The sequence below is a fragment of the Oricola sp. genome (assembly GCF_022763245.1).
Taxonomy (GTDB): domain Bacteria; phylum Pseudomonadota; class Alphaproteobacteria; order Rhizobiales; family Rhizobiaceae; genus Oricola.
Window position 1 is genome coordinate 1 of record NZ_JALEGV010000034.1, and the last position, 110,227, is coordinate 110,227.

Consider the following 110,227-nt stretch of genomic DNA (forward strand, 5'->3'; position numbering starts at 1 on the left):
ATCTGTTCTTCCGTGAAACGCTTCCGCTTCATTTGTCCGTCCTTCAATCGAGGCCGGACTCTAACTCCAAATGGAGGAAAAACTCAGTGGCAGGTCAATATGTTAGTTGTATATATAATTCATTTTTAAACTATTTTTATCCAATATTTTTTGGACTCTTGTCGTTATATATATTTGCGGCAGCTGTTTCAGGTTACATTTCTTACAAAAGGTTCGAAGCGCAAAATAAATCTGAAATACACGAATCGGAGCGAGTAGAATTTGTTGGGACGAAGGCATCAAGCAATCATGATGGTTCAACTAATTCTTATTCGGAATCACCAGCTAGCATATGGAGGTTTGGAGAAAATTCCGCGTGGCATCCTCTGAATGGATATCAATATCCTGCCTATGGTGTTTGCGACGAGGGATTGCATAACGCATCATGTATTGGCTTGGTGTGCTTGGGTCATGAATTGTACTTCTTGTTGTCGGGATCTGGTGGTCAAATGGTGGGGGATGCAGAGTACCATGTCACGATTGACAATGATGAGTATCTCATCATCGTAGAACCTTCAGATTTGTCTGGTTTTTCATACGAGGCTCGCTCAAGGGAGTCCGTAAACGCGAAGTTTATTGATGGTCTAGAAATTGGAGAAAGGGTGGAGGTTCGAACGCCTGAGAAGACGTTTATCGCACCTTTGAACGATAGCGGATCTAACATAGCAAAATTGAAAGATATGTGCGGCAATCCTTCGAAGGAGCCTGAACAATCGATTCCGGATGAAACCGGTCATGAGGTTGGGGGAAATGATTTGCAAAAAGCGAAACGTTTTTCAGAAATTCACTTTGTACCATTTGAAAATTCCTGGGAGAGCTTGATCTACAGAGGATATACAGGTTATGCGGTGTGTGATGTAAATGTTGGTAAACATATATGCATAGGGTTATTTTGCTACCGCGCTCACATTCATCTCGGTGTTATCGCATCACCTCCTCTGTTGGATAAAGGGGATTTGATGGAGTTGTATCAAGGTGGCGTAAGTCAAAGATTTACCGCTCAATTCGCGGAGTATGAAAATCCTGCGAGCCCATTCTTTGTTTCAGCCGAACGAGTCAACAAAAGCGCAATTAATGCGCTAAAGGAGGGGAAGGAATTTGATGTTACGTTCGGAGAAATATTAGTAAATGCTGGGCTGTTGGGGAGCCGCATTGCAATTACTGAGCTTCAGCGCATCTGCCCAAGTTATGATCAGTAAGTAATGTAATACGTATTTATTACTGTTGAAATCTATATCAAGTAAAAGAACGGCGCGAGAGCTGTAGAGGATTGAATTTCAGATGGCGTAGGCCGACAATATTCGCCACCTACTAATACGCGAAATTGGAACTTGAATCTATAACAGATGCCACCTCGGCAGGTGGCGAAGTTTCCTAGCCGTGATCAGCGACACGGGCAGGTTGCCTGCGCCGATTTCATGAACGCCGCTGGGACATTGTTCTCGATTGCGCCGTGTGGCCGTTGTTCGTTGCAGTCTTTGCGGAACGCAATACCGACGATCGTCGACACAGTCGGCAATGCGAGTAGCGCGCTACCCGCCGATCAATAGGATCTCGCGTTCGAGTTCGGTTACAGAACCTTCCAGCACCATATCGCGCCCCAGCCGCTCATAGTCGAGGTAGCAGGCCAGCCGATCTGGCAGCTCATAGCATTCCTCGATAATCTGCTCGGCGTATTCGGCAACGTTGCCCCGAAAGATGCTGTAATCATCCCATTTTGGCGCCAACTCTGCCATCGCATAGCCGTCTTCGGCCAATGAGCAGGCAATCAGATAGCGATCCTCGTCATCATCCAATTCGTCCAAGAGCTCGAACCATTCGCCAAGATTGGCCTGATTGACGCCAACGGCGTTGAACAACCGGTGCTGCTCACCATCGATGTGCTGGAGTTCATACTCCTCAACGGGATTGCCGTACCGATCCCGATTGGTGGCGGCTTTTGCCTGATATTGCTCAAGCGTCTCGAAATAGAAACCGGTGGCATCGAGGCTGTAAGGCTGGGCGAAGTACACTGACTCCGCCCCGGTGTTGAGACCGACGGTACTCATGCGTCCGCCTCCTGCTGAGCCTTGATCTTGCGCACAACGGTGCGGCCCTCGACCAGCGGCGTGTAGTTGATGATCAGGTTGAGTCCGTCCTGATCCTGGTGCTGCCAGCCGACCCCAATCTTGGTCCAGCGTGCTTTGTCTTTCTCGCCGACAACATGAAAGACTTCATGGGTCGGGATGCGTGGTGTGGTTGATTTAGCCATTGGTGTTTTCCTCTCTTGATTTCGCCAGCCGCCCCGTGCGGCCGGTCGACAAATCAAAGAGGATGGCCCTCAAGGACTGGGGGCATGGTCTTCTCGGGAGACCGCGCAGCGGCGGAAGACCATTGCGCGCGGGCCGGGCCAGCCTATTTTTGGCGACTTTCCGGCCAGCGGCGGCTTGGCAGTAGGAGCAAGGGAAAACGGCAGGTGGCCAACCACACCGCACCGCCCGGTGACAGTCCGGCTGATCGGTTATTCAGAAGAAAAGCGGCGCTTCGGAACAGACGGCAGCTCAGCGCTCAGGTTCGCGGCGGTCCGGCTCGTCTTCTTCACGTAGATGCTCTTCCAGCATCCGTTCCTGCACCAAATCGAGTTCACGGGGATGCAAAGCTTCACCGTTTGGTCCGGGCACCGGCAGGTCGCGTTCCCAGTCCCGGTATTCGGGCCTCAATGCCTCCAGCTTCTCGCGCACATCGGGCCGCATCCGGCGGAGCTTTTCAGCGCGATCGCGTTCCCGGATGGCCTGCATCCGTTCCTGCAGAATGAAGTCTTCAACAAAGCGGCGTGCTTCTGGTGGCGCATCTCGCATCGCCTGCAGCGCCTCGTGTTCATGCCGGTTCCGCATCATGGCTTTGGCTCGTTCCAGCACACTGGCATCATATTGCGCTTGAGCGCGGTCGTGGTCCTCATTCGGCTGCCGGGACTGATACGCTGCCAGATAGGCGTTGGGTTCAAGTTCGGGGGCAGGGCCTTCATCCCGGGTTTCCGTACGTGCCCGCTGCAAGGCGTCCTGATACCACGGCACTGCCGGGGCGGGTTCAAGTAAGTGGTCAGGCTCCGCCTGCGCTTCCTCTTCGAGGCGCTGGATTTTCTGTTCATCCCAGTAGCGTTGATGTTCATCCCGCTCCTGGGTGGTGAGGTCGGGCGACGCCACCGGTTCCGGTGGCCATGTCTCCCGACTGGTCAACAGGGGATAGTGACGACGGTCATGCGCGTCGGGCTTCGCCATTTCTCTCTCCTCGCTTACGCGCCGCGCGTGTTCACGCTTTTGTCGGCGCTCCATCGGATTGGGCCCGCGATGCACGGTCGGTTCCGCCTCGATGCCGCGGGCCTTGTAACTGCGGTGATCAACCCGCACGGTTGATCCGGCTTTTGCCAGATAGCGGTTGCTGATGTCCGCCCACGCCTTGCGGACGTTTTTCACAAACTGGCGATGTTCCAGCGCGGCGAGCTTTGCGCCGAATCCATCGGCGATCAGCTCACGGGTGGTCAGCAGAATATGGATGTGGGGATTGTGATCCGTGCCATCCTCATGAATCGCGATATCGGCAACGCAGCCCATGGCGACAAGCGGCGCGGCAAACTCCTCCAGCAGCGTCGCGCGCTGCTCGACCGGAATGTCCCGCGTAATGGCCGCATCAATGGTTTTGGCCAGCCGGGCGTCCCTGCGCTTGGCAGACAAATCGACCTTGTTCCAAAGCGCTACCCGGTCGCCCGCCCAAGCGGGCGCACCGTCCGGCAATAGGAGCCGGGAGCACACCACATCCACCCGGTGATCGAAATCCACGAACCGCTTCTCCGCCTCTGACCAGAGGCGCTGCCCGGCATTGTAGGCGGCTTTGGCCACGGCGATCCGTTCCCCGTGCTTCCCGCCTCTGCGGGAGAGATTGTCAATATGGCAATGGATATTGCCATCCTGCATCCGCAGCCCCCCAGCGGTTAAACCCACTCCGCGTCGCGAGTCGCACGGCGTGGGGTGCAGGGGGTATCCCCCTGCCGCACTTCGGCGTTTCAGTCGGGTGTAAGCCCGACGAAACGCCGCAATGTTGCCGACCTGTATCTACAGGTCTGGCAACATGTAAGTGCGCTGTACACTTTGTCTATAGAAGTAGTTGACTCATTTCGCTCGCCATTACTAGTGTTTTGCGGTCGAGGGGTGTGGGGAAATTAGTGTCTTGAGTAAAGACCCTTTTGAGATGGCCAAAGGCGCGTCGCGGGATGTTGCGCGTTCCTGGCAAATTGGTGCGAACATCGGCACATCTATTTCCGGCTGGCGGCTGAAGCGCCAGTTGGAGAGTGAAGGTTACGATGCGTTGACTGTGGAAGCGGCCGTCGAAGCGCTCAAAGCCGGTCGTAATCCTGAACCGATCCTGCAGCAGGCTCGGCACGCCTATCAGCTCCGCCGCAAGCAGGCCCAGATGCGGCGCAATCCGCCACCGATCCACGGCTCGGCACGCTGGGCCTCAGCGGAAGAACTCGATCAGGCCGGGTTGTTCCGGCCAACGAACGGCCACAGCCTCTCGCTGGGCGCGGTCAATGGCGAGCCTTTGACTTGGGACGGAGAGAGCCATCTTCTGACCGTAGCGCCCACGCGCACCGGCAAGGGCACCATGCAGATCATCCCGAACCTGCTCAATTATCGCGGGTCAGCGGTGGTGCTCGATCCCAAAGGTGAGATCTGCACCCACACGGCCAAATGGCGGGAGGAGAACGTTGGTCCGGTCCATGTGATCAATCCGTTCGGGGTGGCGGGCGTGCCTACTGCGCAGGCCTTCAATCCGTTGGATCAGGTGACCGACGCGCACAGCGCCATGGAACTGGCGGAGATCCTCTATCCGCGCACCCATGACGAAAAGCAGCAATTCTTTGAAAATGAGGCCATCGCATTCCTGACCGCCGTACTGGAATTCACGGCGCGGTTTGCCGCGCCTGGGTTTCGCAATCTCGGCACCATTCGGGACTCTATCTCCACCCTCGATCAGGGCTTGTTCGGGCTGGTCAAGGCGATGGCGGACGCCACCATGCCGCCCTCGATCCGCAACGCGGCCACGAACTTCAAGACTAAGTCCCGTGACACCGGCCAGCCCCGTGTGCTGGACAGTCTCAATACCCACATGCGCATCTGGGACAGCGAGGGTTTGCGCCGCTGCACCGCGCGAACCGATTTCACGTTCCAAGGCCTGAAAGACCAACCGGCGACGGTCTATTTGGTGCTGCCGTTTGACAAGATCGGCGCCTATTCGACCTTCGTGCGCATGATCTTCGCCACCGCGCTTGATGCGATGCTGGGCAATCCGTCCAAGCCCGACATCCCGGTGCTTTTCGTCCTGGACGAGTTTCTGGCGCTCGATCGCGACGATCGGTTTGTCTCGGCGCTGCGCACGCATGCCAGTGCCGGGGTGCGGCTGTGGTTCTTCCTGCAAGATTTGCCGACACTGGAGCAGAAGTACCCGACCACCTGGAAGTCGTTCCTTCAGGTCGAGACCAAGACGTTCTTCGCTACGGATGATCCGTACACGGCGGAGCTGGTGTCCCGCTATCTCGGTGACCAGACGGTTGCCTATGAGGTGCCGAACATGTCCGCATCAACCACCGGCGGCACTTCAGCTTCGGCGAGCTATTCCATCTCGGAAAACCTGCACCTCACGGCGCGCAAGCTCCTAACCCCGGACGAAGTGATGGCCTTCATGGCGGGGGACTATCGCGGCCGCAAGGCCATCCACTTCCTGCGCAACCTGCGCCCGGTCCAAGCTGATCTCACGCCATGGTTTGAAGATGAACTGCTCAAGGAGCGGGTTTGATGGCCCGCCCGCGCAGATTCCCCCAGCATCCCGTCCTTCCGACCGTGTTGCTGTTGGTTATTGGCGCAGCGCTGGGAGCCTTGCTGGGCGGGTTCTTTATCTTCACCTCATCAACGTTCGCAATGGCAGTAGCTGGTCCATTCGGGCTCCTTGTCTTCGGTCCCGTCGTCCTTGCGATGTACGCGGTATCAAACACCTGGGCGCTGATCGGCGCTCCGCTCTGGGCGTGGCTAGGTGGCAGCATTTTCACCGCCTTTTCAGTCGGCAAGGGTGGCGGTGCGGCCGGGGCGATGCGGGTCACGTTCTTTTCGGAAGAGCACGCCATCTACAAAGTCACCCGCCGCATGACCGATCAAATGGGAATTCCGCCCATACCCTTCATCGGTTGGTTTCCAAACGAGGAAATCAACGCGTTCGCCATGGGCACCAACCCGAACAACACCCTCATCGCCATCAGCAAAGGGGCGGTTGAAAAGCTGACCAAGGGTGAGTTGCACGCAGTGATCGCCCATGAGCTGGGCCACGTCGCCAGCAACGATATGGCGCGGATGGTGCATGCACGGGGTATTCAGGAGGCCTTGACGTTCTTCCTGCTGTTTCGCGGTTTAAAGCGGATCGCACGCTGGCTGTTCACCCCGCTCTCGGAACTGGAGATCTTGCGCTTCTCCCGCGCGCGGGAATACACCGCCGACGCCATCTCCGCCCAAGTCACCCGTCCTGACTTGATGATCTCCGTCCTGGAAAAACTGGCGGAAGAGAAGGCAACTCCGCGCCTACGGGGCCATGCCAATGTCATGATGTGGTCGGGATTTGAAAGCCGCGGTTGGCTAAGCACCCACCCACCCCTCGATAAACGCATCGCCGCTCTCAAGGAGCTCTGCGCACAACCAGCACCAACAGAAGAAGAAAACGCGCCAGTTCCTGCCGAATAGTCGCTCTCGGCAGGATGCTTCGCAAGAGCCCGATCAGGCCGCCTTCTTCCGCCCGGGTTTTGTTTTGAGTGCGCGCTTCCGCCCCAATCCCATTTCACGGGCAAGCGCAGAGCGCTGGGCGGCATAGGACGGTGCAACCATCGGATAATCTGCCGAAAGCCCCCATTTCTCACGGTATTGTTCCGGTGTCATGCCGTAGTGGCTCATAAGATGCCGTTTCAGCGACTTGAACTTCTGACCGTCCTCCAGGCAGATGAGGTAGTCATCCGTGACCGAACGCTTTGGATTCACAGCGGGCTTGGGCTTTTCAGCTTCAGACGCAGTTTCCGAACCATCGAGTTTCTTGAGGGCTTTGTGCACCTCGCCGATCAGCTTCGGGAGATCCGCGGTCGTGACGGCGTTGTTTTCAACATAGGCAGAAACGACGGCGGCGGTCATGCGCGCGAAACGTGCATCGTCTGTGTCAGAAGCCCGGGAGGCAATATCCATTCTGGTGTCTTTCTTGTGTTCGTTGATTGCGGTCGCACCAACACTGAATCAGTCCGACTGCAAGGGGGATGAAATCTACATAGAAAGGATTTTCAAGAAGGAAACCGCGCCGAAGCGCGATTCCCGGCGAGATTCTGTGTAAAGGTTACCAGAAACTCTCGCGGCTACTCCTCAAACTCGGATGCCTCCAGTATGGCCAACCCGATCAGATAGCACAGGAAGGTACGATCCTCTTTCTGTGCGATGAGGTAAGCGATCTGGAGAAAGTAGAGTACATCCATCTTCAGCCCCTTTCTTGGCTTATTGACCGGAGGGGCGGGAGATGGATCAGGAATTGCCCTGCATATCCAATTAGTTGGAATGCATGTCACAATCATTGAAACAGCCCCATCTTCCATGGTTAGGACTGTGCAGGGCTGCGGCAATTTCCAAGATAGTCGAATGCGCAGACTTGGTGGAAGCTACTTCCTCCGCACGTTGATGGCGCGGGCATCCAACGTGTTTTTTAGATGGACGGCATAATGCTTCTCGATCATCTCGACGCTGGTGCGGCAGTTCTTGGCGATCTGATAGATATCCGCGCCTTCCAGCAGGCGGAGGCAGATGTAGGTGTGGCGCAACGAGTATGACGAGCGGCGGTTGCCTTCACGGTCGAATTTGAGCTCACAATCGGCCAGAGCCCGATTGAATTGCTTCTTGTGATCTTGGGGGAAGACGAGATCGGTCAGTTTCGGATTGTTGCGCTTGGCTAGCCGCTCAAACGGGAAAACGGCACCAGTGGTGCTTTTGCAGTAGCCAACCCCGCGCTTTCCGCGCACTTCAATCAGCAGGATGCGCTCACCGGTTTCCTCATCCTCTTCGAACGTGACATCACGGTATTCCAGCCGGTTGGCCTCATCCGGCCGCAACCCCGTATTGGCCATAAACAGCACGTAATCGTGCAGTTGCTCGGCGGCGTGTTGCCAGTTCAGGCCTTGCGCCGATTTGGCTCGTTCGCGGGTGTAGGTATAGAGCTGCTTATATTCTTCTGGCGAAAACCACGCCCGATGCGCGATCTTGCCGGAAGCGCGATAAGGCGCGGAGAAGTCCGGCAGATGACTGATCCAGCCGTGCCGCAGGGCGGTTTTCATCACCTGCCGGAGCGTGACCGTTTCATGGTGCAGTGTGCTGCGTGACGGCACCTTTTTCTGCGGATCCTCTGTGGTCATCCGCATGACCCGATAGTCCTGCACCATGCCTGCCGTGATTGTGCTCAAACCCTTCTCACCAAAATAGGGCAGCAGGTGATTGTTCAGACGGGCTTCATGATCCTTGACGTAGCGCGGATTGCGCTCGCCATTGGTGAGAGCTTCGTACTCAAGCAGGAACCTCTTGGCGGCATCGGCGAAGGTCTTTTCCGGCGTCAGGGTGCCAATCCGACTTTTGCCGCGCAATTCAAAATACCAGTCCTCGGCGAACTCCTTAGCCTGTGACAGGCTGTCGGTTTTCGTGCTGACGCGCCACTTTTTCCCCTCCAGCCGTGCCTGCGCCTGCCAGACGGAACTGTTTTCACGCCGATAGATTCGGACCTTGTCGCCGAGGATGTAGTGCGTGCTCAAAACGCCCTCCAAACTGTGTCCACAGTGTGTCCGGCAATTTTGGCTATTCTGCGGCGATCCGATCGCCTTAACTCTTTGATTTTGTTGGTGAGCGCGCAGGGGTTCGAACCCTGGACCTACTGATTAAAAGTCAGTTGCTCTACCAGCTGAGCTACGCGCTCCCGAAGCGGACGGACCGCTCAAGACGCGACGTTCATAGGGATGGCGTCTTGAAGGGTCAACCGCTATTTGAACGCATATTCTGCAAAAACGTGGCATTTCGACGCCGCGCGAATTGGTGATTTCACCGTGAAGCGCGCATGTCCTATGACACGGGCGAACCGGCGGCGACGCCGACTGCGACACCGAACCGACCGGAACCCCGATGGCCGTCGACATTTCCTATCTGAGCGCGCTCGGCGCGGGCGCGATCTCCTTTCTTTCTCCCTGCGTCCTGCCGCTCGTTCCGCCTTACCTCTGCTACATGGCAGGCGTTTCGATCGACCAGTTTCGCGGCGAACTGAATTCCACCGGTCAGGGAACGGGCCAGGCTGCGCAGCCCGCCGTTCGGCTGCCGCTGATTCTGGCATCGCTGGCTTTCGTGGCGGGCTTTTCCACGGTCTTCGTCGCGCTGGGCGCAGGCGCCTCGACGATCGGCGGCGTGTTGCGCGCCTATCAGGACTGGCTGGCCGCCGCCGCGGGCATCGTCATCATCGCCATGGGACTGAATTTCCTCGGCATCTTGCGCATCGGCCTTCTGTCGCGCGAGGCCCGTTTCCAGACCAGCGGCGCACCCGCCAATCCCTTGGCCGCCTATCTGATGGGGCTGGCTTTCGCCTTCGGCTGGACCCCCTGCATCGGGCCGGTGCTCGGACCGATCCTGACGCTGGCCGGGGCGCGTGACAGCGTAGGCGAGGGCGCTGTCCTTCTCGCCGTCTATTCGGCGGGGCTCGGCATCCCGTTCCTGCTGGCGGCGGTTTTCTCGGGCGCCTTCATGCGGTTCATGCAGAGTTTCCGGCGTCACCTGGGAACCGTCGAGAAGGTCATCGGCGGCTTGCTGGTGATTGCCGGCGTCCTGTTCCTGACCGGCGGCATGCAGTCGATGTCGTTCTGGCTGCTGGAGCATTTCCCCGTTCTGGGAACGTTGGGCTAGCGAGACCCGGCAGCCCGCCGTCGAAGAGCGCCGGCGGGAAACGTCGCCAGGATGACGCCTGCCATGACGAGCGCGATGCCGCCGGCATGGAACAGCCGGAACTCCTCACCCAGGAACACCATCGCCAGCATCACGCCATAGGGCGGCAGCAGATACATGAAAACGCCTGCCAGCGACGCGCCCAGCGCGCGAATCCCGTACTGGAAGGTCGAGAAGGCCAGCAGAGAAGAGATGAAGACGATGCCGGCAATCGCCGCCCAGCTCTGCGGCTGTGTCGGCAGCGCATCGCCTTGCGACAGTTCCCAGAGCGCGACCGGCAGGTTCGCAAGCGCGCCGAAGATCGCCACCAGCCCGAAGAGCGGCAGGTTGGCTGTCTGCCGCAGCGATTCGGAACGGTAGAGGATCGAATAGCCGGCCCAGCTCGCCGCGGCGACGAAGATGAGAATGTCGCCGAGGTTGAAGGAGAGCGACAGCGCGGTCTCGATCGATCCGCGCAACACGATCACCGCCACGCCGATGAAGGCGATCGCCATGCCCAGCACCTCGCGCAGATGGCTGCGCCGCCCGGCGAAGAGGCCTTCGAGCAGGAGGATCAGCACGGGCGACGTCGTGTAGATCAGCGTGCCGTTGGTGGCCGTGGTGTATTTGAGCCCCAGATAGACGCCGCCGCCGCAGATCCCCATGCCGAGAATGCCGAGCAGGGCCAGACGCTTCCACTGGTCGCGCACAAGCGGTCCTAGCGTTGCGCGATGGAGGTACAGCACCGGCGCCAGGAGCAGGGCCACCGACGCCCAGCGGATCGTGGCCAAAAGGAAAGGCGTGATTTCGCCGGTCACATACCGCCCGAACACCAGGTTCGTGGAAAAGAACAGCGGCGAGGCGATCATGACGAGATAGGGAAACAGTGGGGAGCGGCCGGTCGACATGTCTCGGCCAATAGGCGCTCCGATGGTCCGCGGCAAGCCGGCAGGAAGACGCCCGCTATGGAATTGATGCGGGAATCCCGCTATGCGCGTGCTGCCGTAACCGATGAGCGATCCGGAGACCTCCCATGGCGCGTAGCTGCCTCACCATCATCCTGGCTGCCGGTCAGGGCACGCGGATGAAATCCGCGCTGCCGAAAGTGCTTCATCCGGTTGCCGGCCTGCCGATGGCTGCCCACGTCGCGGACGCCGCGGCTGCCGCCGGGTCCGAAGCGGTCGCGGTGGTAGTCGGTCATGGTGGAGACCAAGTGCGCTCGGTGCTGGAGGGCGTGCTGCGGGACGCGAGCTTTCACGAGCAGACGGAGCAACTCGGCACCGCCCATGCCGTTCTCGCGGCGCGCGAGGCGCTGGAAAAGGGCTATGACGACGTGCTCGTGATGTTCGGCGACACGCCGCTCGTGCGTCCGGAGGTCATGCAGCAGGCGCGTGACAGGCTGGCGGCGGGTGCATCGGTCGTCGTCGTGGGGTTCCGGCCCGATGATCCGACCGGCTACGGCCGATTGGTCGAACAGGACGGCGCACTGGTCGCGATCCGTGAGCATCGTGATGCGTCGGATGAGGAAAAGGCCATAAGCTTCTGCAATGGCGGTATCATGGCGTTTTCGGGTATCGAAATCCTGCCGATCCTCGACGCCGTCAAGAACGACAACGCCAAGGGCGAATACTACATGACCGACGCCGTCGAGATCGCGCGCGGGCGCGGCGGGCAGGTCGTCGCGATCGAGGCTCCCGTCGAGGATGTCGTCGGCGTGAACACGCGCATCGACCTCGCCGCGGTGGAGGCGCTGTGGCAGGCGCGCGCCCGCGAGCGGTTCCTCTCGCAGGGCGTGACCATGACCGCGCCCGACACGGTGTTCTTCCATCACGACACGGCGATCGACCCGGATGTGACGATCGAGCCGAATGTCGTGTTCGGCCCCGGCGTGACGGTGCGCACCGGCGCGCGCATCCGTTCGTTTTCGCATCTCGAAGGCGCGATCGTGGGCGAGGGCGCGGAAGTCGGACCCTTTGCCCGCCTGAGGCCGGGTGCGCATCTGGCGCACAAGGCCAAGGTCGGAAATTTCTGCGAGGTCAAGAAAGCCGAGATCGGCGAGGGCGCGAAGGTCAATCACCTGACCTATGTCGGGGACGCGACGATCGGCGCCCACGCCAATATCGGCGCTGGCACGATCACGTGCAATTATGACGGCTTCAACAAGCACCTGACCGAGATCGGCGCCAACGCCTTCATCGGTTCCAACTCCGCGCTCGTTGCCCCGGTCCGGATCGGCGACAGTGCCTATGTCGCTTCGGGCAGCGTCGTGACGGTTGACGTTCCCGACGATGCCGTGGCCTTCGGCCGGGCGCGCCAGGAGAACAAGCCCGACATGGCGTCGAAATTGCGCGCCCGCTTCAAGGCCGAGAAGGACGCGAAGAAGGGCTAGGATCAGGCCTGCGGCCTCGCGGCCTCACATGGCCGCGTCGTTGATCTCGATCGTGTGATTGTCGGGATCCAGGAGAAAGAGCTGGCGGAAGCCCGTCGGCGAACTCCGCATGATCAGCACCCGCTTCGGATCCCCCGCTGCGCGGTCCTCGCGATACCCGACACGCTCAAGCGCCGCGACCGCATCGTCGAAGGATGAAGTGCGAAGCGCGAAATGCACGTCCCCCGGATCGAGGTTGGCGGAAGGCCGGAACGTGCCCGACTGGTTTTCGATCAGGTGGAGCTGGCGGCCGCCGCAGGCGTACCACATGCCCCGAAACGGAAAATCCGGCCTCTGCAATCGCGGCAGTTCGAGCACGGTGTCGTAGAACCGGACCGAAGCGTCTAGATCGCGGGTCGGAACAGAGATGTGGTGCAATTCGAAGTCAGGCATTCAATCCTCCCTAGACGCCCCCTCAAGCGTCTTGGTGATAGCAGAAATCGCTCCACCCGTCCGTCCACCTCCCAATCCTCTCGCCGCAATGCTAAGCCGATCGGAACGGTGCAGACCTTGCGCAGGCCGGCGTCGCGATCTTGCAGTCAACCCGCTCTCAGCAGACGGATCGCCTCGTCGCGCTCGAACAGATAGAGCAACAGCCGCAGCGCCTCGCCGCGCATTGACTGCAGATCCGGATCGGTTTCGATCACCAGCCGTGCGTCGTCACGCGCGATCTCCAGCAGGTCGGCATGGTCGGCGAGCGACGCCAGCCGATAGTTCGCCGTGCCCGATTGCCGCGTTCCGAGGATTTCCCCTTCACCGCGCAGCCGCAGATCCTCTTCGGCAATCCGAAAGCCGTCTTCGGTCTCGCGCATGATCGCCAGCCGCGCATGCGCGACCTCGCCGAGCGGCTCCTTGTAGAGGAGCAGACAGGTGGAGTGGCCGCTGCCCCGGCCGACTCGACCGCGCAACTGGTGCAACTGCGCCAGGCCGAAGCGCTCGGCATGTTCGATCACCATGATCGTCGCGTCGGGCACGTCGACGCCGACCTCGATCACGGTCGTCGCGACCAGCAGTCGGGTTTCGCCGTCCTTGAAGGCGCGCATGACGGCGTCCTTCTCCTCGCCCTTCATCCGACCGTGAACGAGCCCGATCGGTGCGGGGATCACCTGCTTCAGATCGTTGAACCGGTCTTCGGCGGCGGTCAGATTGACCTCCTCGCTCTCCTCGACCAGCGGGCAGATCCAGTAGACCTTCTGACCAGCGGCGATGGCGTTGCGAACCCGCTCGACGACTTCGTCCAGCCGGCCGAGCGGCACGGTCACGGTCTTCACCGGCTGGCGACCGGGCGGTTTTGAGTCGAGCTTGGAGACATCCATGTCGCCATAGGCGGTCAGCACCAGCGTGCGCGGGATGGGCGTCGCGGTCATCACCAGCATGTCCGAATGCTGCCCCTTGGCGGAGAGAAGCAGCCTCTGGTGCACGCCGAAGCGGTGCTGCTCGTCGACCACGGCAAGGCCGAGATCGCGAAACTGCACGCTGTCCTGGAACAGCGCGTGCGTGCCGACGAGGATGTCGATCGCGCCGGATTGCAGGTCGTTCAGCAGCTCGTCGCGGATTTTGCCCTTCTCGCGCCCGGTCAGGATTTCGATGCGCAGGCCGGCGGCTTCGGCCAGCGGGCGGATGGAGGCGAAATGCTGGCGGGCGAGGATTTCCGTCGGCGCCATCATCGCAGCCTGCGCGCCGGCCTCGATCACATTGGCCATGGCGAGCAGCGCGACGATGGTCTTGCCCGAGCCGACATCGCCCTGCAGCAGCCGCAGCATGCGCTCCGGTTTCTCCTGATCGATGCGGATCTCGCCGAGCGAGCGCTCCTGTGCCTCGGTGAGCGTGTATGTGAAGGCCGCGCGGATGCGCTCCGCATGTGTGCCGGTTCCCTTGAAGACCCGGCCGGCGCTCTTCTTCATCTTCCGGCGCACAAGCCCGAGCGCCAATTGCCCGGCCAGCAGCTCGTCATAGGCGAGCCGCCGCCGAGCCGGGTTCTGGAGATCGACGTCTGCGGCGTCGCGCGGCGCGTGCAGGCGTTCGAGACTGTCGTGAAACGAGGCGAAGCCCTCGCGGGTGGCGACATGCGGGTCTATCCACTCCGGCAGGTCCGGGACGCGTTCCAGCGCCGCCATCACGGCCTTGCGCAGCACTTTGCCCGACACACCCGCCGTCAGGGGATAGACAGGCTCGACCATGGGCAGGTCGGCCGCATTCTCCTCGGTGACGATATGGTCGGGATGGACCATGTTCGGCCGGCCGTTGAACCACTCGACCCGCCCCGACACCAGCACCGTCTCGCCCACCGGCAGTGCCTTCTCCAGCCATGCGGCCTTGGCATGGAAGAAGACGAGGGCGATCTCGCCGGTCTCGTCATGCGCGAACACGCGGTAGGGCACGTTCGACCGTCCCCGCGGCGAGGCCTGATGCCGGTCGACTCGCACCTTGAGCGTGACGATCGCGCCTTCCTGTGCGAGGGCGATGCCGGGCTGTTGCCGCCTGTCGATGATCGAATGGGGCAGGTGAAAGGCGAGCGCGAGCACGCGCGGCTCGTCCATGGCGTCGGGAACCGGCAGCAGGTTGCATGTCAGCTTCGCAAGGCGCGGACCGATGCCGTCAAGAACGCTGACGGGTGCAAACAGGGGATCGAGGACGACAGGACGCATGGCCGCATCTTTCATGGCAGCATCGGCCCGATCAAGGCTGACAAGACGCTGCGCCGGGTTTATACCGCCCCGCATTCTCCTGACCCGCAAAGACAGTCGCCATGAACCTGCCCGAACAGGACACCCCGATCGATCTCGAATCCCGCCGCCGCCGCGCCCGCTTCCGTGCCTGGCACCGCGGCATGAAGGAGATGGACCTGCTGCTTGGCAAATATGCCGACACGCATGTCGAGGCGATGACGCCTGACCACCTCGACGCCTTCGAATCGCTGCTCGAAGTGCTCGACCGCGATCTGTTCAAGTGGTTCACCGGCGAGGGGCCGGTGCCCGCCGAGCGTGACACGCCGCTCTTCCGAGCGATCTGCGCATTCCACGGGATCGAACTCCCATGAGCGCCAAGGCGTCGAAGAAGACCTGGATCGCCGTTCCCGACATTCCCGCCGATGCCGGGCGCGTCGTGTTTTCCGGCGTGGCCGCAGGCGCGGAACCCTTCGTCGTCAACGCCCTGTGCGCCCGGGCGGCGGCCAGGGGCGGGCCGGTCATCTATGTCGGGCGTGACGGGGCAGGGCTCGCCGACTGGCGGCAGGTCTTCTCCTTCGTCGCGCCCGACATGGAGGTGGTGGAGTTTCCGGCGTGGGACTGCCTGCCCTATGACCGCGTGTCGCCCGGGTCCGATGTTTCGGCGCGCAGGCTCGCGGCGCTGACGCGCTTCGCCGCGTTGCGGCGCGAAAAGGCGCCCGTCGTGATCCTGACGACCGCCAACGCCGTGCTCCAGCGCATTCCGACGCCCGAGGCCATCGCCTCGCAGATGTTGCGTGCCCGGCCCGGCCAGCAGATCCGCATGGACGACATCGCCGCCACGCTGGCGACCGCCGGCTTCGAGCGCGTGCCGACCGTCCGCGAGGTCGGCGAATTCGCCGTGCGCGGCGGCATTCTCGACATCTTCGCGCCGGGCACGGGCGAGGGCGTGCGCCTGGATTTCTTCGGCGACACGCTCGAGAGCATTCGCGCCTTCGACCCGGCGACCCAGCGCACCACCGGCCAGTTGAAGGAATTCGTGCTTCAGCCGGCCAGCGAGATCTCGCTCACATCCGAGAGCGTCGCGCGTTTCCGGCAAGGCTATCTGTCGATGTTCGGCGCGCCGAGCCGCGATGACGCGCTCTACGCCTCGATCACCAGCCAGCAGCGCTTCGCCGGCATGGAACACTGGCTGCCGCTGTTCCATGAGAAACTGACGAACCTGTTCGACTGCCTGCCGGACGCCCCGGTCGTCTTCGAGCACCTTGTCGCGGAGGCGCTGACCGAGCGCCACGCCATGATCGTGGATCATTACGAAGCGCGCCGCGATCAGTCGGAGGGGACGCTGGGCGGCGACGGGGTGCCGTATAAGCCGCTCGCGCCGGATGCGCTCTACCTGACCCCCGAGGAGGCGGAAGCCCGTGCCTCCACCCGCCTGACGATTGACCTGTCGCCCTTCGGCGTGCCGGAAACGGCGAGCCGGGCGGTCTTCGACCTTGCCGTCGCCGCCGGCCGCAATTTCTCGCTGGAGCGTGCCGACAAGCAGGCCAACGTCTTCGAGATGGCGGCCCGTCACATCGCCGACCTGCGTGCCGACGGCAAGCGCGTGTTCCTCGCCGGCTGGAGCGAGGGGTCGCTGACGCGCCTGATCCAGATCCTCGAGGAACATTCCCTGGAAGGGATCGAGACGGTGTCCGGGATCGGCGTCGCGATGGCGCTGAACCGCACACGCATTCCCGCCGCCGTCCTCAGCATCGAGCATGGTTTCGAGACGGCAGATTTCGCGCTCGTCGCCGAACAGGACATTCTCGGCGACCGTCTCGTGCGGCATCGCCGCCGCCGCAAGGCATCCGACTTCATCGCGGAAGCGTCGGCGCTGGCCGAAGGCGACATCGTCGTGCATGTCGATCACGGCATCGGCCGCTTCGTCGGCCTTCGCACGATCGAGGCGGCGGGCGCGCCGCATGACTGTCTCGAGATCGTCTATGCCGGCGACGGCCGCCTGTTCCTGCCGGTGGAAAACATCGAGCTCCTGTCGCGCTACGGCTCTGAAGGCAGCGACGCCGTGCTCGACCGCCTCGGCGGCGGCGGATGGCAGGCGCGCAAGGCGAAGCTGAAGAAGCGCCTGCTCGACATGGCGGATCAGCTGATCCGCATCGCGGCCTCGCGCGAGACCCGCCAGGCGCCGGTTCTGCGGCCTCCCGAGGGGCTGTACGACGAATTCGCCGCGCGTTTCCCCTATGACGAGACCGAGGACCAGATGTCGGCGATCGACGCCGTCATCGGGGACCTGATCGCCGGCCGCCCCATGGACCGACTCGTCTGCGGCGATGTCGGCTTCGGCAAGACGGAGGTGGCGATCCGCGCGGCCTTCATCGCGGCGCTGAACGGCCAGCAGGTCGCCGTCGTGGTGCCGACGACGCTTCTGGCGCGCCAGCATTTCCGTTCCTTCAGCGAACGCTTCAGGGGACTGCCGATCAACATCGCCCATGCCTCGCGGCTGGCCGGCACGAAGGCGCTGGCCGAAGCCAAGAAGGGTATCACCGACGGGACCGTCGACATCGTCGTCGGCACGCATGCGCTGCTCGGCGCGAGCATCAAGTTCAAGAATCTCGGCCTTCTGATCATCGACGAGGAGCAGCATTTCGGCGTCAAGCACAAGGAGCGGCTGAAGGACCTGAAGTCCGACGTCCACGTCCTGACGCTGACGGCGACGCCCATTCCGCGCACCTTGCAGCTCGCGCTGACCGGTGTCCGCGAACTGTCGCTCATCTCCACGCCCCCGGTCGACCGCCTGGCGGTGCGCACCTTCGTTTCGCCCTTCGATCCTCTGGTCATCCGCGAGACGCTGCTGCGCGAGCGCTATCGCGGCGGCCAGAGCTTCTATGTATGCCCGCGCATTTCGGATCTGGCCGAAGTGAAGGCCTTTCTCGACGAGCACGTGTCGGAACTGAAGGTGGCCGTCGCGCATGGCCAGATGCCGCCCGGCGAACTGGAAGACGTCATGAACGCCTTCTATGACGGGCGCTACGACGTGCTTCTGTCGACGACCATCGTCGAATCGGGCCTCGACATTCCGACCGCCAACACGATGGTCGTGCACCGTGCGGACATGTTCGGTCTGGCGCAGCTCTACCAGATCCGCGGGCGCGTCGGTCGATCCAAGCTGCGCGCCTACGCGCTTCTGACCCTGCCGGCCAAGAAGACCCTGACCAAGACGGCGGAACGGCGGCTGAAGGTTCTGCAGTCGCTCGATTCGCTCGGCGCCGGCTTCCAACTGGCCAGCCACGATCTCGATCTGCGCGGCGGCGGCAACCTGCTCGGCGAGGAGCAGTCCGGCCACATCAAGGAGGTCGGTTTCGAGCTCTATCAGCAGATGCTCGAAGAGGCCGTTCTGGAGATGAAGGGCGAGGCAGTGGACGAGCACGGCCAGTGGTCGCCGCAGATCACGGTCGGCACCTCGGTCATGATCCCGGAAAGCTATGTGAGCGACCTGCAGTTGCGCCTATCGCTCTATCGCCGCCTCGGCGAACTGGAGGAAGTCGGCGAGATCGACGCGTTCGGCGCCGAACTCACGGACCGCTTCGGCGCGTTTCCCGAAGAGGTCGAGCACCTGCTCAAGGTCGTCTACATCAAGGCGCTCTGCCGCACGGCCAATGTGGAGAAGCTGGACGCCGGTCCGAAGGGCGCGGTCATCCAGTTCCGCAACAAGGAATTCGCCAATCCGGCGGGCCTCATCGCGATGATCGGCGAGCAGGGATCGCTGGCCAAGATCCGGCCGGACCAGTCCATCGTGTTCACCCGCGACTGGCCGACGCCGGCCAAGCGCCTCGCCGGCAGTGCCATCCTGGCGACCAAGCTGGCGCGGCTTGCCGAAGCGGCAGACAAGGCCGCATGAAAAACGGGGCCTCGCGGGCCCCGTTCAAGACATTCTGTTCGCGCCGGGCGATCAGTTGGTGCCCTGTTTGATCTTTTCCTGCTCTTCGATCAGCTTCTTGCGCATGTCTTCGCGGCGCTGTTCGATGGCCTGCTGCAGCTGCTGCTGACGATCCTCGACTTCCGACTGCTTCATCGCTTCGCCGTCGAAGGCGGCCGTGAAACCCGACAGCGAAATCTTGATCGGGTTCGGCTGGTTGCGGAAGTTGATCGAGGTCAGCGTCATCTCGCCGCCCTTCTTGAGCGAAGCGACGAGCGCCTCGGTGAGCGGGGCTTCGGCGATGCAGCGATCCGGCAGGCAGAGGGCGTATTCGATCTTCTGCGCCTGTCCGCCGTCGATCTGCATGCCGATGCCGGCGGGGATCACGCGGCCGGTCGGCACGGCGATCTGGAAGATGGCGCGGTTCACCTTGCCGGTGATCTGGATCAGGTTGACGGCGGTCAGCAACTGCCCGGTATTGGCGGTGCGGATGTTCTGCACGTTGCAGATGTCATTGTCTTCCTGCTTGGAGCAGACCTTGAACCAGCCCTGCGGAAGTTGCTGCTGCTGCTGCGCTTGCGCGCGCGCCGGCTGGGATACGGCGATCGCGCCGACCGAGACGACCCCTGCCGACACCATGACTGCGATAAATTTGCTGAAAGTCGCGCGCATCACGCTGCATCCTTTTCCTTGTTAACCGAACGGTGGTGCGAACCGGTGCTGCGCAAATGCGGCTACACCGTGACGTTCCGAATTCCGCGGCTTGATACACACGCTGCAGTCGCAATTCCAGCCCCGCTCCGCGATTATCAGGAATTTGCGGGCCATTGCTGAATTCGCCACACGCCCGTGCTAGGTTCCGAATCCGTAACGGAACGCAGCGTGGAGGACAGGACATGCGCAATTCCATCAGGTATTTCAGCGGCGCGATCGCAGGCTTGCTCCTCGGCCTGACGACGGCAGCGTTCGCGGAACCCATGCACGGCATCGCGATGCATGGTCAGCCCGCCCTGCCGGCCGATTACGCGCATTTCCCCTATGCCAATCCCGACGCGCCGAAGGGTGGCGCGGTGAAATACGGCGTCCGCGGCACCTTCGACAGCCTGAACCCGTTTCTGCTCAAGAGCTTCCGCACGACGGCGCGCGGCATGTGGGCCGATCCCGAGATCGGCAACCTCGTCTTCGAACCGCTGATGCAGCGCTCGCGCGACGAGCCTTTCACCATGTACGGGCTCATCGCCGAGAAGGTTGAAACGGACCCGGAGCGCACCTGGCTGGAATTCACCTTGAACCCCGACGCGCGCTGGTCCGACGGAGAGCCCATCACGCCGGACGACGTGATCTTCACCTTCGACCTGCTCGAGGCGAAAGGCCGGCCGCCCTATAACAGCCGCAAGAAGAAGATCGAGAAGATCGAGAAAACCGGCGACCTGAAGGTCAAGTTCACCTTCAACGAAACCGCCGACCGCGAGTTTCCGCTGCTGATCGCGCTCATGCCGGTGCTGCCGAAACACGCCATCGACATCGACACATACGAGGAAACCACGCTCGACGTGCCTGTCGGCAGCGGTCCCTACCTGATCGAATCCGTCGATCCCGGCACCCGCATCGTCTATCGCCGCAACCCTGAATATTGGGCAAAGGACGTCCCGTCGAAACGCGGCTTCGACAATTACGAAACGATCACCGTTGAGTATTTCCGCGACGAGACGACGCGTTTCGAAGCCTTCAAGAAGGGTGTCTTCGACATCAATCCCGAGGGTGATCCCGTGCGCTGGGAGACTGCCTATGATTTCCCCGCCGTGCAGGACGGCCGGGTGAAGAAGGCCGTCTTCGTGTCCAACCAGCCGCAGACCATGTTCGGCTTCTTCTTCAACACGCGCCGCGAGGTTTTCGCCGATCCGAAGGTCCGCGAAGGTCTGGCGATGCTGTTCGACTTCGAGTGGGTGAACAAGAACCTGTTCGGGGAGCGCTACACGCGCACGGCGTCCTTCTGGCAGAATTCCGACGAATTGTCGGCGATCGGCCGCCCGGCCGACGAGCGCGAAAAGGCGCTGCTGGCACCGTTCCCGGACGCGGTTCTGCCGGAAGTCATGGACGGCACCTACACGCCGTCGAAGACCGACGGGTCGGGCCGTGACCGTTCGGTCCTGCGCGGAGCGCTGGAGATCCTGACGGAGGCCGGATACGCCATCGAGGACGGCCGGCTCGTCAAGGACGGCAAGCAGTTGAGCTTCGAGATCCTCACCTCCAACCTGGAGGAAGAGAAGATGGCGCTCTCCTATCAGCGCACCGCGCAGACGGTGGGCATCGACGTGCAGATCCGCCGCGTCGACGATTCCGAATATCAGAAGCGCCGCCAGTCCTACGACTACGACGTGACGTCGGGCTTCCTCTCCGCGTCGCTGTCGCCTGGCGCGGAGCAGGTCTGGCGCTGGGGCTCTCAGTCGCGCGACATCGAGGGGACGTTCAACTTCGCCGGCGCGTCCGATCCGGCGATCGATGCGATGATCGACGCGCTCGTCAATGCGCGAGAACGCGAGGATTTCGCCGCCGCCGTGCGTGCGCTGGACCGCATCCTGATCTCGGGCCATTACCTGATCCCGCTCTACCACATCCGCGAATCCTGGGTCGCCCATTGGGCCCACATCAAATATCCGGATGTGACGCCGCTCTACGGCTATCAGATGCCCGTCTGGTGGTCGCAGGAGTGACCCGCGTACAGGTCGACATCGTCTCGGACGTGATGTGTCCGTGGTGTTACATCGGCAAGAAGCGCTACGAGGCGGCACTGGCCGCCCTCGATCCCGATATCGGGGTCGATACGCACTGGCGGCCCTATCAGCTCGACCCGACCCTGCCGCCCGAAGGCAAGCCGCGCGATCTCTATCTGGCCGAGAAGTTCGGAGGACTTGAACGGGCGCGCGAACTCTACGCCAATATCGAGGCGGCGGGCAGGGGCGCCGGCATCCCGTTCCGCTTCGACACGATCGGGGTTTCACCCAACACGCTGGACGCCCATCGGCTGATCCGCTGGGCGCGGACCGCGGGCGAGGGCGTTCAGGATCGGGTGGTGGACAGGCTCTTCGCGCTGTTCTTTCTGGAAGGCCGCAACATCGGCGACCACGCAGAACTCGTCGATGTGGCCCGGCAATGCGGCATGGATCCCGCGATCGTCGAAACGCTGCTCGCCAGCGACTCCGACAAGGACGCCGTCAGCCAGGAAATCGCGCTCGCCCGCTCCATGGGCGTCAGCGGCGTCCCCTGCTTCATTCTTCAGAACAAATATGCAGTGGTCGGCGCGCAGGACCCGGCCACGCTGGCCGAGGCGATCGCCGAGGTCGCCTCGGGCGCCTAGCAGGCAAATCGATGGTTGCCGTCAGTGCTCCAGGCCGGAGCGCATCGAATAGCGGCGATCGTCCGACAGCCACTCGAACACTTCCGGCACCTGGGGATGGCGCACGGGTTCGCCGGTTTCGTCAGGCACGAGGTTCTGCTCGGACACATAGGCGACGTATTCCGTCTCCGCGTTTTCGGCGAAGAGGTGATAGAAGGGCTGGTCCTTGCGCGGACGCAAATCCTCGGGGATCGCCTCGTACCATTCCTCGGTGTTGGCGAATTCGGGATCGACGTCGAAAATCACGCCACGGAACGGATAGACCCGGTGCTGCACAAGGTCGCCGATCGAGTAGCGGGCAAAGACGGTTTTTGACGAATGCTTGTCCATACGCAAGATTTGTGACAACCCACATGGAATTTCAAGGCCTTGGACCGGCTGCCAGCCGGTTTCACGGCGTCGCGTGAAACGCGCACGGGGAAGTTGGGGCCGCCGGAGCGGTCGGAAAGGGGACGATGGCAAACGTTATCGGGCTGGTATTGCCGTTCTTCGGCCTGATCCTGCTTGGCTTCATCACCGCCAGGATCACGCGCCAGCCGCTGGATGCGCTCGGCTGGATGAACACCTTCATCGTCTACGTCGCGCTTCCGGCCCTGTTCTTCAACCTGTTGTCGCGCACGCCCGTGGAACAACTCGCCCAGTGGCGCTTCGTCGTGGGCGCGACCTTCGGCACCTACATCATCTACTCGCTGATGTTCGTCATCGCGGTGGTTCGTTCGGGCGGCAACATCGAGGAAAGCACGATCAAGGGGCTGTCCGCCGCCTATGGCAATATAGGCTACATGGGCCCCGGTCTGGCGCTCCTTGCCTTCGGAGAAGACGCGGTCGTGCCGGTCGCATTGGTCTTCTGCTTCGACAACACGCTGCATTTCATCATGGCGCCGCTGATGATGGCCCTGTCGGGCCGCAACGGCACCCGGATGTCGCCCGCCGAGCTGGCGCTGGACGTCGCGCGGCGCATCTTCACCCACCCCTTCATCCTGGCAACCATCGTCGGCGTCGGGGCGGCGCTCGTCTCGTTCGAGCCGCCGGCCGCCGTGCAGACGCTGCTCAACTACCTCGCCAACGCGGCCGCGCCCTGTGCGCTGTTCGTGATGGGCGTGACGCTCGCGCTGCGGCCGTTGCGCCGCGTGCCGATGGACATGGTCTTCATCGTGCCGCTGAAGCTCGTCGTGCATCCGGTCATCGTCTATCTGCTGTTGAGCTGGCTCGGCAATTTCCCGCCGACATGGGTCTATTCGGGCGTACTGCTCGCCGCCTTGCCGACCGCCACCAACGTCTTCGTCATCGCCCAGCAATATGGCGTCTGGATCGAGCGCGCCTCGGCTTCGGTGCTGATCACGACGACGACCTCGGTCGTCACCGTGACCGCTCTGCTTTACGCTATGACGAACGGGCTGCTCCCGCCCGATCTGTTTCCCTGACCTCTGACGGCCGCTCGAACAGGCTGCGCAATCCGCGACCCGGCGCCATGCCTTCCCGCATCGCGATGTTGCGAAGCGGCCGGAGCGCCGTGAGCGCGCCGAGGCCGACGGCCCGCGCCAGCTGCACCGGCAGGAAGCCGGTCAGCAATGAGCGGTTCAGCAGATCGACGGTCGCCGTCCGTGTCGTCACGTCCGCGCGCCTCAGCCAGTCGTAGCGCCGCGTCACGCTGTCCGCGCCCGCATCGGCGCCGGCGGACGCCAGGCACTTGCCGAGGTCGGCGATGTCGCGCAGCGAGAGGTTCAGCCCCTGCGCGCCGATGGGCGGGAAGATGTGGGCCGTCTGCCCGACGAGAACCAGCCGCGTCGCCGCGAACCGATGTGCGATCATGCCCGAAAGCGGCCAGCACTGCGGCTTCGACACGCCGCTCACGCGGCCGAGCATGGATTGCATCCGCTCCTCGATCATGCCGGCCAGCGTGTCGCCGTCGAGCGTCGCGATGGTCTCGGCTTCCTCCGGCTGAACCACCCAGACGAGGCTCGACCTGTTTCCACGCATCGGAACCTGCGCGAAGGGGCCGCTTTCCGTGTGGAATTCCGTCGAGGTGAAGCCGTGGCTGCGGCTGTGGTCGAATGTCAGGACGACGGCCGTCTGCGGATAGCTCCAGTTGCGCGTGCCGATGCCCGCCGCTTCGCGCAGCATCGAATTCACGCCGTCGGCCGCGACCACCAGCTTGGCGCGCACCGAATCGCCGTTGGACAGCGCGACCGTCGCGGCGTCACTCTCATAGGCGACCGAACTTGCCTTCGCATCGACGCAGGCGATGGACGACGAGGCGTCCACGGCCTTTTCAAGCGCGGCGTTGAGCGCGCGATTGACGAGATTGTAGCCGAAAGCCGGTTCGTCGATCTCGTGCGCCTCGAAGGTCACGGTGGGCGCCCGGACGAGCCGGCGCGTCGCGTCGATGATCCGCATCCGCTTCATCGGCGTGCCCTCGGCGTCGAGATCCACCAGGGCGCCGAGTTCCTGCAGCAGTTCGACGCCGGGCATCATCACCGCAGTGGTGCGTTCGTCGGTGTCGATGAAGGTGCCGGACGGCGCGACCAGCGTCACGCTGTAGCCATGGCGCGCAGCCTGCAGAGCGGCCGCCATTCCGGCCGGGCCGCCGCCGACGACAACGATGTCGCTCTCTGTCATGGCAAAATCCTCTCATGCGATCGATGCGTCAGAACTGGCGCAGGACGCGGCGTCTGTCCAGTGCCTCGACCGGGACCGATTGAAGCATCGGCGCCCCGGATCGGACCGCGATCGATCTCCACAGGCCCGGCCGCTCAACGGGAGATTGTGAATGAAAAGCGCTGCAGAACGCCTTTTCGCATTTGCACACTTCTTCCGAATGGGCTTAGCTGCTGCACTGCAACGGTTTTTTGGTGGGGGCATACGGATTGACGGACGCAACGGCCACGACTGCCGCGTCGGGAACGCTTCTCCGGGTCGCGGGGATCACCAAGGTTTTCGGCACGCTCAAGGCCAATGACGCCGTCGACCTCGATGTCGCACCCGGTGAAATCCACGCCCTGCTCGGCGAAAACGGCGCCGGCAAATCCACGCTCGTCAAGATGCTGTTCGGATCGCTGCAACCGGATGCGGGCACGATCTTCTGGAAGGAAGAGCCCGTCGCGGTTGCCAACCCGATGCAGGCACGCGCGCTCGGCATCGGCATGGTGTTCCAGCATTTCTCACTGTTCGACGCATTGACCACCGCCGAGAACATCGCCCTGTCGCTGGACGAGGCGACGGCGCTGTCGACGATCGCGGAACGCGCCAAGGCGCTGGGCGACGCCTATGGCCTGCCGCTCGACCCGAATGCCGTGGTGGGCGACCTGTCGGTCGGCGAACGCCAGCGCATCGAGATCATCCGTTGCCTGCTGCAAAAGCCCGAACTCATCATCCTCGACGAACCCACCTCGGTTCTGACCCCGCAGGAGGCCGAAAAGCTCTTCGTGACGCTCGATCAGCTGCGCGGCGAGGGAAAGTCGATCCTCTACATCTCGCACCGCCTCGAAGAGGTGCAGCGCATCTGCGACCGCGCGACCGTGTTGCGTCACGGCAAGGTGGTCGCGCATTGCACGCCGGCCAACGAGACGCCGGCGTCGCTGGCCAGCATGATGGTCGGCGCGGATGTCGCAGCGGTGCAGCGCACGGGCGCCGGTTCCACGGGCGAACCGCTTCTCGAAATCGTCGATCTGGTCCGCCACGCGGCCAGCCCCTTCGCGGTGCCGCTGTCCGGCGTGTCGCTGACGGTGCGGGCCGGCGAGGTGATCGGCATCGCCGGGGTGGCCGGCAACGGACAGGGCGAACTGTTCGAGGCGCTGTCGGGCGAAGTGCTGCAGACCACGCCGGGCCAGGTCCGGCTGCGCGGCAAGGATTCCGGCCGGCTGGGCATTTCCCAGAGGCGGCGGGCGGGCGCGGCTTTCGTTCCCGAGGAGCGTCTGGGCCATGGCGCGGCGCCGGGCATGAAACTGTCGGAGAACCTGCTGCTGTCGCGCCACCGCACCGACGGCAAGGCCTTTCTCGGCCCGCTCGGCGTCATCCGCAGCGGCGCCATCGCGCGGTCGACCAAGCGCATCGTCTCCGACATGGACGTGCGCAAGAGCGCCGAGGACCCGGAAGCCGCAGCGCTGTCGGGCGGCAACCTGCAGAAATTCATCATCGGTCGCGAACTCGACCGCAAGCCAGCGATCATGGTCGTCAACCAGCCGACCTGGGGCGTGGACGCCGGCGCCGCGGCGCACATCCGCCAGGCGCTGATCGAACTCGCCCGCTCGGGTTCGGCCGTTCTCGTGATCAGCCAGGATCTCGACGAGTTGTTCGAGATTTCCGATTCCATCGCCGTGATGCACAACGGGCATCTGTCGGCGCCGGTGCCGATCGCGGACGCGACCTACGAGAAGATCGGGCTTCTGATGGGCGGCGCGGAACCCGGCCATGCGGCCCGGGACATGGAAGTTCAGGCGTGAGGGAGAAGAAGGCGTGATCCGGATCGAACTCGTCAAACGGCCGCAGCATTCCGCGTTCTTCTCGGCCATGTCGCCCTTCATCGCCTTCGGCCTGACGCTCGTCTTCGGCGCGATCCTGTTCGCGGCCATCGGCAAGCCGCCGCTTGCGGCGCTCTATTCCTATTTCATCGAGCCCCTGTCGGAGATGTGGTCGGTTCACGAACTGATCATCAAGGCCACGCCGCTGATCATGATCGCGGTCGGGCTCTCGGTCTGCTACCGTTCGAACAACTGGAACATCGGCGCGGAAGGCCAGTTCATCTTCGGCGGCATCGCCGGATCCCTCATCCCCATCCTCGTTCCCGGCTTCCAGAACGCCGCGACACTGCCGCTGATGATGATCATGGGCATGATCGGCGGCGCGGCCTATGGAGCGATACCGGCCCTCCTGAAGACGCGCTTCAACACCAACGAAATCCTGACCAGCCTGATGCTCGTCTATGTCGCGCAGCTCTTCCTCGACTGGCTGGCGCGCGGCGCGCTGCGCGACCCGAACGGCGCGGGCTTTCCCGGTTCGATCCGCTTGTCGTCGGCTGCCCAGTTGCCGGAGATCGCGCCGTCGCAGGGCGGAGCGCATCTCGGCATCGTGTTTGCGGTCATCGCGGCGGTCGTCGTCTGGTTCATGCTGCGCTCCACGCTGAAAGGCTTCGAGGTGCGCCTGATCGGCTCGAGCCCGAGGGCAGGGCGCTTCGCCGGGTTCAGCGCGCCGGGCATGGTGTTCTTCGCCTTCCTGGTGTCGGGCGCCCTCGCTGGCCTTGCGGGCATCAGCGAAGTGTCGGGCGCGATCGGCCAGCTGCGTGAGACGATCTCACCCGGATACGGCTTCACCGCCATCATCGTCGCCTTCCTCGGTCGCCTGAATCCGCTCGGGATCATTGCGGCCGGCCTTGTCCTCGCACTGACCTATCTCGGCGGCGAGGCGGCGCAGATTTCTCTCGGCGTCTCCGACAAGGTCGCGCGGGTGTTCCAGGGCATGCTGCTGTTCTTCGTGCTCGGCTGCGACACGCTCATTCACTACCGTATCCGCGTCGCCGGACGCGCGATCGCGTCCGCCATGGAGAAATCGTGATGGATATCGCGCAGAACGTCATTCTGACGATCATGACGGCAGCGACGCCGCTGCTCATCGCGGCCATCGGCGAACTCGTCGTGGAGCGCTCCGGCGTCCTCAATCTCGGCGTCGAAGGCATGATGGTGATCGGCGCCGTCTGCGGCTTCGCCGCCGCCATGATCACCGGTTCGCCCTGGATGGGCGTGGTGGGCGGCATCGTCGCGGGCGCGTTGCTCTCTCTGCTCTTCGGGTTCCTGACGCTCAGCCTCGCGACCAACCAGGTGGCGACCGGCCTGTCGCTGACCCTGCTCGGCATCGGCGTGTCCGGGCTGATCGGGGAGAGCTTCGTCGGCAAGGCCGGCATCCGCCTGCCCAGCCTCAACATTCCGGGCCTCACCGAGATCCCGCTCGTCGGCAAATTGCTGTTCGGCCAGGATCCGATCTTCTACCTGTCGATCCTGCTGACGGCCGGAACGACGTGGTTCCTGTTTCGCACGCGTGCGGGCCTGACGCTGCGTTCCATCGGCGACAATCACAAATCCGCCCATGCGCTCGGCATTCCGGTCATCGGCTATCGCTATCTCGCGGTGATGTTCGGCGGCGGCTGCGCCGGGCTCGCCGGCGCGCATCTGTCGCTCGTCTACACGCCGCAATGGGTGGAGAACATGACGGCCGGCCGCGGCTGGATCGCGCTCGCCCTGGTCGTCTTCGGCTCATGGCGTCCCTGGCGGGTTCTCGCCGGCGCCTATCTCTTCGGCGCGGTGACGATCGGCCAGTTGCACGCCCAGGCGCTCGGCTTCGGCATTCCGTCGCAACTGCTTTCTTCGCTGCCCTATCTGGCGACGATTGTGGTTCTCGTTCTAATCTCGCGCGACAGGCGCTTGACGATCATCAACACGCCCGCTTCCTTGGGCCAACCATTTGTGCCTGATCGATAACACGACGGGAAAGGCACGAAATCCCCACGGAAGGACCGTCCTTCCTTGCAGCAACAGAGAGGTGCTTCGATGAAAAAGCTCGTAATCGGACTGGCGTCCGCCCTGGCGGTGATGACCGCGTCCAGCGCGGTCGCCCAGGACAAGTTCAAGGCCTGCTTCGTCTATATCGGTCCCAAGACCGACGGCGGCTGGACCCAGGCCCACGACCAGGGCCGCCAGTATGTCGAGCAGGAGCTCGGCGACACGGTGGAAACCGCCTATCTGGAAAACGTGCCGGAAGGCCCGGATTCCGAACGCGCCATCGAGCGTTTCGCGCGCTCGGGCTGCGGCATCATCTTCACGACGTCCTTCGGCTACATGGATCCGACGCTCGCCGTCGCGGCCAAGTTCCCGGACGTGAAGTTCGAGCACGCCACCGGCTACAAGGTCGCGCCGAACGTCACCACCTACAATTCGCGCTTCTATCAGGGCCGCTACATCATCGGCCAGATCGCGGGCAAGATGTCGGAAACCGGCGTCGCCGGCTACATCGCGTCCTTCCCGATCCCGGAAGTCGTGATGGGCATCAACGGCTTCCTGCTCGGCGCGCGTTCGGTCAATCCGGATTTCAAGCTGAAGGTCGTCTGGGTCAACACCTGGCATGACGCCGGCAAGGAAGCGGACGCCGCCAAGGCGCTGATCGACCAGGGCGTCGACGTCCTGACCCAGCACACCGACTCGGCCGCGCCGATGCAGATCGCCGAGGAACGCGGCATCCACGCCTTCGGACAGGCCTTCGACCAGATCGAAGCCGGCCCGAACGCGCAGCTCACCGCCATCCTCGACACCTGGGGACCGTACTACGTCAAGAAGATCAAGGCGGCGATGGACGGCACCTGGAAGGGTGAGGAACAGAGCTGGGACGGTCTCGCCGAAGGCATCCTCGCGATGGCGCCCTACACCAACATGCCGGACGACGTGAAGGCGATGGCGATGGAAACCGAAGCCAAGATCAAGTCGGGCGAACTCCATCCGTTCACCGGCCCGGTCAACAAGCAGGACGGCACCGAGTGGCTGAAGGACGGCGAAGTCTCCGACGACGGCACGCTGCTCGGCATGAACTTCTACGTCGAAGGCGTGGACGACAAGCTGCCGCAGTAAGACTGCTTACGGCACATCCGAAAAGGAAAAGGCGCCCCTCGGGGCGCCTTTTTTGTCATTCGCCGGCCGGCATCGGCCTCAGCCCGCCCCGCCGCGCGTCCTGCAGGGCATTGCCCGCCAGCTGGCCGAACATCAGCGCCAGCACGATCGGCGCGAAGTTCAGATTGTTCGACATCAGCGCCAGGATCGCGACCGGCGAGATGTAGACGATCGCGAGCACCGTCTTCTGATAGGCGACGAAGCCTCGCGCCATGCCGTGCGCGACCGCAAACGCGATCGCCGGCGCCAGAATGAAGAGATCGTAGTTGAGCCCGAAGGGCGTCGCCAGCAGCGCGCCGGTCAGGAGCAATGCGGCGCGCGTTTCGAACGCCACGCGGCTTTCCGGGCGCCACGACCACCACACCGTCGCCAGAACGCCGAGCGAGACGATGAACTGGACCGTCATCGCCGCGTCGTCTCCAAGCCCCGTCACGCGCAGCATGGCGTAGGTCGAGATCATCTTGTTCCAGCCCACATAGCCCTCCCGCAGCGTCGCCGTGGCGTCGGAGGCCTGCGCCATGAACAGCGTCCAGACATCCGTGCCGAATAGGAGCGCCGAGACCGCTGCGACGACGAGCGTGGTCACGCCGGCCGACAGGATCGTGCGCCAATGCGCGCCTGCCAGCAGCGCGAAGGGGATCAGCAGGCCGAGCTGCGGCTTGAAGGTCAACAGGCCGAACAACACCCCCGCCAGGACAGGACGGGTGCGCATCACCATCAGCGCGCCGCCGAACAGCGCCGCCGACAGGAAGGCGTTCTGGCCATGGGCGACCGTGAGGAAACTCGCCGGAAACGCCAGCGTGATCAGGAACGTCTCGAAGCGATGGCCGACGATCCGCGTGACGACGAAGGCCGCGGCCGCGAAGCCGGCAAGCGCCCACAGGGCGAGCGCCGGGTAATAGGGCAGAAGGCCGAGCGGCAAGAGGTAGGCGAGATAATGCGGCGGATAGTAGAAGGCGTAGAAATTGCCGTCCTTGAAGATCTCGTTTTGAACCCCCGCAAAGGTCTCGGCGAGGTAGGGCGTCTCGGGCCTGCCGGCGACCGCCTCGCGCGCCGCGACCCAGAAGCTGACGAAGTCCGACCCGAAGGGCGACCCGTTCGGCAGCACGCCCCCGCCGGTGACGAGCAGATAGGCTGTCGCGGCCAGCGTCATCGCCAGAATGACCGATGGATAGACGAGCAACCGGTCCTTGGTGAGCCAGTCGCCCGTCTGCAGGGATGTCAGAATTCGCGCCATGATCGATCCACAATTCTCGCGGCGAGTGTAGATCGGATCGTTTTACTTGCGGTTAACGGCGCCTCAGGCGGCCGGGCGCACGTCGCTACTTACGCGCGAAACATGTCGCGCGGCTTCGAAGAGCCGGTGCTGCTCGTCCGCCCAGGCCTTGATGTCGTATTTGCGCAAGGTCTCGCGCAGCGCCCGCATCCGGCCCCGCTTGTCCTCGCGCTCCATGTCGAGCGCCATGTCGATCGTCGTGTCCATCGACCGGTGCGAGAACGGATTGGTCACCACCGCCGCCGACATCTCGACTGCGGCGCCCGCGAATTCGGAGAGCACCAGCACGCCGTCCTCGTCCGTGCGGGTCGCGACGAATTCCTTGGCGACGATGTTCATCCCGTCGGCGAGCGGCGTGATCCACGCGACATCGGCGGCCCGGTAGTAGCCGACGAGTTCGCGGAACGGGACCGCCGTGGAAATCAGCGCGATCGGCTGCCATTCCAGCGACCCGAACCGGCCGTTGATGCGTCCGACGATCTGCTCGATCTCGCCCTGGATCGCCTCATAGGCGGTCATGTTGCGGTTGGCGCTGACGGAGACATGCATCAGGCGCACCTTGCCGCGCAAATCCGGCCGGCGCTCCAGCAGACGCTCGAACGCCAGAAGCTGTTCGATGCCGCCCTTGGTGTAATCCGTGCGGCCGACCGACAGGATCAGCTTAGCGTCGCCCAATTCCGCGCGGATCGCCTTCGTCTTCTCCAGCGTCTCGGCTTCTTCGGCGCGCTGCGAGATGAAGTCGACATCCACGCCGACCGGGCAGGCGCTGACCAGGATCTGGCGGTCGCCATAGCTGATCTGCGTCGGCACCGACCGCTCGACCAGCGCCGTGCCATCGAAGATCAGTTCGTCCGGCACCTTCTCGCGCTTCGCGACGTCCACGTCGAAGAGGGAGCGGGCCACCTGCACGAAATTGGCGGAGTAGCGCGGGATGTGGAACCCGACCACGTCGCAGGCCAGCAGGCTCTCGACGATCTCCTTGCGCCACGGAAGCACGTTGAAGATGTCCGGGGCCGGGAAGGGGGTGTGGTGGAAGAACGATATCCGCACGTCCGGCCGCAACTGGCGCAGATAGCCCGGCACCAGCCACAGATTGTAGTCGTGGATCCACACCACCGCGCCCTCGGCAGCTTCCGCGGCCGCGGCTTCGGCGAACGCCCAGTTCACCTCGCGAAAGGTCGGCCAGTCCACCGGGTCGTAATTGTACTTCTCCTTGAAGGAGTGAAGGATCGGCCAGAACGCCTCCTTCGACGTCACATGGTAGAAGCTGGAGACCTGATCGGCGGTCAGCGGCAGGCGCGACACGGTGTAATCGCCGTAATGGTCGCTGATCTCGATCACGCGCTCGAAATCCGGGTTGCTCGGATCCTCGGCTTCCTTCCACGCGATCCAGGCACCCTTCTCGACATGGCCGAAAAAGCTCTTCAGCGTCGGAACGATGCCGTTCGGACTCTTGTTTTCGCGAAACTCGATTTTTCCGTCGACCTCCACCTCCTCATAGGGCTGGCGGTGGTAGACGATGACGAGATCGGAGGGCATGGCTTATCCTTTCGGAGTGGGGTGAAGATCGAGCGCGGCAATGGCTTCCAGGATGCCGCCTGCGCCGATGGCTGATGCGGTGAAGACGTGATCGAGGTCGCGCACCCGGTTGAGCAGCGCCTCTTCGGCGCCGCCGACGGCGACGGCCTGGATCCCGCATTCCAGCATCGAGAGGTCGTTCAGCGTGTCGCCGGCCGCGAGCACGCGCTCTTCGGCGATGCCGAGATGGGCGACGAGCCGCTTCAGCGACGGCCCCTTGCTCACGCCCTTCGGCAACACGTCGAAGAAACGGTTGTCTGAAACGAGATGGTCAAGGTCGAGCGCCGCGATCTTCTCGGGCGCGCTCGGATCGTATTCGTCGGCGCGAAGATCGTAGCTGACCCGGAACCGGAACGGCGTCGGTTGCAGGTCGAGCCCCGGATGGCCGTCGAGCGCGTCGCGCACCGCGTCGCCCTTCGCGCCCCAGCGCCGCGAAATGTCGTCTTCCAGAGCGCCGATCGGCGAGATCGCGCCGCCGGACTTCACCTCGGCGATCGTGGTGCCGACGTCGCCGATGACATAGTCCGGCCAGGGCACGTTGGTCCCGGCGCAGATGTCGGCGATGAATTCCGGGTCGCGCCCGGTCACGAAGATCAGGCCGATCGTGGCGCGATTGTCCTCGATCCATGTGTAGAGCGTGTCGCGATCTTCGTCGCTGCCGCCGAGAAACGTCCCGTCGAGATCGGTCGCCAGCACGAAGTGGCGTTCGTGCAGGCGCTTGCCGTCGATGTTCTCATGCTTGGTCATGCGAAGGCTCCGGCGAGGTTGTCGAGATCGGTGACGCGCGCGGGATGGTCGATCACGATGTCGAGCGCCCGCGGTTCGCCGACGATCGGCTGCGACCACAAATGCGCGAAGGTCGCGTCGAGATCGGCACCCTCGTGCAGAACGTGATAGACGGCGGCGCAGATCGGCATGGCGATGTCCATGCGCCGCGCCAGGTCCATCACGGATTTGGCGTTCAGCTCGCCCTCCACGACCACGGGACGGCCCTCGAAACAGTCCTCGCGCGCGAGACCGCTTCCCAATTGGATGCCGAGCGACATGTTACGCGAGGTCTGGCTGGAGCAGGTGAGCGTGAGGTCGCCGGCGCCTGACAGGCCGGTGATCGTCTCGCGGCGTCCGCCGAGCGCCTCGGCAAGCGTCTTCATCTCGTCCATGCCGCGGGCGATCAGGGCCGCGCGCGTGTTTTCGGCGAAACCCGCACCTGTCATCATGCCGCAGGCGATGGCGATCACGTTCTTCACCGCGCCGCCGATTTCCACTCCGGTCAGGTCGTCCGAAATGAAGGGGCGGAAGGTCGGCGAGCTCAACGACAGCGCAAACCGCGCGGCCGGGCTGTCCGAGGGATCGAGCCGGTCTTCATGAGTGAAGTCGAAGGCGACAGTCACGGCCGTCGGATAGGCCTTTGCCGTCTCATGCGCGAAGGTCGGGCCGGAAATCGCGCCGATCCGGTGGCCGGGCGCTTCCTCGGCGACGACGCTGGCGAGCAGCCGGCCGGTGCCGGCCTCGATGCCCTTTGCGCAGAGCGCGATCGCGGTCTCTTCGTTCAGATGTTCCGCCATCCGGCGCCCCATCTCGCGCATGGTGTGCGACGGCGTCACGAGCATGACGGCCTCCGCGCCGGCAAGCGCTTCGGCCAGATCGGTCGTGGCGCGAATGCCGGCGGGCAGGTCGATGCCGGGCAGGTAGCGTTCGTTGCGGTCGCGTTCGTTGATCGTGCGAACGACCTCTTCGTCACGCCCCCAGATCGTCACGTCGCGCCCGGCGCGCCGGGCGACGGAGGCGAGCGCCGTGCCCCAGGCACCGGCGCCGATCACGGCGATACGGGAAAAGGGTCGCGTCTGGGCGATGACAGAATTTCTTTCGACAAGCGGGAGGGTCACGTTGGCTTTCCGTGGCTGTTGAACATCCGAATTGAGCATCGTTCGAAGCGGGTCGAACGGAATGAACGGAAGTCAAACGCCTGGCGGACGGGGAGCGGGGACACTGCCGGAAAGACGTGGCCCGCGGAAGAATTTGCGAAACCCGGATGAAATTGTGCGCTGCACACTCATGCTCTCAGACATAGACATCTGTTCACTTAATTCAACCGATTAGCGGGAAAAAGGTTCCCCGCATTGCAGCATTTTCTTTCGAACCCTTTGATTCCTTGGGCTGCCGGCGGATGAAACGTCTCGGCGAACGCACCACGGCCCGCTGCATCCCGCGCCCCGAAGCAACGCTCGCACGCCCCGCCGATTCGCACGTCCACGCCCCGGAACCGGCCTCGGGTTGACGTCAGTCAATGTGAATTCGGGCGTTCTGTGATCAGTAGGTTGCTTTCGTGGAGCAAAGAGGGGGGAACCTGTCACGATGTCCAGTTCCGAGACCGTAATCTGGCTTGAAGATGCGAGCCGCAAGGATGTGCCCCGGGTCGGCGGCAAGAATGCCTCGTTGGGCGAAATGCTCAACCAGCTCGGCTCGAAGGGCATCGCCGTGCCGTCCGGTTTCGCAACGACGTCGCAGGCCTACTGGCAGTTCCTGGAGGCCAACGACCTGATGGCCCGGATCGCCGAGGCGGTCGAGGAATATGTCGCCGGACACGTGACGCTGGCCGAAACGGGCGCGGCGGTTCGCAAGATGATCCTGCGCGGCACGTTTCCCGCCGACCTGGCGGCCGAGATCGGCGAGTTCTACCGCCAGATGTCGGCGAAGGCCGGCCGCGACGAGGTGGATGTCGCGGTGCGCTCAAGCGCCACGGCGGAAGATCTCCCCGACGCCAGCTTCGCCGGCCAGCAGGAAACCTATCTCAACATCAAGGGCGAGCGTGAACTGCTCGACGCCTGCAAGCGCTGCTTTGCGTCCCTGTTCACCGACCGGGCGATCAGCTACCGGCAGGTGAAGGGCTTCGATCATCTGAAGGTGGCGCTCTCCATCGGCGTGCAGCTGATGGTCCGCTCCGACAAGGGCGGCTCGGGCGTGATGTTCTCCATCGACACCGAGACCGGCTTCGACAAGGTCGTGGTCATCAACGCGGCCTGGGGCCTCGGCGAGAACGTCGTTCAGGGCGCCGTCGATCCCGACGAATTCGTCGTGTTCAAGCCGCTGCTGGAAAGCGGTGAATACCGCCCGATCGTCGAGAAGAAGGTCGGCGCCAAGGGGATCAAGATGATCTACTCCGAGGGCGCCGAAAAGACCCGCAACGTGCCGACCTCCAAGAAGGAGCGCGCGGCCTATGTGCTCTCGGAAGACGAGGTGCTGACGCTGGCCCGCTGGGCCGTGATCATCGAACAGCATTACGGCTGCCCGATGGACATGGAATGGGCGAAAGACGGCGACACCGGCGCGCTTTTCATCGTTCAGGCGCGTCCTGAAACCGTGCAGGCGCGCCGCGACCAGTCGTCCTTCAAATCCTACACCATCAAGTCCAAGGGCAAGGTCCTCACCAAGGGTCTGTCCATCGGCGGGTCCGTGATCGCCGGCCGCCTCTGCCTGATCGAGGACGTCGCCGACATCGACAAGTTCGTCGACGGCTCCATCCTGGTGACGGGCACGACCGACCCGGACTGGGTGCCGATCATGAAGCGCGCCGCCGGCATCATCACCGACCATGGCGGCCGCACCTCCCATGCGGCCATCGTCAGCCGCGAGCTCGGCGTTCCGGCGGTTGTCGGCACGGGCGAGGCGACGCACATCCTGCACAGCGAACAGGAAGTGACGCTGTCCTGCGCCGAGGGCGACGAGGGCTTCGTCTATGAAGGCTTCGCCGAATACGAGGAAAAGACCGAGTCGCTCTCCGACATTCCGGCGACCCGCACCAAGGTCATGCTCAACATCGCCAATCCGGGTTCGGCCTTCCGCTGGTGGCAGATCCCGACCGACGGCGTCGGTCTGGCGCGCATGGAATTCGTGATCAACAACCAGATCCAGGTCCATCCGATGGCGCTGATCCACTTCGATCAGGTGACGGACGAGGCGGCGCGCGAGAAGATCAAGCAGCTGACCCGCGATTACGACGACAAGTCGGAATATTTCGTCGACAAGCTGGCGCGCGGCCTGGCCCGGATCGCCGCCACCGTCTACCCGAAGCCGGTCATCGTGCGCATGAGCGACTTCAAGACCAACGAATATGCGGGCCTTCTCGGTGGCGCCGGCTTCGAGCCGGCCGAGGAAAACCCGATGATCGGCTTCCGTGGCGCGTCGCGCTACTATTCGGAGGCCTATCGGGCGGGCTTCGCGCTGGAATGCCAGGCCATGGCGCGACTGCGCAACGACATGGGCTTCGACAATGTGACGATGATGATCCCGTTCTGCCGCTCCGTCGGCGAGGCCGACAAGGTGCTCGAGGTGATGGCCGAAAACGGGCTGCATCGCGGCGAGAACGGCCTGCTCGTCTATGTCATGTGCGAGATCCCGTCCAACGTGATCCTGGCCAAGGATTTCGCCTCGCGCTTCGACGGTTTCTCCATCGGCTCCAACGACCTGACACAGCTCACGCTGGGCGTCGATCGCGACTCCGACACGCTGTCCGGCCTGTTCGACGAACAGGATCCGGCCGTCAAATGGATGATCTCCAACGTCATCCGCGAGGCGCATGCCGCCGGCGCGAAAGTCGGGCTGTGCGGACAGGCGCCGAGCGACCATCCGGAGTTCGCCGAGTTCCTGGTCGAATGCGGAATCGACTCCATGTCGGTGACGCCGGACAGCTTCATCGCGGTCAAGAAACAGGTTGCCGCGGCGGAAGCCGCGCAGGCCAAATAGGGCAACCCGGGACAGGCCGGCGGGCAGGGGACACAACCTGCCCGTCGGCATGGCATTCGGGTTGCGGATCGCGGCGCGACCTGACACCGTGGAGCCAGTGAGACTCCGACGAGGAAAGTGGCAGCCGCCGTGGAACGCATCCTGACAATCGCCCTCAATCCCGCCATCGACGTGAGCTGCGACGCCGAGCACGTCCGCCCGACGCTGAAGACGCGGACGATGAACCAGATGCACTACGCCGGCGGCGGCGGCGCCAATGTCGCCCGCGTCATCGCCGAACTCGGCGGCCGGGCGGAGCTGCTGTACTTCTCGGGCGGCTTCTCCGGCCCGCTCTACGACCGGCTTCTCGACGAATACGACATCGTCAAGCACCGCATCGAGATGGCCGGCTCCAACCGCATCGCGCTGATGGTGCATGAACTGAGCACCAATTTCGAATATCGCTTCGTGCCGGAAGGCCCGACGATCGACCCGTACGAACTCGAGCCGGTGCACGATTTCATCGAGGCCTATGAAGGCGACTACATCATCGCCAGCGGCAGCCTGCCGCACGGCGCCCCCGCCGACACCTACAGCCGCATGGCCGACGTCGCCCAGCGCAAGGGCATCCGGTTCGTCCTCGACACCTCGGGCGAGGCCCTGCGCAACACGATCGACCACGCCGGCATCTTCCTCCTGAAGCCGAGCATGAGCGAACTGGAAAAGCTGGTCGGCGAGCGGCTCGACGAGAATTCGGCCTGCACGGTCGCCACGGACCTCGTCAAGCGCGGCGCGGCCGAGAACATCGCGCTCTCGATGGGCAAGTCAGGCGCGGTGCTGGTCAATGCCGAGGGCATCGTGCGCATGCGGTCGATCCACGTCCGCGAGGCGTCGGCGGTCGGCGCGGGCGACAGCTTCGTCGCCGGCATGGTCTTCTGGCTGACCCAGGGCCACACCGTCCACGAGGCCTTCCGCTTCGGCATCGCCGCCGGCTCGGCCGCGGTGATGACGCCGGGAACCGAACTCTGCCGCCGCGCCGACGTCTACGCCCTCTACGAGAACGGCGTCACCCGCGCCCACGGGTGACGGCGGTTCCCGTCGTCAGACGGCACCATCCATCGGAAAGCGCTCCGACGTGGCGATCGCCGCGCCGCGCAATCCGGCGTCGTTGGCGAGGATCGCGTGCACCGGGATGGAGGCGAGGGCGTCCGACTTCGCGCCCTTGTTGGCGAAGAGCTCGCGGAAGCGGTCGCTGTCGAGGAGCGGCACGATCTTCGGTGTGATTCCGCGGCCGAGAAAGACGCCGCCCCGCGCGTCGTGCAGCAGCGCCAGGTCCCCGGCGACCCGCGCCATGATCGAAACGAAGCAGTCCAGCGTGTCGCGCGCCAGCGCGTCGTCGTCCTTCAACGCCAGATCGATGATCTCGCGCGCGTGCAGGCTCGGTTCGGGCAGGCCCTCCAGCTCCGAGAGCACCGAGTGGACGGTTTCCAGCCCGCGCCCCGACAGGACCGACTGGATCGGCGCGTATCCATATTCGCCGGCGACTTTCGCAAGGATCGCCATCTCGCGCTCATTCGTCGCCGAAAACGCCATGTGGCCGGCGGAGCCGGCGATCGGCGTTTGCCTGCCGGAGGGACCGATCAGCATCGCCGACCCGAACTCGCCGCCCGTGCCCAGCACGATCATCGGCGCGCCGTCGACGGGCTCGCCCCCGTTGATCCGGCACCGGTCATGCGCGTTGAGGAACGGCAGACACAGCGCCAGGGCCTCGAAATTGTTGACGAAATGGATCTTCTCGACGCCGCAGGCGCCCCGCACCTCCTCGGACGTGAAGCGCCAGGACGCGTTCTCGATGCCGATCCGGTCGCCGGTCAGCGGGTCGGCGACCGAGAAACCCGCGATATGCGGCCGGTCGGGAATGGCCTCCAGATAGTGGGCCACCGCTTCGGGAAGCGAGGTGAACATCTTCGTCTCGAAGACGGCGAAATGCTTCACCGACAATTTGTCGATGTCGCAGATGGCGAAACGGGCATGCGTTCCGCCGATGTCGCCAATGATCGCGCTGCGTTTGCTTGCTGGCATCAGGTCGGGCTCCTCCGCCGTCTCGAACATCTCCCAAGGGACGACGATCCTACATGCAGGCCGGGTCCGCGTGTTGACGTCAATCAACATTTTCATAACGCAGGCCGATTTGACTGCCGTCAATGCATGGAGGGCTGCGCAAAACCATCCTGACCGGCGGGAGGATCGGCGCATGCTGTTTCTTGATCGCGAGGATGCCGGGCGCAAACTGGCGGAACTACTCAAGGGCCGGGATTACGGCGACGCCGTGGTCGTCGCGCTTCCGCGCGGCGGCGTTCCGCTCGGCGCGGTCGTGGCCGACGCGCTGAACCTGCCGCTCGACGTGATCCTGGTGCGCAAGGTCGGCGCGCCGTCCCAGCCCGAACTGGCGCTCGGCGCGGTGACGGACGGCGACACCATGAAGCTCACCGTCAACAGGGAGATCCAGGCCGAACTGGGCCTGACCGACGAGGACGTCGAAGATCTGGCCCGTGCGCAACTGCCGGAAATCGAGCGCCGGCGAGCGAGCTACTATAAGGGTCGCGCGCCCGTGCCACTCGCCGGAAAGACCGTGATCGTCGTCGACGACGGCGTGGCGACCGGAGCGACGCTCAATTCCGCCCTGCGCCTTATCCGCGGCGAAAGACCCTCCCGGCTGATCCTCGCTCTGCCCGTCGCCCCGCGCGACACGCTCGAACGCCTGCGGGAGCACGCCGACGAGGTCGTCTGCCTCCACGCGCCGTCGCCCTTCCTGGCGGTCGGCGCGCATTACGCGGATTTCTCGCAGGTGAGCGACGAAGAGGTGGTGCGATGCCTTGAGCGCGCCCGAAATCTTGACGGCGGTCAATGATCCGCGCCCGCGCGCCTCTAGGGTGAATGCGATACCGATCTTGCCGCAACACGGGAGCACGCCATGAGCCTGCAAATGACGGTACGCATGTCAGCGATCCTCGCCTTCGTCCTCCTGTCGGTCGCCGCGCCCCGCGCGCAGCAGACCTATGGCGGCGACGTCTACGAATCCGGCGCCAACGCCTCGATCACGGCGACGGCCGCGCGCGACGCCTTCGTCGCCGGCTTCTCCGCCCAACTGGACGGGAACATCGGCGGCGACGGCCATGCGGCCGGCTTCGACGTCGATGTCGACGGCACGATCGGCTCGGACCTCTATGCGAGCGGCGCCACGGTCACGGTCGGCGGGCCGGTGGGCGAGGACGTCACCGTCATGGGCGCGACCGTCCGCCTGCGCCGGTCCTCGTCGGTCGGCGGCAATGCGCGGCTGATGGGCGGCTCGGTCACGGTCGAGGCGCCGATTGCCGGCAGCCTGGTGGCGAGCGGCGGCACCATCCGCCTCGATGCGCCCGTCGATGGCGATGCGGCGCTGAATGGCGGCGACCTGATCTTCGGAGACGGCGCCCGCATCGCCGGAACGCTGACCTATTCCGGCCCTGAACAGATCGACATTCCGGCCTCTGTCGCCGCGCCCGAACGGGTGCGTTTCGTGAAGACCGACGCCTGGAGCGCGATGGACGACTGGCGCGAGATCGCCGAGGGTTCGCGGCGCAGCCTGCTGCCGACGCTGTTCGGCAAGATCGCCGCTTTCGCGGTGACGCTCGCCTTCCTGCTGGTGATTGCCGCCCTGTTCCTCACCGTCGCGCCGGCAACGGTCGAGTCGGGCCGGCGACGGATCGTCGAGAGACCCGGCGCGACGTTTCTGGCGGGCTTCCTCACGCTTTCCGCCCTGTTCGGCCTCGTTCCGGTCAGCGCGATGACGCTCGTCGGCATTCCGCTGATCCCGATCGTCGTCCTGTTGATCGTCCTTGGCTGGACCTTCGCATACGTGCTTGGCGCCTATGCGCTGTCGTTGCGCGTCGCGACCGCCTTCTGGGAGGTGTCGGAATCCACCGTGGCGCAATTGCTGGTGCTCGCTGTCGGCCTCCTCGTGCTGGCCGTTTTGAACTTCATCCCGATTGCCGGATGGCTGGTCAACTTCACCATCGTCCTGCTCGGTCTCGGCGCGATTGTCCGGCTGCTGACCGGCTGGATGGCGGGGACGCCCCGGCAGCACCTCGCGGAGACGCCGGCAGATGCGCCCGCGGCATGAGCATCCGCGGGTGAATTCCCGCCGACACGCACCGTGATGCACAATCTGCGCGCCTTCCTCCTGTCCCTGCTGCTGGCCCTGTCGGCCGGCGGGGCTCTCCTTGCCGCCCCGGCGGCAGCCCGTGCGGAGCGCGTCACGGTGGATATCGACCTGTCGGACCAGCAGATGACCGTCCGCGCCGATGGCCGCATCCTCTACCGCTGGCCGGTTTCGACCGCGCGCCCCGGCTACCGGACACCGGTCGGGACCTATCATCCCTATCGGCTGGAACGGGAGTGGTATTCGACGATCTACGATTACGCCCCGATGCCCTGGTCGATCTTCTTCTTGCGGGGATACGCCATCCACGGCACGACCGATCTCGCCCATCTGGGCCAGCCCGCCTCGCATGGCTGCGTGCGCCTGCATCCCGACAACGCGAAGGCGCTGTTCGATCTCGTGCGCAGCGTGGGCATGCGCGAGAGCCTGATCGTCATCCGGCCATGAGGCGGTTGAGGTCGGACTGCATCAGCAGCGTGTAGGTGAAGCCGCCGAAGGCGCGCTCGCGCATGCGGCTGTGCCCGTAGGCGCCCGTCACCACCAGGTCCGCATGCTCGGCGCGCACTGCGGCGACGAAGGCGTTCGGCGAACTGTCGTGCTCGATGATCCGCGCCTCGGCCTCGACACCGTGGCGCAACAGGTAGCGCACGACATCCTGCGGACCCGACGCGTCGGCCCGGTTTCGCGCGTCGCCGGCCGCCAGCACGAGGGTGGTCTTCGCCAACCTCAGATAGGGCAGGGCGAACATCACCGCCCGCCGTGCCTGGGGCGTGTCCTTCCATCCGACGACGGCCAGACGGGGAGGGCGGAAGGCGGCGTTCTCGCCGACGAACAGCACCGGCCGGCCGGCATTGCAGACGAGTTCGCCCGGATCGACCGAGCGATAGGCGTCGCCGCTGGAAGCGCCGTGCGGCGTCCCCGAGATGATCAGATCGGCGGCGCGCGCGTGGATCAGCAACGCCTTGGTCGGCAGGTCCTGAGACTGCCGCCAGGCCGAATACTGGCCGTCGCCCGCGACCGCCATGAACTGCTGCCGCAGTTCCTCGAAACGGTGCGTGTTCTGCGCCATCGCGTCGCTGCGATAGAGTTCGTCGATGGCGACCCCCATCTCGCTGACATGCAGCGGACGCAGGCCCGTCGCGGCGAAACCGATGAGATAGGCGTCGATCTCGCCGGCCAGATCGGCTGCATAATGAAGGCGGGATTCGGAATTCCCGTCGAATTCGAGATGCGCCAGAATGCTCTCGTAGGACATCTCGGCCTCCCCGACGCGTGTCTGATCGCCGAGTCTCGCGCAACCAGCCGTATCGGCATTGATGCCGGTCAATCAGCGCCGGACGCCGTTTTTCATTTGTTTGACATTGCGCGCATGGAATGATGTCGTGGCCAGATCGTTTTCCGGATGGGGCAGCATGAACGACGCCGCTTTCACTCACGGCAGTTGCAAGAAGTGCGACACGTGCGCGATCCATCAGCGCTCGTTCTGCCGCGCGGCGTCGGACGAGGTGCTGAACGAGCTGTCGCGCATTTCCCATCTGCGGGAATACGAGAAGGGCCAGGTCATCGTCGCCCAGGGCGACGACGCCGAGATCGTCGGCAACGTCGTCAGCGGGATCGTGAAATTGACCAACATGTCGATGTCCGGTCAGCAGAACATCGTCGGGCTCCTGTTTCCCTCGGACTTCTTCGGCCGCGCCTTCTCCGACGAATCGCGATTCTCCTACGAGGCCGCCACCGACGTGACCCTGTGTTGCATGAGCCGTCACGCCTTCGAGACCTTCGTCGTCCGGCATCCCGAGGTCGAACACGAACTGCTCCTGACCATCCTCGACGAACTCGACGCCACGCGCGAATGGACGGCCATGACCTCGTGCCACACGACCATGCAGCGCGTCGCGACGTTCCTGTTCATCCTGTCGAGGCGGTCGGACGGCGTCTTCTGCGATCCGTCCTCGCGCACGCGGCTTCCCCGGCCGATCATCGCGCTGCCCATCGGCCGCCGCGACATCGCTGCCTACCTCGGCACCACGCCGGAAACGTTGAGCCGCAACATTCAGACGCTGGTGCGCCAGAACATCATCCGGTCCCTCGACACCAACCATTTCGAGGTGGTCGACATGCCCGGCCTGATCGACCGCACGGGCGAAACGCGCGAAGACCTCGAATCCATGTCCGGCGCGGAGCCGCTGAGGTGAAACGCCGGTGATCCCGCAGACGCCACTGGCCCTGACCGCATTGCTGTTCCTGGCCGGTGCGGCGGGTGTCTGGTTCAGCGGCGGGCGTCTGGTGGCCTATGCCGACGAGATCGCCGACCGCCTGCGCATCGGTCGGGCGATGATGGGTTTCGTCTTTCTCGCAACGGCGACCTCGCTTCCCGAAATCGTCACCACGGCCATCGCCGCTGGCGGCGGCGAGGCGCCTCTGGCGCTCGGCAACCTGCTCGGCGGCGTCACCCTGCAATTCGCGATGCTGGCGATCGCCGACGGCTTCGCCCGCCACGCGGCGATCACCTCCTTTCCGCGCAAGACCACAGTCGCGCTGGAGGGCGTGGCGCTGGCCTTCCTGCTCGCGCTGCTCCTCGCCGCCCTCACTTTGGGCGAACGGACCCTGCTGTTCCAGGTCGGCATCGGCGCGACCCTTCTCGGGCTCGTCTACGCGGCGACACTCGGCGTCCTGCGCCGGCACGACGCGGCCGATCCCTGGACGCCGGTCCATGTGCCGGAACAGGCCGAGGCGGAAGAGGAGAGCGTCTTCGTCAGCAGCTTTCCGCATCTCGGCACCACGACGCTCAACCTGCGCTTCCTGTTGCTGAGCGCCGCCATCCTGATCTCGGCCACGGTCACTGTGATCATGGCCGAGCGGCTTGCCGACCAGACCGGTCTCGGCACCGGGTTGATCGGCGTCACGCTGCTGGCCGGCGTGACCTCGCTTCCCGAATTGAGCACGACCGTCGCTTCGGTGCGCATCGGCGCCTACACGATGGCGATCTCGAACATCTTCGGCAGCAACCTCCTGATGCTCGGCCTCGTCTGGCCGGCCGACATCCTCTACCGAAAGGGCCCGATCCTCGCCGAATTCGAGCCGGTCCTCCAGCTCTCGCTGGTCTCGGGCCTGATTGTCACGATCGTCTATCTCGGCGGCCTGTTGCTGCGCAGTCGCCGGTCTCTGTTCGGCTTCGGCATCGACTCGCTGGTCGTGCTCGGCGTGTTCGCCTCGACCATGGTCCTCTACTGGGTCAGCGGCTGAGCGCTCAGCGGTGCCGACGGCGCATCCGGACGATGAACGCGCTGGCCTCGCGCAGGATCACCGGCACGACGCTCAGGCCCAGCAGGGCAAGCCAGACGTCGCTTGGCAGTTGCACCAGGTGGAGCGCGCTTGCCAGCATCGGCTGCAGGTCCGCGACGGCGAGGATCGCGATGCACAGAGCGATCGCCATCCAGACATAGCTGTTGCGGGTCACCTGGCTGGTGAACAGCATGTCGCGCCAGTTGCGCATGTTGAACACATGCCACAGCTGGGCGAGCGCCAGCGTGTAGAAACACATCGTGGTGACGGCGTCGCCTTCCAGCCCGAACACCGTCGTCGCCAGTCCCAGCGCCAGCAACGTCACCGCCGCGATGATGGATCCGTGGGTGACGATCGCGACCCATTGGGCGCGCGCAAGGATCGGTTCGGACGGCGGGCGCGGGGGCCGCGAAAGAACGTTGCGATCCGCCTCGACGGTCCCGAGCGCGAAGGCCGGGAAGACGTCCGTGACGAGGTTCAAGAACAGGATCTGCAGGGGCAGGAGCGGCAGCGGAAGTCCGCTCATCACCGCGATGCCGACGATCAGGATCTCGCTCAGGTTGCACGAGAGGAGATAGGTCGTGAACCGCCGGATGTTCGTGTAGATCAGCCGGCCTTCGCGCACCGCGTGGATGATCGTCGGGAAGGCGTCGTCGCGCAGCACAAGCGCCGCGGCCTCGCGCGCCACCTGCGTCCCGCGCAGCCCCATCGCCACGCCGATATCCGCCTTGCGCAGCGCCGGCGCGTCGTTGACGCCGTCGCCGGTCATCGCGACCACTTCGCCGGCCTCCTGGTGCAGGCGGATCAGGTCGAGCTTCTGTTCCGGGTTCACCCGCGCGAACACCCGTGCCTTGCGCGCGGTGGCGCGCTCCTCCGCCGTCATCTCGTCATAGGGCTTCAGGTCGCGCCCCTCGATCACGGTGGACCCCTCGGCGGCGAGCCCGACCGACTTCGAGATGTGGTTGGCCGTGGCCGCATGGTCGCCGGTCACCATCACCACCGAGATGCCGGCCCGCTTCGCGTCGGCGATCGCGCCCGAAATGTCCGAACGCGGCGGATCCTGGAAGCCGACGACCCCGTAAAGCGTCAGCCCGTCATAGACGGCGTCAGGCTCCGCATCGGCCTCCTTGCCGGCGATGGCGAGCAGGCGAAGCCCCTGCAGGGCGAGAACCTCGCACACCCGCGCCCAGTGCCGCCGCTGGTCGCGGTCGAAGGGCCGCCTGCCATGACCTTCATCGACATCGACATCGACGACACGCTCCAACACCGCCTCCGGCGCGCCTTTCACCGCAACGAGGAACCGCTCGCCCTCCTGATGCACGGTCGCCATCATGCGTGTGTTGTTGTCGAAGGCGTGCTCGGCAAGCTCGGGACAGGTCAGGAGCAGGTCATGGCGGTCGAAACCGCCGGCCGAAGCGACTTCGAGCAAGGCGACCTCCATCGGATCGCCCGCCGCGGTCTCGCCGTCGCGTCCGCGTGACGCGTTGTTGCACAGGGTCGCGGCGCGCAACAGATGCCCGGCGGCGTCGCCCGGATCGGGCTGCACCGGCCGCGCATCGCGGATGAAGGCGCGGGCCTCGCGGTCGAATGTGATTTCGCCGCTCGCCGTGACCAGGCGATCCACATGCATGCGGTTTTCGGTCAGCGTGCCGGTCTTGTCCGTCAGGATGACGGTCGTCGCGCCCAGCGTCTCGACGGCGGACAATTGCTCGATCAGGGCGTTGTGCCGGGCCATGCGCAGCATGCCGCGCGCGAGTGCCAGCGTCGCGACGATCGGCAGGCCTTCCGGAATGGCCGCGACAGCCAGCGCGACGGCGGATTCCACCATCAGCACGAGGTCCTGTCCGGCGAGGACCCCGCTCAGGGCCACGATCGCGGTCACGCCCAGTGTCAGCCAGATGAGATGGCGGCTGAGGCGCGTGAGCTGGCGCTCCAGCGGTGACCGTTCGGGCTCGGCCTCTTCGACCAGCCGCGTGATCCGGCCGAGCTCGGTGTTCATGCCCGTCCCGGTGACGACGGCTTCGCCCGTGCCGCCCGTGACCGCGCAGCCCTTGAACAGCATCGAGGTGCGGTCGGCCAGAATGGCGTCCGCCGCGACGGCCCGTTCCGACTTTGAGACCGGCAGGGATTCGCCCGTCAGCGCCGATTCGTCGACCGAGAGGTTCGCGGACGCGATCACCCGCATGTCGGCTGCGATCACGTCGCCCGCATCGATGACGACGACGTCTCCCGGAACCAGTTGCTCCGCCGATACGGCGACCACCGTCCCGTCCCGACGCACGAGCGCCGAGCGGCCCGTCAGTTCCCGAAGCGCCTCCATTGAGCGCACTGCCTGGATTTCCGTCGTGAAGCCGATGGCGGCGTTGATGAGTAGGACGGCGACGATGGCGACGAACTCGACCGTCTCGCCGAGCAGCAGGGCGAGAGCCGCGGCGGCGACGAGGAGGTAGACGATCGGGCTCTGGAACTGACTGATCAGGACGACGAGGAAGCTCGTCTTCGCCTTCTTGCGCAGCTCGTTTGGCCCGTAGGCTTCGAGCCGTCGGGCGGCTTCGTCATGCGAAAGGCCGCGCCCCGGCTCGACGTCGAGAGCCGACAGCAGCGCGCCATGTTCCATCGCGTGCGGTGCGTCCGGCAGCGGGGCGACAGCGGTTTCGGAGACGGAAGCCATGTTGCGTTCGCCCTGCTACGTGTCTTCCGCCATCCTTGCGGGACGTCTGTCGCAGACTCCGCCGGTCAATGCGCCATGAAGATCGGAAAGCCCGAACTGGCAAGCAGATCCCGCGTCGCGCCACCGAAAAGGAACTCGCGCAGACGCGAATGCCCGTAGGCGCCGGCGACGATCATGTCGGCGGAGATGTCGGTCGCATGCTGGATCAGCACATCGGCGACGTTCCGGCCGGCGGACGGCAGCAGGTCGACGGTCACACTGGCGCCATGGCGCGCCAGATAGGCCGCGATGTCGCTTCCGGGCTCTTCGCCCTGGTCGAATTCCGAGGCGAGGGGATCGACGATCACGACGCGCACATCCGTCGTCTCGTCCAGCATGCCGAGCGCGTCATAGACGGCGCTCGCGGCTTCACGCGTCCCGTTCCAGGCGATCATCACGCGCTTCGGCTTGAGCGAAACGGACACACCGTCGGGAACGACGAGGAAGGGCCGGGCGCTCTGGTAGACGAAACCGCCCAAGGCCTTGTCGGCCAACTGCTTGTCCTGGTCCTGCGTCGGCATGTAAAGGCCGAGATCGGTATAGCGCGCGCGCATCCCGACAATGTCCGGGATCTGACCTTCGTCGCAGTAATACGACGCCACGTCGCCGGAAATGCCGGCCTCGGCGATCATCGCCTCGATCGCGGCCGCCTTGTCGGCCGCAGCCGCGCGGCCACGCTCGCGTTCTTCCGACCATGTGTCGGCCGGAACCGCGCCATAGGCGGTGGCGCTCGCCGGGATCGAAATGCCGATCACCAGCACGGCGAGGTGACAGCCGGCCTCCTGGCTGATCGCGATCGCCCTGGCGATGCCATCGGTGGATTGTCCGCTGCCCGTCACCGTGAAGAGAGTCTTGGAAACCATGTCATGCCACCTTTCTGGCCTTGGCGATCACTGCCTGCCTGCCGGCATTTCTGACAGCAAGCGCCCGCGGCGCGCAAGCCGCTGCATTTCGCAACATCGACATTGCGCGACCGGCACGCCTTGATGCCGATCAATCTTTGAAAGGTGCAAAGAAGGGGAAAGAACGGAAGATGTGCCGCCGCCGTAGCGTCAGCTCACGACGGCGTCGGCGGTCTCGACGACATCCTTGAACCGCTCGAAGAATTGCCTGGAAAGCTTCTTTGCGGTGCTGTCGACGAGCCGGCTGCCGAGCTGCGCGATCTTGCCGCCGATTTCGGCCTTGGCCTCGTAGGTGAGGACGGTGTCATCGCCCTCGGCACGCAGTTCCACGTCGGCCCCGCCCTTCGCAAAACCCGCAATGCCGCCATTGCCGCTGCCGGTCAGGGAAAACCGGTTCGGCGCCCCGGACTGGTCGAGCGTCACCGCGCCGCTGAACTTGGCCTTCACGGGCCCGATCCTGAGCGAGACCTTCGCTGTCAATTCGGTGTCGGATTCCTTGACCAGTTCCTCGCATCCGGGAATGCAGTCCTTGAGAACGACCGGATCGTTCAACGCCGCGAAGACGACCGGCACCGGCGCGCCGATGCGGATTTCATCCTTCATGTCCATCGGTGACGTCCTTTCAGGCGGGGTCCGCGATCATGTCGAGGAGCGCCTTGGTCAACGCGCCGTCCGGCGCCGCCAGTTGCTCCATGATCGTGTAGTGGTTGCAGCCCGCGAGCGTCGTCATCGTCACGAGCAGTTCCTCTTCCCGCGCGCGCTTCTCGAACGTGCGTGACTGGCGCTGCAATTCGGGCAGTTCGTCGCCGCCGACGAAGAGCGCGATCGGAATGGGCCGCTTCGGCAGGCTGCGGATCGGCGCAAGCGTCTCCAGCTCGGCCGGCTGCAGCTTCAGTTCGTCGTTGATATAGGTGTGCAGGATCGGCTCCAGGTCGAAGATCCCGCTGATCGAGATCACGCCGCGCACGAATGGCAGGTCCGCCGAAAGCGTCGCCAGATGGCCGCCAGCCGACCAGCCGCCGACATGGATCCGGCTTGCATCGAAGCCGAGTTCGCCGGCCAGCGCCTCGATCTTGCGAAGCGCCCGGAACACTTCGTCGACGATCTCCGTCAGGCTTGCCTCCGGCGCGAGCGTGTAGCCGATCGTCGCCACGTCGATCCCGTGCGCGCACGGACCCGTCGAGACGAAGCCGAAGATCTCCTTGCTGTTGCGGTGCCAGTAACCGCCGTGAATGAACACGAACAGTGGCGCGCCGGCCTGGCCGCAGGGAAAATAGTCCAGGCGGTTGTTGGGCTTTTCGCCATAGGGAATGTCGGGCCGGGCGCCCGGCTTCGCGCGACAGGCGGCGCTCCGGCACTCCCAGTCCTTCAGCCGCTCCGCGCTGTCGGCAACCGCCAGTGAATTGTTGTAGGCAGCGTCCTTCTGCGCTTGTTCCAGACTGTAGAAGCCCGGAATTTCGTCGCGGTCGTCATGTTCCACCTGAACTGTCCTCCGGCGGTCTTTTGGGCACGGAAGGCCGCGAAACGCGCAAGCCTTCCCTCCGCGCCAGCCGGGGGTGCCGGCGAGCGTCGAGCCTTTTGGGTTCGTCTAACTTGAATGGGGCGCGCCGTCAGCCGCCTGGCCCGGCGCGCTCCCGGTTCTGGTTCAACCGGCGTCCAGCGCCATGCCGACGGCGCGCCGCGCCATCACCATGACCAGATGGGCCCGGTATTCATTGTCCGCATGGATGTCGGACATGAGCTCCGAAGCGTCGATCGAGATGCGATCCAGCGCGCCGGCGTCGAAGCTCTCGGCCAATGCCGCTTCGATGTCGGAGGCCCGGAACACGCCAGGACCCGCGCCCGTCACCGCCACGCGCACGCCGTCGCCGGTCTTCGCCACGAAGACGCCTGCCATCGCGTATCGCGAAGCCGGGTTCGGGAATTTCGCATAGGCGGCGAGCTCGGGCAGGGGAAACCGGATCGCGGTGACGATCTCGCCCGGCTCCAGCGCGGTCTCGAACATGGCGACGAAGAATTCGTCGGCCGGGATCGTCCGCTTGTCGGTGACGATCTCCGCGTTCAGTCCCAGCACGGCCGCGGGATAATCGGCCGCCGGATCGTTGTTGGAGATCGAGCCGCCGATCGTGCCGCGATGGCGCACCTGCTGGTCGCCGATACGCGAGGCGAGTTTGGCGAGCGCCGGAAGCTTCTCGCGCACGATTTCGGATTCGGCGACATCCGCATGCCGCGTCATGGCACCGATGACCAGCATGTCGCCGTCCATCGAGACGCCCGCCAGCCCGGCGACGCCGGAGATGTCGACAAGATCGTCCGGGGCGGCGAGCCGCTGTTTCATGGTGGGCAACAGCGTCATGCCGCCCGCGATCACCGACGCGTTCTCGTTGCCGGCGAGCAGCGACACCACGCCGTCGACCGTATCCGGCTTGTGATAGTTGAAAGACCTCATAGACCCTGTCCTTATTCCGCCGCGATCGGAGCGGGCGCGTTGCGGATGATGTTCCAGATGTGATTGGGCGATGCTGGCATGTCGACATGGGCGACGCCCAGCGGCTTCAGCGCATCGACCACCGCGCTGATGATCGCCGCCGGCGAGCCGATCGTGCCGCACTCGCCGCAGCCCTTCACACCCATCGGCGTATGCGCGCATTGCGTGGAATGCGGCTCGATCTTCAGCTGCGGGAAGTTGTCGGCCCGCGGCATGCAGTAGTCCATGAAGGAGCCCGCCAGCAGCTGGCCCGACGCGTTGTCGTAGACGCCATGCTCGAACAGCGCCTGGCCGATGCCCTGGACGATGCCGCCCTGAAGCTGGCCTTCCACGATCATCGGGTTGATGATCGTCCCGACATCGTCGACCGCGGTGTAGCGCTCAAGCGTCACGATGCCGGTATCGGGATCGATCTCCACCTCGGCGAAATGGGCGCCGCCGGGATAGGTGAAGTTCACCGGGTCGTAATAGGCCTGTTCCTCCAGGCCCGGCTCCAGCGTTTCGAGCGGGAAGTCGAACGGCACATAGGCCGCGCCGGCGATCTCCTGGAAGCTCTTCTTGCGGTCGGTGCCGGCCACCGAGAACTCGCCGTTCTCGAAGACGATGTCCTCAAGCGACGCCTCGAGCTGGTGCGCGGCGATCTTGCGACCCTTCAGGATCACCTTGTCGCTGGCATGCGACAGCGCCGCGCCGCCGACCACGAGGGACCGCGAACCATAGGTGCCCATGCCGAACTGCACCTTGTCGGTGTCGCCGAAGACGATGTCGATGTCCTCGAACGGAACGCCGAGGCGGTCCGACACGATCTGGGCGAAGGTGGTTTCGTGGCCCTGGCCGTGATTGTGCGTGCCGATCAGCACGGTGACCACGCCCGAGGGATGCACGCGCACCGTCGCGCTCTCGTAGAGGCCGCCGCGCGCGCCGAGTTGGCCCGCAAGACGGGACGGCGCGAGTCCGCAGGCCTCGATATAGGTCGAGATGCCGAGCCCGCGATACTTGCCGCGGCTGGCGGCTTCCGCGCGACGCGCCTCGAAGCCGGCCACGTCGGCCAGTTCCTCGGCGCGCTCCAGGCAGCCGAGCGGATCGCCGCTGTCATATTCCACGATCACCGGCGTCTGGTAGGGATAGGCTTCCTTGGGGATCATGTTGCGCTTGCGGATGTCGATCTTGTCGATCCCCATTTCGCGCGCGGCCATGTCCACGAGACGCTCCACCACGAAGGTCGCCTCCGGCCGGCCGGCGCCACGATAGGCGTCCACCGGGACGGTGTTGGTGAAGACGCACTTCACCTCGCAATAGATCGACGGGATCGTGTAGACGCCCGAGAGAAGCGGCGCGTAGAGGTTCGTCGGGATGTTCGGCCCGAAGGTCGACAGATAGGCGCCCATGTTCGCGAGCGTCTTGACCCGCATGGCGAGGAACTTGCCGTCCTCGTCGAGCGCCAGTTCCGCCTCGGTCACATGGTCGCGCCCATGGGCGTCGGAGACGAAGCCTTCCGAGCGCTGCGCGACCCATTTGACCGGCCGTCCGAGCTTGCCGGCAGCCCAGGTCACCACCGCCTCTTCGGCATAGTGGAACTGTTTGACGCCGAAGCCGCCGCCGACATCCGGGGCTACCACGCGCAGCTTGTGCTGCGGGATGTGCAGCACCATTTCGCCCATCAGCAGCCGCACGACATGCGGGAACTGGCTGGTCGTCCAGAGCGTGTACTGGCCGGTCGCGTATTCGAATTCGCCGATCGCCGCGCGCGGTTCCAGCGGATTGCCGATCAGGCGGTTGTTGACGAGTTCGATGCTCGCTACATGCGCGGCCTGCGCGAACGCGGCATCGACGGCTGCGGCGTCGCCGAGGTCCCAGTCTGCGCAGAGATTGTTCTCGACCTCGTCATAGAGCTGCGGCGCATCCGGGCGCAGGGCGTCCACCAGGCCGACAATGGCCGGCAGCACCTCGTATTCGACCTCGATCAATTCGGCCGCCGCTTCGGCCTGTTCCACGGTCTGGGCGACGACGAACGCGACCGCGTCGCCGACATAGCGCACCTTGCCCTGCGCGATCGGTGGGTGCGGCGGTTCCTTCATGGGATCGCCGTTCTTGTCGGTGATGCCCCAGCCGACGGGAAGGCCGCCGACGTCGTCGGCCTTCATGTCCTCGCCGGTATAGACCGCCTTCACGCCGGGCTGCGCCAGCGCCTTCGAAACGTCGATCGACTTCAGGTTCGCATGCGCATGCTCGGACCGCAGGAACACGCCCGCAAGCATGTGCGGTCGCTTGATGTCCGCCACATAGGTGCCCTTGCCACGCACGAAACGCGCGTCTTCCTTGCGCTTGGGCGACGAGCCAATTCCAATCACTGCCGACATGGTGACCTCCTTCAGGATGCTGCTCGCATGGCGGCCGCGCCAGCGATGATGGACTTGACGATGTTCTGGTAGCCGGTGCAGCGGCAGATATTGCCTTCCAGCCATTCGCGGATCTCGGCTTCGCTGGGATCCGGATTGTGTTTGACGAGGTCGATCGCGCTCATCAGCATGCCCGGCGTGCAGAAGCCGCATTGCAGGCCGTGATTGTCGCGGAAGGCCTGCTGCATCGGGTGCAGGTCCTTGTCGTTCGTCGACAGGCCCTCGACCGTGCGCACGTCGCCGCCGTCGACCGAGACGGCCAGCAGGGTGCAGCTCTTCACCGAGTCGCCGTTGAGGTGGACGACGCAGGCGCCGCACTGGCTGGTGTCGCAGCCCACATGCGTTCCCGTCAGCGACAGCTGCTCGCGCACCAGGTCGCTCAACAGCGTCGAGGGATCGACATTCACCGTAACCGGCTCATCATTCAGTACAAATGAGATTTCCATGACTACACTCCAGTATTAGGCCAGCAGGTGGGCGTGATCGATCTGCCAGACGGCGAGCACGCGGTCGCCCACAGACAGGGTATCTTCGAAGAAGCGGCGTTCGGGCACATAGGCGACGAACTCGCCTTCGCCGGCGGCGTCCATCATCACCTTCACGAAGGTGCCCTGGTATTCGACCCCGGTGACGGCGCCTTCCACGCCGGTGGAGCCGGGCGGAACGCCGTTGCCGCCTAGGCGAAGCAGGTCGATGTCGTCGCGGCGGATCGCGATGTCGAGGGACTGGCCGCTGTGCAGCGGCGTGCCCGCGAGAAGCGGGATCTCGATATTGCTGAAGGTCGGACCGGCGAGCGTCGCCTTGGACCCGTTGACGTCGCCGACCTTGCCGGACAGCACGTTCTGGCCGCCGATGAATTCCGCCACGTAGCGGTTGTTGGGCGACGCGTAGACCTCGCGCGCCGGACCTGCCTGCCGGATCTCGCCGCGATCCATCACCACCACGGTGTCGGCGAGCGCGATCGCCTCCATCTGCGTATGGGTCACATGGATGAAGGTGATGCCGAGATCGCGTTGCATGCGGCTCAACTCGGCGCGCATGCGGATGCGCAGATGCTCGTCCAGCGCCGAGAGCGGCTCATCCAGCAACAGGACGCGCGGCTCGGTGATCGCGGCGCGGGCCAGCGCCACGCGCTGCTGCTGGCCGCCCGAGAGCTGCGACGGCAGACGGTTGGCAAATTCGGTCAGGTGGACCTTTTCCATCATCTCGTCGGCCTTGCCGTAGCGCTCGGTCTTCGACAGGCCGCGCACCCTGAGCGCGAAGGCGATGTTGTCCCGGACGCTCAGATGAGGAAAGAGCGCGTAGGACTGGAACATCATCGCCGTGCGGCGCTGCACCGGGTCGAGCCCGACCACGTCCTCGCCGCCGATCAGGATCTCGCCATGCGTCGGGTCCTCGTGCCCGGCGATCATCCGCAGGATGGTGCTCTTGCCGCAGCCGGACGGGCCGAGAAGGCAGCAATAGGCGCCGTCGGGGATTTTCAGATTGATGCCGTCGACCGCGTATGTTTCCCCGTCATAGCTCTTGGTGACGCCAGCAAGCTCGATGTCTCCGTTACCAGTTCCCACCGGAAGCTCCTTTCTACTCACTGATGTTCATGCGCGCGGCGTTGCGCCGCTGCAGCAGGATGATTGATCCGAGACTGACCCCGATGATCAGGAACGAGATGACCGTGGACACCGTGCCGAGGGCGTAAAGCGCGGGCGAGGTGACGTTCAGGGTCATGCTCCAGATTTCCAGGGGCAGTGTGTTTTGTGCGCCCGCCGTCTGCAGCGTCCGCGCGAACTCGTCATAGGAGAGCGTGAAGCCGAACAGGGCGACGGCGATCAGCCCGGGCGCGAGGATCGGCAGGATGACCAGCCGGATCGTCTGGGCGGGCGAGGCGCCGAGATCGCGCGCGGCCTCTTCCCAGTCCCCGTTCAGCCGCGACATGACTGCGAACATGATCAGGATGCCGAAGGGCAGGGTCCAGGAGAGCTGCGCGCCGAGCGCCGAGGTGAACCAGTTCGTCGGGATGCCCGCCATGTCGAAGCCGAGGCCGATGCCGATGCCGAGTACGAGACCGGGTGCGACGAGGCTGCCGATCATCAGGTAGAACACGATCGTGTCGCCGCGGAACCGCCGCCGGAAGGCCATGCCGGCCATGAAGGAGAACACGACGGTGATCACCGTGACCGCGATCGCCAGATAGATCGACCGCCGGAACGAGCCGCTGACGTCGCCGGTGCGCGTCTGCATGATCAGTTCGTTGAACCAGTGCAGCGAGAAGCCGCGCATGGGGAAGACGAGACCGCCGCGCACATCCTGGAACGACAGGATGTAGATCGAGATCATCGGCCCGTAGAGGGCGATCACGTAGAAGGCGAAGAAGCCTGCGAGCACGTAGAACGTCCATGGGCGGTCGGACGAGGCGCGGCGCACCCTGCGCTTGGCAGGAGCGGCAGCCTTGCCGGCGATTGCGTCCGTCATTGCGTGATCTCCTTGCGGATGTCGACGATGCGCAGGATGGCGGCGACCATGAGCATGACGAGGATCGTCAGGATGATCGCGCTCGCGGCCGCGCTCGGATATTGCAGCACGCCGATGTCCTCGTAGAAGGCGCCGACCACGGAGGCGGTGCCGCCGCCCGACATGACCTTCACCACGAAGAAGTCACCCATCACGATCGAGACGACGAAGATTGCGCCGAGCGCGATGCCGCTCTTCGACATCGGCACGATGATGTAGCGCATGATGTCGAACTTGCTGGCGCCGGCGTCGACGGCCGCCTCGACGACACGCTTGTCGATGCGCGCCATGGAATTGAAGATCGGAACGATCATGAAGATCGTGAGCTGGTGGACATAGGCCACGACCACCGCGAAATCCGAATAGAGCAGGAATTCGAGCGGCTCCTGGATCGCGCCCATGGCGATCAGCGCGCGGTTGATCAGGCCTTCCTTGCCGAGCAGCGGGATCCACGAAATCATGCGGATGATGTTGGAGGTCCAGAACGGCACGGTGCAGACCAGGAAAAGCCCCATGGCCAGCAACTTGCTGCGGACGTGGAACACCAGGAAATGGGCCACCCAGAAGCCGATGAACGCCGAGAAGACCAGTGTCAGGACCGCGAATTTCACCGTCTCGAAATAGAGCCGGTAGGTCAGGTCCGACTTGAAGATGTAGCTGTAGTTTTCCAGCGAGGGATCCCAGAACATGCCGCCGAAACCGTCGGTCTGCATGATGCTGGCGATGAACACGACGATGATCGGGACGATGAAGAACGGGACCATCACGGCGAGGAGCGGCGAAACGTTCAGCCATCCGACCGCATTTCTGTTCAATTTCATTGACGGGGCTCCGGCATGACTTCTCTAGGTGTTTTCGGCCTTTTTCCGGACCTTTCCGGCCCCGCGGCATGTGTTGCCGCGGGGCCGGTCGGGCCGAGGTGACAGACCCGGTCAGGCGACCTTGAAGTCATTCCAACGCTTGTTCATGTAGGCTGCTTCATCCATCAGCGTGTTCCAGCAGGAGATGTTGGTCACGCGCTCGACGAAGGAGCCGCCGTCGCGAACCGTTCCGGCCGGTTCCATCGGCACGCCGTAGGGATCGCTGATCGCCTCGGGCGCCGGCTTGCCTTCGTACCAGTAGGCCCACTCGGTGTCGGACATGTAGTTCTTCGCCGTGGACGGAACCGGGCTGTAGTAGCCGTAGCGCGACACGAAGGCGCCCTGCCAGCCCTCCAGGTACCAGTTGATGTACTCGTAGGCGGCGTCGAGCTTCTTGCCTTCCAGGTGGTTCATCAGGCCCATGCCGTTGCACCAGCCGCGATAGCCTTCCTTGCCGTTCTTCTTGTTGACCGGCGCGTAGATGCACGGGATTTCCTTGGTGCGCACGGCGGCGACGGCCGGCGACCACATGGACTGGATGATGACTTCGCCGGCGGCCATCAGCTGGACCGACTGGTCGAAGGTCGTCCAGGTGGCGCGGAAATGGCCGGATTTCTTCAGGTCGATGAGGATGTCGATCGTCTTGTCGATCTCCTCGCGGGTCATGTTGCCCTTGTCGCCGTAGTCGATGAGCCCGGCGCTCTCCATGCAAAGCGCCGCATCCATGATGCCGATCGCCGGCACGTCGAGGATGGCGGCCTTGCCCTTGTATTTCGGATCGATCAGGTCCTTCCACTCGGTGACCGGATGATCGACGAGGTCGGGGCGGTAGCCGATGGAGTCGGCGTTGTAGACCTGCGGAACGTTGGTCAGCCAGTCGGCGACGCCGTCATGCAGCTCGGTGGAGTCCTTCTTCTCCAGATAGAGCGCGGCGTAGGGCGAGATGCCCTGGTTGGCGATCTGGCTGCCGTCGAGCTCACCCTTGGTGAAGATCGGCAGGAAGTTGTCGAACTGCTTGATGCGCTTCGCCTCGATGCCCTGGATGACGCCGCGCTTGGCGGCGAGCTTGGCCTGCCAGCCTTCCAGGTCGCAGATGTCGACCGTGTTGGGCTGGGTGATGAAGCGGTTGATGGAGGCCGAGGTGTCGAGATTCTGCATCGTCACCTTGAAGCCGAGATCCTTGGCGGCCTGGTCGCCGATCGCCTTCACGACGGAGTACGAAACGCCGACGTGACGCAGTTCGATGTCCTTGATTTCCTGAGCCCAGATGGTCGGGAATCCGGTGATGGCTCCCGAGCCGGCGGCGGCGCCGGCCGCAGCCGCACCAGCCTTGATAAAGCCTCGTCTGGAGAGTTTCGGTGTCTTCGTGGATTTGGTCATTCGTCAGATCTTCCCTGCTTGAACAACGAGCGGCCAATTGCGCCCTGCCATCACGAGTAGATGAATTTTCTGCGAGGAAACAAAATCAGAAATGCAAATCCCAACCATAAGAAACGCCAATACGTCGCTCTTTTCATCGTGCGCTGCACAAATATTGAACAATATGCCCGAAAAGCCAGGCTTTCCGGGTGCGTGCAGCCTCATCACGCGCGACGATGCCCGTTTCTCGACCAAGGATCGTTTTGGAATATTTTTCTAATTGGCTGGATTGCCGGGAATTTTGCGTCGCGTGCCGGCGCTGCGGCGGCAGGCTCGACCCGGTCACTCGGCGGCGTCTGCAGTCTGATCGACCGGACGCGGCGGGCGGGGAATATTGCGCAGATCGGTGCCCTGTTCGACCTGCAGATAGTGGGCGAGATAGTCATGCAACGCGTTCGCCGCCGCCGACTTCGTTCCGGGCGCCTTGTAGAGAAGCAGGTCGACCTTCGGCAGGGCAGGGAAGTCCGGCCCGCGCACGATCTCGCGCATGCCCGGCACGAGCGCGCTGCGGCCGAGAACGGTGACCGCCATGCCCGAGAACACCGCCGCCTGCAGCCCGCTGACGCTTTCGCTCACGCAGGCGATCCGCCAGGGATGCCGCGCCGCTTCCAGGCACTCGATGGCATGGTCGCGATAGATGTTGCCGGGCGGCAGGAGGGCGAGAGGCACGGGCGTCTCCGCATGCGCCATTGAGTTCTCGCCGGTCATCCAGATCAGCTGTTCCTGGCGAACGACACGCCCGCCGGAGAAATCGTTCATGCGGGTGACAAGCGCCAGATCCACCTCGCCGCGATGCACCAGCCGCACCAGCGGCGTCGAAAGCGAGCATTGCAACTGCACCTGCACGCGCGGAAAGGCCTGTTTGAAGAGCGCCAGGATCGAGGGAAGGATGAAGGACGCGTAGAGGTCGGGCGTGCCGAGCACCACCTGGCCCTCGACATCGGGCGATTCGATGCGCTGCATCAGTTCGTCATGCAGCCGCAGGATGGAATTTGCATAGGAAAGCACCAGCTCGCCGTCCGGCGTCAGCACCATCTTGCGGCCTTCGCTGCGAAAGAGGTTGAAGCCGCAGATGCTTTCCAGCCGCTGAAGCTGCAAGGTGATCGCCGGCTGGGTCCGACCCAGCCGCCGGGCGCTTTCCGTGATGTTTCCCGTTTCCGAAACGCTTTGGAGCGTACGCAGAATGCGGATGTCCAGGCTGAGCGAGTTCATGAGCGTGAAATTCGCGCTTCTTGTTGTTCTGGGCCTTGGCAAAATGCATGCAATGAATGTGCCATTTCGGCTGGCCGCGCAGATCGAAGCGTGGCGCTCATCGATGCGAACAAAAAATCGTCAGGCGACGCCCATGCTGATCATTTCATGGGCGCGACAACCTCCCCGAACGCAAACGGCCGCCCTTTGAGGCGGCCGTTCATCAGGTCTCTGTCTATGCGTCTTATCCCAGCGTCGGCATGGTGAATTGCGGGTCGCTGCGCTGTCCCGACGGCCACCGCGTGGTGGTCGTCTTGATGCGGGTGTAGAAGCGGACGCCTTCCATGCCGTGCATGGCGTGGTCGCCGAAGATCGAGGCCTTCCAGCCGCCGAAGGAGTGGAACGCCATCGGCACCGGGATCGGCACGTTGATGCCGACCATGCCCACTTCGATGTCCTGCGAGAAGGCGCGGGCGGTGTCGCCGTCGCGGGTGAAGACGGCGGTGCCGTTCGCATATTCATGGCCGTGGATCAGGTCGACCGCATCCTGGTAGGAATTGCGGCGTACCATCGACAGCACCGGTCCGAAGATCTCGTCGCGATAAATCGACATGTCCGGCGTCACGTGGTCGAACAGCGTGCCGCCGACATAGTAGCCGTTCTCGTAGCCCTGCATCTGCTGCTTGAAGGTCCGGCCGTCGACGACCAGCTTGGCGCCCGCCTGTTCGCCGGCGTCGATATAGCCGAGGATCTTCTCCTGCGCCTGCTTGGTGACCACCGGGCCCATTTCGGAGGTGCGGTCGGCGGCAGGCCCGATCTTCAGCGCCTCGATCTTCGGCACCAGTCGTTCGACCAGCGCGTCGGCGACCGCGTCGGTGACGGGGACCGCGACCGAGATCGCCATGCAGCGCTCGCCGGCGGAACCGAAGGCCGCGCCCATAAGGGCATTCGCCGCCATGTCGAGATCGGCGTCGGGCATGATGATCATGTGGTTCTTGGCGCCGCCCAGCGCCTGCACCCGCTTGCCGTTGGTGATGCCGGTGATGTGGATGTATTGCGCGATCGGGGTCGAACCGACGAAGGAGATCGCCTTGACGTCGGGGTGATGCAGCAGTCCGTCGACGGCGACCTTGTCGCCCTGCAGGACGTTGAATACGCCTTCCGGCAGGCCGGCCTCGGTCAGCCAGTCCGCGATCAACAGGGAGGCGGACGGATCGCGTTCGGACGGCTTCAGCACGAAGGTGTTGCCGCAGGCCAGCGCCACCGGGAACATCCACATCGGCACCATGGCCGGGAAGTTGAACGGGGTGATGCCGGCGACGACGCCGAGCGACTGCCGGATCGAATGCGTGTCAACGCCGGTGCCAACGCTCTCGGAAAACTCGCCCTTCAGAAGCGTCGGCGCGGCGGTCGCGAATTCGACCACTTCGAGACCGCGGGTGACTTCGCCCAGCGCGTCGTCATGGGTCTTGCCGTGCTCGGCGGAAATGGCTTCGGCGAGCTGGTCGGCGCGCTCCCAGAGGATCGCCTTGAACTTGTCTAGAATGCGCGCGCGGCGCAGCGACGGCGTCTTCGACCATTCTGGCCAGGCCGCCTTGGCGGCGGCGACAGCGTCGTTGACGTCCTGTTCGGAGGCGAGGATCACCTCTTTTTCCGCTTCGCCGGTCGCCGGGTTGAAGACGGGCTGCGAGCGATCGGCGGAGCCCCTGGTGTGCGTGCCGGCAATATAATGGGTGAGTGTGGTCATCGGTCGTCCTCCTTGGATGACCGCCGTATCCCATTTCAATTTCGTCATAACAATGCAATAGTTCTCAAACTTGTTATGCGAATTTGCATAGGGTGGAGACATGAACTGGGAAGACGGACGACTGTTCCTCGCCGTGGCGCGGGCGGGGCAGATGCTGGCAGCGGCCAAGGCGCTCGGCATCAACCAGGCGACGCTCAGCCGCCGCATGGCCGCGCTTGAACACTCGCTCGGCGCGAACCTCCTGATCCGGCGCGCCACGGGCTGCGAACTCACCGACGAGGGCGAGGCGCTGGCGGAATCGCTGGAGCGGGCGGAGGCCGAATTTCTGCAGGCGCAGTCGCTGTTCGACCATGCCGGACCGGAAATATCCGGCACGGTGCGCATTGGCGCGCCGGACGGGTTCGGCGTCTCCTTTCTGGCGCCGCGCCTGGCGCATCTCGCCGAGCGCCATCCCGACCTCACCATCCAGCTCGTGCCGGTGCCGCAGGCCTTCTCGCTGTCGAAGCGCGAGGCCGATATCGCGGTGATGGTCGGCCGACCGGAGCAGGGCAGGCTGGTGGCGCAGAAGCTCACCGACTACACGCTCGGCCTCTATGCCTCACGGGAATATGCACACCGGCACGGCCAGCCGGAAACCACCGACGATCTGCGCGACCATCGCCTCGTCGGCTATGTGGAAGACCTGATCTATTCCGCCTCGCTCAACTATGCGCCGTCCTTCTGGTCGGGCTGGCGCTCGCAGGTCGAGATTTCCAGCGCCACGGGCCAGCTCGAGGCCGTGCGGGCGGGGGCGGGGATCGGCGTTCTGCATGACTATCTGGCCACCGGTCACGACGATCTCGTTCCCGTCCTGCCGGATCTGTCGGCGCAGCGCGCCTACTGGATCGTCCATCATGAGAGCCTGCGCGGTCTCGCGCGCATCAAGGCGGCGACATCGTTCCTCGCCGAAATCGTGAAACAGGATGCGGGCCGCTTCGTCCGCGCGGCGCGGCCCTGATGCCATGAAAGACCCGCCCGGCACGGGGCCGGACGGGTCGTACCGTCTCATCGATGGGCAAAAGGCGCGTTATTCGGCCTTGAGCGCCTCGACATAGGCCGATGCTTCAAGCCCGGCAGCGTCCGCGTCGGCGATGACCTTCTCGACAACCGGCGCCGATGCCGCGTTGAACTTCGCGGCTTCCTCGTCGGACAGCGTGATCACTTCCTTGCCCTCGGTCGTCCCGAACGCGTCGAGCGCCTTAGCGGCGATCCCGAGCCATGCCGCATTGGCCGACAGCGCCGCCTCGCGTCCGGCCTTGAGCACCACCGCCTGCTGGTCGTCGCTGAGGCCGCTGAACGAGTCGCGGTTCATGATCAGGAAGAAGCTCGAGATCGTCGAATCCATGCCAGTGGTGATGTATTTCGTCACCTCGGCCAGCTTGAACGAACCGAGCGTCGTCGCGTCGATCATGGCGCCGTCGATCACGCCGGTCTGCATCGAGTTGTAGATTTCAGGCGCCGGCATCGACACCGGCGTCGCGCCCCAGGCCTCGACCACGAGGCCGGCATTGCGCGACGGCACGCGGATCTTCAGGCCGGCGAGATCCTCAAGCGAGCGGATCGGCTTTTCCGCCGTGAACAGCAGGTTCGGCGCGTTGTTCCAGAGGCCCAGCAGCGCCACGCGCCTGTATTCGCCGGAGAGCTTGTCGATGTTGTCGAGCACGCGCTCCGTGCCCGTCGCCGCGTCGATCACGCCCGGAAGTTCGGTCAGCAGCGTCTTCGGGAAGTTCGACGCGGTGTAGCCCGGCAGGCCGAAGGCGATGTCGGTCACGCCGTCAACGGCGCGGTTGTACTGTTCGGCCGGCCCGGCGCCCAGTTCGCCGCCCATGAAGACCCGGACCGTCACAGCGCCGTCGGTCTCGGCCGCGATCGTCTCGGCGAAGGGCGTGTAGGTGCCCTCGACGATGAAATGGGATGGCGGCTGGAAATCGGCGAGCTTCAGTTCGGTGGCCGAAGCCGCCGAAGCCGAAAGCCCGGCGGCGACCGCCAGTGCGGCACTCAGTTTCTGAAAACGCATCACATATCCTCCCTTGGTTGGATGCAATCGGTCAAAGGCGAACGCCGTCGTCACGTCTGGGCCCGGTATTCGGCCCGCGCGGCGGCGTGGATCGGCCACGGATGCACTTGCGCGCCAACCTCCATCTGAACGTGACGCTCGACATGCGGCTTCTTGGTGCCGCCGTCCTTCTCGCCCCACAGGATGTTCAGCTTCGTGCCTTGTTCGCCGAGGTCGGAGCGCACCATCGCAAGCGAAATCCAGGCCCGCTCGTTGGCGGAATAGACCGGGTAGGTCGACACGCCGACCTGTTCGCCGTCCAGTAGAACCTGGTCGTAGGGATGGGCGGCATAATGGCTGGCCGGCAGTTCCATCAGTTTCGGACCCGGAAAGGCGTCCATCATGCCGGCGAAGATCTTCAGAACGTCGTCCCTGTCCCAGATCAGCGTGACCTTGGTCCGATGCTCCTGCTCCGCCATTGTCTCGAGCGCCGCGCGGCCGATGAAGTCGTGATCGAACCGGACCACGCGCCCGTAGTCGAGATCCCAGGGCGTCAGGTAATAGTCTTCGACATTGTCCGGCTGGAAGCTTCCGCCGACCGAGCAGGTCGCGAGGAAGTTGTCGGCCGGCAGCCACTCGCGGAACCCCTTCATCGCCTCGCCGGAATAGATCGCCGGCAGCGGCGAGGGTATCCAGCCCGATTCCATCGCGGCGCAGGAATAGGCGCGCGCGCCGGCCCTGAGCATGCCGTGCTTCGCACCGACTTCCATCAGCCGGTCATAGACCTTGCGGCCTTCCTCGTAGGGGCCCCAGAGTTCGAGCCCCTGCGCCCCGCCCATGCCGTGGCTGAGCGTCCGGGCCTTGCAGCCGGCGATGGTGATCTCGCCCATGTTGAAGAACTTGGTCGTCAGCGGACCGCCTTCATTGGCCTCGTTCAGGATGTCGAGCGCGAGCGGACCCTGCACCTCGTAGCGATAGAGCTTGCGTGGCTTGTCGGCGTTTTCGAGGCTGCGGATGTCGAACTCGGTCGTGACGTCGAAATCCCCGATTTCCGCCTGGTAGGCGAGCCAGTAGGCGAGCGGCGGGCGGCCCACATAGAGGATCTCGTCATCCTCCAGCGCGAAGATGATGCCGTCGCCGATCACGTAGCCGTCGTGATTGCAGCAGATCAGCTGCTTGGCCTTGTTGCGTCCGAAATTTGCGAAACTGTTCACGCCGACATGCGACATGAACGCGATGGCGTCAGGGCCGCGCACGTAAAGGTCGGTCATGTGATAGGACTGGTTCAGCAACACCGCGCCTTCACGCCATGCGCGAACCTCTTCCATCCAGTTCGTGTATTGCGGCGCGATGGGGAAGACGTAGGGGCCCGCTTGCGAGTCCTGAAGCATCTTCGAGGCATTGCCGATCCGGTTGATTTTTTCTTCGAGCGTCTTTTCGGCCAACAACGGCTTCTCCTCCTGAACACAGTCCGCAGCCGTGTAGCAGCCAGCGGCTTCTCCAGCTCATGCATACATTGAATATCATCATCCAGATCGGTAATATCTTGGCATGGCCGCCCCCGTCCGGATCACCCTGAAACAGGCCCGAACCATCGACGCCGTGGCGCGAACCCGGAGCGTGGAACACGCTACGCGCCTGCTCAACATGAGCCAGCCCGTCGTCTCGCGCACGATCGCCGCAGCGGAGAAGGCCCTTTGCGCGCCGCTCTTCCAGCGGGGCTGGAGCGGAACGGAGCCGACGGCCGCCGGCGAAGCGGTCCTGAAGCGATGCGCGGCGGCATTGCAGGTCATTATGCGGGCCGAAGACGACATCGAGGCCAACACCGGGACACGACCCAACCTGTTGAATTTCCTGCGCTGGCGGCATCTGGATGCCGTGTCGGCCGTGGTGCAGTCGGGAAGCGCGTCGCTCGCCTCGGACCAGTTGCAGGTGACGCAGCCGGCGATCAGCAGGTCGCTCGCCGCGATCACCCAATATGCGCGCCAGCCGCTCTTCAGGCGCCGCAAGGACGGTCTCGACGCATTCGATATCGCGCGCCGGCTGGCGGTCCTGCGCGACGAATTGCTTGCCGAACTGGGCGCGATCGAGATCGACACGCTGAAATCCAATGCCGGACCGAGCGGCAGGCTTGCCGTGGGAATGCTTCCCTTTTCAGGCCAGGATTTCGTCGCCAGGGCGTTCGGCGCTCTGACCAACACCAACCCGGATCTGCGGCTCATGGCCGTGCCGGGGAGCTATGACATGCTGGCGCGGGCGCTGGGACGCGGCGAGATCGACTGCATGCTCGGCATCCTGCGCGACCCGCTGCCCTATGCGGACCTTACGCAGGTGTTTCTCTACCACGAGAGATACACGCTGGTCGCGCGCAAGGACCACGCCTGCCATTCGCGCGCCCGGTCGATTTCCGACCTTAAGGGCGAGAAATGGATCGTCGCGCCGCATGGCACGCCGATCCGGTCCTATTTCGAGAGCCTGTTCCAGAACGCCGGCACCACGCCGCCCGCTCAGACCTGCGAAATCCTGTCCTTCGGCAATGCCGAGCGCGTCGTCGCGCACAGCGACTCCATCGCGCTTCTGAGCTACGGCGACCAGCACGTCGCCAACCTTCCGCCCGACCTCAGGAAGGTCGACGTCGCCTTGCCGGGTTCGAAGATCGCGATCGGACTGACCCGCCGGACCCACGGCAGCCCGACGGAGACGCTCGAAATGTTCGAGGCGCTTCTGAGAAGCTATGTCTAGGCCGGCTGCGCCTGATCGAGAACCGCCTTGGTCCGGTCCAGCGCCTCGCGCGCGAAGGCGGTACGGCCCATGCTCTCGGCGAGCGGCTTGTCCGGCACTTCGACGCTGACGGTGATGTCGGGCGGCATCAGATGGAGGAACGCCCCGAGATCGATGCCGCCGGCACCGGGAAACATGCGCGCGGTGCGTGCGATCCGGATCATCTCCGCGTCGCTGCGCACATAGTCGGCAGGGCCGTCGCAAAGCTGGATGTAGTTCATCTTGTGCGCCGGTATCTTCGCGATGTCCTCCGGCGTCGATCCGCAGCGGTCGTAATGCAGCGTGTCGAACAGGATCGCCGAGGACGGCAGGTCGACGGCGTTCACGAATTCCAGCGCGTCCGCAACGGTCTTGCAGGCCGTCCAGGGCATGAACTCGACATCGGCGGTCAGCCCGTAGCCCGCGACCAGTTCGCAGATCGCGCCATAGCTGGCGATCGCGCGATCGCGCTCGGGATCGTCGATCGCGGTCAGGATGTGCTTCGCGCCCATCTCGGCGATGCGGTCGAGAAACGGCGTGAAGCTGCGCGGTTCTGCATCCGGGCCGATCCGGATCATTTCCGCATCCGCCATGGTGACGCCGGTATCCCGCATGACGGCGGTCGTTTCGCGAAACAGCGCGTCGTCATCCATCAGCGGCGGGATTTCGTCGCCCGGTCCGCCGGGAAGCAGGCGGAACGAGATCATGTCGTAGCCCGCCTCGGCGGCGATCTGCACCGCTCCGACCGGGCCGGCGCCATTGGCCGTGAGATAGGCCAGGGAGAATTTTCGCATCGTTCGGCCTATTTCAGCGGGGAGAACGCCATCGGCATCGCGATGGTCGAGGTCATGTCCGGCGTCAGCCAGTCCGGCCCGCCCTTCGGCGGCCAGTTGCCGTCCGCAACCGACTGGCCGCGCGCCTTGCCCCGTGCTTCGAGGCTCTCAAAGGGCCAGATCTGCGTCAGGCGTGGCAGGCCGTCGATCCCGTACATGGCGACCGTGCAGGGCGAGTATTCCTCGCGCTTCGGCAAAGCGGCCTCCCACTTCTCCATCGTCGGCATCAGCCCGTTGGGCTTCATCATGTAGGTGCGGATCTCGTAGAACGGCCCGTAGGTGCCGGGCGTCACCTCTCCGACGAAATCGAGCTTGCGGTAGCTTTCCTGGGCATAGGACACGAGCTGGTCCAGGCACCCGAAGGGATTGGCGGACCGATGCGTGCGTTCGCGCTCGCGCATCAGCGCGTCGATGTCGTCGAAGCTGCGCAGCAGGTAGATCTCGTTCAAAGAGCCGATATCCGACGTCCATGCTCCGAGAAGCGTGCCCGACGCGTCCGGCGCGTGCAGCCATTTCTCCAGTTCGGGCGCGGCCTTCCCGGCGCCGAAAATGACGGTCTTGAGGGTCGCGAGTTCCAGATAGCTCATGCGTCGGTCCTTTCGATCTGTGTTTCTGCGGTATCGAGCCCCGTCACCGGCAGCCCCGCCAGCACACGGCCGGCGACGTATCCGAATGTCATGGCGGGCCCGAGCGTGATGCCGCCGGAGGGGTAGTTCCCGCCCATGACGGACGCCATGTCGTTGCCGACGGCATAGAGGCCCCCGATCGGTGCGCCGGCCGCCCCGAGAACCCGGGCGGCGCCGTCCGTGCGCAGGCCGGCGAAGGTGCCAAGGCTCCCCGGCACGACCTTCACGGCGTAATAGGGGCCGTTTCTCAGCGCGCCGAGCGCGGGATTGGGCCGGTGGTCGGCATCGCCCTGCATGTCGTTATAGGGGGAGCGCCCGCGTCCGAAATCAGGATCGTCGCCGGTTTCCGCATGCGCGTTGAAGCGCGCGACCGTCTCTTCAAGGGCGTCCGCAGGAAGGCCGCATTGGCCGGCGAGTTGGGCCAGCGTCGCGCCGCGCAGAAGATAGCCGCTCTTCAGGTAGGGCCGGAGCGGGAAGGGGAAAGGCTTCGCCCAGCCCAGCCCGTATCGCCGCTGCGCGCGGTGATCGGCAATGATCCAGGCATGCGGCGTTGTCGTGCCGGGATCGGACTTGAACAGCGCGCGCATGAAATCATGGTAGGAATTCGCCTCGTTGACGAACCGCTGGCCGCTTGCATTCACCGCGATGATGCCGGGCTTGGCGCGTTCGATCAGATGTGGAAAGTGCCCCGGCTCGCCATGTCTGCGCGTAACGATGGAGACGGGAGCCCATGCGCCGGGCGAAACGAGGTCGTCGGCCACGCGCGCGCCGGCATTCTCCGCCATGCGCAATCCGTCCCCGGTGTTGGACCGTGGCGCGGCCGAATGATGCTCGGTGCCGTCGGGCGCGTGTTCGAACATCGCTGCAATGCGTTGGGTGTCATGCGGAAATCCGCCGGTCGCCAAGATCACACCCCGGCTGGCACGGATCGTCTCGCCGCCGCAGACTGCGCCGGTCACCGTGCCGTCCCGCGACTGCAGCCCCGTGGCCGGCGCGCCGCACCGGAACTCCACGCCGAGATCGAGCGCCGACCGAAGCAGTCGCGCGACGAGGGCGTTGCCGGCGACCAGATCCATTCCCCGGCCATGGCGAAATCGGGTCCAGAAATGCCGGGCGAAGCGGCGCAGCGCATAGGCGAGCGAAGCGGGCTTGCGCGTCGCATTGAGGAAGTGGTTCATGTCGGGCCCGCCGGCGATGCCCATCCCGGCGACGCTGGCGAGGTCCAGAGGCGGCCGCAGCTTCCATATCCATTCGCCGAGCCTGCGCCCGTCATACGGCGCGGCGGTCACCGACCGGCCGCCTTTCGCCGCGCCCGGCGTGTCGTGAAAATCCGGGATCGTGTTTCCGCCGATCCAATCGACGTCGGTGTTGTCGCGAAAGAACGACACCATGTCCGGCCCGTTCTTCAGGAAGACGTGGAGCCGCGGATCGTCGACGCGATTGCCGATTTCGGAGCGCAGATAGGCGAGCGGCGCGTCCTCGTCCTCAACGATCCCCGCTTCGACGGCGAGCGGATTGCGCGGGATCCAGAGCCAGCCGCCCGACCAGGCGGTCGTGCCGCCGATCACGTCCTCCTTTTCAGCCACGATCACCCGCAGCCCGTGAAACGCAGCCGTGACAGCCGCGGCTAGGCCGCCCGCGCCGGAACCGATCACCAGCACGTCGCAGTGACAGTCGGCGGGCGTGCCCTCACGCGCCACCGCTCGATTCCCTCGGCTCGTGGTGGAGGCTGCTGAAATATTGCGACGCATGGGCCGCGGCGCCCAGTTCGCTGGCCGAATCGCGCAGGATCGGGGCGAATTTCGCGATCGTGGCATCGTTCATGCGCACGGTCGGACCGGCGATGGACAGGCATCCGATGACGGTCTGTTGCGGCCCGTAGCGCACCGGCACGGCCATGGCCGCCATGCCCTCGAGGTAGCTGTCGATCGAAACCGAATAGCCGCGTTCCCGGGTCTCGGCGAGGACTTCCAGGAGTTCCTTGATGGTCGTCGGCGCGCCGCTTCCGGGCACGAACGCTGTCGGTTTCATGCCCTGTTTGGACACATGGGTGAGGGCGTCCTCGTCGCTCATCGCCGAGAGCAGGGCCTGACCGCCCGCCGACGTGGCCAGATGCACGACGACGCCCTGTTCACGCCCCGGATCGTAGCGGAGCCCGCCGGTCGCGCCCTGCGCCACCGCGACCCAGATCAGATCGCCGCCCTCCAGGACGGAGAGACGGATGAGTTCGCCGGACCGCGCCGCGAGCCGGTCGAGGATCGGCTGCGCGATGTCGGTCACGCCCGAGCGCCCGAGGAAGCCGAGCCCCATCGCCGCGAGCTTGATCGTCAGCGTGTAATTGCCGTGGTTCTTCTCCTGGCGGACATAGCCGAGCCGCGCGAGTTCCTTCAGTTGGCGGTGAACGCCCGAAACCGGCATCTCCAGCTGTGACGCGATCGCGCTGACCTGCAGGCCGTCCGGGCTCTCGGCCATCAGTTCCAGGATGGCCAGCGATTTCTCCAGCGCGCTGCTCATGAGAAGATCGCCTCCAGTTCCACGCGACGGCCATCGCGCGCCGAGGCCTTCACGGCGTCGATGACCTGCATGTTCGCCAGACCGTCGCGGCAGGAAACGAGCGGCTCGGTCTCGCCGCGCATCAGCGCCGCGAAATGCTCCAACTGGGCCACGTAGGCGTCGGCCTGCGCGCAGGGCAGGCGATGCCGGGTCATCTCCTGCGTCCAGTCCGGCGCGCCCGGATGTTTCCAGAGCACGAGATCGGGCAGGCTCAACCCGGCTTTCGTGCCGGAATAGGCATGGGCGAAGACGTCATGCGCGGGAAAGCGCGCGATGTTTTCGCCCGCGCTCACATCCCACGCCCACGGTCCGCAGGCCGCGTCCGAGATCGTGCAGGTGGCGATGCCGCCGGCCTCGAATTCCAGGATCGCGGCGGCGGTGTCCTCGACCTCCAAGTGACGCTGCGCGTTCGACGTCAGAGCCGTCACCGCTTTCACCTCGCCGAAGAAGTGGCGCAGCAGGTCCACCTCGTGGATGAGGTTGATGAGCAGAGGTCCGCCCTGTCCGGGCTGCTTGCGCCAGGCGACGTCGAAATAGGAGCCGGGCTTGCTCAGCGTCGAATTGACGGTGGCCGTGACCAGCGCGCCGATTTCTCCCTCCGAGATGGCCTTCTTGGCCGCCTTGATGATCGGGTTGTGCCTGCGGTGATGGCCGATCAGAAGCGGCGTGGCGACGGTCCGCGCCACCGCATCCAGGCCCAGCCCGTCCGCCACGGAGGTTGCCACCGGCTTTTCCAGAAGGACGGCGAGCCCGGCTTCGAGAAGCCGGCTGGCGACGGCCACATGCGTGTCGTTGGGCGAGGCGACGATGACGCCTTTCGCCACGCCCGAATCGATCAGTGCCTCGACGGTGCCGAAGAACGGAACGCCCTTGCTTTCAGCGATTTCAGCGGCTGCGGGCACCGGATCGACGACCGCGCTGAGATGGATGCCGGCGCTCTTCGCCAGGGTCTCGATATGGGTCCGCCCGATGATGCCGGCGCCGACCACCGCTACGGGTATGCTTTCCATCAGGGCCTCCTCCATGCGTCCGAACCATAGCCGAGCGATACCAAAAAAGAAATTGATTTCTAAAGTTGAAAGCAATTCCAATTTCTGTAATGGTCCGTCAGCCGGTTCGCCACGGACCGGCCGGGGGAGGGAAATGGCCGATGGCCGGTCGGGCGCCAACAGACAATGACTGCTACGACATTGCCGTGCTCGGCGCCGGCGCCGCAGGCCTGTCCGCCGCGGTCTTCGCGGCGCTTGAAGGCCGGCGCACGATCCTGATCGAGAAGACCGAATATGTCGGCGGCACCTCCGCCTATTCGGCCGCCACGACATGGGTGCCCAACACGCGGCTCGCGAAAACTGTCGACAGCGACGACACGCCGGAGCGTGTGAAGACCTATCTCGACAACGCCGTCGGCAACCGCGCGCCCGCAGATTTGCGGGCGGCCTTCGTGGAGCACGGGCCGGAGGCGATCCACACCCTGCTCGACAAGACGGATGCGCAGTTCCGCGCCCGTCCGTTCCATCCTGACTATCTTTACGAACTGGAGGGCTCGACCTCCTGCGGCCGCGCGCTGGAGCCGATCCCGTTCGACGGCAAGCCCCTCGGCGACGATCTGCGCCTGATCCGCCCGCCCATTCCGGAATTCACCATTCTCGGCGGCCTGATGGTCGACCGCGACGACATTTCGCAACTGCTCAACATGGCGAAATCGCCGAAATCCCTGGTCTATTCGGTGAAGCTGATCGGCCGCTACGCGCTCGACCGTCTCCGCTTCGGCAAGAGCACGCGGCTCGTGATGGGCAATGCGCTGATCGGCCGCCTGCTGCTCACGGCGCGAAAGCTCGGCGTCGAAATCGTCACCGAAGCGAATGTGACCGACATCGCCGGCACGCCCGACGAACGCCTCGTGACTTATGAAAAGGCCGGCCAGACGCGCGAGATCCGCGTCGCCGGCGGGGTCATCCTGGCCTCGGGTGGCTTTGCACGCCATCCGCAGCGCCGCGCGGAGATGCTGCCGTCGCCGACGCCCGAATACAGCCCCTCGGCGCCCGGCCACACCGGTGCCCTGCACGACATCGCGCTGAAGCTCGGCGCGCGCTACGGGGAGGGCGGCGATCAGAACGCCTTCCTCGCGCCCGTCTCGCTGCGCAAGCGCAAGGACGGGACCATGGCGGTGTTCCCGCATTTCGTCTTCGACCGCTCAAAGCCCGGCATCATCTCGGTCGGCGCGGACGGCAAGCGCTTCACCAACGAGGCGCGCTCCTACCACGAATTCGTCATCGCCATGTACCGCACCGGCACGATCCCGGCTTTCCTGGTCACGGATGCCGCCGGGCTCAGGAAATACGGACTCGGCATGGTCCGCCCCGGCGGCCGCGGCTGGGCGCCGTTTCTCGCCGACGGCTACCTCACCGAGGGCAAGACGCTCGCAGACCTGGCGCAGAGGCTCGGCGTTGACGCCGGCAACCTTCAGGAGACCGTGCGCCGCATGGGAAATTTCGCCAGGGCGGGCGTGGACGAGGACTTCCATCGCGGCGAGACCGTCTATGAATGCGGCAATGGCGACGCGACGCACGGGCCGAACCCGACGCTGGGCGCGCTCGACGAGGCGCCGTTCTACGCCGTTCGCCTCTTTCCGGGCGACATCGGCTCGGCGACCGGTCTGCAGACAGACGCCAGCGCCCAGGTGCTCGGCGTCGACAACAAGCCGCTGGGCGGCATCTATGCCTGCGGCAACGACATGCATTCGATCATGGGCGGCGTCTATCCGGGCCCGGGCATCACCATCGGCCCCGGCATCGCCTTCGGCTACGTCGCCGCGCGCCACGCCAGCGCGAGGATCGCGCCATGACCCGGGTTCTCGTCACCGGCGGAACGGGCTTCCTCGGCCGCTTCGTGGTCGCCAGCCTGCTGCTCGACGGTCACGAGGTGACGGTCTTCGACTGGAAGCCCAACCGTGCCGCACTCGACGACATCGAGCCGGGCATGTCCAGCCGTGTCGCCTATGTCGAGGGCGACATCACCGACGGCAGCGTGCGCGACGCGGCAAGCGGCTGCGGCGCGATCATCCATCTGGCCGGTGTCATGACCGTCGAATGCGCCCGTGATCCGGTGCGTGGCGCGCAGATCAACCTGATCGGCAGCCTGCAAGTGTTCGAGGCGGCACGCGCCCACGGGATCGACCGCATCGCCTATGTCTCGACCGCCGGCGTCTTCGGTCCGGACGACGAGATCAATCCGCGTCCGATGACCCATTACGGCGCGCAGAAACTGGCCATCGAAGGGTCGGCGCGCGCTTACCTCCTCGATCACGGGATCCCGAGCATCGGCTTCCGCCCCTATATCGTCTACGGCCCGGGACAGAGTTCCGGCATCGCCGCAGGCCCGTCGATCGCGTGCAGCGCGGCCTTCCGGGGCGAGCCCGCGACGATCCGCTTTTCCGGCCGCGCGGGTTTCGTGCTGGTCGCCGACGTGGCGGAGCTCATGGTGCGGGCTATTTCGAACCCGGTGGAGGGTGCCGAAGCCCACACGCTCTGCGGCGAAACGGCCGAGATGGACGATTTCGTCCAGGCGCTGCGATCCGAGATTCCAGGCGCCGACATAACCGTCGAGGGCCCGCCGCTGCGCATCCCGGGCGATCTCGCGAACAGCGATCTTCCCGCGAGCCTGGCGTCCTTGCCCGTCACGGGCGTTCGCGACGGCATCGCCTCGATCCTGCAATTCTACCGCGACCGGCAGACGGAGGTCGCGTCATGACCCGCCAGGCTGCCGTCCGGTCCCGGGCAATACTCATTTGTCCAAGCATTCGGCCCATTAATCCATTTCAAAAACGGGCGGTCTCGCCCATTAATCTGCGGGGAAACATGGGCGTGCGCTGCATTGCAGAATTCATTCGCATCAACACAACCGCGCAGGGAGGCAGTTGATATGTCCAACTCGCCAGCCGCCGGTGCAGCTCGCGCCATGCCCTCGCTGAACGGCGAAACCAAGGTCTTCGTCATCATCGGCGATCCCATCGCCCAGGTGAAATCGCCGGCCTTGCTCACCGCCAACATGAGCGAGCGCGGCGTCAACGCGGTCGTCGTCCCCGGTCATGTGCTGCCTGCCGACATCGCGGCGTTCATGGCCGGCTGCGACGCGCTGAAGAACCTCGACGGCGTCATCGCGACCATCCCGCACAAGCAGGCCATGCTCGGCTATTGCGCCACGATCACCGAGCGCGCCCGCTACGCCAATTCCGTCAATGTCATGCGGCGCACCCGTGAGGGTTGGTCCGGCGACAACACCGACGGCATGGGCTACGTGTCCGGCATCAAGGCGGCCGGCGGCGAGATCGAGGGCAAACGCGTCCTGCTGATCGGCGCGGGAGGCGCAGGGTCGGCGATCGCTTACGAATTCCTCGCCCAAGGCGCCGCGCAACTGCACATCCACGATGTCGAAACCGCACGCCGCGACGCCCTGATCGCCCGGCTGGAAGGCAAGTTTGCCGGAAAGGTCGCGGTCGGCAGCAACGATCCGCGCGGCTACGACATCGTCGGCAACGCCACGCCGCTCGGCATGAAGGACGGCGATCCGCTTCCGGTCCTCTGCGAGCACCTGGAAGCCGGGCAGTTCGTCGCCGACGTCATCACCAAGCCCGAGATCTCGCCGCTCGTCGCGGCCGCCCGGTCGCGGGGTTGCAACACCATGCCGGGGATAGGCATGTTCAAGGCTCAGGAGGGCTTTCTGGTCGACGCCCTCCTAGGGAATCCATACGACTGACCAACTGATCTGGGAGGAAACCAAATGATCAAGACATTGACTGCATCCACGGCCATCGCGCTCGCCCTCATGGCCGGCTCCGCCAGCGCCGAGGTCACGATCGCCGACGTCGCCGAACTGTCGGGCGCCGGCGCCGCTGCCGGCGCTGTCTGGCACGACGGCGTCACCATGGGCTTCGACGAGGTGAACGCCGCCGGCGGCATCCTCGGCGAGGAGGTCAAGCTCGTGTCCTATGACAGCCAGACCGATCCGCAGAACAGCCGCGCGATGGTCCAGAAGGCCATCGACGAGGGCACCTACGTGCTGATGGGCACGGTCTATTCGTCCTCGACGGTCGTCAACATGCTGGTCGCCCAGCAGAACGGCATGCCGCAGTTCACCGGCTCGGAATCGCCGACCATCACCGCGAAGGGCAACCCCTACATCTTCCGCACCTCCTTCGGCGCGCAGAAGTCCATGCCGAAGGTTGCCGCCTACTACGCCGACGGTCTCGGCGCGAAGAAGGTCGCCGTTGTCTGGGCTAACACCGAGTTCGGCAAGGGCGGCCATGACGCCTTCGTCGCCAACGCGGCCGAGAAGGGCATCGAGATCATCGCCGACATCCCGACCGAGCAGGCGCAGGTCGACTTCGCCGCCGACGTCGCGAAGATCAAGTCCGCCGGCGCGGACGCCATCTTCGCCTACATGACGGAGGAGGAAAGCGCCCGCTTCCTGATCGAGGCGGACAAGCAGGACGTCGGCGTGCCGATCGGCGGCGAGACCGTTCTCGTCTCGCAGAAGGTGATCGACCTTGCTGGCGGCGCCGCCAACGGCGCGTTCGGCCATGTCGGCCTCAGCGCCGACGCGCCCGTGCCCGCCATCCAGGAAATGGCCAAGAAGTTCGAGGAGCGCTTCGGCTACAAGGCCGACCACAACGCCATCAAGGGCTATATCGGCGCCTGGACGGTCAAATACGTCACCGACCAGATCGGCGAGTTCGACCGCGAGAAATTCGCCGAGACGATGCACGGCCTGTGCCTCGACGCCGCCTCGCATCCGAACGTCCTGATGGATGTCTGCTGGGACGACACCGGCGAAGTGTCGCGTGAAAGCTTCCTCGTCGAGGTCATCGACGGCAAGCAGCAGATCACCAAGACGCTTCCGGCGAACTGATTGCGCATCCCGCGGGCGGCCCTTTCTCGGCGCCGCCCGCGTCTCTGTTCCCGAATTCAGGTGAAGGCGCATGTCCGAACTCATCCAGATTCTGATCTCCGGACTGTCGGCCGGTGCGATCTACGCCTTGGCGGCGGTCGGTTTCACGCTGCTCTGGCAGGCGTCCCAGACCATCAACTTCGCCCAGGGCGAGTTCGTCATGATCCCGGCCTTCTTCGTGCTGGCCTTCATGAACTGGGCCGGCCTGCCGTTCGGCCTGTCGATCGTCTTCGCGATCATCGTTTCGGTGATCATCCTCGGCGCGGTGTTCAAGAAGCTCGTCGTCGATCCGATGATGCGGCACGGAACCCTGCCGCTCGTCATCGCCACCATCGCGCTCGGCCTCTTGATGAAGGAGAGCGTGAAGGAACTCTATTCGCCCCTCGGCCAGCCGTTCCCCAGCCTGTTTCCGGCTGACGTGCTGACCGTCTTCGGCGCCTCCATCTCCATTTCCGACATCGCCAATTTCGTCATCGCCATGGGCACGATCGTCGCGCTGCAGCTCTTCCTGCAGAAGACGCGGACCGGGCGCTGCATGCAGGCCACCGCGCAGAACCCGGACGTCGCGCAGATCCTCGGCGTCGATATCAAGCGGATGGTGCTCTACACCTTCCTGATCAACGGCGCGCTGGCGGCGATCGCCTCCGTCCTGATCACGCCGGTCTACCTTGCGAAATTCTCGAACGGCGAAGTGCTCGGCCTCGTCGCCTTCATCGCGGCCATCGTCGGTGGCTTCAACCAGATCCGCGGCGCGCTCGTCGGCGGATTGCTGATCGGCGTGATCGACAACCTCTCCGCGACCTACGTGTCGTCGGAATACCGTCAGGCCATGCCTCTCATCCTGCTGATCGTCATCATCCTCATGCGCCCGCAGGGCATCATGGGCACCTCGGAAGGGCGCGCGGTATGACCCGGAAGACATTCATCATCGCGGTCGTCGGGATCATCCTCCTCGCGCTCGCGCCGCTCGGCCAGAAGAACTACATCATCTATGTCCTGTGCTCCTGGCTGATGTTCTCCATCGGCGCGATGGGCCTGAACCTGACGCTCGGCTACGCCGGCCAGGTGTCGCTCGCTCAGGCCTCCTTCATGGGCATCGGCGCCTATGTCACCGCGCTTCTGACGCTCAACGGCTGGCACTGGATGGCGGCGATGCCGATGGCCGTGCTGACGACCTTCGTGATCGGCCTGGCGCTCGGCTACCCGGCGCTGCGCGTCCAGCACCATTTCCTCGCCTTCGTGACGCTGGCCTTCAACACGCTCGTCTTCCTCGTCCTGCGCAACGAGGAATGGCTGACCGGCGGCTCGTTCGGGCTGGTCGGCATGCCGCGACCGGATTTCGGTGTCTACAACACCGCCAAGCAGCTCGATTTCTACTATTTCACCCTCGTGCTGTTCGTCCTGTCGGCCGCCGTCCTGGCCTGGATCGTCAACTCGCCATGGGGCAGGGCCTTCAAGGCGTTGCGCGAGAACCCGATCCGCGCCAACAGCCTTGGCGTCGATATCCGCCGCATGACGCTGCTCGCCTTCGCCATCGGCTCGGCCTTCGGCGGTCTCGCCGGCGCGATCATGACGCCGCTCGTCCAGTTCATCGAACCCGGCTCCTTCGGCCTGATCCACTCGCTGAAGATGCTGCTGATGGTCGTCGTCGGCGGGGCGGGCTACTTCTTCGGACCGATCCTCGGCGCGGCGGTGGTCATCATCCTGCCGGAGATGCTGCGCTTCACCGAGGGCTACTACCTGATGATCTACGCCTTCCTCGTCATCGTCCTGATGGTTTTCTCTCCGGGCGGCCTGATCGGTCTCGGCCAGAAGCTGGTGACCCGCTTCCGCGGCAAGCCCGAGGTGCGAAAAGACATGGCGCAGGGGGCGCAGCTATGAGCGTCGTTCTCAACGTCCAGGGCATCTCGAAATCCTTCGGCGGCATCCACGCCGTCCGCGATGTCAGCTTCGAGGTCCGCAAGGGCGAGATGCTGGGCCTGATCGGCCCGAACGGCTCCGGCAAGTCGACGCTGTTCAACTGCGTGCTCGGCCAGCTGAAACCCAGCGCCGGCCGCGTCGAGGTGAACGGCCGCGACGTCAACGGCATGCGCGCCTGCGACCTCAACAAGCTCGGCGTCGGTCGCACCTTCCAGCAGCTCTCGGTGTTCCCGCAGATGTCGGTGATCGACAACATCATCCTGGCCGGCCAGGAACATCACGGCTCCATGCTGAGCCGGCTCTTCGGCCCGTCCGACGCAGGGCTGACGGCCGAGGCCGAGCAGATGATCGAGTTCTTCCGCCTCGGCCATCTGCGCGACGAACTCGCCGGGTCGCTCTCCTACGGCCAGCAGAAACTGGTCGACGCGGCGATGGCCTTCATGGCCGGCCCGTCGCTGGTGCTGCTCGACGAACCGGCCGGCGGCGTGAACCTGACGATGCTCGGCAATCTGAAGGAGCGGCTGAAGGCCTATAACGAGACCCACGACACGACCTTCGTGGTGATCGAGCACAACATGGAATTCGTCATGTCACTGTGCAACCGCATCATCGTGCTCGCCGAAGGCGCGATCATCGCCGAAGGCTCGCCGGACGAAATCCGCGCGAACCAGCAGGTCATCGACGCGTATCTGGGAGGCTGACCATGCTGGAAATCAAGGACCTCTACGGCGGATACGGCAAGATCACCATTCTCAACGGCGTCTCCTTCGAGATCCCGCCGGCGACGATCACGACCGTGATCGGCCCCAATGGCGCCGGCAAATCCACGGTCTTCAAGGCCATCTTCGGGCTGCTGACGATCCATTCCGGTCAGATCCTGCTCGACGGCAAGGACGTGACGCGCCAGACGCCGAAACAGATGATCGACCACGGCGTCACCTACGTGCCGCAAGGGCGCAACGTCGTGCCGCAGCTCTCCGTCTATCACAACCTCGAACTCGGCGGCATCACCGCGAAGGACCAGGGACTGGTGCGCAAGCGCATCGACAAGGTGATGGACCAGTTCCCGATGCTGCGCGAGTTCCGCAATCGCAAGGCGATCGAACTGTCGGGCGGCCAGCAGAAGCAGCTGGAAGTGGCGCGCTCGCTGCTGCTCGATCCCAAGCTCATCCTGATCGACGAACCGTCCATCGGCCTGTCGCCGAACCTCGTCCAGGAAGTGTTCCGCACGCTGCAGTCGCTGCGCGACCAAGGCGTCACGATCCTGATGGTCGAACAGAACGCCAAGGCGGCGCTCGCCATGTCGGATTACGGCCTCGTGCTCGAACTCGGTCAGACGCGGATGCACGACAAGGCGCAGACGCTCCTCGACGACCCCCGCGTCGGCCACCTGTTTCTGGGCGGACATATCGAGGAAGAGGAGCACGCCTGAACGGGCCTCCCGTTCTAGGCATGCCCGTCACGCCGCGCGCTCCATGAGTGTGTCGACTGGATGTCAGCCGGCGCTGGCGTCGCCGGCGGCGCCGAAGGCGGCCCAGCCGCAATCGACGCTGAGCGTCGCGCCGGTGATGGCGCTGGCCGCGGGCGAGGCGAGGAACCAGGCCGCCTCGGCCAGTTCGCCGGGTTCCACCAGCCGCCCCATCGGGCTTCGCCGCTTGATCTTGCCGAGATCGAGCGCCCCGCCGGCGGCCAGCTTGTCGACAAGCGCGGTGCGGGTATAGCCGGGCGCGATCGCGTTGACGCGCACGCCATGCGCGGCCCATTCGCAGGCCAGCGACTTCGTCATCATCGCAATGCCCGCCTTGGCCGCGCCATAGGCGTTGCGGCCCGGAATCCCGTCCAGCCCGGCTATCGACGAGACGTTGACGATGGCCCCGGCGCCGCGCGCGACCATCAGCCGGCCGATCTCGCGCGAACACAGGAACGTCCCCGCCAGATGCACGTCGAGCACGGCGCGGAAATGACCGACATCCTGCTCCAGCGTCGGCCTGGCGCTGTCGCCGATGCCTGCATTGTTGATGAGGACGTCGCAGCGCGGCAGCGAGGCGGCGAGGCGTTTCACGTCCTCCTCGCGGGTCACGTCGCAACCGGTGCCGCTGCAATCCTCGCCGAGCTCCGCCGCGCGGGCTTCGGCCTTGTCGGGATCGAGGTCGGCGACGACGACCCGGTGTCCGCGCTCGGCAAACAGCCGCGCCATGGCCCATCCGATGCCCTCGGCCCCGCCGGTGATCACCGTCGTCGTCGGTTCAGTCATCCGCGTAACCCGGTCGTGGAACGTGGCTCATCAGCGTCTGGGCGTAGCCCCCATCCACGATGATTTCCTGTCCGGACACATAGGCCGCCCGCTCGGACGCGAAATAGAGAACGGCGTCGGCGATGTCGTCCACCCGCCCGATCCGGCGCAGCGGCACCACCTTCTCGCGTGCCGCCTTGGTCTTTTCGTCCGCATAGAACGCTTCCGACAGGGCGGTGCGCACCAGACCCGGGCTGACGACGTTGGAGCGAACGCCCCGCGGTCCCCATTCATAGGCCAGTTGCCGCGACAGCATGGAGACGCCGGCCTTCGACGCCGAATAAGCATTGGAGAACGCCTGCTGGTGATTGCCGGAAATGGAGCCGACATGCACCAGCGCGCCCGACCCCCGCGCGAGCATCGAAGCACCGAACGCCTGCGCGCAGCGCAGATAGCCGGTCAGATTGACGTCGAGCATCCTCTGCCACGCCGCGACGTCCACCTCGTCCAGGTTGCCGGGCGAAAGGAAGGCTGCGTTGTTGACGAGAACGTCCGCGCCGCCGAAGGCCTCCGCCACGCACGAAGCCGCCGCCGCGACGCTACCGGCATCCGTCACGTCGCAGCCGACGGCCAGCGCGCTCTCGCCCAGCTCCGCCGCTGCGGCCTGCGCGGCCTCGAGGTTGATGTCGAGCACGGCAACCTTGCAGCCGGCATCGCGCAATGCCGTCGCGATCGCCTTGCCGATCCCGCCCGCGGCGCCCGTGACGACGGCCGTCTTGCCGCCAAGCCCCAGCCAGTCCGCCATCACTTCAGCCCCGCAATGTGCCGACCCGTGATGTAGCCGAACGTCATCGCCGGGCCGAGCGTGATGCCGGCGCCCGGATAATTGCCGCCCATGATCGACGCGCGGTCGTTGCCGACCGCGTAAAGCCCCTCGATCGCGCTGCCGTCCGTCGCCAGAACCTGTCCCTTCACGGTCGTCTTCAGCCCGTCGAACGTGCCGAGATCGCCCATGATGATCTTCAGCGCGTAAAAGGGCCCCTTGGCGATTGGTCCGACGCAGGGGTTGGGCGTGTGCTCGGGATCGGCCAGATAGCGGTTGAACGCGGTCTTTCCGCGGCCGAATTCCGGATCCTCGCCGTGCACGGCATGCTGATTGTAGCCGGCCAAGGTGGCCTCCAGCCCCGCCGCGTCGATGCCCGTGGCGGCGGCGAGGTCGGCCAGCGTCGCGCCCTTCCGGATGTAGCCGTTGGCAATGTATGTCGACAGCGGCACGGGCGCCGGCTTGGCGAAACCGAGGCCGTATTTGCGGATCGTCGGATGGTCGCAGATCAGCCAGGCGGCGGTCTCGCTCTGACCTTCGCAGGCCCGCGTCAGCGCCGCGCCGACATCGTGGTAGCTCTCGCTTTCATTGGTGAACCGCTTGCCGTTTTTCAGGACCGCGATGACGCCGGGCTTGTAGCGGTCGAGGAGATGCGGGAACGCGCCGAACTTGCCCTTGCCCATCGGCACCTTGGAAACGGGCATCCAGGCGGACGTGTCCTTGAATTCGATCGGCGCGTCGCCGCCGACCGCTTCGGCCAGGCGGATGCCGTCGCCGGTGTTGCCCTCCGGAACGGGGCTGAAATGCTCGCCGCCCCGCTTGAGGTGCGGATAGGCCGCCTTCAGCTTCTCCACGTCATGGGCGAAACCGCCGGCGGCAAGAACGACGGCCTTTCGGGCAGTCAGCGTCGCGCCGGGCACCCTGACGCCGGTGACGCGGCCGTTTTCGGTGATGAGCTCCTCCGCGGGGGTGTCGGTGTAGACCGGGATGCCGAGGTCGAACGCGCTCTTGGCGAGACGCGCGACCAGCGCATTTCCGGACGTCACCTGCACGCCGCGTCCGAAGCGCACCACCTCGCCGAAATGGGCGAGCAGGCGCCTGGCGACATAGGTGAAGGAGGTCAGCGATTTCGTCGCGTTGAAGAAGTGCTTGATGTCCGCGTTGGACGAATTGAACATCATCCCCATGAAGGTGATCGTCGCCAGCGGCGGGCGCAGGCGCTTCAGATTGTCGCCCAGCGCCGAGGTGTCGAAGGGCGCGGCCAGCACCGCGCGCCCCACATCGACGCCGCCCGGCTGGTCGGGATGGTAGTCGGGATAGAGCGTCGGCACGAATTTCACCGCCGTCTCGCGCTCGAAGAACTCCAGCATTTCCGGACCGGTGTCGATATACGTCTCGACGGCGTCGGCATCGTAGAAATTGCCGGTTTCGGCCTTCATGTAGGTGATCGCCGCGTCGCGGTCGTCCTTGATGCCGGCGGCCTTGGCGTGGTGGTTCAGCGGGATCCACAGCACCCCGCCGGAAAAGGCGGTCGTCCCGCCGAAGACCGGTTCCTTCTCGATGATGGCGACGCTGGCACCGAGCTTCTTGGCGGTGATGGCGGTCGACATTCCGGCAGCACCTGATCCCACGACGACGATGTCATAGGTTTCCGATTTCGTCGGGCGCGTGCTCATGGTCCTCCCCAATGCAAGCCTTGATGACGGCGCTGATTAAGCTCGCCGAACGGCCCGCGCGCCAATGGACATGGGCGGGAATTTGTTGGACAATTCATCGCACGTGGTTCCGCGTCGCGGCGAACCGCGACGGGAGGAGGAGCCCGCGCGCATGAACAAGGTTTCACCCGTCCCGCATTTCTATCTCTACGGTGACGAGGAAAAGGACGTCGAGATCGACACGGTTCACATCGAGCCGATCCGCGAACGGTCGTTGCGCCATGATTGGATAATTCATCCGCATGTCCATCCCGACCATCTCCAGGTTCTGTTCTTCACCGGCGGCGGCGCGACGATCGACATCGAAGGCGAGACCATCACCGCCGAACCCCGATGCCTGGTCGTCCAGCCCGCCGGCATGGTGCACGGAATCCACTTCCTTCCAGGTACCGAGGGCAAGGTCGCGACCGTCGCCACCTCCTATCTCGCCAGCATCGCCCGGGACGATCCGCGGCTGATCGAAACGGTCAACCACGCCGCCGCCTATCCGCTGCGCAAGGGCGATCAGGACGACGTCAACGCGGAATTCGCCTTCGACCAGATCATGCGCGAGGCGAACTGGACGGAGCCCGGACGCCGGACGGCGATCCGCGCGCATTTTCTCTCGCTGCTGGTCGTCCTCCTGCGCCGCCGCGCTGCGAGCGGCATCGACGGGCCGCGCTACCGGGACCGCAACTACGATCTCGTCAGCCGGTACAAGGCGCTGCTCGAAACGAGCTTCCGCGAACACAAGATGCTTTCCTACTATGCGAGGGAACTCGGCGTGTCGCCGCAACGGTTGAATGCGGCCTGCCGGGTGCGCGCGGGCAAGACCGCCTCGGAAGCCCTGCATGACCGCATCGTCGCCGAAGCGAAGCGCAACCTGATCTACACCGAGATGACCATCGCCGAGATCGGCCATTCGCTCGGCTATGACGATCCGGCCTATTTCAACCGCTTCTTTTCACAGCGCGTCGGCATGCCGCCCGGCACCTATCGCGCCAATGCGGCGACGACCCGGCGCGTCAGCCGCTGAGCCGCGCGGAATGTCCAACACAATGCTCCGATCGTCCATTTAACTGGAGACGGGCTGTCGTAAATCTGCCGGTGCCGCGATCGGGAGGGCGGCGGGCAGATGCTATTCGAGCTGCGAACCTATGACCTGAAACCGGCCAAGGCACCGGTTTACCTGGACAATTTCCGCAGGAACGGCGTCGGCCTCGTCACCGCGAGCCTACCGCTCGCCGGCTACTGGATGACGGAGAGCGGCCGCCTCAACCGCATCCAGCACCTCTGGGCCTATGCCGATTTCGCCGAACGCGACCGCTGCCGCGCGAAGCTCGCCCGGGACCAAGCGTGGATGACGGGCTTCATCCCCGGCGCCTTCGTCGACGTCGTCGCCCAGCAGAACCGCTTCCTCCGGCTGCTCCACGGCAACGACGTCGTCAAGCGCGTCGTCGCCGACCGTCTCAATGTCCACGCAAACCAGCCGGCGGACATGCCGATGTTCGCCGACACGCTCCACGCGTTGGCGATCCATCACGAAGAACTGGCAGCCACCGAGCAGACGATCGGCCTCTTCGAGGTCGTCAGCGGTGTCGATGCCGGCCGCTACCTCACCCTGTCGGCGGGGCCCGCCGATACGCTTCTTGCCGGCGCGAACGGGGCAGGGGACCACGAGATCCTCCGGCCGCTCAGCCTCTCGCCGCTGCGCTGACATCCATCTAGAGAAAGATGCCGCCATGGATTTTTCGCTGACCCACGAACAACGCATGCTGGTCGACACGGTGCGCGAGTTCATCCGCATCGAACTCGCGCCGCTGGAAGACACGATCGAGGAAACCGGCGTCCTGCCGCCCGAGACCGCGCGCGACATCTTCGAGAAATCGCGCGCGCTCGGCCTCTACGGCATGAACATCCCGGAAGAACATGGCGGCGGCGGCTTGTCGGTGCTGGAATCCATGCTCGTCGAGGAGCAGTTCGGCCACACCACCGACATCCTCATCCGCCGCGCCTTCGGCAATGTCTACGAGGTGCTGCTTTCCTGCACCGGCGCGCAGGTGGATCGCTGGCTTGCCCCGGCCGTCAGTGGCGAGCGCGTCTGTTCCATCGCGTTCACCGAACCCGGCGCCGGGTCCGATGCCGCCGGCATCAAGACGCGCGCCCGGCGCGACGGCGACAAGTGGATCCTCAACGGCATGAAGCACTTCATCTCCGACGGCGCCTTCTCCGACTTTTTCGTCGTCACCGCCGTCACCGATCCGGAAAAGGGTCATCGCGGCATCTCCATGTTCCTCGTCGACAAGGGCACGCCCGGCTTCACGGTCGGGCGCGACCAGCCGATGATGGGCATCCGCGGCACGTCGCATCTCGAACTGCATTTCGACGATGTGGAACTGACCGACGAAAACCTCCTCGGCGAGGAGGGCGGCGGGCTGAAACTGGCCCTGTCGGTTCTCGGCCGGGTGCGGCTTGCGCAGGTGGCGGCGCGCTCGATCGGCAAGGCCACAAAGGTCTTGTCGATGACGCTCGATTACGCCCGCGACCGCCACCAGTTCGGCCAGTCGATCGGCGAGTTCCAGATGGTGCAGCAGATGCTCGCCGACAGCGCCATCGAGATCAACGCCGCCCGCACCGCGCTGTGGGAATGCGCCTGGCAGATGGACCGGGGCATGGACCCGCGCGCCAAGATTTCCATGCTCAAGGTCCAGGGGGCCGAAACGCTCGGCCGCGTGGTCGACCGCGCCATGCAGATATTCGGCGGCATGGGCTTTTCCAAGGACCTGCCGATCGAGCGCTACTACCGCGACGCGCGCATCTACCGCATCTTCGACGGCGCCAGCGAGATCCATCGCTCCGTGGTTGCGAAATCCATGCTGAAGAGCGGTGCCTCCGCCTTCGACCCGTTCGGAGCCTGACCATGGCGCGCTTCGTGACGGCGGCGGAGGCCGTTTCCCTGGTGCCCGACGATGCGACGCTCGGCCTTGTCGGCGGCGGCGGCGGCCTTTGCGAGGCGATGCTGCTGCACGAGGCAATCGAGACGCGGTTCCTTGAGACCGGACATCCGCGAAATCTGACGGTCGTCCATGCGCTCGGCATCGGCGACCGCCGCAAGACCGGCATGAACCGTTTCGCCCACAAGGGCATGGTGTCTGCCGTGATCGGCGGTCACTGGGTCTGGTCGCCGGAAATGCAGCGCATGGCCGCCGAAAACGAGATCGAGGCCTATGTGCTGCCCGGCGGCGTCGCCATGCAGCTGATGCGTGAGATCGCGGCAGGGCGGCCCGGCCTCATCACCCATGTCGGGCTCGGCACCTTCGTCGATCCGCGCGTCGAAGGCGGCCGGATGAACGACGTGTCGCGGCGCGACCTCGCCGCGGTCATCGAGATCGACAGCACGGAATACCTTCGTTACCTGCCGTTTCCGGTCAACGCCTGCCTGCTGAAGGGCTCGATCGCCGACGAGGAGGGCAATGTCAGCCTCGACGAGGAGCCGGCCAATGTGGACAGCTACGCGATGGCCGCGGCGGTCCACAACAGCGGCGGTACGGTGATCGTCCAGGTGCGCGAGAAGGTTTCGGCCGGCGCGCTCGGCGCGCGCCAGGTGCGCATCCCGTCGGCGATCGTCGATGCGATCGTCGTCGATCCCGGCCAGCGCCAGGGCTACGACATCGTCTACGATCCGGCGATTTCCGGCCAGAAGCGCGTCGCCGAGGCCCGGCCCGAGCCGCCTGCGCCGTCCGTCCGCCAGATCGTGGCCCGGCGCGCCCGCCTCGAACTGCGCGACGGCATGGTCGTCAATTACGGTTTCGGCATTCCCGACGAGATCGCGTCTCTGGTCGCCGCCGACGGCGAGCAGGGCCGTTACTACCAGACCATCGAGCACGGCACCTATGGCGGCACGCTCCTGACCGGCAACCTGTTCGGCTACGCCCGCAACCCGTCCTGCATGATCGACGGCCCGTCGCAATTCGACTTCTATTCCGGCGGCGGCCTCGACATCGCCTTCCTCGGCTTCGGCGAATTCGACGGCGACGGCAATGTGAACGCCTCGAAGCTCGGCGGCCTGCCGGTCGGGCCGGGCGGCTTCATCGATATCGCCCAGAACGCGCGCAAGGTCGTGTTCTGCGGCACCTTCGACGCCAAGGGCGCCGACATTCGCGCGGATGGGGGCAAGCTCGCCATCGAGAAACACGGCGCGGTCAGGAAGCTCGTCGAGCATGTCCGCCAGATCACCTTCTCCGGCGCCCAGGCGATCCGGCAGGGCCAGGACATCCTCTACGTCACGGAACGCGCCGTCTTCGCGCTGCGAGAGGACGGCCTGTGGCTGACGGAGGTCGCGCCAGGCATCGACCTGCGCGCCGACGTCCTCGACCGGATGGATTTCGAGGTGAAACTCGACGATCCGAAGCCGATGCCCGATTCCTGCTTCATCTGACCGGTTGCCCCCGACGGGCGACGAAACGGAGGCCGATTCGGGCCTTCGGGCCGCATCTGCCCGGTTCGAAGCCAATTTCCGTGAGCTCTGCACAAATTAGGTTGTGGAGTATCACGAGGATTTCCCGCCCTAGATGAATTACTAGTAGTGGCGTCCGGGTCGATGCGCCAACATCGACGTGTTGGGGGCAAGATGACCTGGTCCGTATGGTCACTCGCCGAGTCGCAGGACACTGGGCCCGTGATCATACACAGCGAACTGAGCGGCGTTGCGCATCCGCGACGCCCCGCCATGATGGCGAGCCGCGGTCCGATCCTTCGAAGAGCGGCCGTTTTCCTGCTTTGCGTCGCCGGAATGATCCTGTTCGGTGTCACGCTCTCCAATTTCGGCGCGGTTTCCCCTGAAAGCGACCACGTCGTCGAGACATCGGTGCTGGAGGACGCGGCGGGCGTGCTCGACATCGAGCAGGCCGTGACGGGCCAATACGAGCCCTTCGGTTCGATCCTCAGCGAAGGATACACCGACTCGGTCTTCTGGGTGCGGCTCAAGATTCGCAAGCCGGAAGGCGGCGGCAAGCTCGCCTTGCGGATACGTCCCACCTTTCTCGACAGGATCGTGCTGTTCCAGAGGAGCGACGAGGCCGCGTCCGGCTGGGTGACACAGGTCACCGGTGACCTCGTCCCGTTCGATGAAAGGCCGCGTCCGACCGTGGCGCTGGGGTTCGAGGTCGAGCCGGTGGCCGACATCGAGGAGTACTATCTCCGGCTGCAGACCCGCAGTTCCTCGATGCTCCGCATCAACGCGGTCGACAACCACACGGCCCAGACTGCGGAGTTCCGCTCCATCGCGATCCTCATGGTCTTCTTCGCCGCGATCGGCGGCATCCTCCTGTGGACGATCAACGAGTATCTGGTGCGGCCGGAACCCCTGATCGCCTGGTTCGCGGTCGCGCAGACCGCCTATCTCCTGTTTGCCCTGTCGCTGATGGGCTTCCTGGCGGTCATCCTGCCGTCCCGGCTGTCGGTCTATGGCGACACGGCGACGACGCTGCTCGTCCATGTCGGGCCGCTCTGCACCTACATCTTCGACGTCGCGCTCATCCGCTTGTTCGGTCCCCGCCGCCTGCTGCCCTTGTTCTGCGTGATGATCGGCGGTTTCGTGGTCGCCGTCCTCGGTCTCTACGCGGTCGGAGCCGTCGGCGCGGGCCTGCACGTCAACGCCTATTTCATCCTGCTCGGCGTGCCCGTCTTTCTGGCCATGGCGATCGCGCCGGATGACGGACCGGTCAAGCGGCCGAGATTGCTCCGCACGATCTACGGTCTGCAGGCCGTCGCCATGGTCATCACCATGACGCCGCTTCTGGGCTATTTCGACGCCGCGGAATGGACGATCCACAGCGTCATCATCCACGGCTTCGTCTACGTCCTCCTGATGTTCGTCCTGCTGCACAGCCGGTCGCGCGAGGTCCAGGACGTCGCGCGCAGGCGGGAACTGGAACTCAACCTGGCCAACCAGGCTCTGATCGAGGCCGAGCAGGCGCGCGAACAGCAAAACCGCTTCGTCGCCATGCTCACCCATGAGATCAAGACGCCGATTTCGGTGATCAAGCTGTCCATCGACCGGGAGGTGACCGACCCGGCGCTCTGTGACGCGATCGACGAAGCGCTGCAGGACATCGAGGGCATCATCGACCGCTGCAACATGGCCGACCAGCTCGACAGCGAGCATATGGAGCTGGTGGTCGAGCCGCTCGGCCTGCATTCCTTCATTTCCGGCGACCTCGAACGGCTCGGGCAGCTGGACCGGGTCCGGCTCGACATCCCCGCCACGCTCGAGATCGAGAGCGACCGGCGCCTGCTCAACGTGATCGTGTCGAACCTCGTCGAAAACGCGGTGCGCTACGCGCCCTCCGACACGCCGATAGCGATCGCCGCCGACGCGTCCCGCAACGATGAGCGAAACGGCGTGCTGATCACGGTCGGCAACGCGCTCGCGGATGGCAAGGTGCCCGATCAGTCCCGTGTCTTCGACAAGTACTACCGGGGCCCCGGCGCCCGGGCGAAAAGCGGGTCGGGCCTTGGGCTCTACGTCGTCCAGGGTCTGGTCGATCTGCTTGGCGGCGAGGTCGCCTGCGTGGTCAATGACCAGTCGATCGCCTTTTCCGTCTGGATGCCCCTGCGCATGAAGAGAGCCGAGGACGCGGCCGGGGTGGAGCCATGACCGTCGAGAGCGCGTTGAGCATCACCGTCATCGAGGACAATGAGAGCCTGCGGCGATCCCTTGTCCGGATCCTGGTGCAGGCGGGGCACAATGTTTCCGGCGTCGACAGCGCCGAAGCCTTCGTCGAGAGCCGGCAGATCCAGGATCCCGACCTTCTCCTGGTCGATCTCAACCTCCCCGGCGAGGACGGACTGAGCCTCACCGGCCGGATGCGCCGTCTGCAGCCCGATCTCGGCATCATCATCCTGTCGGCGCGCAGCACGCCCTCGGACAAGCAGGTGGGCTACGAACGCGGCGCCGACATTTATCTCACGAAGCCCGTTGCGCCAGGCGAATTGAAGGCCGCCGTCTATGCGCTGCACCGCAGGCTGACGCCGGCCGTGAAGAAATTCGACCTGACGATCGACCCCGTTCACAGCCGTGTCGTCGGACCGGAGGGCGTCGCGCGGGTCTCTGCGCTGGAACTCGCGATCATGCTCGGACTGTCGCGCGCGCCCGACCGCAAGCTGGAAGCCTGGCAGATCGCCGAACTGATTTGCCAGGATGACGTCATGCCGGAGCGCAATGCGCTTAATGTCGCCATCTTTCGGATCAACAAGAAGCTGCAGTCGGTCGGCATCCCCCATCGCGGCATCCGTTCCATCAGGAATTGGGGATACCAGCTCGAGATTGACGTTGGGGTAGTCTCGCAAGCCTCCCGCATCGACTGATCCGATCGTCCCGCCCTCCGGTCTTTCGCGAAATCGCACCGATAACGAATTGGTAAGATTCGGTAATTTTCGGTGAATCCGAAGTGCTACCAGATTCGACAACTGACGCCTTTTTTCGGGCGACTCGGTTGTGGTGTTGATCTGGAGGCAGTCCACACATGTCTGGAAATCGAGGCAATTTCGGTGCGTGCGACCCGTCCATGGAACATCGTGAGCGGGTGCGAATCTGGCCCGCGCGCCGGCACTCCGCGTTGGCGGCGACGTCGACCCTGACCATCGCGGTCGTCCTTCAGGCGGCGTCCGCAGGTCACGCGACGGAGTATCTCTCCGGCACCACGACCATCTCCAACGGGGTCGTCACCGGCCAGAGCGTGACGGGTGGCACCGGCAGTGGCGGCGGCGCCGGCCTCGGCGGGGGGATATTCATCGGCGACGGCGCGACGGTCATCCTGAACGACGTCGATTTCATCGGAAACTCCGCGACCGGCGGCACCGGCGGCGTGGGTGACACCGGCGGTGCGATGAACGGCTGGACCGGCGGCACCTCCGACGGAACCAACGGTGCCAGCGGTTACGATTCCCCGACGGGAAGCGGCTATTTCGGCGGCAACGGCATCGGCGGCGACGGCAGCAATGGTTACGCCGGCGGCGACGCGAGTGACGGCTCCGGTGGCGACGGCGGGACCGGCGGCACAGGCGGCAACGGGTCCAACACGACCGCCGAGACCATCAAATCGGCGCTGGAAATCGCCAAATCCACCTACGACGCGACATCGGAAGGGACCCTGGCCGGGGTCTACACCAGCATCTCGGGCGTCTTCACCGCGCTGGCGGCGCAGGCCGGCGCCAATGTCGCGACGGAGCCCGCGCTTGCGACGATGGTCGCGAACTACACGACGCTCGCGACCCAATACGCCGCCCTCGCCACCGAGGCGTCCGGCTCGGCCGGCGAGGAAACGTCTGCGATCATCTGGGAGACCGCATGGCTGGCCGCGATTGAAGAGACAGCCTACGAGCTCGGCGTCTCGGGCGGCGGCGGCAATGGCGGCCTGGGCGGCGACGGCGGCGACGGCAGCTACGGTTACGGCGGCGGTTCGGGCGGCGACGGCGGTGACGGCGGCGACGCGGTGTCCGGCGTCACCGGCGACGGTTCCGCTCCGGGCGGTGACGGCGGCGCGGGCGGCGATGGCGGCGCCGGCGGTTTCGGCGCAGGCGGCGGCAAGGGCGGTGACGGCGGCGCCGGCGGCGACAACGCGTCGGACTCCCAGAACGGCGAACATGACGGCGACGGCGGCGTGGGCGGCGTTGCCGGCTTCGGCGGCGGCGTCGGTTCCACTGCCAACGGAACCACGAACGGCACGGGCGGCGGCGGCGGCTCCGGCTATGGCGGTGCGATCTTCGTCCAGTCCGGCGGGTCGCTGACCATCAACGGCAACGCGACTTTCGCCGGCAACAGCGTTTTCGGCGGCTCGAGCATGAATGGCGGCGAGGCCGGTCAGGCCGCGGGGTCCGACCTGTTCATGATGACCGGATCCTCCGTCGTCCTGAACCCCGGCTCGGGCAACACCATCGTCTTCAACGGCACCATCGCCGACGACAGCCGGGCCAGCATCGCGGGATCTCCGATCGCAGCCGGGCAGGGGGCCGGCATCGAGATCTCCAGCGGCCTCGTGGTGTTCAACAACACCAACACCTATTCCGGCCAGACGAAGATTTCCGGCGGCGTCCTGCAGGCCGACGACGGCGTCGGCATTCACGCGCTCTCCAACATCAACCTGGCCGGCGGCGTGCTGCAGACCTCGGGCACGTTCGACCGCTATCTCGGCACGGCGTCCGACCGCTTGCAGTGGACCGGTTCCGGCGGCTTCGCGGCCATCGGCGGCGACCTCACCGTGAGCGTCAACAACGGCGCGGGCCTGACCTGGGGCAGCGGCAGCTTCGTCGGCACCGGCGACGCGCTCCTGTTCGGATCGAGTTCGGCGGATTCGGACGTCTATTTCGAAAACGCGATCAACCTGGCCGGCAGCGAACGCGTCATCGTCAACAATGGCGGGGCGGACGGCGAAAACTGGCTCTATCTCGACGGCGTGCTCTCGAACGGATCGGTCAAGTTCGGCGACGGCACCACGCAGGGAACCATCGCGCTCACGGCCGCCAACACCCATTCCGGCTCGACGACCGTGCAGACGGGGACCACGCTCGCCCTGCTCGACGACGGCAGCATCTCGTCCTCCAGCCTCGTGCTTCAGGGCGAATTCGACATCTCGGGTTCCAACGGCGACGTTTCGGTCACGACCCTGTCTGGAGCGGGCGATGTCACGCTTGGCTCCAACGGCCTCGTGTTCACCAACGCCTCGACCACGTTCAGCGGAACGATCGACGGGTCGGGAACCGTCCGCGTCAGCGGCGGCAACCAGTCCTTCTCCGGAGAGAACACCTATACCGGCAAGACGACCATCGACGCGGGCGCCGAACTGACGCTTCTGGGCAGCGGTTCGATCGAGGATTCCAGCGAAGTCGCGGTCGCCGGCACCTTCGACATCGCCGCGACGACCACCGGCGCGGACGTCAAGGCGCTGACGGGCAGCGGCAACGTCGTGCTCGGCTCCAAGACCCTCGCGGTGACCGACGCTGACGGCACCTTCGCGGGCGTCGTCTCCGGATCGGGCGGCAATTTCACCGTCGAGAGCGGCACGCAGACCCTCACGGGCACCAACACCTATACCGGCGTCACAACGATCGAGGATGGCGCGAAGCTCGCGCTGACGGGGTCCGGCAGCATCGCCTCCTCCTCGAAGGTCGTCGCCGACGGCGATTTCGACATCTCCGGCACGCTCTCGGGCGCATCGATCGTCACCCTGGCCGGCGTTGGCGACGTCACCCTCGGCCCCCAGTCCCTGGTCATTTCCAACGGCTCGACGGCGTTTTCCGGCGACATCGCAGGCCTCGGCGGCCTGACGGTGAACGGCGGCACGCAGACGCTGTCGGGCATCAACAGCTACACCGGCGCGACAGTCATCGCCAACGGCGCCAGCCTGGCGCTGACGGGCGGCGGCTCGGTCGCCGCGTCGTCCGGCGTCGAGGCGAACGGCACCTTCGACATTTCCGGCAAGACCTCCGACGCCGAAATCGCCAGCCTCACCGGCTCGGGCGTCGTCAGCCTCGGGTCGAATTCGCTGGCCGTTTCGGATGCTTCCGGCACCTTCTCCGGCGGCATCGGCGGCACCGGCGGCCTGTCGATCGACGGCGGCGTGCAGACCCTGACGGGCACCAACACCTACACCGGCAACACGACGGTCGCCGAGGACGCGACGCTGGCGTTGCAGGGAAGCGGAAGCATTGCCGCCTCCGCCATGGTGTCGCTCTACGGCGATCTCGACATCTCGCAGACCACGGCCGGCGCCAGCATCGGCACGCTCGCAGGCGACGGAACGGTCGAACTCGGCACCCAACGCCTGGTCGTCACCAACGCCTCCACGATCTTCTCCGGCGACATCGAGGGCACCGGCGGCTTCGAGGTGTCCGGCGGCACGCAGACGCTCCAGGACGTCACCTCGCAAAGCGGCATCCTTGCCAGCGACGGCGGCACGGTCTTGATGAACGGCGGCTCCGTCGACGGCGGGTCGAGCCTCTCGGCCTTCTCGATCATCAATGGCGGGTCGATCACGGCGACGGGCACGACGCTCGACACCGATCTGTCCACCGCCTATGCGAGCTTCGACGAGGCGGGCGGCGTCGCCACCTTCACGCTGGCGAGCGGCACCGAGATCCTCGGCAATGACGGCACCCTGCTGCTGGTCGAGCGCTCCGGCGCCGGATCGGACGGCATCGTCAACCTGATCATCGACAATGGCAGCTCGGCCAATGGCGACATCATCGACACCGACGCCAAGACGGGTTCAGGCGGCACCAATGTGACGGTCGCCACGGATGCGAGCTGGGAAGGCCTTGCCAACACGGCGAGCTTCTACATCCAGAGCGGCGGCTCGGTCGTGTTCGACGACGGCAGCAAGATCGACGGCAACCTGACGGCCGAAGCCGGCGCCAACATCTTCGGCGGCACGCTCAACGGCGCGCTGCAGGTCTATGGCGACGCGGTCATCGACAACAGCGCGATCACCGGCAACGTCTACATCGTCGGCAATCTGGACCTGAACGGCCTCCTGTCGCCGGGCGAGTCTCCCGGCCAGATCGCCATCGGCGGCGACCTGAGCAACCTCAACTACGCGGACTCGCTGTTCGAGATCGAATTCGGCGTCACCGATCCGGTCGCGGGCGTGAACTACGACCAGACCAATGTCGGCGGCGACGTCTCCGGCGTGCTGACCGTGACGCTGGCGAACTGGAACTCCGACCGCGGAACCGAACTCGGCGACATCGGCGACATCGAGCTGATCCGCATCGGCGGCGCCGAGGACAACAACTTCGTCCAGGCGAACCGCCTGACCCAGAACGGCCGCGAAGTGCTTCTCGACCGCCGCGTGGTCACCGCGAGCAGCACCGACATCGTCGAACCCAGCCCGCTGACCGAGGAAGAGTTCTTCGGCGCGGGAGACGTGGTGGTCTACGGTCTCACGACCATCGTCCAGGACGAGACCTACGGCCTCGCCATCATGACCGGCTCGGAGCAGCATGCGATCCGCAACACGCTCGGAACCATGGTCGACCGGCGCGGGCTGAACGGCGCCGACGGCCCGAACCCGGCCTGGATGCGCGTGTCCGCCTCCAGCACGGATTACCACGACACGGTCGATCACACCCAGTCGGTCTATTTCACGGAATTCGGCACGGACGTCCTCCAGAACGAAGGCTTCCGCGCGGGTCTCCTCGGCTCGTATTCGAAGTCGGACAGCGACGTGACGACCGAGACCGGAACCGCGAACCTGTCGGGCCAGATCTACTCGGGCGGTATCCAGGCGAACTGGTCCAACGAGATGGCCTATATCGACGCCGTCGGTCAGTACAGCTTCACCGACTGGACCATGACGCCGACCAACGCCTCCGATCTCACCGCGAAGGGCCGCACGGCCACCGCGCTGGTGGAAGCGGGCGTCTCGATCGGCACGGACAAGATGAAGATCACGCCGTGGGGACAGTTCGCCTATCAGAACTCGACCTATTCGGACGTCGACAGCGATTGGGTGGATACGGTCGAATTCGCCGACGGCGCCTCCATGGCGGTGCGCGGCGGCATCCGCAGCGAGGCGCATTTCGACGGCTTCTCCTCCTTCGCCGACATCTCGGTCTCGCATGAACTCTCCGAGGACAAGACGGTCGTCGTCGACAATTACGAATACACCACCGGAATGGGCGGAACGCAGGTCGGCCTGGGCTTCGGCTTCGACGCCGATCTCGGCGGAAACCTGAGCCTGTCGTCCAACGTCAAGGGCTTCTACGGCGTCGATGCCGGCGAGGTGATCGGCTATCAGGGGCAGGCGAAACTGCAGATCCAGTGGTGATCGCGAAGCTGCAATCGGCGGGCGTCGCCGCCCTCCTTGCCGCCGGTCTGGTGTTCTCGGCGAGCGCTGGAGCCGGGGCGCAGGAGGCCAAGGAAGAAGGCGTCGCCGGGGACTGGATCTACACCTGCCAGGTCCCCGAAGGCGGCAGCCGGGAGTGCGTGCTCAGCCAGACCCTGGTCGCCCAGGAGACGCGCAAGCCGATCGGCCGCATCAATATCGGCCGGGACCAGAAGAGCACCACCCTCATGCTCGCCGTCCTGCTCCCGCTCGGCCTCGACATCCCGCGCGGCGTGCAGGCCGACATCGACGACCGCGTCAAGCTGATCCTCAGGATAGAGACCTGCGTGCCGAGCGGCTGCATCGCCAGAACGCCGCTCGACAAGAAGGCCGTCGATTCCCTTAAGCGAGGAAACCGCCTCAACGTCGGCTTCCGCATGCAAGGCGGCACCGAAACCCTGTTCCTGCCCGGCTCCCTGACCGGCATATCCTCCGGCCTCGCCTCGACAGGCCTGGAGTGATCGCGGACGCGCGGGGGTGATTGCCGCGGAGAGCGGCAGCGCAGAAACGAGATCAAAGAACCGTTACAAGTCGTTGTAATCACAAAGACAAGCATCGCCAGGCCCGCGCCCCGAACCCTTAAGGGTTCGCAAGCCCGACCGGGCGTCCGAGCCTTCGCGAGGCCCCGACCGGAGCGAAGCCCGAAGGGCGACAGCGCGAGGTCAGACAATGGCGGAGAGGGTGGGATTCGAACCCACGGTACGATCGCTCGCACGCCGGTTTTCAAGACCGGTGCCTTAAACCGCTCGGCCACCTCTCCGGAGGCGTCCTCTTCGCATGAAACGCCGAATTCGTGCAACCGTCATTCGCATCGTCGCAGCGCGGGCGGGGCAGGGTGAGCCGCGCCGCCTCCCGCAAACTTGCATCGCGGCATTAACCGGACCATAAAGCGGACGTGATACGGAAATTCGGTCGCGCCTGTTCTGGATTGGCCTTTCCGTGGTGTTTGTGTATTTCGTAGCCCCATGCCCTTTCTGTCTCTGAGGATAAATCCGGCCCTTGCATCCTGCCTTGTCGCCGCCATTGGCCTTGCGACCGCGGGATGTTCGTCGCCGCAACCGAAACTCGGCCTTGCGGGGCTCGGCGGCATCTATGCCGCCAATGGCGAGACGTCGGGGGGCGAGTATTTCTCGGCCGCGTCGCTCGGCGTGGACGCCAGCCCGCGCGTGGCGATGGCGTCCTACGTGCCGCGCGGCGGCGGGCGCGACCAGATCGGCAAGCCCTACACGGTCGCCGGCAAGACCTATTATCCGACCGCCAACCCGAAGAAGACGCAGGTCGGGCGCGCCTCGTGGTACGGCGCGGCCTTTCACGGCCGCCTGACAGCCAATGGCGAGGTCTACGACATGACCCACCTGACTGCGGCCCACAAGACGTTCCCGCTGCCGAGCTATGCGCGCGTCACCAATCTGGAAAACGGCCGCTCGGTGATCGTGCGCGTCAACGATCGCGGCCCCTTCGCCGACGACCGCATCATCGACCTCTCCAAGCGGGCGGCCGACATGCTGGACTACACCCGCAGCGGAACCGCCAAGGTGCGCGTCGATTACGCGGGCCGCGCCCCGCTCCACGGGCAGGACGACGCCTTCCTGCTGGCGTCGGCCCGCAACATCCCGCAATACCCGGCCGACGGCCGCACCCGCCTCGCCATGCAGGCGGAACCGGCTGGCCCGGTCGGCGGCATCGCCGGCGCGCTGACCGGCGGATCGTCCTTCGTCGCCTCCGCGCTCGGCTTCCGCAAGCCGCCGGAAGCGATCCCGACGCCTGCCGGCCGAAGCGATTCGGCATCGGTCTCCGCCTACGCCACCGAGCGCGTTTCGGCGGCCTTTTCCGGCGATCCTTTCGGCAAAATCGCCGTCACGGACTGGAAGTCCCGCTAAAGCCGGTCGGTTCGCGCGTTGCTTAACCGGGGCGGAGTTTGCTATTTCTAGGCAAAGCCCCTTGCTCCGGATGGCGCCATGAAATCGCTTGAGACAATGAAATCCTGGCTGGCTCCGATCGTCGCTTTGATGGCGATGATCGCGCTCACGGTGCCGGCGGCGGCGCAGATGTTCGAATCCCGCGCCGAGCAGGCGATCCTGCTGGATTCCAACACCGGCACGATCCTTTACGCCAAGAACGCCGACCAGAAGGTGCCGCCGGCCTCGCTCGCCAAGCTGATGACCATGGAGGTCGTCTTCAACGCGCTGAAGGCCGGGCGGCTGTCCATGGACGACGAATTCCTGGTCAGCGAGAACGCCTGGCGCAGCGGCGGCGCCAGTTCCGGCGGCTCGACCATGTTCGCCGAACTCAACTCGTCGATCCGGCTCGAGGATTTGATCCAGGGCGTCATCGTCCAGTCCGCCAATGACGGCTGCATCATCATCGCGGAGGGCATGGCCGGCTCCGAAGAGGTGTTCGCGAGCCTGATGAACGACCGGGCGAAGAAGATCGGCCTGGACGATTCGCATTTCACCAATTCCACCGGCCTGCCGGACCCGCTGCAGAAGGTGACGATGCGCGATCTCGCCAAGCTGGGCGATCACATCCGGCGCGAATATCCGGAATATTACAAATATTACGCGCAGCGCGATTTCACCTGGAACAAGATCCTGCAGCGCAACCGCAATCCGCTTTTGACGATGAATATCGGCGCCGACGGCATGAAGACCGGCCACACCGAGGAATCCGGCTACGCCATCGTCGGCTCCATCGAGCGCGACGGCCGCCGGCTGATCGTCGCGATGAGCGGCCTGGAATCCTCGCGCGCCCGCGCCGAGGAAGCACGCAAGCTCCTGGAATGGGGCGCCCGCGCCTTCGAGCCATACGAGATCTTCAAGAAGGGCGACGAGATCGGCAATGTGCGTCTTTACGGCGGCGCGCAGCTCACCGTGCCGGTCACCGTCAAGGAGGATCTCGACATCCTGCTGCCGATCACCGACCGCGACCGGATGAAGGCGCGCGTCGTCTATACCGGCCCGGTCATGGCGCCGGTCGAGGAAGGCCAGGAGATCGCCACGCTCAAGGTCTGGATCGGCGACACGCTGACCCAGGAAACGCCGCTTTACGCCGCCCAGGCCGTTCCCCAGGGCCCGATCTATCGCCGCGCGCTCGACGCCCTGACGGAGCTCGCGCTTGGCTGGATCTGAAACCGGGACGGAACCGGGTTCGTATGAGCGGGGCCTGTTCGTCACCTTCGAGGGCGGCGACGGGGCCGGCAAGTCGACCCAGATCAGGCGTCTGGCGGAAACGCTGCGCGACCTCGGCCACACCGTGACCGTCTCGCGCGAGCCCGGCGGCACGCCCGGCGCCGAGGCCGTGCGCCACGTCGTGCTCGACACCAGCGCCGCCGAACCCTTCGGTCCCTATCTGGAAGCCATGCTGTTCGCCGCCGCGCGCAACGACCATGTCGAGCAGAAGATCCGCCCGGCGCTGGAGCGCGGCGAGATCGTGCTCGTGGACCGGTTCATGGATTCCACCCGCGTCTATCAGGGCGCCAGCGAAAACCTCGACCCGGGCTTCGTGCAGGCGCTGGAGCGCATCGCGATCGCCGGCCTCGTGCCGGACCTGACCGTCATCCTCGACATCCCGCCGGAAGAGGGGCTGCGCCGCGCGCATGAGCGCCGCGATCCGTCCGCGCCCGTCGACCGCTTCGAGAAGGAAGACGTCACCGCGCACGAGTTGCGCCGCGTGGCGTTCCTGGAGATCGCCCGCAAGGAGCCGGAGCGCTGCCGCGTGATCGACGCCTCGGGCTCTGCCGACGACGTGGCGCAGAAGGTGCTGGACGTGGTCAAGACGGCCTTTGCCGAGGCGATCTTCCGCGAGGACGCCATCAGTCCCGCCGCCGCCCACGAAACCGCCGAGGAAAAACCCGGAGCGCCGGCCGAGTGATCGAGGTTCCCGCCACCCATGACGCGCTGGAGGGCATCGCCCCGCCGCAGCTGACGCCGCGCCTGCACGGCCATGCGCGCGAGGTCGAATTCCTCACCGAGGCGATCGAGAGCGGCAAGCTGCACCACGCGATGATCTTCGAGGGCGAGCGCGGCATCGGCAAGGCGACCGCCGCCTTCCACCTCGCCAACCGGCTGCTCGATCCGGCATCGGGCGCGATGGGCCTGGTCGACGAGACCACCTCGGTCTTCCGCCAGATCGCGCAGGGCGCCCATCCGGGCCTGCTCTATCTCACCCGGCCGAAGAACGATCAGGGCACCGGCTTCAAATCCGCCATCACGGTCGACGAGATCCGCCGTCTGCAGCGCTTCTTCTCCATGACCGCGGCGGGCGCCGATTCCTGGCGCGTCGTGATCGTCGATCCGGTCAACGACCTCAACCGCAACGCCGCCAACGCGCTTCTGAAGATGCTGGAGGAACCGCCGGCGCGCGCGGTCTTCGTCCTGATCGCGCACGGCACCGGCGGGCTCCTGCCGACCATCCGCTCGCGCTGCCAGATCCTCAAATTCGCGCCGCTGTCGGACGACGAGATCACCCGCGTGATCGGCGAACAGTCGGGCGCGCATGACGAGGCCGCGGTGGCGCGCCTGTCGGCACTCGGCGGCGGCAGCGCGCGGCGCACGCTCCTCTTCGCCCAATTCGGCGGGCTGGACCTGCAGGAGGCGCTCGACGCCTGTCTCGACGCGCCGCAATTCGACGCCCAGCAGGCGCATCGCCTGGCCGATGTCGCCGGCAACCGCAAGACCGACATCCACCGCGAGATCCTGCGCGACCTCGTTCTGGACCGCATGCGCGACGCCGCGACCGCCGCCGCAAGGCACGGTCGCCTGCGCGCGGCCGAGCGGCTGGCGTCCGCCGACATCGCGATCCAGGAACGCATGCGCATGACCGACGCCTTCAACCTCGACCGCAAGCAGGATTTCCTCTCGCTGCTCGGCGACGTTCACGATCTTCTCTCGGCGACCCGCCCGGCGTGATTTTTCCCGCTTCGCGGCTTTCCATCGGTCATTGAAATCGTTTAGAGCAGGGCACTCCGTTTCCTCGTTCCAGACAAGCCAAGATGTCCGCCAAAGACCGTTTCTACATCACGACGCCGATCTTCTACCCCAACGGGGTGCCGCATATCGGCCACGCCTACACCGCCATCGCGACCGACGTGCTGGCCCGCTTCGCGCGCCATGACGGGAAAGACGTGTTCTTCCTGACCGGCACGGACGAGCACGGCCAGAAGATGCAGCAGACCGCGGAGAAGGAAGGCATCGCGCCGATCGAGCTGGCCGACAGGAATTCCGCCGTCTTCCGCCGCATGGTCGAGACGCTCGGCTGCTCCAATGACGACTTCATCCGCACCACCGAGCCGCGCCACAAGGCCGCCGTGCAGGAGCTGTGGAAGCGCATGGAGGCCGCCGGCGACATCTATCTCGGCAAATATGGCGGCTGGTACTCGGTGCGCCAGGAAGCCTATTTCGACGAGAGCGAGACGACCGTCGGCGAGGACGGCGTGCGCCGCGAGCCGCTCGGCTCCGAAGTCGAGTGGGTGGAGGAGGAGAGCTACTATTTCCGCCTCTCCGCCTATGGCGACAAGTTGCTCGAACTCTACGAGAAAAACCCGGATTTCGTCCTGCCGGCCGAACGCCGCAACGAGGTCGCGAGTTTCGTCAAGGGCGGCCTGAAGGACCTGTCGATCTCGCGCACCACCTTCGACTGGGGCGTGCCGGTGCCCGGCAACGACAGCCACGTCATGTATGTCTGGGTCGACGCGCTGACCAACTACATCACCGCCGCCGGCTTCCCGGACGAGAGCGCCGATCGCTGGGGCTACTGGCCGGCCATGCACATCATCGGCAAGGACATCGTGCGCTTCCACGCCGTCTACTGGCCGGCCTTCCTGATGAGCGCGGGCGTCGAACTGCCGAAGCGCGTCTTCGCCCACGGCTTCCTGTTCAACAAGGGCGAGAAGATGTCGAAGTCGGTCGGCAATGTCGTCGATCCCTTCGCGCTGATCGACGCCTACGGGCTCGACCAGGTGCGCTATTTCTTCATGCGCGAAGTGCCCTTCGGCAATGACGGCTCCTACAGCCACGAGGCGATCGTCAACCGCATCAACGCCGACCTCGCCAACGGCCTCGGTAACCTGGCGCAGCGTTCGCTGTCGATGATCGCCAAGCATTGCGAGGGCAGGGTGCCGCAGCACGGCGCCTTCACGGCGGAAGACGAGGCGCTTCTGGCCGAGGGCGCCAAGGCGCTCGCCGCCGCCCGCGACGCGATGGACAAGCAGGCGATCCACAAGGCCGTCGAGGCGACTTTCGAGGTCGCGGCCGCCGGTGACCGCTACATCGACGCCCAGGCCCCGTGGGCGCTGCGCAAGACCGATCCGGACCGCATGAAGACCGTGCTCTACGTGGTCGCCGAAACCGTGCGCCGCATCGCGATCCTCGCGCAGCCCTACATCCCGGCTTCGGCCGAGAAGCTGCTCGACCTGGTGGCCGCGCCGGCCGACGCGCGCGACTTCGACAGCATCGAGGCGATGCTGGTGCCCGGCACGGAACTGCCCGCGCCGAGCGGCGTCTTCCCGCGCTATGTCGACAGCGAGGCGGCCGGCTAGAAGGCGTCCATGCCATGAGCGAAGCCTTTCCGCTGGGAACCGTGGACGTCGAAAGCGTTCCGGGCCCGGCGTTGCGCTATTCCTTCTGCTCGCTGGTCACCGATGTCGGCCTCTATCGCGAGATGGTGGCGTCCTTCCGCGAGAAGGGCTTCTCCGAAGCGGCCTGCGAGTTCCTCTATGTCGACAACACCGCCGGGAACCGGTTCGACGCCTATGCCGGCCTCAATGTCCTGATCGCCCGGGCGCGCGGCGAATTCCTCGTGCTCTGCCATCAGGACATCCTCGCCTGTGACGACATCGCGCTGCTCGATGCCAGGCTGCAGGAATTGACCGCGCGCGATCCCGACTGGGGCGTCGCCGGCAACGCCGGATACGGCCCCGACGGGCGCATGCCGATCCAGTGCATCACCGATATCGGTGGCTACAAGCGCCACGCGGGCGATTTTCCAGAAGAGGTGATCTCGCTCGACGAGAACTTCATCATCGCCCGGCAGTCGACCAATCCGGGCCTGTCCGCCGATCTCCACGGCTTCCACATGTACGGCCCGGACATGGTCGTCCAGGCGGCGCTCGCCGGTCGCAAGGCCTATGTCATCGGCTTCCATGTCGAACACCGCGGCCACGCCGTGACCGGGCCTTCCTTCGTGCGGTCGGCGCGCGCCTTCGAGGACAAATACGCCCGTGCGCTGACGCCGCGCCGCGTGCGCACCACCGTCACGAAATCGGCGATCGGCGCGTCATGGCTCGCCCGCGCGATCCGCGATTTCCGCCGCAACCGGCGCTTCAACCGGCCGGAAGACGTGCTGCCGCGACGCTTCAAGCTGCGCAAGCTGGCCTATGTGCTGCATGAGCGCCTGCACGGACCGGTCTACCGCATCGGCGGCCATGCCTTCGCCCTTCCGCCCGGCAGCAACTACGCGCTCCAGCGCGGCGTCGACACGGGCGAATACGAAAGGCCGATGCGCGAATTCGTCGCCAGCCATCTCCCTGAAGGCGTCGATGTCGTCGAACTCGGCGGCGGCTTCGGCATCGTCAGCCCCTTCATCCGCGACAGGATCGGCCCCGACGCCCGGCACGTCATCGTCGAGGCGCATGAGGCGCTCGCGCCTTATCTGAACCGCAACACGGACCTGAAGCGGAACGCCGGGAAGACGACGCTCGTCACCGCCGCCATCGCCTATGAGGGCAAGCCGCAGGTCGATTTCCTGCTCCGCCCGCTGATGACCATGAGTCGGCTCGCGCGGGGCGCCGACGACGGCCCCGTCGTCCCGGTTCCGGCGAAAACCCTGTCGCAGGTGCTTGAAGAGACGGGCGTTCAGGGTCCATACGCTCTCGTGTGCGACATCGAGGGAACCGAATTCGATGTCTTCGAATGCGACAGTGCCGCATTGCGCGACTGCGTCTGCGTCATTGTTGAAATCAACCCGCGTTTTTTCCACGATAGAGGTCGAACGGTGCGAGACTGGCTGAACCTGTTTCACGAGGCCGGTTTTGAGATTGTCGATGAGGACACCAATGTCATCGTCGGCAGGAAACCGCGCCCGACCGTCAATTGAAGCCCGTCTGCACCCATGCTCATCGACAGCCATTGCCATCTCGATTACCCCGATTTCGCCGAGGAGCGTGACGCGATCGTCCAGCGCGCGCGTGACGCCGGCATCGTCCGCATGGTCACGATCTCCACCCATGTCCGCCGCTTCGACGACATCCGCGCCATCGCCGACGCCTATGACGACGTCTTCTGCTCGGTCGGCACGCATCCGCACAATGCCGACCAGGAACTCGACGTCACCGCCGACGACCTCGTGCGCCTGGCCGAGGGCGCGAAGGTCGTGGCGATCGGCGAGGCCGGGCTCGACTACTATTACGACAAGGCGCCGCGCGACGCGCAGGCCGAGGGCTTCCGGCGCCATATCGAGGCGGCCCGCCGCACCGGCCTGCCGCTCGTCATCCACGCGCGCGACGCCGACGAGGACATGATCGCGATCCTGACGGAGGAAACGCGAGGGAAGGGGGCCTTCCCCTTCATTCTGCACTGCTTTTCCTCGGGCCGCGCGCTGGCCGAGGCCGGCGTGGCGCTGGGTGGCTACGTGTCCTTTTCCGGCATCCTGACCTTCAAGAACTCGCAGGCCATCCGCGACATCGCCCGCGACGTTCCCGCCGACCGGCTGCTCGTGGAAACCGACGCGCCGTTTCTCGCGCCGCCGCCGCATCGCGGCAAGCGCAACGAGCCGGCCTATGTGAAGAACACCGCCCAGGTGCTGGCCGACGTGCGCGGCGTGACGCTGGAGGAGATCGGCCGGACGACGACGGAGAATTTCTACCGCCTGTTTGCGAAAGTGCCGCGCCACGATGCCTGATCCCGACATGGCGACAATGCGCTACACGGTCCTTGGCTGCGGCTCGTCTCCGGGCACGCCGCGGCTCAACGGCGACTGGGGCAATTGCGACCCGCACAATCCGCGCAACCGCCGCCTGCGGGCGTCGCTCTTCGCCGAGCGCATCGCGCCCTCCGGCGAGCGCACCTGCGTCGTCATCGACACCGGCCCGGATTTCCGCCAGCAGATGCTCGACGTTCAGGCCCGCCAGCTCGACGGCGTCGTCTACACCCATCCGCATGCCGACCACATCCATGGCATCGACGACCTGCGCACCTTCGTCCTGTGGCAGAAGCGGCTCGTCGACATCTGGGCCGACGACGCCACCTATGAGCGCCTGTGGGAGGGGTTCCGCTACTGTTTCGAGACGCCGGCCGGTAGCGGCTATCCGCCGATCCTGCGGCGCCAGCCGATCGCACTCGACCAGCCGTTCCCGGTGTCGGGGCCGGGGGGCGACATCGTCTTCCAACCGCTCGTCCAGCAGCATGGCAGGATCCATTCGCTCGGCTTCCGCATCGGCGATTTCGCCTATTGCTCCGACGTCAGTTCCTATCCCGACGAGACGCTGGCGCAGATGCAGGGCCTCGACGTGCTCATCATCGACGCGCTGCAATATCGCGAACATCCGAGCCATCTGTCGCTGCAGCAGGCGCTGGACGTGATTATGGAACTGGCGCCCAAACGCGCATATCTGACCCATATGCACATTCCGCTCGATTACGACACGGTGCGCGCCGAGACGCCCGATCACGTCGAGCCGGCCCATGACGGGCTTGTCATCGAACTGGAGACCGCATGAGCGACCCCGTCGTCCCGAAGCCCGGTTCGAGCATGGAGCGCGTCGCCAAGGACGCCGAACGTCTCGGGCTCCAGATCGAGCTCAGGGTCATGGACCAGTCGACGCGCACGGCCGAAGACGCCGCGGCCGCGTGTGGCTGCGCCGTCGGCCAGATCGTCAAGTCTCTGGTCTTCGAGAATGCCGAAAACGGTGCTCTTGTCCTGCTTCTCGTGTCAGGTGATCACAACGCCGATCTGGATTACATTTCAACGCGCTACGGCCTGAAGCTCAAGCGATGTGACGGCCGCCGCGTGCGCGACGAGACGGGCTTCGCCATCGGCGGCGTCGCACCCGTCGGCCACAAGGCGCCGATCGCCACATGGCTGGACGAGAGCCTGCTGGGCTACGCAATCGTGTGGGCGGCCGCCGGACGTCCGGACAGCGTCTTCAGCGTCGATCCCAAGGCACTGACGGACGCCGTCAAACCGCAGGTCATAGCGGTACGGGACACCAAATAGTTCCATAATCCATCTTATGCGACAAGCGGATTTGGCGGTAAGTGCACGCGGCTTTGACAACGGCATGGCGGCTTTGATAGCGCCTTGAGCGTCCAACCGTTGCGGAGACCGTGATGTTCGCAGGCTTTGAGGAGATCGACGTCGCGCTCGACGGCGCGACGATCCACGCCAGGGTCGGCGGCGCCGGCGAGCCCCTGCTCCTGCTGCACGGCTATCCGCAGACCCACGCCATGTGGCACGGCATCGCCGAAGACCTCGCGCGCAGCCATCGCGTCGTCGTCGCGGATCTGCGCGGCTATGGCGACAGCCTCGCCCATGACGGCGATTTCACCTTCCGCGCCATGGCCCGCGACCAGGTGGCGCTGATGGCGCATCTCGGCCACGAGAGCTTCCACGTCGTCTCCCACGATCGCGGCGCCCGCACCGCCCACCGCATGGTGCTCGATCACGAAAGCGCCGTGCGCTCGCTGGTGCTGATGGACATCCTGCCGACGCTCGACGCCTGGCGCACCATGGATGACTGGCTCGCCAGGCGCTATTTCCACTGGCTCTTCCTGTCCCAGCCCGGCGACATGCCTCGCCGGCTGATCTCCGGCGATCCAATCCTCTTCCTGCATTCCGCGCTGGCCGGCCTCTCGGCCAGTCTCGACATGTTCGATCCGGATGCGCTCGCCGAATACGAGCGCGCGGCGCGCAAGCCGGACGTGGTGGCCGCCTGGTGCGGAGACTACACCGCCGCCGCCACCTCCGACCTCGACCACGACCGCGCCGATCTCGGCCGGACCAGCGCCGTTCCCTGCCTCGTCCTGTGGGGCGCCCGCGGCGTCGTCGCGCATCACATCGATCCGCTCGACGCCTGGCGCGCCTGGTTCCCGGCCGTCACCGGCCACGCGATCGACACCGGCCACTTCCTCGTCGAGGAACGCCCGGCCGACGTGCTCGCGGCCCTGAACGCCCATTTCGCGCGCCTTTGACGCCACAATTCCAGTCCGGAGATCTCGATGACCGCTTCCCCCGAACGCCTGCGCATCGCCGTCCTCTATGGCGGCCGCTCGGCCGAGCATGATGTGTCGGTCATGTCCGCCACCAATGTCGTGGCCGGCCTCGATCCGGCGAAATACGACGTCGTGCCGGTCTTCGTCACGCGCGAGGGCCAGTGGCGTTCGGCGAGCTTCGCCGACGGCACGCTGACGGCCGACGAGACAGGTCCCGAACTCGCGCTCGTTCCGGGCGGTCGCGGCCGCCTCCTCGCCGCCGGCCCGGACGGCACCGACGAACTGCCGCCGATCGGCGCGCTCTTTCCCGTCCTGCACGGCCCGCATGGCGAGGACGGTTCGGTCCAGGGCCTGGCCGCCGTCGCCCGTGTGCCGCTCGTCGGTTGCGGCATCGCCGGTTCGGCGACCTCCATCGACAAGGATCTCGCCAAGCGCCTGCTGCGCGACGCCGGCATCCCCGTCGCCCGCTCGCTCGTGCTGCGCCAGGGCGACACCCTGCTGTCCTTCGCCGAACTGCAAACGCAACTCGGCCTGCCCGTCTTCGTGAAACCCGCACGCCAGGGCTCGTCCGTCGGCGTCTCCAAGGTCGCCGACGCCGCCGGCTACGACGCCGCGCTCGCCGAAGGCTTCCGGCACGACGACAAGCTCCTCGCCGAGGAATTCATCGACGGCCGCGAGATCGAATTCGCCGTGCTCGAAGACCCGCAAGGCGCCCTCGCCGTCTCGCGCCCCGGCGAGATCGTCCCGGCCGAAAGTCACGGCTTCTACAGCTACGACGCCAAGTATGTCGACGCCGACGGCGCGGCCCTGAAGATCCCGGCCGAACTCGCCCCCGACATGGAGGCACGCCTGCGCGACATGGCCGCCACCGCCTTCCGCGCCACCGGCTGCGACGCCATGGCCCGCGTCGATTTCTTCGTCACCGCCGACATGCGCTGCCTGGTCAACGAGATCAACACGATCCCGGGCTTCACCGACATCTCCATGTACGCCAAGGCGCTCGCCGCCAGCGGCATTGCCTATGCCGAGCTGCTGGATCGCCTCATCGCCCACGGCCTCGCCCGCGCCGCGCGGTAACGCGTCGCGCCATGGTCGTCTTACGTTGGGTCAATTCCGTTGATCGGCGTCAATGAGGACCGCTCGGGCCGGTCCGATACTTCCTTCCGTTGGGTAATCCTATTTCGGGAGGAAAAAATGAAAACAAGCATTGCACACTACCTGACCGCCCTCACCGTCGGCATCGGCGTTCTGGGCCTGACCGTGACGAGCGCCGCGGCCGACGACATCGCCATGGGCAAGCAGCTCTTCGGCGAGGCATGCGCCGTCTGCCACGGGGCCGACGGCAAGGGCGGAGGAGAATTCGCCAGCGAACTGAAGACCGCGCCGCCGAACCTGACGACGCTCTTGAAGGACAATGGCGACGTCTATCCCTTCGTGAAGGTCTACCAGACCATCGACGGACGGGCCGAGACTCGCGCCCATGGCGCCGGCGACATGCCGATCTGGGGCACGGTCTTCTCGCGCGACGCCACCGGCGGCACGCAGCCCTTCAGCGCCGAACTGCTGGTGCGCGCCCGCATGGTCGCGCTGGTCGAATACATCGAGTCGATCCAGCAGCCATAGGCAAGCCTGTCGGGGCGTTTCGGCGCCCCGATCCCTTCATAAGCCGCCCGCAGCCGCGGATTCTGTGGATGCCCGGCATCTGTCATCTCGCCGTCTTCGCGTTTTCGCATAAGAATGGCGCCATGACCCCTTCCCGCGACATTTCCCGCCTGATCGAGATCATGGCCCGGCTGCGCGATCCCGAGACCGGCTGTCCCTGGGATGTCGAGCAGACCTTCTCCACGATCGTCCCCTACACGATCGAGGAGGCCTACGAGGTCGCCGACGCGATCGAGCGCGACGACATGGTCGATCTGCCCGACGAATTGGGCGACCTGCTGCTCCAGGTGGTCTTCCACGCGCGCATGGCCGAGGAAGCCGGCCACTTCGAATTCGGCGACGTCGTCGAGGCGATCACCAGGAAGATGATCCGCCGCCACCCGCACGTCTTCGGGCCGGACAACGTCCGCGGCAAGAAGCTCGCCAAGGGCATGTGGGAGAAGATCAAGGCCGAGGAGAAGGCCGAGAAGGCGGCAAGGCACGCCGAAGCCGCCAAGGCCGCCGGCGTGGAGCCGGGCGAACACCCGTCCCTGCTCGACGACGTGCCCCGCGCCCTGCCCGCCCTGATCCGCGCCATCAAGCTGCAACGCAAGGCCGCCCGCGTCGGCTTCGACTGGGACACCGCCCCGCCCATCCTCGACAAGATCGAGGAGGAGATCGGCGAATTGCGCGAGGCGATGCGATCCGGCGAGGACGACAAGGTGAAGGAGGAATATGGCGACCTCCTCTTCGCGCTCGTCAATCTCGGCCGACACCTCGACGTCGAGCCGGAAGCAGCCCTTGAGGCCGCCAACCACAAATTCTTCACCCGCTTCCGCCACATAGAAACCGCCCTCGCCGCTCGCGAAAGATCCCCTGCCGACGCCACCCTCGACGAGATGGAAGCCCTCTGGCAGGAAGCGAAGACGAAATAGGGTTTCGGTCCGCCGGCCTGGCGGGTTCTCGCCGGAGAACATCCGTCGCGCCCGCGCCTCCCTTCTCCCCCCGTGGGAGAAGGTGGATGCGGCGGTTCCGTGAACCGGCGCAGACGGATGAGGGCCCTCCGAAATCGGGCCTCACCGTCCTTTATCCCTCCCCACAAGGGGGAGGAAGCGCTCGACCTCGCCCCCTCACCCAACACGTCGAGCCAGGCGCAACAGGCGACGGTTGAACGCAATGCCAGCGCCCTCCCTCCCCCTTGTGGGGAGGGATAAAGGGTGGGGGTCGTCACGAAGCGACCACTAAAAAACTCCACCAAAATCAAGACTCTGCACCAAATCCGCCGCCCCCGGCGCCACCATCTGATCCACCGCCCCGCTCCCCGCCCTTACCCTCGCGCCATGACCGACGCGCGACCCCACATCTTCGACTGGCCAGCCGCGATCGCCCGCAACCGGGCGGCGTTGCTGCGTGTCGTCGCGGTTCTGATCCTCTATGCCGGGCTGGACGATGGCGGGGCGCATGACGTTCCGCGCCGTGTCTGGCGCAGGATCGTGCGGCTGTTGCGACCGGCCGAGGCCGCCGCGCGAAGGCTGATCGTCATCGCCGCGCGCGGCGTCGAGCCCGGCCCGGTCAAGCCCTGGACGGAGAGGCAGCCCACCGCGCGCGAGGAGCTGCAGGCGGCCGGCCTGCTGGTGATCCACAAAAACGTCAATTTCGGCCTCGCCCGCATGTGGCAGCCGCCGCCCGAAGTCCC

Annotated in this window: 91 protein-coding genes, 2 tRNA genes and 3 pseudogenes; 54 read left to right on the forward strand and 42 right to left on the reverse strand. The window is 65.1% G+C overall.

The annotated features are described in order from the left end of the window. The coding region (locus MRY80_RS15495; protein ID WP_293291959.1) for a hypothetical protein at nt 1-1,238 on the forward strand (1,238 nt) is incomplete at its 5' end. 333 nt (nt 1,239-1,571) lie between these two features. Here MRY80_RS15495 and MRY80_RS15500 read toward each other — a convergent pair. The 3 genes from MRY80_RS15500 to MRY80_RS15510 form a co-directional block, all read right to left on the reverse strand. Next, nucleotides 1,572-2,087 (reverse strand): antirestriction protein ArdA, encoded by a 516-nt coding sequence (locus tag MRY80_RS15500; protein WP_293291960.1) that lies wholly within the window; start codon nt 2,085-2,087, stop codon nt 1,572-1,574. Beyond that, nucleotides 2,084-2,290 (reverse strand): hypothetical protein, encoded by a 207-nt coding sequence (locus tag MRY80_RS15505; protein ID WP_293291961.1) that lies wholly within the window; start codon nt 2,288-2,290, stop codon nt 2,084-2,086. The genes MRY80_RS15500 and MRY80_RS15505 overlap by 4 nt, the downstream gene beginning before the upstream one ends. Nucleotides 2,291-2,579: 289 nt before the next feature. Then, on the reverse strand, nt 2,580-3,989 hold the full coding sequence (locus MRY80_RS15510; protein WP_293291962.1) for a MobA/MobL family protein: 1,410 nt from the start codon (nt 3,987-3,989) through the stop codon (nt 2,580-2,582). A gap of 253 nt (nt 3,990-4,242) precedes the next feature. Here MRY80_RS15510 and MRY80_RS15515 point away from each other — a divergent pair, with 253 nt between their 5' ends. Beyond that, nucleotides 4,243-5,868, forward strand: a complete 1,626-nt coding sequence (locus tag MRY80_RS15515) for a type IV secretory system conjugative DNA transfer family protein (RefSeq protein ID WP_293291963.1) — start codon at nt 4,243-4,245, stop codon at nt 5,866-5,868. After that, nucleotides 5,868-6,800, forward strand: coding sequence for a M48 family metalloprotease (locus tag MRY80_RS15520; protein ID WP_293291964.1), 933 nt, complete (start codon nt 5,868-5,870; stop codon nt 6,798-6,800). The genes MRY80_RS15515 and MRY80_RS15520 overlap by 1 nt, the downstream gene beginning before the upstream one ends. A 33-nt stretch (nt 6,801-6,833) precedes the next feature. Here the strand turns inward: MRY80_RS15520 and MRY80_RS15525 are convergent, their stop codons facing one another. From MRY80_RS15525 to MRY80_RS15535, 3 genes are all read right to left on the reverse strand, one after another. Then, nucleotides 6,834-7,289 (reverse strand): MucR family transcriptional regulator, encoded by a 456-nt coding sequence (locus MRY80_RS15525; protein ID WP_293291965.1) that lies wholly within the window; start codon nt 7,287-7,289, stop codon nt 6,834-6,836. Between the two features lie 461 nt (nt 7,290-7,750). Further along, the gene (locus MRY80_RS15530; RefSeq protein WP_293291966.1) at nt 7,751-8,887 is read right to left on the reverse strand and encodes a site-specific integrase; all 1,137 of its coding nucleotides are present in this window, start codon (nt 8,885-8,887) and stop codon (nt 7,751-7,753) included. An 85-nt stretch (nt 8,888-8,972) separates the two neighbouring features. Then, nucleotides 8,973-9,048: transfer RNA gene (locus MRY80_RS15535), tRNA-Lys, on the reverse strand. Nucleotides 9,049-9,251: 203 nt separating this feature from the next. Between MRY80_RS15535 and MRY80_RS15540 the strand changes: the two genes are divergently transcribed. Next, nucleotides 9,252-10,019 carry a cytochrome c biogenesis CcdA family protein gene (locus MRY80_RS15540; RefSeq protein ID WP_293291967.1) on the forward strand — a complete coding sequence of 256 codons (768 nt, stop codon included), beginning with the start codon at nt 9,252-9,254 and terminating at the stop codon, nt 10,017-10,019. On the opposite strand, the gene MRY80_RS15545 is transcribed toward MRY80_RS15540, so the two are convergent. Next, nucleotides 10,016-10,945: a DMT family transporter gene (locus MRY80_RS15545; RefSeq protein WP_293291968.1), complete on the reverse strand. Its 930-nt coding sequence runs from the start codon at nt 10,943-10,945 to the stop codon at nt 10,016-10,018. The genes MRY80_RS15540 and MRY80_RS15545 overlap by 4 nt on opposite strands. A gap of 125 nt (nt 10,946-11,070) precedes the next feature. Between MRY80_RS15545 and glmU the strand changes: the two genes are divergently transcribed. After that, nucleotides 11,071-12,426, forward strand: coding sequence for a bifunctional UDP-N-acetylglucosamine diphosphorylase/glucosamine-1-phosphate N-acetyltransferase GlmU (gene glmU, locus MRY80_RS15550; protein WP_293291969.1), 1,356 nt, complete (start codon nt 11,071-11,073; stop codon nt 12,424-12,426). A 24-nt stretch (nt 12,427-12,450) separates the two neighbouring features. Here the strand turns inward: glmU and MRY80_RS15555 are convergent, their stop codons facing one another. After that, nucleotides 12,451-12,858 (reverse strand): VOC family protein, encoded by a 408-nt coding sequence (locus tag MRY80_RS15555; RefSeq protein ID WP_293291970.1) that lies wholly within the window; start codon nt 12,856-12,858, stop codon nt 12,451-12,453. 146 nt (nt 12,859-13,004) lie between these two features. Next, a complete protein-coding gene (recG, locus tag MRY80_RS15560; RefSeq protein ID WP_293291971.1) occupies nt 13,005-15,128 on the reverse strand; it encodes an ATP-dependent DNA helicase RecG in 2,124 nt (707 codons plus the stop codon). Between the two features lie 86 nt (nt 15,129-15,214). Here recG and MRY80_RS15565 point away from each other — a divergent pair, with 86 nt between their 5' ends. Then, nucleotides 15,215-15,505, forward strand: coding sequence for a succinate dehydrogenase assembly factor 2 (locus MRY80_RS15565; protein WP_293291972.1), 291 nt, complete (start codon nt 15,215-15,217; stop codon nt 15,503-15,505). Next, nucleotides 15,502-19,029: a transcription-repair coupling factor gene (mfd, locus tag MRY80_RS15570; protein WP_293291973.1), complete on the forward strand. Its 3,528-nt coding sequence runs from the start codon at nt 15,502-15,504 to the stop codon at nt 19,027-19,029. The genes MRY80_RS15565 and mfd overlap by 4 nt, the downstream gene beginning before the upstream one ends. Nucleotides 19,030-19,080: 51 nt before the next feature. Here mfd and MRY80_RS15575 read toward each other — a convergent pair whose 3' ends face one another. Next, the gene (locus tag MRY80_RS15575) at nt 19,081-19,686 is read right to left on the reverse strand and encodes an invasion associated locus B family protein (RefSeq protein WP_293292045.1); all 606 of its coding nucleotides are present in this window, start codon (nt 19,684-19,686) and stop codon (nt 19,081-19,083) included. A gap of 338 nt (nt 19,687-20,024) precedes the next feature. Here MRY80_RS15575 and MRY80_RS15580 point away from each other — a divergent pair, with 338 nt between their 5' ends. Both MRY80_RS15580 and MRY80_RS15585 read left to right on the forward strand, forming a co-directional pair. Further along, a complete protein-coding gene (locus MRY80_RS15580; RefSeq protein ID WP_293292046.1) occupies nt 20,025-21,761 on the forward strand; it encodes an extracellular solute-binding protein in 1,737 nt (578 codons plus the stop codon). Beyond that, nucleotides 21,758-22,405, forward strand: a complete 648-nt coding sequence (locus MRY80_RS15585; RefSeq protein WP_293291974.1) for a DsbA family oxidoreductase — start codon at nt 21,758-21,760, stop codon at nt 22,403-22,405. The genes MRY80_RS15580 and MRY80_RS15585 overlap by 4 nt, the downstream gene beginning before the upstream one ends. Before the next feature lie 21 nt (nt 22,406-22,426). Here MRY80_RS15585 and hspQ read toward each other — a convergent pair whose 3' ends face one another. Next, nucleotides 22,427-22,774 carry a heat shock protein HspQ gene (hspQ, locus tag MRY80_RS15590; RefSeq protein ID WP_293291975.1) on the reverse strand — a complete coding sequence of 116 codons (348 nt, stop codon included), beginning with the start codon at nt 22,772-22,774 and terminating at the stop codon, nt 22,427-22,429. A 125-nt stretch (nt 22,775-22,899) separates the two neighbouring features. Here hspQ and MRY80_RS15595 point away from each other — a divergent pair, with 125 nt between their 5' ends. Further along, complete coding sequence (locus tag MRY80_RS15595) at nt 22,900-23,868, forward strand: AEC family transporter (protein ID WP_293291976.1); 969 nt, start codon at nt 22,900-22,902, stop codon at nt 23,866-23,868. Here MRY80_RS15595 and MRY80_RS15600 read toward each other — a convergent pair. Continuing rightward, nucleotides 23,828-25,063, reverse strand: a complete 1,236-nt coding sequence (locus MRY80_RS15600) for a UbiH/UbiF family hydroxylase (RefSeq protein ID WP_293291977.1) — start codon at nt 25,061-25,063, stop codon at nt 23,828-23,830. The genes MRY80_RS15595 and MRY80_RS15600 overlap by 41 nt on opposite strands. A gap of 248 nt (nt 25,064-25,311) precedes the next feature. Here MRY80_RS15600 and MRY80_RS15605 point away from each other — a divergent pair, with 248 nt between their 5' ends. From MRY80_RS15605 to MRY80_RS15620, 4 genes are all read left to right on the forward strand, one after another. Continuing rightward, nucleotides 25,312-26,886, forward strand: a complete 1,575-nt coding sequence (locus MRY80_RS15605; RefSeq protein ID WP_293291978.1) for an ABC transporter ATP-binding protein — start codon at nt 25,312-25,314, stop codon at nt 26,884-26,886. Nucleotides 26,887-26,899: 13 nt separating this feature from the next. Beyond that, nucleotides 26,900-27,994, forward strand: coding sequence for an ABC transporter permease (locus tag MRY80_RS15610; RefSeq protein ID WP_293291979.1), 1,095 nt, complete (start codon nt 26,900-26,902; stop codon nt 27,992-27,994). After that, entirely contained in the window at nt 27,994-28,914 is a 921-nt protein-coding gene (locus tag MRY80_RS15615) for an ABC transporter permease (protein ID WP_293291980.1), read from the forward strand. Before MRY80_RS15610 ends, MRY80_RS15615 begins: the two co-directional genes overlap by 1 nt. 69 nt (nt 28,915-28,983) lie before the next feature. After that, nucleotides 28,984-30,054 carry a BMP family ABC transporter substrate-binding protein gene (locus MRY80_RS15620; RefSeq protein WP_293291981.1) on the forward strand — a complete coding sequence of 357 codons (1,071 nt, stop codon included), beginning with the start codon at nt 28,984-28,986 and terminating at the stop codon, nt 30,052-30,054. Nucleotides 30,055-30,109: 55 nt separating this feature from the next. Here MRY80_RS15620 and MRY80_RS15625 read toward each other — a convergent pair whose 3' ends face one another. The 4 genes from MRY80_RS15625 to MRY80_RS15640 all read right to left on the reverse strand — a co-directional run bounded on the left by MRY80_RS15625 (nt 30,110) and on the right by MRY80_RS15640 (nt 34,833). Then, entirely contained in the window at nt 30,110-31,330 is a 1,221-nt protein-coding gene (locus tag MRY80_RS15625; RefSeq protein ID WP_293291982.1) for a glycosyltransferase family 87 protein, read from the reverse strand. Nucleotides 31,331-31,393: 63 nt separating this feature from the next. Further along, nucleotides 31,394-32,908 (reverse strand): glucosylglycerol-phosphate synthase, encoded by a 1,515-nt coding sequence (ggpS, locus tag MRY80_RS15630; protein ID WP_293291983.1) that lies wholly within the window; start codon nt 32,906-32,908, stop codon nt 31,394-31,396. Nucleotides 32,909-32,911: 3 nt separating this feature from the next. After that, nucleotides 32,912-33,694 (reverse strand): HAD family hydrolase, encoded by a 783-nt coding sequence (locus MRY80_RS15635; RefSeq protein ID WP_293291984.1) that lies wholly within the window; start codon nt 33,692-33,694, stop codon nt 32,912-32,914. Then, the gene (locus tag MRY80_RS15640) at nt 33,691-34,833 is read right to left on the reverse strand and encodes an NAD(P)H-dependent glycerol-3-phosphate dehydrogenase (protein ID WP_293291985.1); all 1,143 of its coding nucleotides are present in this window, start codon (nt 34,831-34,833) and stop codon (nt 33,691-33,693) included. The genes MRY80_RS15635 and MRY80_RS15640 overlap by 4 nt, the downstream gene beginning before the upstream one ends. 469 nt (nt 34,834-35,302) lie before the next feature. Between MRY80_RS15640 and ppsA the strand changes: the two genes are divergently transcribed. Both ppsA and MRY80_RS15650 read left to right on the forward strand, forming a co-directional pair. Beyond that, nucleotides 35,303-37,690, forward strand: coding sequence for a phosphoenolpyruvate synthase (ppsA, locus tag MRY80_RS15645; protein ID WP_293291986.1), 2,388 nt, complete (start codon nt 35,303-35,305; stop codon nt 37,688-37,690). A gap of 117 nt (nt 37,691-37,807) precedes the next feature. Then, a complete protein-coding gene (locus tag MRY80_RS15650; protein ID WP_293291987.1) occupies nt 37,808-38,755 on the forward strand; it encodes a 1-phosphofructokinase family hexose kinase in 948 nt (315 codons plus the stop codon). Between the two features lie 15 nt (nt 38,756-38,770). Here the strand turns inward: MRY80_RS15650 and MRY80_RS15655 are convergent, their stop codons facing one another. Continuing rightward, nucleotides 38,771-39,751: a glucokinase gene (locus tag MRY80_RS15655; protein WP_293291988.1), complete on the reverse strand. Its 981-nt coding sequence runs from the start codon at nt 39,749-39,751 to the stop codon at nt 38,771-38,773. A gap of 172 nt (nt 39,752-39,923) precedes the next feature. On the opposite strand from MRY80_RS15655, the gene MRY80_RS15660 reads away from it, so the two are divergent. The 3 genes from MRY80_RS15660 to MRY80_RS15670 all read left to right on the forward strand — a co-directional run bounded on the left by MRY80_RS15660 (nt 39,924) and on the right by MRY80_RS15670 (nt 42,317). Continuing rightward, entirely contained in the window at nt 39,924-40,580 is a 657-nt protein-coding gene (locus tag MRY80_RS15660) for a phosphoribosyltransferase (protein WP_293291989.1), read from the forward strand. A gap of 63 nt (nt 40,581-40,643) precedes the next feature. Next, the gene (locus MRY80_RS15665) at nt 40,644-41,831 is read left to right on the forward strand and encodes a hypothetical protein (protein WP_293291990.1); all 1,188 of its coding nucleotides are present in this window, start codon (nt 40,644-40,646) and stop codon (nt 41,829-41,831) included. A 36-nt stretch (nt 41,832-41,867) separates the two neighbouring features. Further along, nucleotides 41,868-42,317 carry a L,D-transpeptidase gene (locus MRY80_RS15670; protein ID WP_293292047.1) on the forward strand — a complete coding sequence of 150 codons (450 nt, stop codon included), beginning with the start codon at nt 41,868-41,870 and terminating at the stop codon, nt 42,315-42,317. On the opposite strand, the gene MRY80_RS15675 is transcribed toward MRY80_RS15670, so the two are convergent. Further along, nucleotides 42,304-43,125, reverse strand: a complete 822-nt coding sequence (locus MRY80_RS15675; RefSeq protein WP_293291991.1) for a universal stress protein — start codon at nt 43,123-43,125, stop codon at nt 42,304-42,306. The two genes, MRY80_RS15670 and MRY80_RS15675, sit on opposite strands and share 14 nt — an antisense overlap. 157 nt (nt 43,126-43,282) lie before the next feature. On the opposite strand from MRY80_RS15675, the gene MRY80_RS15680 reads away from it, so the two are divergent. Together MRY80_RS15680 and MRY80_RS15685 are read left to right on the forward strand one after the other, a co-directional pair. After that, complete coding sequence (locus MRY80_RS15680; protein ID WP_293291992.1) at nt 43,283-44,065, forward strand: Crp/Fnr family transcriptional regulator; 783 nt, start codon at nt 43,283-43,285, stop codon at nt 44,063-44,065. Nucleotides 44,066-44,072: 7 nt separating this feature from the next. Next, nucleotides 44,073-45,116 carry a hypothetical protein gene (locus tag MRY80_RS15685; RefSeq protein ID WP_293291993.1) on the forward strand — a complete coding sequence of 348 codons (1,044 nt, stop codon included), beginning with the start codon at nt 44,073-44,075 and terminating at the stop codon, nt 45,114-45,116. A gap of 4 nt (nt 45,117-45,120) precedes the next feature. On the opposite strand, the gene MRY80_RS15690 is transcribed toward MRY80_RS15685, so the two are convergent. The 12 genes from MRY80_RS15690 to MRY80_RS15745 form a co-directional block, all read right to left on the reverse strand. After that, nucleotides 45,121-47,826 carry a cation-transporting P-type ATPase gene (locus MRY80_RS15690; protein ID WP_293291994.1) on the reverse strand — a complete coding sequence of 902 codons (2,706 nt, stop codon included), beginning with the start codon at nt 47,824-47,826 and terminating at the stop codon, nt 45,121-45,123. A 65-nt stretch (nt 47,827-47,891) separates the two neighbouring features. Continuing rightward, nucleotides 47,892-48,728 (reverse strand): universal stress protein, encoded by an 837-nt coding sequence (locus MRY80_RS15695; protein WP_293291995.1) that lies wholly within the window; start codon nt 48,726-48,728, stop codon nt 47,892-47,894. A gap of 189 nt (nt 48,729-48,917) precedes the next feature. Next, complete coding sequence (locus tag MRY80_RS15700; RefSeq protein ID WP_293291996.1) at nt 48,918-49,376, reverse strand: carbon monoxide dehydrogenase subunit G; 459 nt, start codon at nt 49,374-49,376, stop codon at nt 48,918-48,920. 13 nt (nt 49,377-49,389) lie between these two features. Next, a complete protein-coding gene (locus MRY80_RS15705; RefSeq protein WP_293291997.1) occupies nt 49,390-50,247 on the reverse strand; it encodes an alpha/beta hydrolase in 858 nt (285 codons plus the stop codon). Nucleotides 50,248-50,412: 165 nt separating this feature from the next. Next, nucleotides 50,413-51,216, reverse strand: coding sequence for a xanthine dehydrogenase family protein subunit M (locus tag MRY80_RS15710; RefSeq protein WP_293291998.1), 804 nt, complete (start codon nt 51,214-51,216; stop codon nt 50,413-50,415). 11 nt (nt 51,217-51,227) lie between these two features. Further along, a complete protein-coding gene (locus MRY80_RS15715; RefSeq protein WP_293291999.1) occupies nt 51,228-53,615 on the reverse strand; it encodes a xanthine dehydrogenase family protein molybdopterin-binding subunit in 2,388 nt (795 codons plus the stop codon). 11 nt (nt 53,616-53,626) lie between these two features. After that, nucleotides 53,627-54,100: a (2Fe-2S)-binding protein gene (locus MRY80_RS15720; RefSeq protein WP_293292000.1), complete on the reverse strand. Its 474-nt coding sequence runs from the start codon at nt 54,098-54,100 to the stop codon at nt 53,627-53,629. Between the two features lie 15 nt (nt 54,101-54,115). Then, nucleotides 54,116-55,222, reverse strand: a complete 1,107-nt coding sequence (locus MRY80_RS15725) for an ABC transporter ATP-binding protein (protein ID WP_293292001.1) — start codon at nt 55,220-55,222, stop codon at nt 54,116-54,118. Between the two features lie 13 nt (nt 55,223-55,235). Continuing rightward, complete coding sequence (locus tag MRY80_RS15730) at nt 55,236-56,123, reverse strand: ABC transporter permease (RefSeq protein WP_293292002.1); 888 nt, start codon at nt 56,121-56,123, stop codon at nt 55,236-55,238. After that, nucleotides 56,120-56,983 (reverse strand): ABC transporter permease, encoded by an 864-nt coding sequence (locus tag MRY80_RS15735; RefSeq protein ID WP_293292003.1) that lies wholly within the window; start codon nt 56,981-56,983, stop codon nt 56,120-56,122. Before MRY80_RS15735 ends, MRY80_RS15730 begins: the two co-directional genes overlap by 4 nt. Before the next feature lie 111 nt (nt 56,984-57,094). Continuing rightward, the gene (locus tag MRY80_RS15740; RefSeq protein WP_293292004.1) at nt 57,095-58,402 is read right to left on the reverse strand and encodes an extracellular solute-binding protein; all 1,308 of its coding nucleotides are present in this window, start codon (nt 58,400-58,402) and stop codon (nt 57,095-57,097) included. A 321-nt stretch (nt 58,403-58,723) separates the two neighbouring features. After that, on the reverse strand, nt 58,724-59,653 hold the full coding sequence (locus MRY80_RS15745; protein ID WP_293292005.1) for a LysR substrate-binding domain-containing protein: 930 nt from the start codon (nt 59,651-59,653) through the stop codon (nt 58,724-58,726). On the opposite strand from MRY80_RS15745, the gene MRY80_RS15750 reads away from it, so the two are divergent. Further along, nucleotides 59,652-59,843 carry a hypothetical protein gene (locus MRY80_RS15750; protein WP_293292006.1) on the forward strand — a complete coding sequence of 64 codons (192 nt, stop codon included), beginning with the start codon at nt 59,652-59,654 and terminating at the stop codon, nt 59,841-59,843. The genes MRY80_RS15745 and MRY80_RS15750 overlap by 2 nt on opposite strands. 33 nt (nt 59,844-59,876) lie before the next feature. On the opposite strand, the gene MRY80_RS15755 is transcribed toward MRY80_RS15750, so the two are convergent. Continuing rightward, nucleotides 59,877-61,379: a CoA-acylating methylmalonate-semialdehyde dehydrogenase gene (locus MRY80_RS15755; protein WP_293292007.1), complete on the reverse strand. Its 1,503-nt coding sequence runs from the start codon at nt 61,377-61,379 to the stop codon at nt 59,877-59,879. A gap of 100 nt (nt 61,380-61,479) precedes the next feature. Between MRY80_RS15755 and MRY80_RS15760 the strand changes: the two genes are divergently transcribed. Next, entirely contained in the window at nt 61,480-62,376 is an 897-nt protein-coding gene (locus MRY80_RS15760; protein WP_293292008.1) for a LysR family transcriptional regulator, read from the forward strand. Between the two features lie 69 nt (nt 62,377-62,445). Here MRY80_RS15760 and MRY80_RS15765 read toward each other — a convergent pair whose 3' ends face one another. Beyond that, nucleotides 62,446-63,435: a TRAP transporter substrate-binding protein gene (locus tag MRY80_RS15765; RefSeq protein ID WP_293292009.1), complete on the reverse strand. Its 990-nt coding sequence runs from the start codon at nt 63,433-63,435 to the stop codon at nt 62,446-62,448. 50 nt (nt 63,436-63,485) lie between these two features. Then, nucleotides 63,486-64,862, reverse strand: coding sequence for an aminomethyl transferase family protein (locus tag MRY80_RS15770; RefSeq protein WP_293292010.1), 1,377 nt, complete (start codon nt 64,860-64,862; stop codon nt 63,486-63,488). 103 nt (nt 64,863-64,965) lie between these two features. On the opposite strand from MRY80_RS15770, the gene MRY80_RS15775 reads away from it, so the two are divergent. After that, nucleotides 64,966-66,156, forward strand: coding sequence for a LysR family transcriptional regulator (locus MRY80_RS15775; protein ID WP_293292011.1), 1,191 nt, complete (start codon nt 64,966-64,968; stop codon nt 66,154-66,156). Here MRY80_RS15775 and MRY80_RS15780 read toward each other — a convergent pair. The 5 genes from MRY80_RS15780 to MRY80_RS15800 are packed head-to-tail and all read right to left on the reverse strand — an operon-like array spanning nt 66,153 to nt 71,196. Continuing rightward, complete coding sequence (locus tag MRY80_RS15780; RefSeq protein WP_293292012.1) at nt 66,153-66,968, reverse strand: sugar phosphate isomerase/epimerase; 816 nt, start codon at nt 66,966-66,968, stop codon at nt 66,153-66,155. The genes MRY80_RS15775 and MRY80_RS15780 overlap by 4 nt on opposite strands. 8 nt (nt 66,969-66,976) lie before the next feature. After that, nucleotides 66,977-67,594 (reverse strand): NIPSNAP family protein, encoded by a 618-nt coding sequence (locus MRY80_RS15785; protein WP_293292013.1) that lies wholly within the window; start codon nt 67,592-67,594, stop codon nt 66,977-66,979. Continuing rightward, nucleotides 67,591-69,333 carry an FAD-dependent oxidoreductase gene (locus tag MRY80_RS15790; protein ID WP_293292014.1) on the reverse strand — a complete coding sequence of 581 codons (1,743 nt, stop codon included), beginning with the start codon at nt 69,331-69,333 and terminating at the stop codon, nt 67,591-67,593. Before MRY80_RS15790 ends, MRY80_RS15785 begins: the two co-directional genes overlap by 4 nt. Next, nucleotides 69,323-70,147 (reverse strand): IclR family transcriptional regulator, encoded by an 825-nt coding sequence (locus MRY80_RS15795; protein WP_293292015.1) that lies wholly within the window; start codon nt 70,145-70,147, stop codon nt 69,323-69,325. Before MRY80_RS15795 ends, MRY80_RS15790 begins: the two co-directional genes overlap by 11 nt. Further along, nucleotides 70,144-71,196 carry a Gfo/Idh/MocA family oxidoreductase gene (locus MRY80_RS15800; protein WP_293292016.1) on the reverse strand — a complete coding sequence of 351 codons (1,053 nt, stop codon included), beginning with the start codon at nt 71,194-71,196 and terminating at the stop codon, nt 70,144-70,146. The genes MRY80_RS15795 and MRY80_RS15800 overlap by 4 nt, the downstream gene beginning before the upstream one ends. 140 nt (nt 71,197-71,336) lie before the next feature. Between MRY80_RS15800 and MRY80_RS15805 the strand changes: the two genes are divergently transcribed. From MRY80_RS15805 to MRY80_RS15840, 8 genes are all read left to right on the forward strand, one after another. Beyond that, entirely contained in the window at nt 71,337-73,031 is a 1,695-nt protein-coding gene (locus MRY80_RS15805) for an FAD-dependent oxidoreductase (RefSeq protein ID WP_293292017.1), read from the forward strand. Then, nucleotides 73,028-73,936, forward strand: coding sequence for an NAD(P)-dependent oxidoreductase (locus MRY80_RS15810; protein ID WP_293292018.1), 909 nt, complete (start codon nt 73,028-73,030; stop codon nt 73,934-73,936). Before MRY80_RS15805 ends, MRY80_RS15810 begins: the two co-directional genes overlap by 4 nt. Before the next feature lie 171 nt (nt 73,937-74,107). Further along, nucleotides 74,108-74,941, forward strand: coding sequence for a shikimate dehydrogenase (locus tag MRY80_RS15815; RefSeq protein WP_293292019.1), 834 nt, complete (start codon nt 74,108-74,110; stop codon nt 74,939-74,941). Nucleotides 74,942-74,965: 24 nt separating this feature from the next. Next, the gene (locus tag MRY80_RS15820; RefSeq protein ID WP_293292020.1) at nt 74,966-76,093 is read left to right on the forward strand and encodes an ABC transporter substrate-binding protein; all 1,128 of its coding nucleotides are present in this window, start codon (nt 74,966-74,968) and stop codon (nt 76,091-76,093) included. A gap of 70 nt (nt 76,094-76,163) precedes the next feature. Continuing rightward, a complete protein-coding gene (locus tag MRY80_RS15825; RefSeq protein WP_293292021.1) occupies nt 76,164-77,042 on the forward strand; it encodes a branched-chain amino acid ABC transporter permease in 879 nt (292 codons plus the stop codon). After that, nucleotides 77,039-78,013 carry a branched-chain amino acid ABC transporter permease gene (locus MRY80_RS15830; RefSeq protein WP_293292022.1) on the forward strand — a complete coding sequence of 325 codons (975 nt, stop codon included), beginning with the start codon at nt 77,039-77,041 and terminating at the stop codon, nt 78,011-78,013. Before MRY80_RS15825 ends, MRY80_RS15830 begins: the two co-directional genes overlap by 4 nt. Beyond that, complete coding sequence (locus MRY80_RS15835) at nt 78,010-78,753, forward strand: ABC transporter ATP-binding protein (protein ID WP_293292023.1); 744 nt, start codon at nt 78,010-78,012, stop codon at nt 78,751-78,753. Before MRY80_RS15830 ends, MRY80_RS15835 begins: the two co-directional genes overlap by 4 nt. 2 nt (nt 78,754-78,755) lie before the next feature. Beyond that, nucleotides 78,756-79,484, forward strand: a complete 729-nt coding sequence (locus MRY80_RS15840; RefSeq protein ID WP_293292024.1) for an ABC transporter ATP-binding protein — start codon at nt 78,756-78,758, stop codon at nt 79,482-79,484. 63 nt (nt 79,485-79,547) lie between these two features. Here MRY80_RS15840 and MRY80_RS15845 read toward each other — a convergent pair whose 3' ends face one another. Genes MRY80_RS15845 through MRY80_RS15855 form a run of 3 tightly spaced genes read right to left on the reverse strand, consistent with a single transcriptional unit; the run spans nt 79,548 to nt 82,784 of the window. Continuing rightward, nucleotides 79,548-80,306 carry an SDR family oxidoreductase gene (locus MRY80_RS15845; protein WP_293292025.1) on the reverse strand — a complete coding sequence of 253 codons (759 nt, stop codon included), beginning with the start codon at nt 80,304-80,306 and terminating at the stop codon, nt 79,548-79,550. Beyond that, entirely contained in the window at nt 80,299-81,090 is a 792-nt protein-coding gene (locus tag MRY80_RS15850; RefSeq protein ID WP_293292026.1) for an SDR family oxidoreductase, read from the reverse strand. The genes MRY80_RS15845 and MRY80_RS15850 overlap by 8 nt, the downstream gene beginning before the upstream one ends. After that, nucleotides 81,090-82,784 (reverse strand): FAD-dependent oxidoreductase, encoded by a 1,695-nt coding sequence (locus tag MRY80_RS15855; protein WP_293292027.1) that lies wholly within the window; start codon nt 82,782-82,784, stop codon nt 81,090-81,092. The genes MRY80_RS15850 and MRY80_RS15855 overlap by 1 nt, the downstream gene beginning before the upstream one ends. Before the next feature lie 151 nt (nt 82,785-82,935). Here MRY80_RS15855 and MRY80_RS15860 point away from each other — a divergent pair, with 151 nt between their 5' ends. The 8 genes from MRY80_RS15860 to MRY80_RS15895 all read left to right on the forward strand — a co-directional run bounded on the left by MRY80_RS15860 (nt 82,936) and on the right by MRY80_RS15895 (nt 96,147). Beyond that, nucleotides 82,936-83,838 (forward strand): helix-turn-helix domain-containing protein, encoded by a 903-nt coding sequence (locus tag MRY80_RS15860; RefSeq protein WP_293292028.1) that lies wholly within the window; start codon nt 82,936-82,938, stop codon nt 83,836-83,838. A 99-nt stretch (nt 83,839-83,937) separates the two neighbouring features. Next, nucleotides 83,938-84,519 (forward strand): NIPSNAP family protein, encoded by a 582-nt coding sequence (locus MRY80_RS15865; protein WP_293292029.1) that lies wholly within the window; start codon nt 83,938-83,940, stop codon nt 84,517-84,519. A gap of 25 nt (nt 84,520-84,544) precedes the next feature. Further along, nucleotides 84,545-85,720, forward strand: coding sequence for an acyl-CoA dehydrogenase family protein (locus MRY80_RS15870; protein ID WP_293292030.1), 1,176 nt, complete (start codon nt 84,545-84,547; stop codon nt 85,718-85,720). Nucleotides 85,721-85,722: 2 nt separating this feature from the next. Further along, entirely contained in the window at nt 85,723-87,240 is a 1,518-nt protein-coding gene (locus MRY80_RS15875; RefSeq protein WP_293292031.1) for a CoA-transferase, read from the forward strand. Nucleotides 87,241-87,480: 240 nt separating this feature from the next. Further along, nucleotides 87,481-89,460 (forward strand): 7TM-DISM domain-containing protein, encoded by a 1,980-nt coding sequence (locus MRY80_RS15880; RefSeq protein ID WP_293292032.1) that lies wholly within the window; start codon nt 87,481-87,483, stop codon nt 89,458-89,460. Then, complete coding sequence (locus tag MRY80_RS15885) at nt 89,457-90,170, forward strand: response regulator transcription factor (protein ID WP_293292033.1); 714 nt, start codon at nt 89,457-89,459, stop codon at nt 90,168-90,170. The genes MRY80_RS15880 and MRY80_RS15885 overlap by 4 nt, the downstream gene beginning before the upstream one ends. 158 nt (nt 90,171-90,328) lie before the next feature. Beyond that, nucleotides 90,329-95,629 carry an autotransporter-associated beta strand repeat-containing protein gene (locus tag MRY80_RS15890; RefSeq protein WP_293292034.1) on the forward strand — a complete coding sequence of 1,767 codons (5,301 nt, stop codon included), beginning with the start codon at nt 90,329-90,331 and terminating at the stop codon, nt 95,627-95,629. Then, nucleotides 95,623-96,147, forward strand: a complete 525-nt coding sequence (locus MRY80_RS15895; RefSeq protein WP_293292035.1) for an invasion associated locus B family protein — start codon at nt 95,623-95,625, stop codon at nt 96,145-96,147. The genes MRY80_RS15890 and MRY80_RS15895 overlap by 7 nt, the downstream gene beginning before the upstream one ends. A gap of 209 nt (nt 96,148-96,356) precedes the next feature. On the opposite strand, the gene MRY80_RS15900 is transcribed toward MRY80_RS15895, so the two are convergent. Further along, nucleotides 96,357-96,446, reverse strand: a tRNA-Ser gene (locus tag MRY80_RS15900). A gap of 205 nt (nt 96,447-96,651) precedes the next feature. Here MRY80_RS15900 and MRY80_RS15905 point away from each other — a divergent pair. From MRY80_RS15905 to MRY80_RS15970, 14 genes and pseudogenes are all read left to right on the forward strand, one after another. Continuing rightward, nucleotides 96,652-97,293 (forward strand): annotated as a pseudogene (locus MRY80_RS15905) (septal ring lytic transglycosylase RlpA family protein); the annotation flags it as partial. Between the two features lie 402 nt (nt 97,294-97,695). Next, on the forward strand, nt 97,696-98,814 hold the full coding sequence (locus MRY80_RS15910; protein ID WP_293292048.1) for a D-alanyl-D-alanine carboxypeptidase family protein: 1,119 nt from the start codon (nt 97,696-97,698) through the stop codon (nt 98,812-98,814). After that, nucleotides 98,801-99,556: a dTMP kinase gene (gene tmk, locus MRY80_RS15915; protein ID WP_293292036.1), complete on the forward strand. Its 756-nt coding sequence runs from the start codon at nt 98,801-98,803 to the stop codon at nt 99,554-99,556. The genes MRY80_RS15910 and tmk overlap by 14 nt, the downstream gene beginning before the upstream one ends. Next, nucleotides 99,553-100,593 (forward strand): DNA polymerase III subunit delta', encoded by a 1,041-nt coding sequence (locus MRY80_RS15920; protein WP_293292037.1) that lies wholly within the window; start codon nt 99,553-99,555, stop codon nt 100,591-100,593. The genes tmk and MRY80_RS15920 overlap by 4 nt, the downstream gene beginning before the upstream one ends. 71 nt (nt 100,594-100,664) lie before the next feature. Beyond that, nucleotides 100,665-102,221, forward strand: a pseudogene (metG, locus tag MRY80_RS15925) (methionine--tRNA ligase); the annotation flags it as partial. A gap of 14 nt (nt 102,222-102,235) precedes the next feature. Next, a complete protein-coding gene (locus MRY80_RS15930) occupies nt 102,236-103,777 on the forward strand; it encodes an FkbM family methyltransferase (protein ID WP_293292038.1) in 1,542 nt (513 codons plus the stop codon). Nucleotides 103,778-103,792: 15 nt separating this feature from the next. Continuing rightward, a complete protein-coding gene (locus tag MRY80_RS15935) occupies nt 103,793-104,581 on the forward strand; it encodes a TatD family hydrolase (protein ID WP_293292039.1) in 789 nt (262 codons plus the stop codon). Nucleotides 104,582-104,588: 7 nt separating this feature from the next. Further along, nucleotides 104,589-105,398, forward strand: coding sequence for an MBL fold metallo-hydrolase (locus MRY80_RS15940; protein WP_293292049.1), 810 nt, complete (start codon nt 104,589-104,591; stop codon nt 105,396-105,398). Beyond that, nucleotides 105,395-105,895: a YbaK/EbsC family protein gene (locus tag MRY80_RS15945; protein WP_293292040.1), complete on the forward strand. Its 501-nt coding sequence runs from the start codon at nt 105,395-105,397 to the stop codon at nt 105,893-105,895. The genes MRY80_RS15940 and MRY80_RS15945 overlap by 4 nt, the downstream gene beginning before the upstream one ends. A gap of 113 nt (nt 105,896-106,008) precedes the next feature. Continuing rightward, nucleotides 106,009-106,869 carry an alpha/beta hydrolase gene (locus MRY80_RS15950; protein WP_293292041.1) on the forward strand — a complete coding sequence of 287 codons (861 nt, stop codon included), beginning with the start codon at nt 106,009-106,011 and terminating at the stop codon, nt 106,867-106,869. 27 nt (nt 106,870-106,896) lie between these two features. Next, entirely contained in the window at nt 106,897-107,967 is a 1,071-nt protein-coding gene (locus tag MRY80_RS15955; RefSeq protein ID WP_293292042.1) for a D-alanine--D-alanine ligase family protein, read from the forward strand. A 117-nt stretch (nt 107,968-108,084) separates the two neighbouring features. Continuing rightward, nucleotides 108,085-108,513 carry a cytochrome c gene (locus tag MRY80_RS15960; RefSeq protein WP_293292043.1) on the forward strand — a complete coding sequence of 143 codons (429 nt, stop codon included), beginning with the start codon at nt 108,085-108,087 and terminating at the stop codon, nt 108,511-108,513. A 122-nt stretch (nt 108,514-108,635) separates the two neighbouring features. Continuing rightward, the gene (gene mazG, locus MRY80_RS15965; protein ID WP_293292044.1) at nt 108,636-109,466 is read left to right on the forward strand and encodes a nucleoside triphosphate pyrophosphohydrolase; all 831 of its coding nucleotides are present in this window, start codon (nt 108,636-108,638) and stop codon (nt 109,464-109,466) included. 405 nt (nt 109,467-109,871) lie between these two features. Beyond that, a pseudogene (locus MRY80_RS15970) lies at nt 109,872-110,227 on the forward strand (hypothetical protein); the annotation flags it as partial.

What these genes read in the sequence shown, in the direction of transcription:
- MRY80_RS15500 (WP_293291960.1), bottom strand. Translation starts at nt 2,087, where the DNA reads ATGAGTACCGTCGGTCTCAACACCGGGGCGGAGTCAGTGTACTTCGCC.
- MRY80_RS15505 (WP_293291961.1), bottom strand. Translation starts at nt 2,290, where the DNA reads ATGGCTAAATCAACCACACCACGCATCCCGACCCATGAAGTCTTTCAT.
- MRY80_RS15510 (WP_293291962.1), bottom strand. Translation starts at nt 3,989, where the DNA reads ATGCAGGATGGCAATATCCATTGCCATATTGACAATCTCTCCCGCAGA.
- MRY80_RS15520 (WP_293291964.1), top strand. Translation starts at nt 5,868, where the DNA reads ATGGCCCGCCCGCGCAGATTCCCCCAGCATCCCGTCCTTCCGACCGTG.
- MRY80_RS15525 (WP_293291965.1), bottom strand. Translation starts at nt 7,289, where the DNA reads ATGGATATTGCCTCCCGGGCTTCTGACACAGACGATGCACGTTTCGCG.
- MRY80_RS15540 (WP_293291967.1), top strand. Translation starts at nt 9,252, where the DNA reads ATGGCCGTCGACATTTCCTATCTGAGCGCGCTCGGCGCGGGCGCGATC.
- MRY80_RS15545 (WP_293291968.1), bottom strand. Translation starts at nt 10,945, where the DNA reads ATGTCGACCGGCCGCTCCCCACTGTTTCCCTATCTCGTCATGATCGCC.
- glmU (WP_293291969.1), top strand. Translation starts at nt 11,071, where the DNA reads ATGGCGCGTAGCTGCCTCACCATCATCCTGGCTGCCGGTCAGGGCACG.
- MRY80_RS15555 (WP_293291970.1), bottom strand. Translation starts at nt 12,858, where the DNA reads ATGCCTGACTTCGAATTGCACCACATCTCTGTTCCGACCCGCGATCTA.
- recG (WP_293291971.1), bottom strand. Translation starts at nt 15,128, where the DNA reads ATGAAAGATGCGGCCATGCGTCCTGTCGTCCTCGATCCCCTGTTTGCA.
- MRY80_RS15565 (WP_293291972.1), top strand. Translation starts at nt 15,215, where the DNA reads ATGAACCTGCCCGAACAGGACACCCCGATCGATCTCGAATCCCGCCGC.
- mfd (WP_293291973.1), top strand. Translation starts at nt 15,502, where the DNA reads ATGAGCGCCAAGGCGTCGAAGAAGACCTGGATCGCCGTTCCCGACATT.
- MRY80_RS15575 (WP_293292045.1), bottom strand. Translation starts at nt 19,686, where the DNA reads ATGGTGTCGGCAGGGGTCGTCTCGGTCGGCGCGATCGCCGTATCCCAG.
- MRY80_RS15580 (WP_293292046.1), top strand. Translation starts at nt 20,025, where the DNA reads ATGCACGGCATCGCGATGCATGGTCAGCCCGCCCTGCCGGCCGATTAC.
- hspQ (WP_293291975.1), bottom strand. Translation starts at nt 22,774, where the DNA reads ATGGACAAGCATTCGTCAAAAACCGTCTTTGCCCGCTACTCGATCGGC.
- MRY80_RS15595 (WP_293291976.1), top strand. Translation starts at nt 22,900, where the DNA reads ATGGCAAACGTTATCGGGCTGGTATTGCCGTTCTTCGGCCTGATCCTG.
- MRY80_RS15600 (WP_293291977.1), bottom strand. Translation starts at nt 25,063, where the DNA reads ATGACAGAGAGCGACATCGTTGTCGTCGGCGGCGGCCCGGCCGGAATG.
- MRY80_RS15615 (WP_293291980.1), top strand. Translation starts at nt 27,994, where the DNA reads ATGGATATCGCGCAGAACGTCATTCTGACGATCATGACGGCAGCGACG.
- MRY80_RS15620 (WP_293291981.1), top strand. Translation starts at nt 28,984, where the DNA reads ATGAAAAAGCTCGTAATCGGACTGGCGTCCGCCCTGGCGGTGATGACC.
- MRY80_RS15625 (WP_293291982.1), bottom strand. Translation starts at nt 31,330, where the DNA reads ATGGCGCGAATTCTGACATCCCTGCAGACGGGCGACTGGCTCACCAAG.
- ggpS (WP_293291983.1), bottom strand. Translation starts at nt 32,908, where the DNA reads ATGCCCTCCGATCTCGTCATCGTCTACCACCGCCAGCCCTATGAGGAG.
- MRY80_RS15635 (WP_293291984.1), bottom strand. Translation starts at nt 33,694, where the DNA reads ATGACCAAGCATGAGAACATCGACGGCAAGCGCCTGCACGAACGCCAC.
- ppsA (WP_293291986.1), top strand. Translation starts at nt 35,303, where the DNA reads ATGTCCAGTTCCGAGACCGTAATCTGGCTTGAAGATGCGAGCCGCAAG.
- MRY80_RS15655 (WP_293291988.1), bottom strand. Translation starts at nt 39,751, where the DNA reads ATGCCAGCAAGCAAACGCAGCGCGATCATTGGCGACATCGGCGGAACG.
- MRY80_RS15660 (WP_293291989.1), top strand. Translation starts at nt 39,924, where the DNA reads ATGCTGTTTCTTGATCGCGAGGATGCCGGGCGCAAACTGGCGGAACTA.
- MRY80_RS15665 (WP_293291990.1), top strand. Translation starts at nt 40,644, where the DNA reads ATGAGCCTGCAAATGACGGTACGCATGTCAGCGATCCTCGCCTTCGTC.
- MRY80_RS15670 (WP_293292047.1), top strand. Translation starts at nt 41,868, where the DNA reads ATGCACAATCTGCGCGCCTTCCTCCTGTCCCTGCTGCTGGCCCTGTCG.
- MRY80_RS15675 (WP_293291991.1), bottom strand. Translation starts at nt 43,125, where the DNA reads ATGTCCTACGAGAGCATTCTGGCGCATCTCGAATTCGACGGGAATTCC.
- MRY80_RS15680 (WP_293291992.1), top strand. Translation starts at nt 43,283, where the DNA reads ATGAACGACGCCGCTTTCACTCACGGCAGTTGCAAGAAGTGCGACACG.
- MRY80_RS15690 (WP_293291994.1), bottom strand. Translation starts at nt 47,826, where the DNA reads ATGGCTTCCGTCTCCGAAACCGCTGTCGCCCCGCTGCCGGACGCACCG.
- MRY80_RS15695 (WP_293291995.1), bottom strand. Translation starts at nt 48,728, where the DNA reads ATGGTTTCCAAGACTCTCTTCACGGTGACGGGCAGCGGACAATCCACC.
- MRY80_RS15700 (WP_293291996.1), bottom strand. Translation starts at nt 49,376, where the DNA reads ATGGACATGAAGGATGAAATCCGCATCGGCGCGCCGGTGCCGGTCGTC.
- MRY80_RS15710 (WP_293291998.1), bottom strand. Translation starts at nt 51,216, where the DNA reads ATGAGGTCTTTCAACTATCACAAGCCGGATACGGTCGACGGCGTGGTG.
- MRY80_RS15715 (WP_293291999.1), bottom strand. Translation starts at nt 53,615, where the DNA reads ATGTCGGCAGTGATTGGAATTGGCTCGTCGCCCAAGCGCAAGGAAGAC.
- MRY80_RS15720 (WP_293292000.1), bottom strand. Translation starts at nt 54,100, where the DNA reads ATGGAAATCTCATTTGTACTGAATGATGAGCCGGTTACGGTGAATGTC.
- MRY80_RS15730 (WP_293292002.1), bottom strand. Translation starts at nt 56,123, where the DNA reads ATGACGGACGCAATCGCCGGCAAGGCTGCCGCTCCTGCCAAGCGCAGG.
- MRY80_RS15735 (WP_293292003.1), bottom strand. Translation starts at nt 56,983, where the DNA reads ATGAAATTGAACAGAAATGCGGTCGGATGGCTGAACGTTTCGCCGCTC.
- MRY80_RS15740 (WP_293292004.1), bottom strand. Translation starts at nt 58,402, where the DNA reads ATGACCAAATCCACGAAGACACCGAAACTCTCCAGACGAGGCTTTATC.
- MRY80_RS15750 (WP_293292006.1), top strand. Translation starts at nt 59,652, where the DNA reads ATGAGCGTGAAATTCGCGCTTCTTGTTGTTCTGGGCCTTGGCAAAATG.
- MRY80_RS15745 (WP_293292005.1), bottom strand. Translation starts at nt 59,653, where the DNA reads ATGAACTCGCTCAGCCTGGACATCCGCATTCTGCGTACGCTCCAAAGC.
- MRY80_RS15755 (WP_293292007.1), bottom strand. Translation starts at nt 61,379, where the DNA reads ATGACCACACTCACCCATTATATTGCCGGCACGCACACCAGGGGCTCC.
- MRY80_RS15760 (WP_293292008.1), top strand. Translation starts at nt 61,480, where the DNA reads ATGAACTGGGAAGACGGACGACTGTTCCTCGCCGTGGCGCGGGCGGGG.
- MRY80_RS15765 (WP_293292009.1), bottom strand. Translation starts at nt 63,435, where the DNA reads ATGCGTTTTCAGAAACTGAGTGCCGCACTGGCGGTCGCCGCCGGGCTT.
- MRY80_RS15775 (WP_293292011.1), top strand. Translation starts at nt 64,966, where the DNA reads ATGGCCGCCCCCGTCCGGATCACCCTGAAACAGGCCCGAACCATCGAC.
- MRY80_RS15780 (WP_293292012.1), bottom strand. Translation starts at nt 66,968, where the DNA reads ATGCGAAAATTCTCCCTGGCCTATCTCACGGCCAATGGCGCCGGCCCG.
- MRY80_RS15785 (WP_293292013.1), bottom strand. Translation starts at nt 67,594, where the DNA reads ATGAGCTATCTGGAACTCGCGACCCTCAAGACCGTCATTTTCGGCGCC.
- MRY80_RS15795 (WP_293292015.1), bottom strand. Translation starts at nt 70,147, where the DNA reads ATGAGCAGCGCGCTGGAGAAATCGCTGGCCATCCTGGAACTGATGGCC.
- MRY80_RS15800 (WP_293292016.1), bottom strand. Translation starts at nt 71,196, where the DNA reads ATGGAAAGCATACCCGTAGCGGTGGTCGGCGCCGGCATCATCGGGCGG.
- MRY80_RS15805 (WP_293292017.1), top strand. Translation starts at nt 71,337, where the DNA reads ATGGCCGGTCGGGCGCCAACAGACAATGACTGCTACGACATTGCCGTG.
- MRY80_RS15810 (WP_293292018.1), top strand. Translation starts at nt 73,028, where the DNA reads ATGACCCGGGTTCTCGTCACCGGCGGAACGGGCTTCCTCGGCCGCTTC.
- MRY80_RS15815 (WP_293292019.1), top strand. Translation starts at nt 74,108, where the DNA reads ATGTCCAACTCGCCAGCCGCCGGTGCAGCTCGCGCCATGCCCTCGCTG.
- MRY80_RS15820 (WP_293292020.1), top strand. Translation starts at nt 74,966, where the DNA reads ATGATCAAGACATTGACTGCATCCACGGCCATCGCGCTCGCCCTCATG.
- MRY80_RS15825 (WP_293292021.1), top strand. Translation starts at nt 76,164, where the DNA reads ATGTCCGAACTCATCCAGATTCTGATCTCCGGACTGTCGGCCGGTGCG.
- MRY80_RS15830 (WP_293292022.1), top strand. Translation starts at nt 77,039, where the DNA reads ATGACCCGGAAGACATTCATCATCGCGGTCGTCGGGATCATCCTCCTC.
- MRY80_RS15835 (WP_293292023.1), top strand. Translation starts at nt 78,010, where the DNA reads ATGAGCGTCGTTCTCAACGTCCAGGGCATCTCGAAATCCTTCGGCGGC.
- MRY80_RS15840 (WP_293292024.1), top strand. Translation starts at nt 78,756, where the DNA reads ATGCTGGAAATCAAGGACCTCTACGGCGGATACGGCAAGATCACCATT.
- MRY80_RS15845 (WP_293292025.1), bottom strand. Translation starts at nt 80,306, where the DNA reads ATGACTGAACCGACGACGACGGTGATCACCGGCGGGGCCGAGGGCATC.
- MRY80_RS15850 (WP_293292026.1), bottom strand. Translation starts at nt 81,090, where the DNA reads ATGGCGGACTGGCTGGGGCTTGGCGGCAAGACGGCCGTCGTCACGGGC.
- MRY80_RS15855 (WP_293292027.1), bottom strand. Translation starts at nt 82,784, where the DNA reads ATGAGCACGCGCCCGACGAAATCGGAAACCTATGACATCGTCGTCGTG.
- MRY80_RS15860 (WP_293292028.1), top strand. Translation starts at nt 82,936, where the DNA reads ATGAACAAGGTTTCACCCGTCCCGCATTTCTATCTCTACGGTGACGAG.
- MRY80_RS15865 (WP_293292029.1), top strand. Translation starts at nt 83,938, where the DNA reads ATGCTATTCGAGCTGCGAACCTATGACCTGAAACCGGCCAAGGCACCG.
- MRY80_RS15870 (WP_293292030.1), top strand. Translation starts at nt 84,545, where the DNA reads ATGGATTTTTCGCTGACCCACGAACAACGCATGCTGGTCGACACGGTG.
- MRY80_RS15875 (WP_293292031.1), top strand. Translation starts at nt 85,723, where the DNA reads ATGGCGCGCTTCGTGACGGCGGCGGAGGCCGTTTCCCTGGTGCCCGAC.
- MRY80_RS15885 (WP_293292033.1), top strand. Translation starts at nt 89,457, where the DNA reads ATGACCGTCGAGAGCGCGTTGAGCATCACCGTCATCGAGGACAATGAG.
- MRY80_RS15890 (WP_293292034.1), top strand. Translation starts at nt 90,329, where the DNA reads ATGTCTGGAAATCGAGGCAATTTCGGTGCGTGCGACCCGTCCATGGAA.
- MRY80_RS15910 (WP_293292048.1), top strand. Translation starts at nt 97,696, where the DNA reads ATGGCGATGATCGCGCTCACGGTGCCGGCGGCGGCGCAGATGTTCGAA.
- MRY80_RS15930 (WP_293292038.1), top strand. Translation starts at nt 102,236, where the DNA reads ATGAGCGAAGCCTTTCCGCTGGGAACCGTGGACGTCGAAAGCGTTCCG.
- MRY80_RS15935 (WP_293292039.1), top strand. Translation starts at nt 103,793, where the DNA reads ATGCTCATCGACAGCCATTGCCATCTCGATTACCCCGATTTCGCCGAG.
- MRY80_RS15940 (WP_293292049.1), top strand. Translation starts at nt 104,589, where the DNA reads ATGGCGACAATGCGCTACACGGTCCTTGGCTGCGGCTCGTCTCCGGGC.
- MRY80_RS15945 (WP_293292040.1), top strand. Translation starts at nt 105,395, where the DNA reads ATGAGCGACCCCGTCGTCCCGAAGCCCGGTTCGAGCATGGAGCGCGTC.
- MRY80_RS15950 (WP_293292041.1), top strand. Translation starts at nt 106,009, where the DNA reads ATGTTCGCAGGCTTTGAGGAGATCGACGTCGCGCTCGACGGCGCGACG.
- MRY80_RS15955 (WP_293292042.1), top strand. Translation starts at nt 106,897, where the DNA reads ATGACCGCTTCCCCCGAACGCCTGCGCATCGCCGTCCTCTATGGCGGC.
- MRY80_RS15960 (WP_293292043.1), top strand. Translation starts at nt 108,085, where the DNA reads ATGAAAACAAGCATTGCACACTACCTGACCGCCCTCACCGTCGGCATC.
- mazG (WP_293292044.1), top strand. Translation starts at nt 108,636, where the DNA reads ATGACCCCTTCCCGCGACATTTCCCGCCTGATCGAGATCATGGCCCGG.